This is a genomic window from Enterococcus sp. E4-223 (assembly GCF_035727065.1).
Classification (GTDB): domain Bacteria; phylum Bacillota; class Bacilli; order Lactobacillales; family Enterococcaceae; genus Enterococcus_B; species Enterococcus_B faecium.
Map to the genome: position 1 here is coordinate 57,672 of NZ_JAPMLH010000003.1, position 115,343 is coordinate 173,014.

121 protein-coding genes, 2 tRNA genes, 8 pseudogenes and 1 other annotated feature (1 of these 132 only partly in view) are annotated in these 115,343 nt (G+C 37.7%); of the genes and pseudogenes, 105 read left to right on the forward strand and 26 right to left on the reverse strand.

The window, feature by feature from the left end; all coding sequences use genetic code 11:
• Window positions 1-144 precede the first annotated feature (144 nt).
• The 11 genes and pseudogenes from vanR to OS139_RS05420 all read left to right on the forward strand — a co-directional run bounded on the left by vanR (window position 145) and on the right by OS139_RS05420 (window position 10,487).
• A complete protein-coding gene (vanR, locus tag OS139_RS05370) occupies window positions 145-846 on the forward strand; it encodes a VanR-ABDEGLN family response regulator transcription factor (RefSeq protein WP_002332115.1) in 702 nt (233 codons plus the stop codon).
• The gene (locus OS139_RS05375) at window positions 839-1,954 is read left to right on the forward strand and encodes a sensor histidine kinase (protein WP_002299677.1); all 1,116 of its coding nucleotides are present in this window, start codon (window positions 839-841) and stop codon (window positions 1,952-1,954) included. Before vanR ends, OS139_RS05375 begins: the two co-directional genes overlap by 8 nt.
• 103 nt (window positions 1,955-2,057) lie before the next feature.
• Window positions 2,058-2,719: pseudogene (gene ddcY / locus OS139_RS05380) on the forward strand (D-alanyl-D-alanine carboxypeptidase DdcY).
• A gap of 152 nt (window positions 2,720-2,871) precedes the next feature.
• The gene (locus OS139_RS05385) at window positions 2,872-4,143 is read left to right on the forward strand and encodes a UDP-N-acetylglucosamine 1-carboxyvinyltransferase (protein ID WP_002299679.1); all 1,272 of its coding nucleotides are present in this window, start codon (window positions 2,872-2,874) and stop codon (window positions 4,141-4,143) included.
• Window positions 4,140-5,435, forward strand: a complete 1,296-nt coding sequence (rho, locus tag OS139_RS05390) for a transcription termination factor Rho (protein WP_002290332.1) — start codon at window positions 4,140-4,142, stop codon at window positions 5,433-5,435. Before OS139_RS05385 ends, rho begins: the two co-directional genes overlap by 4 nt.
• 98 nt (window positions 5,436-5,533) lie before the next feature.
• The gene (locus OS139_RS05395) at window positions 5,534-5,797 is read left to right on the forward strand and encodes a type B 50S ribosomal protein L31 (RefSeq protein ID WP_002290330.1); all 264 of its coding nucleotides are present in this window, start codon (window positions 5,534-5,536) and stop codon (window positions 5,795-5,797) included.
• 446 nt (window positions 5,798-6,243) lie between these two features.
• Complete coding sequence (locus OS139_RS05400) at window positions 6,244-6,693, forward strand: PTS sugar transporter subunit IIA (RefSeq protein ID WP_002332112.1); 450 nt, start codon at window positions 6,244-6,246, stop codon at window positions 6,691-6,693.
• 56 nt (window positions 6,694-6,749) lie between these two features.
• Entirely contained in the window at window positions 6,750-8,168 is a 1,419-nt protein-coding gene (locus OS139_RS05405; protein ID WP_325066827.1) for a PTS fructose transporter subunit IIC, read from the forward strand.
• A complete protein-coding gene (locus OS139_RS05410; protein ID WP_002332110.1) occupies window positions 8,168-9,028 on the forward strand; it encodes a ketose-bisphosphate aldolase in 861 nt (286 codons plus the stop codon). Before OS139_RS05405 ends, OS139_RS05410 begins: the two co-directional genes overlap by 1 nt.
• A 173-nt stretch (window positions 9,029-9,201) precedes the next feature.
• On the forward strand, window positions 9,202-9,975 hold the full coding sequence (locus OS139_RS05415; RefSeq protein WP_016628024.1) for a DeoR/GlpR family DNA-binding transcription regulator: 774 nt from the start codon (window positions 9,202-9,204) through the stop codon (window positions 9,973-9,975).
• 146 nt (window positions 9,976-10,121) lie between these two features.
• On the forward strand, window positions 10,122-10,487 hold the full coding sequence (locus tag OS139_RS05420) for a DUF2512 family protein (RefSeq protein ID WP_002289228.1): 366 nt from the start codon (window positions 10,122-10,124) through the stop codon (window positions 10,485-10,487).
• A 147-nt stretch (window positions 10,488-10,634) separates the two neighbouring features.
• On the opposite strand, the gene OS139_RS05425 is transcribed toward OS139_RS05420, so the two are convergent.
• Window positions 10,635-11,843 carry an MFS transporter gene (locus tag OS139_RS05425; RefSeq protein WP_002332108.1) on the reverse strand — a complete coding sequence of 403 codons (1,209 nt, stop codon included), beginning with the start codon at window positions 11,841-11,843 and terminating at the stop codon, window positions 10,635-10,637.
• Window positions 11,844-11,861: 18 nt separating this feature from the next.
• A complete protein-coding gene (locus OS139_RS05430; protein ID WP_002289230.1) occupies window positions 11,862-12,140 on the reverse strand; it encodes a hypothetical protein in 279 nt (92 codons plus the stop codon).
• 192 nt (window positions 12,141-12,332) lie between these two features.
• On the opposite strand from OS139_RS05430, the gene OS139_RS05435 reads away from it, so the two are divergent.
• Complete coding sequence (locus OS139_RS05435; protein WP_002289231.1) at window positions 12,333-12,989, forward strand: Crp/Fnr family transcriptional regulator; 657 nt, start codon at window positions 12,333-12,335, stop codon at window positions 12,987-12,989.
• A gap of 442 nt (window positions 12,990-13,431) precedes the next feature.
• Here the strand turns inward: OS139_RS05435 and OS139_RS05440 are convergent, their stop codons facing one another.
• Genes OS139_RS05440 through OS139_RS05450 form a run of 3 tightly spaced genes read right to left on the reverse strand, consistent with a single transcriptional unit; the run spans window position 13,432 to window position 16,682 of the window.
• Window positions 13,432-14,229 (reverse strand): TPM domain-containing protein, encoded by a 798-nt coding sequence (locus OS139_RS05440; RefSeq protein ID WP_002289232.1) that lies wholly within the window; start codon window positions 14,227-14,229, stop codon window positions 13,432-13,434.
• Window positions 14,226-15,410 (reverse strand): hypothetical protein, encoded by a 1,185-nt coding sequence (locus tag OS139_RS05445; protein WP_002332107.1) that lies wholly within the window; start codon window positions 15,408-15,410, stop codon window positions 14,226-14,228. The genes OS139_RS05440 and OS139_RS05445 overlap by 4 nt, the downstream gene beginning before the upstream one ends.
• 24 nt (window positions 15,411-15,434) lie before the next feature.
• Complete coding sequence (locus tag OS139_RS05450; RefSeq protein WP_002294044.1) at window positions 15,435-16,682, reverse strand: SPFH domain-containing protein; 1,248 nt, start codon at window positions 16,680-16,682, stop codon at window positions 15,435-15,437.
• Window positions 16,683-16,896: 214 nt separating this feature from the next.
• Here OS139_RS05450 and dnaX point away from each other — a divergent pair, with 214 nt between their 5' ends.
• From dnaX to dinB, 10 genes are all read left to right on the forward strand, one after another.
• Entirely contained in the window at window positions 16,897-18,642 is a 1,746-nt protein-coding gene (dnaX, locus tag OS139_RS05455) for a DNA polymerase III subunit gamma/tau (RefSeq protein WP_002332106.1), read from the forward strand.
• Between the two features lie 19 nt (window positions 18,643-18,661).
• Window positions 18,662-18,976: a YbaB/EbfC family nucleoid-associated protein gene (locus OS139_RS05460; RefSeq protein ID WP_002332105.1), complete on the forward strand. Its 315-nt coding sequence runs from the start codon at window positions 18,662-18,664 to the stop codon at window positions 18,974-18,976.
• A gap of 24 nt (window positions 18,977-19,000) precedes the next feature.
• Window positions 19,001-19,597, forward strand: coding sequence for a recombination mediator RecR (gene recR / locus OS139_RS05465; protein ID WP_002296223.1), 597 nt, complete (start codon window positions 19,001-19,003; stop codon window positions 19,595-19,597).
• 63 nt (window positions 19,598-19,660) lie between these two features.
• The gene (gene tmk, locus OS139_RS05470; RefSeq protein WP_002294039.1) at window positions 19,661-20,305 is read left to right on the forward strand and encodes a dTMP kinase; all 645 of its coding nucleotides are present in this window, start codon (window positions 19,661-19,663) and stop codon (window positions 20,303-20,305) included.
• A 14-nt stretch (window positions 20,306-20,319) separates the two neighbouring features.
• A complete protein-coding gene (locus OS139_RS05475; protein ID WP_002292340.1) occupies window positions 20,320-20,649 on the forward strand; it encodes a cyclic-di-AMP receptor in 330 nt (109 codons plus the stop codon).
• Between the two features lie 13 nt (window positions 20,650-20,662).
• A complete protein-coding gene (holB, locus tag OS139_RS05480; protein WP_002288071.1) occupies window positions 20,663-21,601 on the forward strand; it encodes a DNA polymerase III subunit delta' in 939 nt (312 codons plus the stop codon).
• 35 nt (window positions 21,602-21,636) lie between these two features.
• Window positions 21,637-22,461, forward strand: coding sequence for a PSP1 domain-containing protein (locus tag OS139_RS05485; RefSeq protein ID WP_002332104.1), 825 nt, complete (start codon window positions 21,637-21,639; stop codon window positions 22,459-22,461).
• Window positions 22,454-22,801 carry a DNA replication initiation control protein YabA gene (locus OS139_RS05490; protein ID WP_002288076.1) on the forward strand — a complete coding sequence of 116 codons (348 nt, stop codon included), beginning with the start codon at window positions 22,454-22,456 and terminating at the stop codon, window positions 22,799-22,801. Before OS139_RS05485 ends, OS139_RS05490 begins: the two co-directional genes overlap by 8 nt.
• 68 nt (window positions 22,802-22,869) lie before the next feature.
• On the forward strand, window positions 22,870-23,742 hold the full coding sequence (gene rsmI / locus OS139_RS05495; protein ID WP_002298874.1) for a 16S rRNA (cytidine(1402)-2'-O)-methyltransferase: 873 nt from the start codon (window positions 22,870-22,872) through the stop codon (window positions 23,740-23,742).
• 108 nt (window positions 23,743-23,850) lie between these two features.
• Window positions 23,851-24,972 carry a DNA polymerase IV gene (dinB, locus tag OS139_RS05500; protein ID WP_002391657.1) on the forward strand — a complete coding sequence of 374 codons (1,122 nt, stop codon included), beginning with the start codon at window positions 23,851-23,853 and terminating at the stop codon, window positions 24,970-24,972.
• Between the two features lie 53 nt (window positions 24,973-25,025).
• Here the strand turns inward: dinB and nrdG are convergent, their stop codons facing one another.
• Both nrdG and nrdD read right to left on the reverse strand, forming a co-directional pair.
• A complete protein-coding gene (gene nrdG / locus OS139_RS05505) occupies window positions 25,026-25,628 on the reverse strand; it encodes an anaerobic ribonucleoside-triphosphate reductase activating protein (RefSeq protein ID WP_002332102.1) in 603 nt (200 codons plus the stop codon).
• 314 nt (window positions 25,629-25,942) lie between these two features.
• Entirely contained in the window at window positions 25,943-28,132 is a 2,190-nt protein-coding gene (gene nrdD, locus OS139_RS05510; protein WP_002288083.1) for an anaerobic ribonucleoside-triphosphate reductase, read from the reverse strand.
• A gap of 325 nt (window positions 28,133-28,457) precedes the next feature.
• Between nrdD and OS139_RS05515 the strand changes: the two genes are divergently transcribed.
• The 11 genes and pseudogenes from OS139_RS05515 (at window position 28,458) to OS139_RS05565 (ending at window position 39,814) form a co-directional block, all read left to right on the forward strand.
• Window positions 28,458-29,225 (forward strand): ABC transporter ATP-binding protein, encoded by a 768-nt coding sequence (locus OS139_RS05515; protein WP_002304285.1) that lies wholly within the window; start codon window positions 28,458-28,460, stop codon window positions 29,223-29,225.
• A complete protein-coding gene (locus OS139_RS05520) occupies window positions 29,215-31,257 on the forward strand; it encodes an ABC transporter permease (RefSeq protein ID WP_325066828.1) in 2,043 nt (680 codons plus the stop codon). Before OS139_RS05515 ends, OS139_RS05520 begins: the two co-directional genes overlap by 11 nt.
• A 280-nt stretch (window positions 31,258-31,537) precedes the next feature.
• The gene (locus tag OS139_RS05525) at window positions 31,538-31,687 is read left to right on the forward strand and encodes a teichoic acid D-Ala incorporation-associated protein DltX (RefSeq protein ID WP_002288113.1); all 150 of its coding nucleotides are present in this window, start codon (window positions 31,538-31,540) and stop codon (window positions 31,685-31,687) included.
• A gap of 10 nt (window positions 31,688-31,697) precedes the next feature.
• Window positions 31,698-33,212, forward strand: coding sequence for a D-alanine--poly(phosphoribitol) ligase subunit DltA (gene dltA, locus OS139_RS05530; RefSeq protein WP_002294033.1), 1,515 nt, complete (start codon window positions 31,698-31,700; stop codon window positions 33,210-33,212).
• The gene (gene dltB / locus OS139_RS05535; RefSeq protein WP_002332099.1) at window positions 33,209-34,414 is read left to right on the forward strand and encodes a D-alanyl-lipoteichoic acid biosynthesis protein DltB; all 1,206 of its coding nucleotides are present in this window, start codon (window positions 33,209-33,211) and stop codon (window positions 34,412-34,414) included. Before dltA ends, dltB begins: the two co-directional genes overlap by 4 nt.
• A gap of 44 nt (window positions 34,415-34,458) precedes the next feature.
• Window positions 34,459-34,692, forward strand: a complete 234-nt coding sequence (dltC, locus tag OS139_RS05540) for a D-alanine--poly(phosphoribitol) ligase subunit DltC (protein ID WP_002288092.1) — start codon at window positions 34,459-34,461, stop codon at window positions 34,690-34,692.
• Window positions 34,693-34,694: 2 nt separating this feature from the next.
• Window positions 34,695-35,963 (forward strand): D-alanyl-lipoteichoic acid biosynthesis protein DltD, encoded by a 1,269-nt coding sequence (gene dltD / locus OS139_RS05545; RefSeq protein WP_002288094.1) that lies wholly within the window; start codon window positions 34,695-34,697, stop codon window positions 35,961-35,963.
• A gap of 140 nt (window positions 35,964-36,103) precedes the next feature.
• A complete protein-coding gene (locus OS139_RS05550; protein ID WP_016628031.1) occupies window positions 36,104-37,186 on the forward strand; it encodes a M42 family metallopeptidase in 1,083 nt (360 codons plus the stop codon).
• Window positions 37,186-37,989, forward strand: a pseudogene (locus OS139_RS05555) (DUF975 family protein). Before OS139_RS05550 ends, OS139_RS05555 begins: the two are co-directional and overlap by 1 nt.
• A gap of 69 nt (window positions 37,990-38,058) precedes the next feature.
• Complete coding sequence (locus tag OS139_RS05560; RefSeq protein ID WP_002325456.1) at window positions 38,059-38,799, forward strand: MBL fold metallo-hydrolase; 741 nt, start codon at window positions 38,059-38,061, stop codon at window positions 38,797-38,799.
• 10 nt (window positions 38,800-38,809) lie between these two features.
• Window positions 38,810-39,814, forward strand: a complete 1,005-nt coding sequence (locus OS139_RS05565; protein WP_002288102.1) for a lipoate--protein ligase — start codon at window positions 38,810-38,812, stop codon at window positions 39,812-39,814.
• A gap of 44 nt (window positions 39,815-39,858) precedes the next feature.
• Here OS139_RS05565 and OS139_RS05570 read toward each other — a convergent pair whose 3' ends face one another.
• Window positions 39,859-41,703, reverse strand: coding sequence for a hypothetical protein (locus OS139_RS05570; RefSeq protein WP_325066831.1), 1,845 nt, complete (start codon window positions 41,701-41,703; stop codon window positions 39,859-39,861).
• A 211-nt stretch (window positions 41,704-41,914) separates the two neighbouring features.
• On the opposite strand from OS139_RS05570, the gene OS139_RS05575 reads away from it, so the two are divergent.
• The 5 genes from OS139_RS05575 to OS139_RS05595 all read left to right on the forward strand — a co-directional run bounded on the left by OS139_RS05575 (window position 41,915) and on the right by OS139_RS05595 (window position 45,898).
• Window positions 41,915-42,433 (forward strand): signal peptidase I, encoded by a 519-nt coding sequence (locus OS139_RS05575; protein ID WP_002299609.1) that lies wholly within the window; start codon window positions 41,915-41,917, stop codon window positions 42,431-42,433.
• A gap of 127 nt (window positions 42,434-42,560) precedes the next feature.
• The gene (locus tag OS139_RS05580; RefSeq protein WP_002288107.1) at window positions 42,561-43,244 is read left to right on the forward strand and encodes an O-methyltransferase; all 684 of its coding nucleotides are present in this window, start codon (window positions 42,561-42,563) and stop codon (window positions 43,242-43,244) included.
• Window positions 43,245-43,552: 308 nt separating this feature from the next.
• Window positions 43,553-43,626 (forward strand) — tRNA-Arg (locus tag OS139_RS05585).
• A gap of 158 nt (window positions 43,627-43,784) precedes the next feature.
• The gene (locus OS139_RS05590; RefSeq protein WP_002323271.1) at window positions 43,785-44,144 is read left to right on the forward strand and encodes a DUF1304 domain-containing protein; all 360 of its coding nucleotides are present in this window, start codon (window positions 43,785-43,787) and stop codon (window positions 44,142-44,144) included.
• Between the two features lie 122 nt (window positions 44,145-44,266).
• The gene (locus OS139_RS05595) at window positions 44,267-45,898 is read left to right on the forward strand and encodes a SulP family inorganic anion transporter (protein WP_002294025.1); all 1,632 of its coding nucleotides are present in this window, start codon (window positions 44,267-44,269) and stop codon (window positions 45,896-45,898) included.
• 61 nt (window positions 45,899-45,959) lie between these two features.
• Here OS139_RS05595 and OS139_RS05600 read toward each other — a convergent pair whose 3' ends face one another.
• Window positions 45,960-46,601, reverse strand: coding sequence for a uracil-DNA glycosylase (locus OS139_RS05600; RefSeq protein ID WP_002332096.1), 642 nt, complete (start codon window positions 46,599-46,601; stop codon window positions 45,960-45,962).
• A 185-nt stretch (window positions 46,602-46,786) separates the two neighbouring features.
• Window positions 46,787-46,863: a sequence feature (ribosomal protein L21 leader region), on the forward strand.
• A 19-nt stretch (window positions 46,864-46,882) separates the two neighbouring features.
• On the opposite strand from OS139_RS05600, the gene rplU reads away from it, so the two are divergent.
• Genes rplU through rpmA form a run of 3 tightly spaced genes read left to right on the forward strand, consistent with a single transcriptional unit; the run spans window position 46,883 to window position 47,868 of the window.
• The gene (rplU, locus tag OS139_RS05605) at window positions 46,883-47,191 is read left to right on the forward strand and encodes a 50S ribosomal protein L21 (protein ID WP_002289450.1); all 309 of its coding nucleotides are present in this window, start codon (window positions 46,883-46,885) and stop codon (window positions 47,189-47,191) included.
• Between the two features lie 26 nt (window positions 47,192-47,217).
• Window positions 47,218-47,562, forward strand: coding sequence for a ribosomal-processing cysteine protease Prp (locus OS139_RS05610; RefSeq protein ID WP_002289451.1), 345 nt, complete (start codon window positions 47,218-47,220; stop codon window positions 47,560-47,562).
• A 12-nt stretch (window positions 47,563-47,574) separates the two neighbouring features.
• A complete protein-coding gene (gene rpmA / locus OS139_RS05615) occupies window positions 47,575-47,868 on the forward strand; it encodes a 50S ribosomal protein L27 (RefSeq protein WP_002289452.1) in 294 nt (97 codons plus the stop codon).
• Between the two features lie 92 nt (window positions 47,869-47,960).
• On the opposite strand, the pseudogene OS139_RS05620 reads toward rpmA, so the two are convergent.
• The 4 genes and pseudogenes from OS139_RS05620 to OS139_RS05635 form a co-directional block, all read right to left on the reverse strand.
• Window positions 47,961-49,108 (reverse strand): annotated as a pseudogene (locus OS139_RS05620) (tyrosine-type recombinase/integrase).
• An 11-nt stretch (window positions 49,109-49,119) separates the two neighbouring features.
• Window positions 49,120-49,431 (reverse strand): hypothetical protein, encoded by a 312-nt coding sequence (locus OS139_RS05625; protein ID WP_002332094.1) that lies wholly within the window; start codon window positions 49,429-49,431, stop codon window positions 49,120-49,122.
• Between the two features lie 52 nt (window positions 49,432-49,483).
• Window positions 49,484-49,879: pseudogene (locus OS139_RS05630) on the reverse strand (ImmA/IrrE family metallo-endopeptidase).
• Between the two features lie 35 nt (window positions 49,880-49,914).
• Window positions 49,915-50,262 carry a helix-turn-helix domain-containing protein gene (locus tag OS139_RS05635; protein WP_002301535.1) on the reverse strand — a complete coding sequence of 116 codons (348 nt, stop codon included), beginning with the start codon at window positions 50,260-50,262 and terminating at the stop codon, window positions 49,915-49,917.
• A 297-nt stretch (window positions 50,263-50,559) separates the two neighbouring features.
• Between OS139_RS05635 and OS139_RS05640 the strand changes: the two genes are divergently transcribed.
• The gene (locus tag OS139_RS05640) at window positions 50,560-50,790 is read left to right on the forward strand and encodes a hypothetical protein (RefSeq protein WP_002321998.1); all 231 of its coding nucleotides are present in this window, start codon (window positions 50,560-50,562) and stop codon (window positions 50,788-50,790) included.
• On the opposite strand, the gene OS139_RS05645 is transcribed toward OS139_RS05640, so the two are convergent.
• Window positions 50,762-50,962, reverse strand: coding sequence for a hypothetical protein (locus OS139_RS05645; protein ID WP_002321999.1), 201 nt, complete (start codon window positions 50,960-50,962; stop codon window positions 50,762-50,764). The genes OS139_RS05640 and OS139_RS05645 overlap by 29 nt on opposite strands.
• A gap of 76 nt (window positions 50,963-51,038) precedes the next feature.
• On the opposite strand from OS139_RS05645, the gene OS139_RS05650 reads away from it, so the two are divergent.
• From OS139_RS05650 to OS139_RS05710, 13 genes and pseudogenes are all read left to right on the forward strand, one after another.
• A complete protein-coding gene (locus OS139_RS05650; protein ID WP_016628038.1) occupies window positions 51,039-51,815 on the forward strand; it encodes a phage antirepressor KilAC domain-containing protein in 777 nt (258 codons plus the stop codon).
• A gap of 2 nt (window positions 51,816-51,817) precedes the next feature.
• Window positions 51,818-52,030, forward strand: a complete 213-nt coding sequence (locus tag OS139_RS05655; RefSeq protein WP_002322001.1) for a helix-turn-helix transcriptional regulator — start codon at window positions 51,818-51,820, stop codon at window positions 52,028-52,030.
• Window positions 52,008-52,292: a hypothetical protein gene (locus OS139_RS05660; RefSeq protein WP_002332091.1), complete on the forward strand. Its 285-nt coding sequence runs from the start codon at window positions 52,008-52,010 to the stop codon at window positions 52,290-52,292. Before OS139_RS05655 ends, OS139_RS05660 begins: the two co-directional genes overlap by 23 nt.
• Before the next feature lie 20 nt (window positions 52,293-52,312).
• A complete protein-coding gene (locus tag OS139_RS05665) occupies window positions 52,313-52,501 on the forward strand; it encodes a hypothetical protein (RefSeq protein WP_002332090.1) in 189 nt (62 codons plus the stop codon).
• Entirely contained in the window at window positions 52,498-52,671 is a 174-nt protein-coding gene (locus tag OS139_RS05670; RefSeq protein WP_002301528.1) for a hypothetical protein, read from the forward strand. The genes OS139_RS05665 and OS139_RS05670 overlap by 4 nt, the downstream gene beginning before the upstream one ends.
• On the forward strand, window positions 52,640-52,768 hold the full coding sequence (locus OS139_RS05675) for a hypothetical protein (protein ID WP_002332089.1): 129 nt from the start codon (window positions 52,640-52,642) through the stop codon (window positions 52,766-52,768). Before OS139_RS05670 ends, OS139_RS05675 begins: the two co-directional genes overlap by 32 nt.
• A gap of 58 nt (window positions 52,769-52,826) precedes the next feature.
• A pseudogene (locus OS139_RS05680) lies at window positions 52,827-53,168 on the forward strand (hypothetical protein).
• The gene (locus OS139_RS05685; protein WP_002332086.1) at window positions 53,161-53,895 is read left to right on the forward strand and encodes a Sak single strand annealing protein; all 735 of its coding nucleotides are present in this window, start codon (window positions 53,161-53,163) and stop codon (window positions 53,893-53,895) included. Before OS139_RS05680 ends, OS139_RS05685 begins: the two are co-directional and overlap by 8 nt.
• Before the next feature lie 5 nt (window positions 53,896-53,900).
• Window positions 53,901-54,478: pseudogene (locus tag OS139_RS05690) on the forward strand (putative HNHc nuclease); the annotation flags it as partial.
• Between the two features lie 45 nt (window positions 54,479-54,523).
• On the forward strand, window positions 54,524-54,814 hold the full coding sequence (locus OS139_RS05695) for a hypothetical protein (RefSeq protein ID WP_002332084.1): 291 nt from the start codon (window positions 54,524-54,526) through the stop codon (window positions 54,812-54,814).
• A gap of 53 nt (window positions 54,815-54,867) precedes the next feature.
• On the forward strand, window positions 54,868-55,287 hold the full coding sequence (locus OS139_RS05700) for a phage holin family protein (protein ID WP_002332083.1): 420 nt from the start codon (window positions 54,868-54,870) through the stop codon (window positions 55,285-55,287).
• A pseudogene (locus OS139_RS05705) lies at window positions 55,284-56,302 on the forward strand (peptidoglycan recognition protein family protein). Before OS139_RS05700 ends, OS139_RS05705 begins: the two are co-directional and overlap by 4 nt.
• Before the next feature lie 250 nt (window positions 56,303-56,552).
• Window positions 56,553-56,984, forward strand: a complete 432-nt coding sequence (locus OS139_RS05710) for a DUF4231 domain-containing protein (RefSeq protein ID WP_002308843.1) — start codon at window positions 56,553-56,555, stop codon at window positions 56,982-56,984.
• Between the two features lie 231 nt (window positions 56,985-57,215).
• Here the strand turns inward: OS139_RS05710 and OS139_RS05715 are convergent, their stop codons facing one another.
• Window positions 57,216-57,473: a hypothetical protein gene (locus tag OS139_RS05715; protein WP_002295273.1), complete on the reverse strand. Its 258-nt coding sequence runs from the start codon at window positions 57,471-57,473 to the stop codon at window positions 57,216-57,218.
• Between the two features lie 162 nt (window positions 57,474-57,635).
• Here OS139_RS05715 and bsh point away from each other — a divergent pair, with 162 nt between their 5' ends.
• Window positions 57,636-58,610, forward strand: coding sequence for a choloylglycine hydrolase (gene bsh / locus OS139_RS05720; protein ID WP_002287105.1), 975 nt, complete (start codon window positions 57,636-57,638; stop codon window positions 58,608-58,610).
• A 538-nt stretch (window positions 58,611-59,148) separates the two neighbouring features.
• On the opposite strand, the gene OS139_RS05725 is transcribed toward bsh, so the two are convergent.
• The gene (locus OS139_RS05725) at window positions 59,149-59,451 is read right to left on the reverse strand and encodes a DUF5960 family protein (RefSeq protein ID WP_002332080.1); all 303 of its coding nucleotides are present in this window, start codon (window positions 59,449-59,451) and stop codon (window positions 59,149-59,151) included.
• Window positions 59,452-59,542: 91 nt separating this feature from the next.
• Window positions 59,543-60,187, reverse strand: coding sequence for an SHOCT domain-containing protein (locus OS139_RS05730; protein ID WP_325066832.1), 645 nt, complete (start codon window positions 60,185-60,187; stop codon window positions 59,543-59,545).
• A 680-nt stretch (window positions 60,188-60,867) separates the two neighbouring features.
• Between OS139_RS05730 and OS139_RS05735 the strand changes: the two genes are divergently transcribed.
• The 17 genes from OS139_RS05735 to recN all read left to right on the forward strand — a co-directional run bounded on the left by OS139_RS05735 (window position 60,868) and on the right by recN (window position 76,903).
• Complete coding sequence (locus tag OS139_RS05735; RefSeq protein ID WP_179188970.1) at window positions 60,868-63,675, forward strand: sigma 54-interacting transcriptional regulator; 2,808 nt, start codon at window positions 60,868-60,870, stop codon at window positions 63,673-63,675.
• A 190-nt stretch (window positions 63,676-63,865) separates the two neighbouring features.
• Window positions 63,866-64,357 (forward strand): mannose/fructose/sorbose PTS transporter subunit IIB, encoded by a 492-nt coding sequence (locus OS139_RS05740; protein ID WP_002289455.1) that lies wholly within the window; start codon window positions 63,866-63,868, stop codon window positions 64,355-64,357.
• 102 nt (window positions 64,358-64,459) lie between these two features.
• The gene (locus tag OS139_RS05745) at window positions 64,460-65,449 is read left to right on the forward strand and encodes a mannose/fructose/sorbose PTS transporter subunit IIB (RefSeq protein WP_002289456.1); all 990 of its coding nucleotides are present in this window, start codon (window positions 64,460-64,462) and stop codon (window positions 65,447-65,449) included.
• 32 nt (window positions 65,450-65,481) lie between these two features.
• Window positions 65,482-66,285: a PTS mannose/fructose/sorbose transporter subunit IIC gene (locus OS139_RS05750; protein WP_002294546.1), complete on the forward strand. Its 804-nt coding sequence runs from the start codon at window positions 65,482-65,484 to the stop codon at window positions 66,283-66,285.
• A gap of 20 nt (window positions 66,286-66,305) precedes the next feature.
• Window positions 66,306-67,220, forward strand: a complete 915-nt coding sequence (locus OS139_RS05755) for a PTS system mannose/fructose/sorbose family transporter subunit IID (protein ID WP_002286670.1) — start codon at window positions 66,306-66,308, stop codon at window positions 67,218-67,220.
• Window positions 67,221-67,302: 82 nt separating this feature from the next.
• Window positions 67,303-67,677, forward strand: coding sequence for a DUF956 family protein (locus tag OS139_RS05760; protein ID WP_002286668.1), 375 nt, complete (start codon window positions 67,303-67,305; stop codon window positions 67,675-67,677).
• Between the two features lie 138 nt (window positions 67,678-67,815).
• Window positions 67,816-68,061, forward strand: coding sequence for a GlsB/YeaQ/YmgE family stress response membrane protein (locus OS139_RS05765; RefSeq protein ID WP_002286666.1), 246 nt, complete (start codon window positions 67,816-67,818; stop codon window positions 68,059-68,061).
• Window positions 68,062-68,232: 171 nt separating this feature from the next.
• Entirely contained in the window at window positions 68,233-69,297 is a 1,065-nt protein-coding gene (locus OS139_RS05770) for a M24 family metallopeptidase (RefSeq protein WP_002286665.1), read from the forward strand.
• A 245-nt stretch (window positions 69,298-69,542) separates the two neighbouring features.
• Window positions 69,543-69,968 (forward strand): Asp23/Gls24 family envelope stress response protein, encoded by a 426-nt coding sequence (locus tag OS139_RS05775; RefSeq protein WP_002286664.1) that lies wholly within the window; start codon window positions 69,543-69,545, stop codon window positions 69,966-69,968.
• Window positions 69,961-70,410, forward strand: a complete 450-nt coding sequence (gene nusB, locus OS139_RS05780) for a transcription antitermination factor NusB (RefSeq protein ID WP_002286662.1) — start codon at window positions 69,961-69,963, stop codon at window positions 70,408-70,410. The genes OS139_RS05775 and nusB overlap by 8 nt, the downstream gene beginning before the upstream one ends.
• Before the next feature lie 96 nt (window positions 70,411-70,506).
• Window positions 70,507-71,361, forward strand: a complete 855-nt coding sequence (locus OS139_RS05785) for a bifunctional methylenetetrahydrofolate dehydrogenase/methenyltetrahydrofolate cyclohydrolase (RefSeq protein ID WP_002332077.1) — start codon at window positions 70,507-70,509, stop codon at window positions 71,359-71,361.
• Window positions 71,362-72,699: an exodeoxyribonuclease VII large subunit gene (gene xseA, locus OS139_RS05790; protein WP_002301369.1), complete on the forward strand. Its 1,338-nt coding sequence runs from the start codon at window positions 71,362-71,364 to the stop codon at window positions 72,697-72,699.
• A gap of 4 nt (window positions 72,700-72,703) precedes the next feature.
• Window positions 72,704-72,928, forward strand: a complete 225-nt coding sequence (locus OS139_RS05795; RefSeq protein WP_002286657.1) for an exodeoxyribonuclease VII small subunit — start codon at window positions 72,704-72,706, stop codon at window positions 72,926-72,928.
• A 1-nt stretch (window position 72,929) separates the two neighbouring features.
• Window positions 72,930-73,820, forward strand: a complete 891-nt coding sequence (locus OS139_RS05800; protein ID WP_002332076.1) for a polyprenyl synthetase family protein — start codon at window positions 72,930-72,932, stop codon at window positions 73,818-73,820.
• 8 nt (window positions 73,821-73,828) lie between these two features.
• A complete protein-coding gene (locus tag OS139_RS05805) occupies window positions 73,829-74,647 on the forward strand; it encodes a TlyA family RNA methyltransferase (protein ID WP_002286655.1) in 819 nt (272 codons plus the stop codon).
• A 106-nt stretch (window positions 74,648-74,753) separates the two neighbouring features.
• A complete protein-coding gene (locus OS139_RS05810) occupies window positions 74,754-75,203 on the forward strand; it encodes an arginine repressor (protein WP_002286653.1) in 450 nt (149 codons plus the stop codon).
• Window positions 75,204-75,220: 17 nt separating this feature from the next.
• Window positions 75,221-76,903, forward strand: a complete 1,683-nt coding sequence (gene recN, locus OS139_RS05815) for a DNA repair protein RecN (RefSeq protein ID WP_002286651.1) — start codon at window positions 75,221-75,223, stop codon at window positions 76,901-76,903.
• Between the two features lie 54 nt (window positions 76,904-76,957).
• Here recN and OS139_RS05820 read toward each other — a convergent pair whose 3' ends face one another.
• Window positions 76,958-77,074, reverse strand: coding sequence for a DUF4044 domain-containing protein (locus tag OS139_RS05820; RefSeq protein WP_002332075.1), 117 nt, complete (start codon window positions 77,072-77,074; stop codon window positions 76,958-76,960).
• Window positions 77,075-77,146: 72 nt separating this feature from the next.
• On the reverse strand, window positions 77,147-78,103 hold the full coding sequence (locus OS139_RS05825) for a magnesium transporter CorA family protein (protein ID WP_002286649.1): 957 nt from the start codon (window positions 78,101-78,103) through the stop codon (window positions 77,147-77,149).
• 170 nt (window positions 78,104-78,273) lie between these two features.
• Between OS139_RS05825 and OS139_RS05830 the strand changes: the two genes are divergently transcribed.
• The 17 genes from OS139_RS05830 (at window position 78,274) to ileS (ending at window position 96,506) form a co-directional block, all read left to right on the forward strand.
• The gene (locus OS139_RS05830) at window positions 78,274-78,642 is read left to right on the forward strand and encodes a DUF3397 domain-containing protein (RefSeq protein WP_002286647.1); all 369 of its coding nucleotides are present in this window, start codon (window positions 78,274-78,276) and stop codon (window positions 78,640-78,642) included.
• Window positions 78,643-78,810: 168 nt separating this feature from the next.
• Entirely contained in the window at window positions 78,811-79,242 is a 432-nt protein-coding gene (gene mraZ, locus OS139_RS05835) for a division/cell wall cluster transcriptional repressor MraZ (RefSeq protein WP_002332074.1), read from the forward strand.
• Between the two features lie 20 nt (window positions 79,243-79,262).
• Complete coding sequence (rsmH, locus tag OS139_RS05840) at window positions 79,263-80,222, forward strand: 16S rRNA (cytosine(1402)-N(4))-methyltransferase RsmH (RefSeq protein ID WP_002297994.1); 960 nt, start codon at window positions 79,263-79,265, stop codon at window positions 80,220-80,222.
• A gap of 4 nt (window positions 80,223-80,226) precedes the next feature.
• Window positions 80,227-80,628: a cell division protein FtsL gene (gene ftsL, locus OS139_RS05845; RefSeq protein WP_002297992.1), complete on the forward strand. Its 402-nt coding sequence runs from the start codon at window positions 80,227-80,229 to the stop codon at window positions 80,626-80,628.
• Window positions 80,629-82,821 (forward strand): penicillin-binding transpeptidase domain-containing protein, encoded by a 2,193-nt coding sequence (locus OS139_RS05850; RefSeq protein WP_002286640.1) that lies wholly within the window; start codon window positions 80,629-80,631, stop codon window positions 82,819-82,821.
• A gap of 25 nt (window positions 82,822-82,846) precedes the next feature.
• Entirely contained in the window at window positions 82,847-83,809 is a 963-nt protein-coding gene (gene mraY / locus OS139_RS05855) for a phospho-N-acetylmuramoyl-pentapeptide-transferase (protein ID WP_002286639.1), read from the forward strand.
• Window positions 83,810-83,822: 13 nt separating this feature from the next.
• Window positions 83,823-85,184, forward strand: a complete 1,362-nt coding sequence (murD, locus tag OS139_RS05860; RefSeq protein WP_002332073.1) for a UDP-N-acetylmuramoyl-L-alanine--D-glutamate ligase — start codon at window positions 83,823-83,825, stop codon at window positions 85,182-85,184.
• 25 nt (window positions 85,185-85,209) lie between these two features.
• Complete coding sequence (gene murG / locus OS139_RS05865; protein ID WP_002325465.1) at window positions 85,210-86,298, forward strand: undecaprenyldiphospho-muramoylpentapeptide beta-N-acetylglucosaminyltransferase; 1,089 nt, start codon at window positions 85,210-85,212, stop codon at window positions 86,296-86,298.
• Between the two features lie 14 nt (window positions 86,299-86,312).
• On the forward strand, window positions 86,313-87,533 hold the full coding sequence (locus OS139_RS05870; protein WP_002332072.1) for a cell division protein FtsQ/DivIB: 1,221 nt from the start codon (window positions 86,313-86,315) through the stop codon (window positions 87,531-87,533).
• A 155-nt stretch (window positions 87,534-87,688) separates the two neighbouring features.
• On the forward strand, window positions 87,689-89,014 hold the full coding sequence (gene ftsA / locus OS139_RS05875) for a cell division protein FtsA (RefSeq protein ID WP_002286631.1): 1,326 nt from the start codon (window positions 87,689-87,691) through the stop codon (window positions 89,012-89,014).
• Window positions 89,015-89,036: 22 nt separating this feature from the next.
• Window positions 89,037-90,278, forward strand: a complete 1,242-nt coding sequence (gene ftsZ / locus OS139_RS05880) for a cell division protein FtsZ (RefSeq protein WP_002286629.1) — start codon at window positions 89,037-89,039, stop codon at window positions 90,276-90,278.
• 16 nt (window positions 90,279-90,294) lie between these two features.
• Entirely contained in the window at window positions 90,295-90,972 is a 678-nt protein-coding gene (locus OS139_RS05885) for a YggS family pyridoxal phosphate-dependent enzyme (RefSeq protein WP_002324421.1), read from the forward strand.
• A gap of 13 nt (window positions 90,973-90,985) precedes the next feature.
• Window positions 90,986-91,585 (forward strand): cell division protein SepF, encoded by a 600-nt coding sequence (locus OS139_RS05890; RefSeq protein ID WP_002286627.1) that lies wholly within the window; start codon window positions 90,986-90,988, stop codon window positions 91,583-91,585.
• 23 nt (window positions 91,586-91,608) lie between these two features.
• On the forward strand, window positions 91,609-91,887 hold the full coding sequence (locus tag OS139_RS05895) for a YggT family protein (protein WP_033582058.1): 279 nt from the start codon (window positions 91,609-91,611) through the stop codon (window positions 91,885-91,887).
• Window positions 91,888-91,935: 48 nt separating this feature from the next.
• Window positions 91,936-92,718 carry a YlmH family RNA-binding protein gene (locus OS139_RS05900; RefSeq protein WP_002286624.1) on the forward strand — a complete coding sequence of 261 codons (783 nt, stop codon included), beginning with the start codon at window positions 91,936-91,938 and terminating at the stop codon, window positions 92,716-92,718.
• Window positions 92,719-92,738: 20 nt separating this feature from the next.
• Window positions 92,739-93,446, forward strand: a complete 708-nt coding sequence (locus OS139_RS05905; RefSeq protein WP_002286622.1) for a DivIVA domain-containing protein — start codon at window positions 92,739-92,741, stop codon at window positions 93,444-93,446.
• A 261-nt stretch (window positions 93,447-93,707) separates the two neighbouring features.
• A complete protein-coding gene (gene ileS / locus OS139_RS05910) occupies window positions 93,708-96,506 on the forward strand; it encodes an isoleucine--tRNA ligase (RefSeq protein ID WP_002286621.1) in 2,799 nt (932 codons plus the stop codon).
• Window positions 96,507-96,554: 48 nt separating this feature from the next.
• Here ileS and zwf read toward each other — a convergent pair whose 3' ends face one another.
• The 3 genes from zwf to OS139_RS05925 all read right to left on the reverse strand — a co-directional run bounded on the left by zwf (window position 96,555) and on the right by OS139_RS05925 (window position 99,268).
• Entirely contained in the window at window positions 96,555-98,081 is a 1,527-nt protein-coding gene (gene zwf / locus OS139_RS05915) for a glucose-6-phosphate dehydrogenase (RefSeq protein ID WP_002286618.1), read from the reverse strand.
• Window positions 98,082-98,095: 14 nt separating this feature from the next.
• Window positions 98,096-98,743, reverse strand: a complete 648-nt coding sequence (locus tag OS139_RS05920) for a metal-dependent transcriptional regulator (protein WP_002286616.1) — start codon at window positions 98,741-98,743, stop codon at window positions 98,096-98,098.
• A 183-nt stretch (window positions 98,744-98,926) separates the two neighbouring features.
• Window positions 98,927-99,268: a DUF4828 domain-containing protein gene (locus tag OS139_RS05925; RefSeq protein WP_002294538.1), complete on the reverse strand. Its 342-nt coding sequence runs from the start codon at window positions 99,266-99,268 to the stop codon at window positions 98,927-98,929.
• Window positions 99,269-99,432: 164 nt separating this feature from the next.
• Between OS139_RS05925 and sfsA the strand changes: the two genes are divergently transcribed.
• The 11 genes from sfsA to OS139_RS05980 all read left to right on the forward strand — a co-directional run bounded on the left by sfsA (window position 99,433) and on the right by OS139_RS05980 (window position 109,838).
• A complete protein-coding gene (sfsA, locus tag OS139_RS05930; protein ID WP_002286614.1) occupies window positions 99,433-100,161 on the forward strand; it encodes a DNA/RNA nuclease SfsA in 729 nt (242 codons plus the stop codon).
• A 15-nt stretch (window positions 100,162-100,176) separates the two neighbouring features.
• Window positions 100,177-101,190 carry a Gfo/Idh/MocA family protein gene (locus OS139_RS05935; RefSeq protein WP_002286612.1) on the forward strand — a complete coding sequence of 338 codons (1,014 nt, stop codon included), beginning with the start codon at window positions 100,177-100,179 and terminating at the stop codon, window positions 101,188-101,190.
• A complete protein-coding gene (locus tag OS139_RS05940; protein ID WP_002294535.1) occupies window positions 101,190-102,467 on the forward strand; it encodes a DEAD/DEAH box helicase in 1,278 nt (425 codons plus the stop codon). Before OS139_RS05935 ends, OS139_RS05940 begins: the two co-directional genes overlap by 1 nt.
• Window positions 102,468-102,529: 62 nt before the next feature.
• A complete protein-coding gene (locus OS139_RS05945) occupies window positions 102,530-105,232 on the forward strand; it encodes a sigma 54-interacting transcriptional regulator (RefSeq protein WP_002332069.1) in 2,703 nt (900 codons plus the stop codon).
• 151 nt (window positions 105,233-105,383) lie between these two features.
• On the forward strand, window positions 105,384-105,701 hold the full coding sequence (locus OS139_RS05950; RefSeq protein ID WP_002286606.1) for a PTS sugar transporter subunit IIB: 318 nt from the start codon (window positions 105,384-105,386) through the stop codon (window positions 105,699-105,701).
• A 29-nt stretch (window positions 105,702-105,730) separates the two neighbouring features.
• Window positions 105,731-106,051, forward strand: coding sequence for a PTS lactose/cellobiose transporter subunit IIA (locus tag OS139_RS05955; RefSeq protein WP_002286604.1), 321 nt, complete (start codon window positions 105,731-105,733; stop codon window positions 106,049-106,051).
• A gap of 107 nt (window positions 106,052-106,158) precedes the next feature.
• Window positions 106,159-107,619, forward strand: a complete 1,461-nt coding sequence (locus tag OS139_RS05960) for a PTS sugar transporter subunit IIC (protein WP_002286601.1) — start codon at window positions 106,159-106,161, stop codon at window positions 107,617-107,619.
• A gap of 67 nt (window positions 107,620-107,686) precedes the next feature.
• The gene (locus OS139_RS05965; protein WP_002286598.1) at window positions 107,687-107,908 is read left to right on the forward strand and encodes a hypothetical protein; all 222 of its coding nucleotides are present in this window, start codon (window positions 107,687-107,689) and stop codon (window positions 107,906-107,908) included.
• Window positions 107,909-107,938: 30 nt separating this feature from the next.
• A complete protein-coding gene (locus tag OS139_RS05970) occupies window positions 107,939-108,121 on the forward strand; it encodes a DUF3188 domain-containing protein (RefSeq protein ID WP_002286596.1) in 183 nt (60 codons plus the stop codon).
• Window positions 108,121-108,534: a DUF3284 domain-containing protein gene (locus OS139_RS05975; RefSeq protein WP_002286592.1), complete on the forward strand. Its 414-nt coding sequence runs from the start codon at window positions 108,121-108,123 to the stop codon at window positions 108,532-108,534. Before OS139_RS05970 ends, OS139_RS05975 begins: the two co-directional genes overlap by 1 nt.
• Before the next feature lie 122 nt (window positions 108,535-108,656).
• Complete coding sequence (locus OS139_RS05980; protein ID WP_002286589.1) at window positions 108,657-109,838, forward strand: GNAT family N-acetyltransferase; 1,182 nt, start codon at window positions 108,657-108,659, stop codon at window positions 109,836-109,838.
• A 70-nt stretch (window positions 109,839-109,908) separates the two neighbouring features.
• Here the strand turns inward: OS139_RS05980 and OS139_RS05985 are convergent, their stop codons facing one another.
• Complete coding sequence (locus tag OS139_RS05985; protein WP_002286676.1) at window positions 109,909-110,073, reverse strand: hypothetical protein; 165 nt, start codon at window positions 110,071-110,073, stop codon at window positions 109,909-109,911.
• 153 nt (window positions 110,074-110,226) lie between these two features.
• On the opposite strand from OS139_RS05985, the gene OS139_RS05990 reads away from it, so the two are divergent.
• Window positions 110,227-110,300 (forward strand) — tRNA-Arg (locus OS139_RS05990).
• A 45-nt stretch (window positions 110,301-110,345) separates the two neighbouring features.
• Here OS139_RS05990 and OS139_RS05995 read toward each other — a convergent pair.
• A pseudogene (locus OS139_RS05995) lies at window positions 110,346-110,459 on the reverse strand (tyrosine-type recombinase/integrase); the annotation flags it as partial.
• A 382-nt stretch (window positions 110,460-110,841) separates the two neighbouring features.
• Window positions 110,842-112,074 (reverse strand): aminopeptidase, encoded by a 1,233-nt coding sequence (locus OS139_RS06000; RefSeq protein ID WP_002286469.1) that lies wholly within the window; start codon window positions 112,072-112,074, stop codon window positions 110,842-110,844.
• A gap of 255 nt (window positions 112,075-112,329) precedes the next feature.
• On the opposite strand from OS139_RS06000, the gene OS139_RS06005 reads away from it, so the two are divergent.
• The gene (locus tag OS139_RS06005; protein WP_002286467.1) at window positions 112,330-112,899 is read left to right on the forward strand and encodes a TetR/AcrR family transcriptional regulator; all 570 of its coding nucleotides are present in this window, start codon (window positions 112,330-112,332) and stop codon (window positions 112,897-112,899) included.
• A 178-nt stretch (window positions 112,900-113,077) separates the two neighbouring features.
• Here the strand turns inward: OS139_RS06005 and OS139_RS06010 are convergent, their stop codons facing one another.
• Entirely contained in the window at window positions 113,078-113,518 is a 441-nt protein-coding gene (locus OS139_RS06010) for a flavodoxin (protein ID WP_002297963.1), read from the reverse strand.
• Between the two features lie 157 nt (window positions 113,519-113,675).
• On the opposite strand from OS139_RS06010, the gene map reads away from it, so the two are divergent.
• The gene (gene map / locus OS139_RS06015; protein ID WP_002332068.1) at window positions 113,676-114,440 is read left to right on the forward strand and encodes a type I methionyl aminopeptidase; all 765 of its coding nucleotides are present in this window, start codon (window positions 113,676-113,678) and stop codon (window positions 114,438-114,440) included.
• 31 nt (window positions 114,441-114,471) lie between these two features.
• Window positions 114,472-115,343 carry the 5' portion of a YihY/virulence factor BrkB family protein gene (locus OS139_RS06020; RefSeq protein ID WP_002286461.1) on the forward strand. It continues 52 nt past the right edge of the window, so the window shows 872 of its 924 coding nt (coding positions 1-872); it begins with the start codon at window positions 114,472-114,474; its stop codon lies beyond the right edge, outside the window.

A 115,343-nucleotide genomic window follows, 5' to 3' on the forward strand; every position in this document is an offset into this window, starting at 1 on the left:
AGATAGATACATAATGAAAGAATATTGACAATTACATAACGAAAATACGAAGGCAAGTACATTAAATAGCACAATGTTTTTAATAATAGTCGACATGGATATGATATAATTTAGAAAATTTGTTAGTGGTGGTGAAACAATACGATGCCAGATAAAATATTATTGGTAGACGATGAACAGGAAATTGCTGATTTGATCGAAGTCTACCTGAAAAATGACGGATATGAAGTACAGAAATTTTATCTTGGACAAGAAGCGTTGGACTGCATAGAAAGAGAATCATTTGATTTAGCTGTATTAGATGTGATGCTTCCAGACATTGATGGATTTAAAATCGTCCAAAAAATCAGAGAAAATCATTTTTTTCCTGTGATTATGCTGACAGCAAAAATAGAAGACATAGATAAAATAACTGGTCTGACTTTAGGTGCAGATGATTATATCACAAAGCCTTTCAATCCTTTAGAAGTCGTTGCGCTAATCAAAACACAGTTAAGACGTTTTCAGAAATATAACATTCAAGTTGATTATTCGACAGAAGAATCGATAAAAGAAATTGATATACACGGACTAATCATTAACCAAACGCTACATACGTGTACACTTTATGGGGAAACAATCTCTCTAACACCCTTGGAGTTTGCTATCCTATGGTATTTGGCCGAACGAAAGGGCGAGGTCGTTCCAGCAGAACAGCTGTTTGAAGCCGTTTGGGGAGAAAAATTTCTCGACAACAATAATACAGTCATGGCACATATCGGACGCTTGCGTGAAAAACTCAAAGAACCAACACGCAAACCAAAATTTATAAAAACTGTTTGGGGAGTGGGCTATAAAGTTGAATAAAACAGGTGATGCCAAAAATTCTTCACGTTTAAAAAAACGCTTGCTGAAACGATTAGCTACACAATTAAGTATTTTTACTGTAGCAACAATCAGTGCTTTTATGATGTTTTTTTTTGTTAGTCGCTTTTTATTCGGGCTCTATACGTGGGAATGGTCGGATAGATTCTATCAATTTGCGAAAAACCTAGAAAGAAATTATATTTTTGTCGTTTTGATTGCGTTACTAGCTGGAGGATTGGTTATTTTACTTAGAACATGGTCAAGAAGTATGGCACAGTTGGATGAAGTACTTGAAGCTTCAAGGAAACTTTATCAAAATCAAATAGAACCTCTCAAACTTTCTGAAGATCTACAGGAGTTTGAATGGGAATTGAATCAAATTCGTCAGGAAGTAGTTTTGAGTCAGCATCAAGCCAAAGAAGCGGAGCAACGAAAAAACGACTTAATCGTTTATTTAGCTCATGACTTGAAGACGCCTTTGACTTCAGTGATAGGCTATCTTACACTGTTACGAGATGAACAGGAAATTTCTTCTGAACTAAGAAAACATTATCTATCAATTTCCTTAGATAAGGCAGAAAGACTAGAAGAACTGATCAACGAGTTCTTTGAAATTGCTCGGTTCAATTTATCAAATATCGAATTGATGCCGACAAAAGTCCATCTGAAGATGATGTTAGAACAGCTAAGTTATGAATTTTTGCCTCTTTTGTCTTCCAAGCAGCTGACTCTAGAAAGTGAGTTAGAAGCTGATCTTTCGATTCGTTTTGATGTCGATAAAATGCAGCGCGTTTTTGATAATCTCTTACAAAACGCAATCAACTACAGCTATGAAGGAGCAGTGATCAAACTCTCGGCAAAAACAGATCAAGACAAGAAACGGGTTAAGATTATTTTCTCTAATCAAGGTCCAACTATTCCACCTGAAAAACTATCTAGGATTTTTGAACAATTTTTCCGATTAGACACCGCACGACAAACAAATCGAGGAGGAGCTGGACTGGGATTAGCAATTGCCAAACAAATCATTGAACTTCATGCTGGCCAATTGACTGCACAAAGTAAAGATGAAGAGACAAGCTTCACAATTGATTTGCCGCTTTCGTAGGAAAATCGTAAGAGATTCTTGTTAAATAACAGAAAATTGTCTTTGTTTTACTTGGTAAACTTACTAAGAAAAGCAAAGATTTTTTAGTTGGAGGACAAGAATAATGAAAAGATCGTATAAGACAGTAGCTGTAATCCTATTAATCGTCTTATTAGCAAGTATAGGTCTATTTTTTAGAAAGACACCACAAAAAATCCAAGTATGTGGAGAAGAACGAGATTCATGGAATCTACTACTAGTCAATGCAAAACATAAAATACCTCAAGGATACACAGTGGAGTTACAAAAGCTATCCAACGATCAAGCAGTAGACAAGCGTATATATCCTGACTTACAGCTGATGCTTGATGCAGCAAGAGCAGAAGGAATCTATCCGAAAATCGTTTCAAGTTTTCGAACGACAGAAGATCAAGAAAAAATCATGGAAGATAAAATTGCCGCCTTTCAAGAAAAAGGCTATTCCAATCAAAAAGCAAAAGAAGAAGCAGCAAAATGGGTAGCTGCACCAGGCACAAGTGAACATGAATTAGGATTAGTAGTAGATATCAACGCTGAGTCAAGTATTTCTACAGACAAAGAAGTGTATGAATGGTTAGCAGATAACGCGTATCAATATGGTTTTATCTTACGCTATCCATCAAACAAAGTGCATATTACGGGTGTTGGTTACGAACCATGGCATTATCGATACGTTGGTAAAAAAGCAGCAAAAAAATAACCGAGGCAGGGATAACATTGGAAGAATATTTAGGGAAAACAGAATAAGTACCTCGCTTTGAAAAGATCTCGGATCCATCTGCTTCAGTCGGGGATCTTTTTTTTTACTTAAACGGCAGACCATGCTCGTTTCTTTTTTTTATCTATGATAAAATACAAGCATATCCATGAAAAAAGATTAATAAACAAGGTGGAAACAGATGAAAAAAATCGTAATCAAAGGAAACCGACCTTTAGCTGGTGAAGTAACGATCAGCGGTGCAAAAAATAGTGCAGTCGCATTGATTCCAGCTGCAATCTTAGCTGATTCCCCAGTGATCTTGGAAGGTGTGCCGGACATACAAGATGTTCATTCATTAATTGAAATTTTAGAGATCATGGGCGCAACTGTCCATTTTTCCAACAACATACTAGAAATCGATCCTCGAGAAATCGTATCGATTCCGATGCCGCACGGAAAAATCAATAGTTTGCGTGCTTCTTATTATTTTATGGGAACACTGCTTGGTAAATTTGGCGAAGCGGTAGTAGGCCTGCCAGGTGGCTGTTATTTAGGCCCTAGACCGATTGATCTACACGTCAAAGGATTTGAAGCTCTAGGTGCTGAAGTGACAAATGAACATGGTGCCATGTATTTACGGACAGAAAATAAAGGATTGCGTGGCAATCGGATTTTCATGGACGTGGTTTCAGTCGGAGCAACGATCAATGTGATGTTAGCTGCTGTAAAAGCAAAAGGACAGACAGTAATTGAAAACGCTGCACGAGAACCGGAAATCATAGATGTGGCAACTTTACTGAATAATATGGGGGCAAAAGTTCGAGGAGCGGGTACAGATGTGATCCGTATCGAAGGAGTCGAAACATTACATGGCTGTCGGCATTTCATGATTCCTGACCGCATCGAAGCAGGAACCTATCTAGCATTAGCAGCTGCAGTAGGAAATGGTATCAAAGTGAAAAATGTGATCTTTGAACATTTGGAAAGCTTTATAGCAAAATTGCAGGAAATTGGTGTCCATATGAAAATCAGCGAAGATGAAATCGAAGTTTACCCCTCGAAAGAATTAAAACCCGCAAACATCATGACCTATCCTTATCCAGGATTTGCCACAGATCTGCAGCAGCCACTTACTGCGTTACTATTGATGACTACAGGCACTTCAGAAATCATCGATACGATCTATGCGAAACGTGTGAATCATGTGCCGGAACTAGCACGAATGGGCGCTGATATTACCGTGGAAGGAAATATGATCATCGTGAATGGTCCAAATAAACTTCACGGCACAGAAGTCGTGGCTTCTGATCTTCGGGCAGGTGCTTGTTTAGTGATTGCTGGACTATTGGCAGAAGGGACAACGACGATTTACAATGTAGATTATATCTTACGCGGTTATGATCATATTATCGAGAAACTAACAGCCTTAGGGGCATCAATTGAAATGATAGAGGAAGTGGGAGCTGAATGAGCGATTATTTGACAATGGCAGAACTAGAGAACAAAACGTTAAAAGAAGTTTATAGTTATGCCAAAGAATTTAAAATTCCTTATTACAGTAAGATGAACAAAAAGGAATTATCTCTAGCTGTGATTCGTGCACAAGCAGAGAAACAAGGATTTTATTATATGGAAGGAATATTGGATATCGTTGGTCAAGATGGTTACGGTTTTTTACGGCCAATCAATTATGGACCAAGTGCAGAAGATATCTATATTTCTGCCTCACAAATCAGACGATTCAGTTTGAGAAATGGGGACAAAGTGGCAGGAAAAGCCCGTCCACCTAAAGAATCGGAACGTTATTATGGTTTGATGCACGTGGAAAGCGTTAATGGAAAAGATCCGGAAGAAGCAAAAGAACGTCCGCATTTTCCAGCCTTAACACCTCTTTATCCGCAAAGACAGCTTCAACTGGAAACAACACCGCAAAGACTATCTACCCGAATGATCGATATCTTTTCTCCAATCGGTTTTGGTCAGCGTGGATTGATCGTCGCACCGCCAAAAGCAGGGAAAACTTCTGTATTAAAAGAAATCGCGAATGGCATCACAGAAAACTATCCGGAAGTAGAATTGATCGTTCTACTGATTGATGAACGACCGGAAGAAGTAACTGACTTAGAACGAAGCGTGAAAGGCGACGTGGTATCTTCAACATTTGATCTGCAGCCGCAAAACCATACTCGAGTTTCTGAATTAGTATTGGAGCGTGCTATGCGTTTAGTCGAAGATAAACGAGATGTCGTTATCTTGATGGATAGCATTACTAGACTTGCTCGAGCTTATAACTTAGTTGTTCCACCAAGCGGACGTACATTGAGTGGCGGGATTGACCCAGCCGCATTGTATAAACCTAAGAAATTTTTCGGGGCAGCAAGAAACATCGAAGAAGGTGGCAGTTTGACGATTTTAGCGACCGCTTTAGTCGATACAGGAAGCCGTATGGATGACGTGATCTATGAAGAATTCAAGGGAACTGGAAATCTAGAATTACAACTTTCACGCGAGTTATCCGAGCGTCGGATCTTCCCAGCCATCGATATCAAAAAATCAGGTACCCGAAAAGAAGAATTATTGATGCCAAGTGAAGAATTAGAAGAAATCTGGAAACTTCGAAAAAATATGACTGGAGACTCATTAGAATATACGGAACAACTGATCCGCTTTTTGCGTAAAACAAAAAACAATCAGCAATTTTTCAAAGAATTTCAAGATGTCTCCTTTGGTAAAAAAAATCCGACCAGAAATCTGAAAAGATAATTGCAACCTTGACTAAAACATGTTAAGATGTTAATGTTGTAAATCGACAAATCAACTCTGGTTCAGCAAATGGAGCAGGGCAAAGGAGCGAAAAAATCATGAAAGAAAACATCCATCCAGATTACCACCCAGTAGTATTCATGGATTCAACAACTGGTTTCAAATTCTTGTCAGGTTCAACAAAAACTTCACAAGAAACAGTTGAATGGGAAGACGGTAATACATACCCAGTCATCCGTGTCGAAGTAACTTCTGACTCACATCCATTCTACACTGGACGTCAAAAATTCACACAAGCAGACGGACGTGTGGACCGTTTCAACAAAAAATACGGTCTCAAAGACGCAAACGCTGCGGAATAATAAAAACGCTGATAACTCAACGTTTAGCAGACTATCTGATAGGGATAGTCTGTTTTTTTATGTTTTTTTGCCAATTTAAAACTTCGTTTGATGCTGAAAAAGTCGTAGGATCATAATGCGCAAAACAATGAAAAAAATAGTATATAGCTTTGACTATCAACATGATAAAGACACCTTTTATTAACGAAATGAAAGAAGGTTATTTCGAAGTAAAAAACCATTTACCTAAAATTAGAAGCTAAGCTTTCCTTTCAAGGAAGGCTTTTTGTTTTGTTATAGACTTGCGATTGTTTGTGAGCTAGATCGTTCATTTTAATGACTTATACACGCGGATAATGGGTCTTTTTCCTCTGTTCATTCATAATATTGAACGGTACAGCTAGCGATGCTATACTGACCTCAGTTCCAAGAAAACGTTAACATTTTTTGTGGGGGAGAGGTTTTTTATGAGGTTTGATCAATTGATCGAAGAAGAACTGATTGTTTTCGATCCATCGATAGATTCAAAAGGATCATTATTTGAGCGAATAGGGGATGTGTTGAAAAAAACAAATAAGGTAAGAAATGTTCAAAAAGTCGTTAAGGCACTATTCAAACGAGAGGAGGAGATCTCCACAGGAATAGAAGATGGATTTGGGATTCCCCATGCAAAAAGCAAATATGTGAGAAAACCAGCACTGTGTTTTTTTCATACAGCCAAATTAACGGACTATAGCGGGATAGATGAAATGCCAATTGAATATATTTTTGCCATCGTAGTTCCTGAAAAATCAGCAGATATGCATCTAGAGATTCTCAGCACACTCTCCAGACGATTGATGAATGCAGATTTTAGAAAGGGAATAAAAGAAGCCACTACGCCAGCAGATATCATCAGACAGATTAGTCAAGAATGAAAATAGTAGAGTCTTTGTCCGAGTATCGATAGTGAAGAAAAAGGAGGAAAATAATCATGAAAATCGTTGGTGTAACTGCTTGCCCGACTGGAATTGCTCATACTTATATGTCGGCAGAAAAATTAGAAGTAACAGCAAGAAATCTAAACCATCAAGCAAAATTCGAAACACAAGGTGTAAAAACAGAAAATCAGTTATCTGAACAAGAAATCAAAGAGGCAGATGCAATCATTCTTGCAGTAGATAAAGAAATCGAATTGGACCGATTTGCCGGGAAAAAAGTAAAGCGTGTCTCTACAAGCCGAGCAATCAAAGAACCGCAAGTAGTAATAGACGAAGCATTGAGAGATATTGGCGTATTAGTTGTGTCTAATGAAAAAGAACCAGCTGCAAATGAGAAAAAGCCGACAATCTATAATCATTTCATGAATGGTGTGAATTACATGCTTCCATTTGTGATCGCAGGCGGAATCATCATCGCACTGAGTTTTGCCTTTGGGATTACAGCGGCTGATCCCAACTCAGCAGACTATAATGTGTTAGCAGCTGCATTTTCAAGGATCGGAGGAGATACAGCGTTTGCCATGATGGTTCCTGCGTTAGGCGCGGGGATTGCTACATCGATTGCTGGAAAAGCAGGTTTTGCCCCAGGAATTGTTGCCGGATTACTGGCCTCTACAGGTGGTTCAGGTTTTCTTGGCGGAATGATTGGTGGCGTGCTAGCAGGGTATATCTGTGATTTTCTGGCAAATAAAATCAGCGTAAAAAAAGAATTTTCTGCTATTTATCAGCTGATTGTCGTCCCCCTTTTATCGATCTTAATTATTGGGCTTTTGATGGTATTTGTGATTGAACAACCGATCACATGGGTGTTGGATGCTTTGACAAATTGGCTGAATAGCTTGGGAAATACATCCGGGCTATTGTTCGGATTACTTATCGGGATCATGATGGCAGCTGATATGGGTGGGCCGATCAATAAATCGATTTCGACTTTCTCGATCGGTTTGATGTCAGCTGGAGTAAATGCACCGATTGCTGCTTGTATGGCTGCAGGAATGACACCTCCCCTAGGTATTGCTTTAGCCACTTTATTATTCAAACATAAATTTACCAAAGAAGAACGGACTTCAGGTCAATCATGCTGGATTTTAGGCGCTTCGTATATTACAGAAGGCGCTATACCGTTTGCGGTATCTGACCCGATCCGCGTGATACCTAGTTTGATGACAGGTTCAGCAGTCGCTGCAGGGATTTCCATGGCAGCAGGAGTAACTTCAATGGCACCTCATGGAGGGATTTGGGTGATGCTAATTCCAAATGTTATGAACAATTTACCTATGTATGTCTTGGCAATTGCATCAGGTACAGTCACTACAGCCTTTATGCTTGGACTATTGAAAAAAACAGTGAAAGAGAAAAAACAAGACAAGTGGACGAAAAATGAAAATCTAACAAATGAGGTGGAAGCGTAATGTTATATACAATGAAAGAGTTATTGAAAGTGGCTAAAGAGAATCAATTTGCAGTACCAGCCTTCAATATTTGCAGCTATGATATGATGAAAGCAATCAGCGAAGAAGCAGAGAGATTAGAAGCACCAGTAATCTTAGAAATTCATCCTGATGAAATCGCCTATTTAAGTGATGAGTTTGTTGCGGCAGTAAGAGCCTATGCTTATACAAGTAAACTGCCGATCGTTATCCACTTGGATCATGGCGGTACGATAGAAGATATCTTACGGGCGATTCGAAACGGCTATTCTTCCGTGATGATCGATGCGTCTTTGAAATCATTCGACGACAATGTACAGATTACGAAAAAAGTGGTTGCGTTAGCTCATGCGGTAAATGTCTCAGTGGAGGCTGAGCTTGGAACGATTGGGAATAATGGTTCTGCTGAAGGAGGTGCTGAAACAATCATTTATACAGATCCTGATCAAGCGAAGATTTTTGTGAAAGAAACAGGAATCGATACACTTGCTGTAGCAATTGGAACAGCGCATGGCTTGTATCCGAAAAACAGAACTCCAAAATTAAATATCGACTTACTGAAAGAATTGAACCAACAAATCGATCTTCCATTTGTTTTACATGGCGGTTCAGGTAATCCGGACGCAGAAGTCAGCGAAGCTGTAAAATACGGAGTTGCCAAAGTGAATTTGAGCTCAGATCTTAAAAGCGTCTTTTTCAATGCTTTGAGAGAAATATTGAGTGAAAATCCATCGATGTACGAACCGAATGCAATTTATCCAGCAGCTAATAAAAAGGTACAAGAAGTAGTCAAACATAAAATGGAAATTTTGAACACAGTAGGCAAGGCTAGCTTATACTAAAAATAAAAATGTATGATCAAGAGGGTATGACAATAGTCTTGTCATACCCTCTTAACCACACACGATGTTCAGAAGTAGTTTTTTCGAAAAATTTCTTCTTATTTATCGAAGCCAATCACTTCTGTCACAACCTCTTTTTTCCTGTTACTATATAAAGTAAATGGGGTGATTTTATGTTGAATGAAGTGGAGAATAGACAGCAGGAGATTGTGAATTATCTAAAAAACAACCAATTTGCAAGAGTTACCGATTTGATCGAGTTAGTAAATTATAGCGAAGCCACGATTAAACGTGACCTTGTTTGTCTGGAAAAAAGTGGATTGATCCGTAGAGTTCGCGGTGGCGCCATGCTTGTTGACAATCGAAAAATTGACGTGCCTTACCTGATGAAGATCACCAAATTAGAAGAAGAAACAGAAAAACGTAAGATTGCAGATACAGCTTCTTCTTTGATTCGAGATGATATGGTCTTATTCTTGGATTCCAGTACAACCTCTTTACACTTAGTCAGAAACCTAGCAAGATTTGATGGTTTGCAGATCATTACGAATGGCATCGTCACAGCTGCTATGTTGAGTGAATACACAACGGCAAAAGTATCTGTATTGGGAGGGGCAATTGTTCCGAAACGAGCAACAATCAACGGTTCAAAAGCCTATAACGATGCATTGTCATATTATGCGGATTTAGCGATAATGAGTTGTCGCGGGCTAGATTTCAGCCAAGGAGTAACAGAAACTCATGAAGGAGAGGCAATGGTCAAAAAAGCTTTTAGAAAACAATCAGATCGGCTTGCCGTTTTAGTTACACAGCAAAAAATTGCACATAAATTCATGCATCAAGCCATTGCTTTTCATGAAATCGATTATCTGGTGACAAGTAAAGAACTGACAAAAGAACAGTATGCGAAAGTAAAAGAACACCATATCGAATGTCTGTACGGATAAATTATTACGTGAATGTTCTAAGTGGCTTCCTCATTTTTAGATAGGACCTTATCTTTGCTCGCTTCTCTCAGCCGATGGTATAATAATGAAAAGGTTATCTTGTTAGATAATCTTACTTTTTTATCCAGGAGAAAGGAGTGCAGAAAATGAAACATGTGAAGGCGTTGGTAGTGAAGGCAATCATGATCTGGGCGATTCTGTGGGTCGTGCTGACAGGTTTATACGGTGTTAGCTTTATGGATTCAACGATTGTTGGGGTAATTATTGTAGTCATGATCTATGTGCTAGGGGATCTGTTGATCTTACGTAAAGTAGGGAACATCGCAGCGACGATCGCAGATGCTGGTTCAGCTGCAGTTATCTTGTGGCTCTATCTATATTTTATGAATGATACAGTCGATATTTGGATGAAAGTATTGATTCCTGCTCTATTGATCGGTGTGGCAGAATGGTTCTTCCACAAGTGGTTGCTAAGTCAAGGCATCGTACCAGATGAACGGAAAATGGAATAAATCAACAGTTAAACTATTCTTATCGATAAATGAAAGCTTTAAAAATAAATAGATGTTTAATTAAGAATAATCATAAACTATTTTTACTCAAAAAACCGCTCAGATCATTTTCAGATCTGAACGGTTTTTTTTATCTATTCATCAAGATCAAATTTCATTTTTCAATGATTCAATCAATTCGCCCTCTGCTTCATGACTATGTTTTCGGCCATTAACAAGATAGAGTGCTGTACATATCAATGGAATGACTCCGGCAATCACATACAATCCTCTAAATGAAGTAAGAGATTTTAGCATCCCCATCAAATAAGGACCAACGCCTAAGCCTAGGTCTAAACCAATAAAGTAGGTAGATAAAGCAATACTGATTCGATGTTCGCGGACGATTTTTAAACAAACAGCCTGTCCATTTGACATAAACGTACCATAACCTAGGCCGACTAATGCTCCAGAGATAAGCAATGTCACACTATTCGTCGTTACACTCAGTAAAAATAATCCTGCTGTTAAGAATAAATAGCTAGGATACATCACGTATTGTTCTCCTTTGACATCGAAAATCCTTCCAGTCAATGGACGTGTAAATGTGATGACCAAAGCATATACGACGAAGAAAAATGACCCAGCAGCAACTAAGTGGATTACTTTTGTATAAGAAGATAAAAATGATAAAACACTTGAATAAGAAAGACCCATCAAAAAGGCGATTCCTGTAATGAAAAGTGCTTTCTTTTCAATAAAACTATTGATATTCCATGAGCGAAGAGATATTTTTTGTTCTTCAGATAATGGAATATTTTTTACAGGAAAGACAAGGCAGGCAATCGTAACAAAGAAGACCAGTACAATTGAAAACCAGATAATGAAACGAAAATCAGTCATGTTCAGCAAAATCATTCCTAAAAATGGCCCAACAGCGGCAGCTAAACTAGTACTTAATCCATAATAATTGATGCCTTCCCCTTTTTTAGATGCAGGGATATATGCAGTAACAATAGCATTTGTAGCTGTAGAAACTGTACCGTAGCCGAATCCATTCAAGAATCGAACTAAATACAATGCCCCGATAGTTGGCGTATAAAGATATGCTAATGTTGAAAGGAGATAGAAGATCGCGCCGCCTCTTAAGGTAAACTTCCGACCAAATAGTTCTAACTGTTTCCCCATGAATAAGCGTGCCAGCAATGTTCCGATGATATAGATCCCAGAAGCAAAACCTGCTTGGCTCAAGCTGGCGCGTAAGGTGTCTTGCGCAATGACTGCCATGATGACCATCAACAGATAATAAATCAGGTAGACAATAAAATTGATCAATGTGATTCCAATAAAATATTTATTAAATAATTTCTTTTCCATGTATGTTATACATTCCCCTTAAGCTGAATATGCTTTTAATTTTTGTATTTGAACTTCTACATCGTGATAATTGGATGGATAGCGATCAACAAGTTGGCGAATAAATAAATCTCTTGTAGACATAAACAGATTTAAAAATTCTTCGCATTCGTTTGTTGGATTCTCATCCACTGCTTTGATCAATTCGATCGAGTTTTGATACGCATCATTTAAAAAGACTAAAGAAGCTTTCATATCAAATCTTGTTTGATATGCTGTTTCTAATCGATTAATGATTGTGTTCATCCAGTAATTCATGTTTTTTCCCTCTATTCTTAAAAAATTTTACTTCTGCAGTATAACGAATAAAAAAAAGGAAAAAAATCGCATAAGTGATGGAAAAAGGTACTTAACAAATGTTAATATCATTAGTAAAATACCTTTGGACTTTAAAAAGTTTTAAAGTACTGTATGATCTTTTTAGATGAAAGTTTGGATGGGGGAGCATCATTGGATAGTAGAGTCTTAAAGGAATATTTGGATAAAAATGATTTTCCGATTATACGCAAAGGATATCATAAATATTTGACATTCGAAGGGATGGAAGATTCCCATACGTATATCTTGAAAGAGGGAACGGTAAAAGCAAGTGTTATTTCAAATGATGGGAGAGAATTTAACCTTCGCTATATCAAAGATCTTGAAATCGTCTCTCTTTTAAAAGACGAATATTCACAATTCATCGATTCGCCGTATAATATTCGAGTTGAATCAGAATATGCAGAGTTTTATCGAATCAATCGTGTGCGCTTTTGGCAAAATATCAACCAAGACCCAAAGCTACAACACTATGTAAAAGAGTATTACCGCTATCGTCTGCTTTATTCGATGAAAAAAATGCAGCAAATGCTATTAAATGGAAAGCTGGGAGCTGTTTGTACGCAACTTTACGAATTATATGATTTATTCGGTGTGCGGACAGAAGAAGGGATGCTGATCGATTTTTCGATCACGAATGAAGAAATCGCCAAATTTTGTGGCATCTCAACTGCTAGCAGTGTGAACAGAATTTTAAAACAACTGAAAAAAGATGGTATTATCACCGTTAAAGACCATCATATCGTTATTTTGAATATGGACTTGTTAGAAGACAATATTATCTTTTGATGAACAAAGAGGTTGTGAAATCAGCGTTTTGACCTGAGTATTAGAGAAACAAACGGAAAAATAGTTCCTCATATTTTGCCGTTTTTTGAGCTAATACCGAGGGTCAGCTGATTGAACACCGTTTACCAAGAGGTTGTGAGCCTGCCGTTTAACTCTGAGTCACAAGGAACAATTTCAAAAAACAGCTTTTCATGTTTGATGAATATTGTGACTTGTGACCGAGGAGTTGGTAGGAGAACACCGTTTAAGGAAGAGGTTGTGAAAAAGCTGTTCTGCATCAAGTAATAAGAAGAGCCAAGTAAAAACAGTCTCTTATGTTTTTAACTTGGCTGGACTTATCACCGTAGATGTAAGCTTTTGAACGCCGTTTATTTGCAACAAAAGGGGCTGTGACACGATTTTTGTCACAGCCCTTTTTTTGCGAACATTCATTTAGCAATTTTTAGAAACTTCTGCCGCCACCGCCAAAAGTCCCGCCACCGCTAGAATGGGTAGTACTTCCGCCACCGCCGCTTCCAGGAGGTGGGCTTTTGGGGATTCTTCTTGTCGTGACAAAAGAATTTGTCAGACGATCGGTTTTTTCAGTTAATTTGATACTGGATTTTTCTCGGAATGGATATTTGTAGATGCCTGATTTCAATTGATAACGCGAAACAGTCACAAAATAAAAGACAAGACTAAGGATAAGAGCCAAAACAACAGCTATGATGATTTCTACTGTCGTCAAAACCTTATAGCGTGTAATTTTGCCAGTTTCTTCGTCTACACGATAATGTCCTCCTGGAACTCCGTCTTCCACATATGTTGCTGATTTAGACAGGTAAGCTTTTGCAGCATTGTAATAGGCAGCATTTGTCATCTGATCATAAACATCATCTAATATCGAATCGATTCTGCTGTCAGTCAAATAATCGATCATATTACCAGAAGTCGAAATGTAGATTTCACGCTGTCCCATATCTAATAGCAATACTGAGCCATTTTGATCATTTCCGACTGCGTCTCTTAAGTAATTATCAGCAAAGTCTCTTGGTTCTTCTGAATTAGATGTAGTCGTTACGATCAAGACTCGTCCTTTGATTTTTTCATTCAGCTTTTCTGCCTGTTGTTCCAAAGATTGGATTTGATCTGTTGTAAATAACCCAGCCTCATCATTTACCGTAGCTGTATCTGCATGAGTAGCCACCGGCCAGCCAACACTTACTAGCAAAAGAAAGAATAAAAAAAATTTTTTCATCATATCAAGTAACCTCCGATCAGAAAGAGGATCGCTAGCCCAGCGAAAATCCCAAGAGCGGTCAGTCCCAATTTTTTCTGGCTGATCGGCAGGACACCGCTGACCTTTCCTGTTTGTCCATTCATTGCATAGTAGTAGACTTTTTTACTTGAGTCATTGCTTCGATAAGTAACAAGCCATACCGGCAGTAATACGTAATTATTTACTTCGTTTGTGATTGAAGCAGAAGTTCGCACACTGGTCAATGTTGTATATCCATTTGCGGTATCTTTTAACAGCTTCTCTGAATAGTCTTTTAATTCAGATTGAATCTGTGATTTGATTGCCTCATATTCGATATCTCTTTTTTCTGCTTGGAACCCGGCTAAATACTGGCTTTTAAAATCAATTGCTTTATCTAACGGGAAAGGTTGCACGCCTTCAACCATCTTTTGTTGCATATTTTTTGATAAGGCATTTTTTACTAGTTCTTTAAAAGAAAGCTTGCCTGCTCTTGAAACAGCAAATTGCTTCGTTTCTGTGTATTCGATGTCACCTATCCGCCATATGCGGATAACTGTACCATTCGCCTGCATGGCACCATCTACTTCAGCATCTGTAGCCCAATAAGGGAAATACACACCTGTCAACTTATCGATTTGATCCTTATTGAAAAAAGCTTTGGGAACAAACCATTTTTTCTTGGTCCAAGCGAGAAATCTGTTGATTGCTTCTTCTTTCTCGACAGCAAAAGGAAGTACTTTATTTGGCAAGAATTCTCCGCTTAAACGTCCCGATAGTACGACGGGATTATGGCAGTAGTAACAATAAGTCGCAGCAGTTGTCGCATCAGTCACGATCTCTGCACCACAGTTGGGACAAAGAAAAAGATCCATCGCTGCGGTATTATCTGCAGATTCGTCCGCTGTATCTGAAAAACCGCCTGCCTCGTCAACCGCTTTGCGCTCGGCTTCATTCATATCGGCAAGCTGTTCTTGGGCTGTAAAAGTAAAATCTTCGGTAGGTGAAGGTTCTTCTTTGCTTTCTTCGCCAGCCATACGCGCTTCTTTTTGCTTTTGCTCATATTGGCTGACTTCTTCTTCTGTATAGATATTCAGGCAGTATTCGCAATGAAATTTTTGGTCTTTGGGATCAAAAGTCAACGGACCGCCGCAATTAGGACATTTATGTGTAAGAACATCCATCAGCTGCACACCTTTCTAAATAAATTAATCAACGGGGATTCCTTTAAACGGTTTACCACAGTTTGGACAGAATTTAGGGATGCCGTTGGAAAGATCCACGATCTCATTGCATTCACTGCATCGCATTTGTAGCTTAGGCTGAACGTTTTCTACAGGTTTGGCAGCTCCGCAGTTGGAACAGAATTTTCCGGAATTTTCTGTCCCGCAAACTGGACATGTCCAAGTATCCGCATTTCCTTGTGCAGTTTGTTGATTTTGTTTTTCTGCTTGTTGTTTGATTTGTTCTTGGTTATTTTGAGCTGCTTGAGAAAGATAAGAACCATTTGCATTCATTCCCATACCTACACCCATAAAGCCGGTCATTGCTCCTGCTTCATTTTTTCCGGCTGCTTCCATACCACGTGCAATGGAACCTTGCACGTATCCTTCACGTACGCTAGGATCACCTAGCATCGCCCCTTCGTTACGCATATTGATCAGTTTCACAGAATCATCGGTGTAAGAAATGCTGGCTACAGCCACAGAAACAATCTCCATCCCACGTAATTCACGCCAAGAATCATCCAATGCAGTATCCATGTATTTGCTTAATTCCAAACTCTTAGATGGTACATAAGAAATCCGTTGACCATCTGCAGACATCTGATTGATTGCTGATTGCAGCGCTGTTAGGAATTCAGCTAAATACTGCTCATTGATATCATTGATTTCCACTTGTGTTTTGTTTTTAGGGATTGCGTTTGTATAAAATAAAATCGGGTCAACGACATGAATAGAATAAGTGCCATGTGCCCGTAAGAATAATTCTGCGTTATAGAAATTGTCAAAGTAGTTCAACGGCGCGCTTGTACCGAATTTGATTCCCTTTATTTCTTGGAGATTGATATAAAAAACTTGTTGTTTCTGCGGTGTGACGCCGCCAAATTTAAATCGGTCAAAAGTTTCAGCAATTGCTTCTTTCAGTGTTCCGTTGAACATGGAAGGAGCTGCGTCATTTTTAATGGTGTAATAACCTTCCTCAGCGGTATAATCGATGATTTTTCCACCATCGACCAAAAGCATCATCATGTTTGGATAGACATGGACGACTGTTCCGTCTGTTAAAACATCTTCTGTTCCTTTACGATTGGAGCCACGTTTGTCATCTTTGCGGACTTTGACACCTTTTGTCATGACCGTTGTATCACTCATATTGTCTGGTTCGATGACTTCTAGCCATTGATCTGCCAGACCGCCGCCAACCATACTTGTTGCTGCTTTGATAAGACCCATAAAAAATTCCTCCTCTGATTCAGCTAATGCCAAACAATTATTGTTTATTTATTATACCATAGGAAGATGTGAAACTTCTCGGACTAGAGACGGAATTGAAATGGAAAATTGCGTATTGTTTAAATACCTGAAAAAGCCGAGAAGGATAGTAGTTTTTTTACCTAATATCACGTATAATAAGAGATAGTGAATTTTTTAAAAAAGGGGGATCCTTATGGCATATCAAGCACTTTATCGAGTCTGGCGTTCGCAGCGTTTCGAAGACATCGTTGGACAAAAAGCTGTGACACAGACACTAAAAAATGCTATTGTTTCCCACAAAACCTCACATGCCTACTTGTTTACAGGACCCAGAGGAACCGGAAAGACGAGTGCAGCAAAGATTTTCGCAAAAGCAATCAACTGTCCGAACAGTAAAGACGGTGAGCCATGCAACGAATGCGAAATGTGTCGATCAATTACTGCTGGTACGCAAGAAGATGTGATCGAAATCGATGCTGCCAGCAATAACGGAGTCGAAGAAATCCGATTTATCCGTGATCGGGCAAATTATGCGCCTACAAAGGCAGCGTACAAAGTGTACATTATTGATGAGGTACATATGCTTTCAACAGGAGCTTTCAATGCCTTGTTGAAAACATTGGAAGAGCCAAAAGAAAGTGTCATATTCATCTTAGCAACGACCGAACCTCACAAAATACCAGCTACGATCATTTCACGGACTCAGCGATTTGATTTTAAACGGATCAATACGGCAGATATTGTCGAACATCTTGAATTTATCTTGAAAGAATCGACTATCAGCTATGAACCAGCTGCATTGAATGTGATTGCCCGTTCTGCAGAAGGCGGGATGCGGGATGCATTGAGTATTCTTGATCAGGCAATCTCGTTTAGTGAAGGAACAATTACTTTAGATGATGCCATGCAAGTGACAGGTAGCTTAACTGACGAAATGATGGACAGTTACTTGAGCGCTTGCGTGAAAAAAGAAGTACCAGAAGCATTGGAAACATTGAACCAAATTCTCGCAGCCGGCAAAGAATCACGTCGCTTTCTAGAGGATATGTTACAATACTGCCGTGACTTGCTGATGTATCAGCAAGCACCTAACCTAGTTGAGGAACAATCGAGTACGATCAGAAGTACATTTACAGAATTGGCACAAACTGTTTCAGCGGATCAGCTGTTTTCAATGATAAAGATTTTGAGCGATACTCAAAATGAAATTCGTTTTACCAATAGTGCCGCTATTTATTTGGAAGTCGCTACAGTCAAACTTGCACAGCTACCGTCTGCTTCTGTTCCTTCAGCAGATGTATCATTTGCAGATGATCAGATAGTAAAACAGCTACAACAAGAGATTAAGGAACTAAGAAACGAAATCAAGAAACTACGCAGTAATACAGGAATTGAGAATACAAAAGTACAGCCGGTACAGCAAACAAATCATAAAAAACAGACAAGTACCTATCGTGTACCGACGGAACGAGTATATAAAGTTCTGCGGGAAGCGACAAGACAGCATCTGAACCAAGTAAAAGAAGTATGGGAAGACTTGCTGATGAGTCTATCTGTCACTCAGCGAGCAATGCTTAAAGCAAGCGAACCAGTTGCAGCTGGACCTACAGGACTAGTGATTGCGTTTGATTATGAGATTGTTTGTCAAAGAGCAGCAAATGACGAAGAATTGCAGCTTTCGGTACACAACAACTTAAGCCGAATGATCAAAGATTATGCGCCTGATCCTGTTTATATTACAAGAGAAAGTTGGCCAGAACTTCGAAGAAATTATTTGACGCAGGCACAAGAAGAGGGAACAGAAAACTCTTTTGCTTCTGAAGACTCAGAAGGAGAAATCGAGTTGCTTCCTCAAGAACAAGAAGTACCAGAAGAAACACTTGTAGTAAAAGCAGAGGAACTGTTTGGCTCCGAAGCTGTTACAGTGGTAGATGATTAATAAAAAGGAGTAGATAATTATGATGCGTGGAATGGGCAATATGCAAGGCATGATGAAACAAGTACAAAAAATGCAAAAAGAAATGGCAGAAGCACAAGAGCTGCTAAATAAAATAGAGTTTACAGGTAAAGCCACCAATGAATTGGTCAAAGCGGTTTTTACAGGCGATCGTCGCATGAAAGATATCCAAATCAATGAAGAAGTCGTTGATCCTGATGATATCGAGATGCTTCAGGATCTTGTCGTAATGGCAGTCAATGATGCGATCGCACAAATTGATGTGGAAACTGAGAAAAAATTAGGGAAATACGCAAAAGGTTTGCCAGGATTTTAGTTTTAAACTGAAGGAGTAATGAATATGCAATATCCAGAACCAATTGCGAAACTGATCGACAGCTACATGAAACTTCCAGGAATCGGTCAGAAAACAGCGACAAGACTCGCCTTTTATACGATCGATATGAAAGATGAAGTAGTAAATGAATTTGCTAAATCTTTGTTAAGTGTAAAACGCGATTTGCATTTTTGTAGTATCTGCGGAAACATCACAGAAGAAGATCCCTGCGAAATATGTAGAAATCCTTCACGTGATCGAAGCGTTATCCTAGTGGTCGAAGAGCCGAAAGATGTAATGGCAATGGAAAAAATGCGAGAATATCACGGACTTTATCATGTTCTCCATGGTGTGTTATCACCGATGGAAGGGACAGGTCCAGAAGACATCAATATTTCTTCTCTGTTGCAGCGGCTGCATGATGCAGATGTAAAAGAAGTGATTATCGCAACAAATGCAACAACAGAGGGAGAAGCAACAGCTATGTATCTCTCACGTCTGATCAAACCCGCAGGTATCAAAGTGACTCGTCTAGCACATGGTCTGTCTGTAGGTTCTGATATCGAGTATGCAGATGAAGTTACTTTATTGAAAGCTGTCGAAGGAAGACGTGAGTTATAAATTTCTAATTAAGTGTTTTTTCAGATACAATATAAAAGCAGCACAAGAGATGGGGGCAACAATGTGAACGGACTATTTATTACAATCGAGGGGCCTGATGGTGCAGGAAAAACCAGCATCTTGAATGAACTTTACCCTCTTTTGAAAGAAGTAGCAAAAACAGAAATCATTCAAACAAGAGAACCAGGAGGCATTCCGATTGCTGAAGAGATCCGAGCAGTGATCCTTGATCCAAAAAATGATCGGATGGATGAACGTACGGAAGCACTGCTTTATGCAGCGGCAAGAAGACAACATCTAGTCGAAAAGGTTCTGCCTGCTCTGGCAAAAGGGAAAATCGTTTTATGCGATAGATTTGTCGACAGTTCTCTTGCTTATCAAGGTGCAGGCCGACGCATCGGCGTTACCGAGATTGCTCGGTTGAATGAGTTTGCTACAGAAGGTACTACGCCGGATTTTACCCTTTATCTTGACGTAGATTCAGACACCGGATTAAGAAGAATCAAGAAAAACAGACAAAATCAAATCGACCGTTTAGATTCAGAAGGTTTGGAATTCCACCAGCGTGTACGTCATGCTTACTTAAAGCTGGCAGAAGAGAATCCGGAAAGAATCCACAAAGTTGATGCAAGAAAAAGCTTTGAAGAAGTGCTGCAAACAAGTTATCATACAATTATTGAACAGTATCCGCAATTTTTTGAAAACTAGGAAGGTGAACGTTTATGAAAATTATTTTAGCGATTATCCAAGACAAAGACAGCAACCGTTTATCAAATGAATTGATTGATGCAAATATCCGTGCCACAAAACTATCATCGACAGGCGGCTTCCTTAAGGCTGGAAACAGTACGTTTATCGTGGGTATTGAAGATGACCGTGTAGAAGAAGCATTGGAAATCATCAAAAAAACGTGTGAATCAAGAAAGCAATTTGTATCTACACCTGTTACACTGGATATTTCGATGGATGGGGGCGTCCCTTATCCAGTAGAAGTAGAAGTAGGCGGTGCCACAGTCTTCGTCTTACCTGTTGAAGGATTCCATCAATTTTAGGAGGAGCTGAGCTATGAATCAAGAAATAAACTTGGCTCAAATGCAACCGATCGTGTATCAGCAGCTTCAACGGAGTTTTGAGCATGGGCGTATCGCTCATGCTTATCTTTTTGAAGGGGAGAAAGGAACAGGAAAACATGAAGTAGGTATATGGCTTGCACAGCACCTGTTCTGTACCCAAATGAAAGACAATCTGCCTTGTGGAAAATGCAACAATTGTCAGCGGATCGAAAAGAAAGAACATCCAGATGTTTTGGTTATTGAACCGGAAGGACAAACCATCAAAGTCGATCAGATCAGACGTTTGCAGACGGAATTCAGTCGCAGCGGTTACGAATCAAGAAAAAAAGTTTTTTTGATCAAAGAAGCTGAAAAAATGAATAGCAGTGCGGCAAACAGTTTGTTGAAATTCTTGGAAGAGCCCCCTGGAGATTTTTTAGCGGTGTTAGAAACAGATGCAGTAGGAAGAATTCTCCCTACTATTCAATCTCGTTGTCAAGTTCTGCATTTTCAAGAACTTTCGAAAGAAGCACTGATCCATCGATTGCAAGAAGAGCAGATTCCATTGGAAAAAGCAAAACTTTTGGCTTTCTTAACAAACAGTTTAGGAAAAGCAGTTGAAATCTCTCAAGATGAATGGTTTAATGATGCTAAGGACTTGATTTATCAATGGTTCGTTTACTTGCAAAAGCAAGATACTCAAGCCTTTATCTATGTCCAAAAAAAATTGGTAAAATCATTTAAAGAAAAAACACAACAGTTTACAGGATTATCTGTCTTGATGTTTTATTATCAGGAAGCACAGCGTCAAGCAGTAGCAAACGGCGAATATGGCAAAGTGAAACAGATAAACCAGATAATTGAACGGATATTGATCGCAGAGCAGAAACTACGCAGCAATGTCAGTTTTCAGGCTGTTGCGGAACAGTTCGTTTTGCATACGATTTTTTAGCTTGCCGTAAAGGATGATGATCAAGGAGGATGGAAATGGTAGAAGTAGTAGGTGTCCGATATAGAGATGCAGGTCATATCTATTATTTTGCACCAGGAGACTCTGAATATGTTTATAATGACAAGGTATTAGTCGAATCTCAGCAATCCTTACATATTGCTACTGTTGTCCTTCCTAAAAAAGAGATTGATCCCAATGACCTTCCTGAAGCTATCCGTCCGATCTTGCATAAAGCGTCACAAGCTGAATTAGAAAAAGACAAAAAAAACAAAAAAGATGCTTATGATGCATTGAAAATCGCAAAAGAAAAAGTGCAGTTGCGTGAGTTGGAAATGAAAATGGTCAAAGCCGAATACACATTTGATCGAAATAAATTGATTTTTTCTTTCACGGCGGACGGGCGAATTGACTTTAGAGAATTGGTAAAAGATCTGGCCACTGTATTTCGTACTCGTATTGAGCTTCGACAAATTGGTGTCCGCGATGAAGCAAAGATAATAGGCGGAATTGGTCCATGTGGGCGTCCATTATGCTGTTCTTCTTTTTTAGGCGATTTCGTGCCTGTATCAATCAAAATGGCAAAAGATCAAAGTTTATCTTTGAATCCAACAAAAATTTCCGGTTTATGCGGACGCTTGATGTGCTGTCTGCAATATGAGAGCGAAGAATACGAGACAGCGAAAAAAGAACTCCCTGACTTTGGAAAAGTAATTGCTACACCTGATGGTAAAGGGAAAGTCGTAGGGTTGAATCTGCTTAGCCGTATCGTTAGTATTCGGCTGACTGGACGGGAAAATCCTGTCGAATATGAATGGGATGAATTGAAAGAATTTATCCAAGTAGGTGAGATGAATGGATAAGAGATCATTATACGACGGATTGAATCAATTAGAATCAGAGTTGAGAAATACATTAACAGAACTTGTTGAAATGAAGCATGCTTTGCATGAGATCGTAGAAAAAAATACAACTTTGGAGATGGAAAATCAACGTCTGCGGGAACACCTGCGGGAATTGAACCAAGTTGCACAAGCTCCAGCTGAAAATGTGAAGCAGGAACTTTCTAAGTCTCGTATGAATCTTGAAAAAATTTATGAAGAAGGATTCCATGTCTGCTACGATTTATATGGATCAAGAAGGGACAATGACGAGCCTTGTGCGTTTTGTCTAGAAGTGATCTATCGCGAAAGCGGTCGATGACCAATAACAAGAGGAGACTGGAGCGGAGAAATACTGCTCCAGTCTTTTTATTAAGGAGATTGTGACAGATGTATAATCAAAAAAGTTTCAAGGGAAATCCGGTATATGGGGATTTATATCTTGTACCGACGCCAATTGGAAATTTAGAAGATATGAGCTACAGAAGTGTTCGTATGCTGCAAGAATCCGATCTTATCGCAAGTGAGGATACGCGTAATACACAAAAGTTATTGAATCATTTTGAAATCCATACACCCCAAAAAAGTTTACATGAACATAATTATAAAGAACGTGTCCCTCAATTGATTGCTTTGTTAAAAGAAGGAAAAACGATTGCTCAAGTCAGTGACGCAGGAATGCCTTCCATCAGCGATCCTGGACATGAGCTAGTTTTAGCCTGCATAAAAGAAGGGATTTCTGTGATCTCTATTCCAGGACCTACAGCTGGGATGACGGCTTTGATTGCTTCAGGGCTAATGCCTCAACCATTTTTATTTTATGGCTTCCTTCCACGTAAGAAAAAAGAACAGAAAGAAACATTGAAAAAGCTAAAAGAACAGACAGCTACGCTGATTTTTTATGAGTCACCTTATCGGATCACTGCTACATTGACGAATTTCTTAGAAATTTTTGGAAATCGCCAAGTCGTTTTGTGTCGGGAATTGACAAAGGTCCATGAAGAATACCTTAGAGGAAGTACGGAAGAGCTACTCGCTTATATCGAAGAACATCCAGTAAAGGGTGAATGTTGTCTGCTTGTAGAAGGGAATTTGTTCGAAACGCCAGTGACGGAAGTTGATGAAGAGTTGGGAACGTTAAAGGAACAAGTAGAAGCAAAGATCGCTTCAGGCGAAAAACCAAATGCTGCTATCAAAGCAGTAGCGCTGAAAAATGGGCTGAAAAAACAAGAAGTCTACCGTCAGTACCATGAATTAGACTGAGATAGTATAAGTTGTCTATAATGAAAGACTAATGGGGAAATCAGCTACTAACTTTTCAAATCTCTTGAACGCGAACGAATGTTCTTGTATAATAAATAAGAGGTGAGGATGATGGAGCTGCAATTTCCTTTACATAATGATACATCAAGAAAAATCATTCATATTGATATGGATGCTTTTTTCGCTTCGGTTGAAGAACGAGATCATCCTGAGTTTCGCGGACATCCATTAGTAATTGCCAGACACCCCAGTGACACTGGTGGGCGTGGAGTAGTGACTACAGCAAATTATGAAGCAAGAAAATTCGGAATTCATTCAGCAATGAGTGCACAAAAAGCGTATGAGCTTTGTCCGCAAGCCATCTTTAAGCCTGGCGACCATCATAAATACAGCGATATTTCCAAACAAGTACGGGAAGTATTCTATCGTTATACAGATATTGTGGAACCAGTTAGTATCGATGAAGCGTATCTTGATGTGACCGAAAATAAAATCAATTGCAAGTCAGCCATCAAAATCGCCCGAATGATCCAAGCAGATATTTGGGAGAGTGTCCAGCTAACATGTTCTGCGGGAGTAAGTTACAATAAGTTTTTGGCCAAATTAGCATCAGACTATCAAAAACCTAGAGGAATCACGGTAGTTGCCCCTCAAGACGCTGTGCCATTTTTAAAAGCTTTGCCAATTGAAAAATTTCATGGGGTAGGGAAGAAAACTGTACCTAGAATGCATGAGCTAGGGATTTATACAGGAAAAGACCTATATGAATGCACAGAAATGATGTTGATTCGAAATTTTGGAAAAATGGGCTATTCTCTTTATCGTAAAGTCAGAGGAATCCATGATTCTCCAGTAAACGTTACAAGAGAGCGAAAATCTGTGGGAAAAGAGCATACTTATGGGCAGCCGTTGCAAACGGAAGAAGCAGTGCTGACTCAGTTGCGCCAACTAGCTGAAAAAGTAGAAGAAGCACTGAGAAGAGTCCAAAAACATGGGAAAACAGTAGTTTTGAAGGTCAGGTACACGGACTATTCTACTGTGACCAAAAGAGTGACATTGCCAGAATATATCTATAAAAAAGAAGCACTCTTTTATCAAGCAAGCCTTATATGGGAGGAAGTCTTGGGAGTAGAAAAAGGGATCCGATTGTTAGGGATTACTTTGACGAATCTGGACCCGATGACTTATGAAAACATCGTCCTTCCATTATGGGAAAATCAAGAAATATAAAAACAGCTTTGAGAGTTGAAACCGGAAATCCGTTTTCTCTCCCAAAGCTGTTTTTATATTAAGTCTTGCTTTTTGATTTGTTCATAGGTTTCTGTTGCATCCGTACATTTTCCCCAAATCACAACTTGATTGGATTCTAAAGATTTTTGGACGTCAATGATCCGCTGGTTGCTACTTCCACGAAATTGTAGTTTTAGGTCACGTTTGCTTAAGTCAAAGCGTCCGTCAACAAGGATATCGATTTGCGAAAGGAGTTCTAATTTATCTTCTGAATCTTGTAGCAATTCATCAAAGGTATAGCCTGTCCATGACCAGATATCTTTTGTCGTACCGAACTCTTTTCGGATACGTCGTACGACTTGCAGACAAACATCTGTATTCAAAAAAGGCTCGCCACCAAGTAAAGTTAATCCTTGCACGTAATCGTTGCGCAAGTCAGAAATGATTTGTTCTTCTAATTCAGGTGTGAATGGTTTGCCATATCGGAAATTTTGTGCAGCTTTGTTGAAGCAGCCTTCGCAGGCAAATAAGCAGCCACTAACGTAAAGACTGTTGCGGACACCTTCACCATCGACAAAATTAAACGGTTTGTAGTCAGCAATATAGTTTTGGCTGTAGTCTTTTGCTAACCATTCTTTTGGTTTTGGATTTCTCATAAAAAAACTTCTTTCATTTAAGGTTCAAAGATATAGCTATTGAAGATAAAATCTACTCGACCACATAAATAAGAACAAACTGACCTAAATCCATTATTCAAGAAAGCTTGCTCTTATTTTGATAGAGGGCGTTCAAAGATACAAAGCCATCGAAAGAGGGTGGTGAAAAAAGACTTGTCATAGCCTCTTATTCTGAATAAACGGTGTTCAAAAGCTTGCATCTGCAGTAATAAGCCCAACTAAACGAAAAATATGAGGAGCTATTTTTGTTTAGCTGTTCTTATTACTTGATGCAGGACAGCTTTTTCACAACCTCATTTCATGTGTTTCACACGTGAGGAAATTTCTTTATGGCGGCCATGTACCATCGGACGAGCTTGCGGATTTCCTAAATAGCCACAAGTACGTTTGACTACATCACATGTTTTTGGATCATGATTTCCACATTCTGGACATTCGAATCCTCGTTCTGTCGGTTTGAAATCACCTTCGAAACCACATTGATAGCAATGATCGATTGGCGTATTCGTACCAAGATACCCGATTTTGTCATATGCAAAATCCCATACAGCTTCTAAAGCTTTCGGATTTTGTTGGAGCATAGGGTATTCACAGTAGTGGATGAATCCACCTGAACAATATTTTGGATAATCCTTCTCAAATTCCAATTTTTCAAATGGCGTTGGGTTTTTACGCACATCATAGTGGAAACTGTTTGTATAATATTCTTTATCTGTGATATTTTCGATGATGCCGAATTTTTCTGTATCCAAACGGCAGAAACGGTCAGTTAGACTTTCACTTGGAGTTGAATAGACACTGAAATGATAACCATATTCATCCCCCCATGCATCTGCATTAGCTTTTAATTCTTTGACGATATCAAGTGTGAAAGCTTTTGCTTCTGGGTTTGTTTCCCATTCGCCACCGAAGAAAGCTGAAGCAACTTCATACAATCCAATGTAGCCTAACGATACAGTAGCTCGACGGTTTTTGAATAATTCATTGACAGAATCGGTACGTGAAAGACGTTTCCCGAAAGCACCATACATATATAAAATTGGCGCATTTGCTGGAATGGCTTCTTTACAACGTTCTACACGATAGAGAAGCGCATCTTTCATGATTTCTAAGCGGTCAGACAGTAACTGCCAGAATTTATTCTGATCTCCTTTTGATTCGATCGCGATTCTTGGCAAATTCAATGTAACAACACCTAAATTCATTCGTCCGACATTTACTTCTTGACCATTTTCGTCTTTCCAACCTTGCAAGAATGAACGACAGCCCATAGGTACTTTGAAACTTCCAGTTAATTCAACGATTTTATCGTAATTCAGAATATCAGGATACATTCTTTTCGTTGCACATTCCAATGCTAGTTGTTTGATGTCGTAATTAGGATCTTCAGGGTTTAAGTTCACACCTTTTTTCAAAGTGAAGATCAGTTTAGGGAAGATAGCTGTCCGCTTTTCACTCCCTAATCCATTGATTCGAATCTGTAAAATTGCTTTTTGAATTTCTCTTTCAAACCAGTTTTCTCCTAGTCCAAATCCTAATGAAGTGAAAGGAGTTTGTCCATTTGAAGTAAATAAGGTATTGATTTCATATTCCAAACTTTGCATAGCATCGAAGATATCTTTTTTGGTTTTTGCTTTTGCATATTCTTTTTGTCGTTCTGGCGAATCGATCCATTCTTCCGCATCTTTTAGATGTTTTTTATAGTTCAATTCTGCAAAAGGAGCAAGCAATTCATCTGTTCGGTCGGCAGAACAGCCACCATATTGACTTGACGCTACATTGGCAATAATCTGTGAGATTTGTGCTGTGGCGGTCTGGATAGATTTTGGCGATTCGACTTCGGCATTGCCGATTTTGAAACCATTGTTCAGCATGCCTTTGAAATCAATCAAGCAGCAATTCGTCATCGGTGTATAAGGATGATAATCCAAATCATGGTAATGGATATCGCCTTTTTGATGCGCATTTGCTATATGTGGTGGCAACATTTTCAGTCCGATTGATTTTCCAACGATCCCGGCTGTCAGATCTCGCTGTGTATTGAAAACATTACTGTCTTTATTTGCGTTTTCGTTCACGACAGTTTGGTCCTTGTTGATTAGCTTTTCAATCGAAAAGTTGATATCTGTTGCTTTACTGCGAGCAAAATCTCGTTTGGTACGATAATTGATGTACTCTTCTGCTAATTCATATTCGTTTTTTTCTAGTAATATATGTTCCACGATGTTTTGAATCTCATAGATTTTGACATTTTCAGCAAACCGGCTTTTGATTTCTTGGACAACCAAGTCTGCAATCATTTGAATTTTTTCGTAAGTAAGTGGTGATAATGAGCCGTGAATTTTCTTTTCTGCTTTGATCAGTGCTTCATTGATCTTTTGTTCATCGAAATCAACATGGCGGCCATCGCGTTTGATGACTTTCATCTGGGATGTCTCTGGCTGCTGAGTAACGACAGTTTTTTCTTCATAATTTACTTTCATTATCTTCAACTCCTGCTAAATTGTTCTTGTCTATCATAAAACAAAATCTGGGAAGGAGCAACTAAATATCGGCTATATATAGTATTCAATGTGCTGTATAATTGGATTTCTATACTATATGTAGTGTATATTTTATTGTGAAAAAAGGTGAAAACTTGTAGCTGGTGGATTTGTTTTTTGCATATTTAATTTTGCTGAATAAAATAATTGAATAAAATTTTTTATTCAGTCCAAGTAAAAGTGACAAAAACATAAGAGCAAATTATTCGTAGATATGCTACTATGCAAATAAATAGAAATGAAAAATGAAAGAGGAGGAGAAGAATTGGAAAAGATGATCGAAGTGAAACATCTAAGTAAAAGCTACGGCAGCAAACTTTCTCCCGTCAAAGCCTTAGATAATATCTCATTCACAGTAGAAGAAGGCGAGTTTGTTGGGATTATGGGCCCAAGTGGTGCAGGAAAGACAACGCTGATGAATATCTTGTCCACGATCAATTTGCCTACGATGGGCAGTGTCTCGATCCAAGGAAAAGAAATCACAAAAATGAAAAATAGTGAGCTCAGTGACTTTCGTCGAAAAAAACTAGGATTCATTTTTCAAGAGTTCAATTTGATCGATACCCTAAATGCAAAAGACAATATCCTATTGCCCCTAGCAGTTGAACGGATGACTAAAGAGGAAATGGAAAAGAGAGTAAGACATGTAGCTCAATTGTTGAATATAGAAGAACTGCTCAAACGGTATCCCGATGAACTTTCTGTCGGACAGAGACAACGAATTGCAGCTGCTAGAGCACTTGTTGTTCAGCCGCAAGTGATTTTTGCAGATGAACCAACTGGCTCTTTGGACTCGAAGTCGGCTACAGAATTGTTGAACTACTTGAAGACCATGAATCAAAAAGAAAAAGCAACGATACTGTTAGTCACCCATGATCCATATACAGCAAGCTACTGCGATAGAATTTTATTTATTAAAGATGGTGTGATTTTTTCTGAAGTTGTCAGAAGAGGGACAAGAAGAGAGTTCTTTGAGAAAGTAATAGACATGCAGGCGACGATTGGCGGAGGAGGAAAAATGAATGCTGTATAAACTAGCCGTTAAAAGTTTTTTTCGGCAGTCACGAGGCTATCTTGTTTATTTTTTCAGTTTGACTTTATCCGTAATGATCTATTATTCCTTCAGCGCAATGACCTACGATCAATCTTTAGTCAGAAGAGCAAGTCAAGATACTTCGATAGATGGTGGATTGAGTTTTGGCGGATTTATCATTACTGTTGTTTTGCTTTTTTTCGTATTCAGTGCCAACCGATTTTTCTTGAATAGAAGGCAAAAGGAAATAGGCATCTATCAGCTTTTTGGTATGAATAAACTGCAGATATCAGGTATATATGTGTTAGAAATCATGATAATTGGATTGTTCGCCTGCATTTCTGGGATATTACTCGGTATTATTTTTTCCAAACTCTTTTCAATGATTTTGGTTCGAATGATGGATATGGATCTTACTAGTCCATTTTTTATCTCCATTTCATCAGTAGTAGATACTTTATTTGCTTTTTTCATCATCCTTTTAGCAGTATCTGTATATTCAATATGGAAAATATGGCGCTATCCAATGATTCGAAGTTTTGGAGAAAAAGAACAAGCAGATAGTTCAACAATGCGCTTCAGGACAAGGCACCGATTACTCGCAGTCATCGGGTTACTGCTTTTAACGAGCGGATATTTTGGAGCTAGTCATTTTAGGGAAATCACTTCATGGATGATCAGTTATCATTATCTTGATACATTAGTTTTCTTTTTTCCTTTTTTAATTTTTTTCGTTTGTGTGGTCGGTACTTATTTGTTTTTCTGTTATACATTTCGGTTATTTTTGATCATATTGAGTAAATGGAAGATTTATTACTATGGTATCAATTTTTTGATAATGGGTAACACGCAAGTTCATTTGCTCAAAAGTTGGCGTACAAATTCTCTGATTACAGTCATTCTCGGAATTTCTTTAATGACAATTGGCGGCACGGCTAGTATCTCTACTATTTTATCCTACCAGGAGAAAGTTTCCTCCCCGATGGACTATCAGTTTGATGTTGAGACAGAGAAAAAAATCAAGCCGATTCTAGCAGAGGAAGGGCAGAAGATAACTAAAGAAATCACCTTGCATTATAAAGTCATTGGGAGTATCTATAGTCAAAATCTCGAAGAACCTATGTTTCAAACTGCTAATCTGATCACAGAAACACAATATCAAGCCTTCAGAAAAGTTAATCCAGATTTGCCGAACATTTCTTTGAAATCACCTGGTCATACTGTTTTGCTTGATCAAATGCAAACTCTTTTTCGGAATATTTCATTATATGGATCTAGTATTGGACTGCCAGATAATCAAGAATTGAAGATTCAACAAATGCTTCCAAGTGTATTAGGTGACGAAACAATGGTATATCTAAGTCCTGTACTGATTGTAGATGATACCGTTTTTGAAAAAGCAAAAGGTGTGGATTATCAAGTAGTCAATGTAGATGTATCAGGTGGAAATAATGAAAAAATAGATGAACGACTGAGCAATGACCTGTCGATAAAGTGGCTCAATGCTGTTTATTATTCTTATGATATCGTAAATGGAAGTCTACAAGGAGAAATTAGCACAAAGAAACTTCCGGATGACCAAATGAAGGAAGCACAATTTAGCCAAGAAAGCTCTCGTTTGAATTTCTCTTCTAGCTATTCGAAATTGCGTGCAGTCAATCGGCGAATCGGTATCAATATTTTTGTCACACTATTTGTCGGGATGATCGTGATTATTGCTACTGGTAGTATTTTGACAGTCCGGCAATTAGCAGAAGCAGAGGAAGAAAAAGAAAATTATCACCTATTGACTAAGCTGGGGATTCCACAAAGAAGGATCAGACGGATGATCTTCGAGCAAAACGCACTTACCTTCTTTCCACCCATGATATTAGGGATCACTCACGCAGTATTTGCAATCAATGTCTTCACTCAGTATATAAAAACTGCCGATTACTGGTTGGCTTATCTTGTGAGTGGCTTATTGATCCTTATCTATCTTTTGCTTTATGTCATTACGAGTCAGTTATATTGTCGGATTATCGAGGAATGATATACGGAATAAGACAAGATAATAAATAGAACTAAATTTTGAATACCATTTATTTGGAATAAGAGGTTGTGACACGATTTTTGTCACAACCTCTTTATTTTTTATATTTTTTAAAAGTACGAGAAATTATAAAGAAAAAAGCAGTGATTTGATGTGCTATTTTTATAAAAGCTATGTGACAAAACTGTTAGTAAAAAAACGGTTTCTGTAAGCTAGACACATGTTTCTTTTTGTCAAAATTAGTTACACTTTGTGTGAGGTTATATGAGGAGGGAATCCAATGAACAAATGGCGCTCTAATCCAAAATTGAATTATTGGGGAAAATTCATCATTCGAACAATTTTTTATAGTGCAGTACTGCTGTTCCTGATTTATCTGTATCACTATAAAAATATTCAAGGAGGAACTTTTATCTATAACGAATTTTAGGAGGAAGAGTATGGAAATCAAAACGATTATTGAAGCAATCGATGATTGGGGAATAAATGAACCTGATCGAGTTGCTTATCAGGCGGATGAGACGCATACTTTTGGTGAATTGAAACAAGCATCAGACGCACTTGCTTATTATTTAGAAAAAAAGGTAGAAGGTGATGGACCAATTGTCGTTTTTGGCAATTTGGAGTTTGAAATGATTGTCTCATTTCTAGGGGTTGTCAAATCTGGCCATGCCTATTTGCCGATTGAAGAGCATACACCCAAGGAGCGTATCCTGTCGATCTTTCGGGTGGCTAAACCATCTATGGTCATCAGTATCGGGGACTGGATAGAAGATATTCCTTCGGTTCCTGTCATAACAAAAAAAGAATTTCAAGAAATCAAGAAGATACCAGTAGGATTTTATCCCAGAAATAGCGTAAAAGGTACAGAAAATTTTTATATTATTTTTACTTCTGGTACTACTGGAGAACCAAAAGGCGTACAAATCAGTCATGATAATCTAGTCAGCTTTGTTCAATGGACGATGGAAGACTTTGGGATCAAGCCTGGTATGCATTTCTTAGCCCAAGCGCCATTTTCTTTTGATTTATCGGTATTTTCTATTTATCCTGCATTAGTTTCTGGCGGAATGCTGAAGCCGTTAAATAAAGCAGTTGTTCAAGACTTTCGTCAATTATTCGCGACATTGCCAGCCTTGAAGTTGAATGTGTGGGTTTCTACTCCATCATTTATGGATATTTGCTTGATGGAACCTACATTCAATGGAGAAAATGTGCCGGAATTGGACATGTTTTTATTTTGCGGAGAAGAATTGACGAAAAAAACTGCAGAAAGTCTACTTGATCGATTCCCAAATGCACGGATATATAATACTTACGGTCCAACAGAAGCAACTGTAGCTATTTCAAGTATTCAGATTGACCAGCATGTACTAGATAGTTATGACCGACTACCGATTGGCTACGTAAAAAAAGACACGAAAGTTTCTATTGTCCAAGAAGGCAAACCTGTTTCAAAAGGAGAAACGGGTGAAATCATTATTGCAGGACCAAGCGTATCAAAAGGCTACCTGAACAATCCCGAAAAGACAGCTGCTGCGTTCTTTTGTCAAAATGACTTAGCAAGTTACCATACAGGGGATGCAGGTAGACTAGATGAAGATGGGCTTTTATTTTATGAAGGACGTATGGATCAGCAGGTCAAATTACATGGATACCGGATTGAACTCGGGGATATCGAACATTATCTGCTCCAAGACAACCGAATCAAACAAGCTGTCGTCGTACCAAAATACCAAGGAACAAAAGTACAGCAGCTGGTTGCTTTTGTCGTATTAGAAAACAAAACGAAACAGCCGGATTTTCAGTTGACTAAATCTATCAAAGAACAATTACTAGAAGTTGTGATGGATTATATGATTCCTCAGAAGTTCCATTATGTCGATCTGCTGCCTCAGACAGTTAATGGAAAAATCGATCGAAAAAAATTAACAGCTGAGGTGAATCCTGAATGATGTTACCTCATATGATCCCTTATGCAGAGCCGTTTTATTTTTTTCTTTTAGCCATTGCGCTTGTACCGATCGTTCTATCTTTATTGATATGGGAAAAAAGATTACCAGTTTATCAATCAGCAGTGACACTTTTCTTTTTATTTGTCAGCTTTGGAGGTAATTATTGGCAACAGGGAGCGGCGCTGATTGGGTATGTTTTGTGGCAGACGATACTTGTATGGGGCTATTTTGTTTATCGGCAAAGGAAAAATCAGACAGGATGTTTTTTTGCCGCCGTTATTTTAGCGATAATTCCACTGTTTTTAACGAAAGTGACTCCTTTTTTTGAACATGGAAAAGCATCGTTACTTGGTTTTTTAGGAATCTCTTATTTAACCTTTAAATCTGTACAAATGATCATGGAAATAAGAGATGGCATGATCAAAACATATAAGCCATTTCGTTATATCCAGTTTCTGCTGTTCTTTCCAACAATCTCTTCTGGACCAATCGATCGCTATAGGAGATTTGAAAAAGATCAGCTCCATCCGCCTGTTCGTGATAAATATGTTGATCTTTTGGGAAAAGGCGTCCAAAATATTTTTGTAGGTTTTTTATATAAATTCATTATCGGTTATTATTTTGGTCAAGTACTGCTTCCTGTAGTGGGACGCATTGCCTTACAGCATGGTGGTATTTCATGGGCATTAGTAGGTTATATGTACGTGTACAGTATGTATTTGTTTTTTGATTTTGCTGGCTATAGCTTATTTGCAGTCGGTACAAGCTACATGATGGGGTATCAGACACCAATCAATTTCAATAAACCTTTTTTATCATGGAATATCAAAGAATTCTGGAATCGTTGGCATATGACGCTGTCCTTTTGGTTCCGTGATTATGTATATATGCGATTGATGTTCTTCATGATGAAGAAAAAATTTTTTAAAAGCAAGATCGTAATGTCAAATATCGGTTATTTTGCTTTGTTTCTTCTAATGGGTATATGGCATGGATTGACGTGGTACTACATCGTATATGGACTGTATCATGCTTGTCTGATCTGTCTGACAGATGCATGGATCCGATTTAAGAAGAAGCATAAAGAGCAGTTGCCTTCTAACAAATTTACGCATGGCTTAGCCGTATTTTTGACATTTCAAGCAGTATGTTTTAGCTTCCTGATTTTTTCAGGATTTTTAGATAAACTTTTTTTTAGCTAACGAATAGTGACATATTAATTTATATAACAAAGGAGAAAAGGAAAATGGAAGAACAAATTTTATCAATCTTAGAAGAAATAACAGGAACAGATGAAGTAAGAAAAAATCGTGATATTGATCTATTTGATGAAGGGTTGCTTGATTCTTTAGCATCTGTTCAATTATTAGTCGAGCTAGACGGAGAGCTGGATATCCAAGTCCCTGTATCTGAATTCGAGCGAGAGGATTGGAGCACACCGAATAAAATCATTCAACAAGCAACTGCATTGAAGGGTTGAGTATGAAAAAGAAACTTTTTGCTATTTTCGGCCCGGTTGTTTTAGCTGTTGGCTTACTGTTTGTGTTTTTTACCTCCTCCTATCAAGTAGATATCTCTAATCCAGAAACGATTAGACGTGCCTCTTCTTCCATGTCAGTGAACGTGTTGAAAGGAGATGCGATAAAAAATTATGCATTATCTGAAAAACAATATATTCCTTTTTTTGGCTCAAGTGAATTAAGCAGAATCAGTCCATTTCATCCGTCTGTTCTGGCAGAAAAATACCAGCGAAACTATCGTCCATTTTTGCTGGGAGCACCCGGGACACAATCGTTAAGCCAATATATGATGATGCGTTCTGCAGGAGATGCTATGAAAAACAAGAAAGTGGTCTTTATTATTTCTCCTCAGTGGTTCGTTAAAAATGGTGTAAAAACTGATTACTTTAATACGTATTATTCTGAACTTCAAACATACGACTGGTTGTTTTCAATGAAGAAAGTAACGCCTGCTGATCGCTATTTAGCTAGAAGATTATTAACTTTCTCAAAAGTAAAAGAGAATGATACGTTGACGGCGATTCTGCAAACGATCAAAAAAGGGAAGCTACCTTTACCTGAATCTTTGAATCAGCTGCGCAGCCAATGGAACATGCTGAAGAGAGAGGATGAAGTATTCAGCAATATTGGGTTGAAAGATCGACAGCAAAAAATCGATCATGAGTCAAAACGATTACCAAAACAATACCAAGAAACAGAATTATCCATTTTAGCAAATCAAATTGGAGAACGAGAAACGACGAATAATCCATTCGGGTTGAAAAACGATTTTTATACGCATCGTATCCGAGCCCACGAGCCAGAGCTCAAACAGTCACAAAAAAATTGGGATTATCGTTTTTCGCCAGAATTTTCTGATTTTCAGCTGGTCTTGGATCAATTAGCAAAAAACCATAACGAAGTATTGTTCATCATCCCACCGGTTAACGAGAAATGGAGCGATTATACCGGACTATCTCAAGAAATGTTACAAGGATTTGCCAAAAAGATCAAATTTCAATTAAATAGCCAAGGATTCAATCGAATAGCTGATTTTGTCAATCAAGCGGGTACCAACTATTTTATGGAAGACACGATCCATCTAGGCTGGAAAGGCTGGTTGGCTGCAGATCAACAGATCAGACCGTTTTTAGAAGAAAATCATATTACTGCTAGTAAGTATCATCTTGACGATGCTTTTTTTAGCAAATCTTGGCAACATCAAATACCAGATAAACTACAATTAAAATAAAGAAAACAGGCGAGTGTTGCTCGCTTGTTTTCTTTATTTTTGAATATTCTGAATAAAAGATAAAAATACCAAGTTTGCCTGAACAAAAATCATAAGCAATGGTATAATCACAATATGAATATAGAAATGGGGGAAAACATTTGGATACAAAAGAAGAACAGCTACTTATTGATTTAACTTCTGCAAAAGGAGTACCTGGAAATGAAGAAGAGGTAAGAGAAGTATTCAGAGAATATGCCAAACCATTCGCTGATGATATTTTTTATGACGGTTTAGGCAGTGTGATTGCCAAACATGGTGCTGGCGGAGGCCCCAAGGTCTTTATTTCTGGACATATGGACGAAGTTGGTTTTATGGTAACAAAAATAACCGAAAAAGGATTCTTGGAATTCCAAACTCTTGGAGGTTGGTGGGGGCAAGTCATGCTTGCTCAGCAAGTTGAAATCAAAACACGTGAAGGGAAAATCGTCCACGGTGTGATTGGTTCCAAACCACCACATGTTTTAACACCTCAAGTAAGAAATAAACCTTATGAAATAAAGGATATGTTCATTGATATTGGCGCATCAACCCAAGAAGAAGCCAAAGAGTGGGGCATACGTCCTGGAGATATGGTCACTCCATATATTGAATACAAACGAATGAATGGCAGTAAATATTTACTGGCAAAAGCATGGGATAATCGTATTGGGACAGCTGTTTCTCTGCGAGTATTAGAGAATCTATCTAAAGAAGCACACCCAAATGTTTTATTCGCAGGAAGCGATGTGCAAGAAGAAGTAGGCTTGCGAGGTGCTCGAACAAGTACACATCTTGTAAATCCCGATATTGCTTTTGCTTTAGATACTGGTACAGCAGGAGACACTCCAGGAATGACACCAAAAGAAGCAGATTCGATTTTAGGAAAAGGCCCACAGATTTTGATTTTTGATGCATCTATGATTCCGCATAAAAAATTATTGAATTTTGTTATTGATGTAGCAGAGGAAATGGATATTCCATTCCAATATACAGTGATTTCTGGCGGAGGAACTGATGCAGGACAAATGCATTTGACAAGAGATGGTGTTCCGTCTGTAGCCATTACCGTTCCTGTTCGTTATCTGCATTCCCATACATCAGTGATTCATGAAGATGATTATTTGAATACAGTGAAACTAGTCACAGAATTAGTGAAACGGCTTGATAGTGAAACAGTTGAAAAAATTCGGAGTTATGAATAATGAATAATAGAATACCTATTTCTGAATATCGGAAAAAAGCACGAGTTTCTTTGGAAAATCAATGGGGAATCAATACTTGGCTTGTTTTCTTATCTATAATATTTACGAGCGTCATCCAGAACTTTTTTGACGGTTTCAGTCCTTTTCCGGAAGAAAGCATGCAGCAGCACTTATTGAGTTTTCTAGTCGATAATTTACTTTTATTCGCATTCAACTATGCATTGTTTTACATTGCGCTAGTAGTTGTACGGGGTGGCAGACCAAAAAGTAACCTTTTATTTTCAGTTTTCCAAAGAAAGTATTTTGGTTCGATACTTGGCATCAATTTGATCAATTAAGTCATCAACTGGCTACTCAACAGTTTAATCTTTCTGCCCATGTTTTTAATCAGCGGAGTGAGTACTTATATGCAGCTGCTTTTCAGTTCAAATGCGGTACCTACGGGTGTCATGCCAGAAGATTTTCTTGATATCAGCTTTGTTTTATCGATGATAGGGATGATTTTTGTTTCAGCACTCATCATGAGTATTGTTGGCGGTTTATTCCAATTTGCTGCATGGACAAAGTTCGACTATCCTGATTTGTCGGTTATTCAATGTTTGAAATATGGCTGGTTTTTATTGAAAGATAGAATTGGTACGTATATTTTGTTGCAGCTGTCTTTTATCGGCTGGTATTTGCTAGGAGCAATCGCTTTGTTCATCGGTCTTTTGTGGGTCATTGTTTATGTGAATGTGTCAGTTGCAGAATTTTATGAACAAGCACGGATTGAAAAAGGAGGTCCAGACGCCTATTTTACTTAGCATGTAAGCAGTTTATTCATCAAAAAAATAACTTTTGTGGTAGGATAAATCTTTGAGGGGGAATGTACGATGAAATTAACTGTTTTAGGATGCTTAGGAGCGTATCCTTATAAAAATCAAGGGACAACAGGTTATTTGCTTCAATCTGACGAGTTCAATTTGTTGATCGATGCAGGTAGTGCTACGCTGATCAAATTACAAGAACACCTTGATCCACTTGATCTAGATGCTGTGATCCTTAGCCATTATCATCATGATCATATTGCTGACCTTGGTGTATTACAGTATTACTGGCAACTTCATCCTAAGAGAAATCCGGAGACATTGCTTTCAATTTATGGACACACAAAAGATTCCATTCACTTTGAAGAATTGACGATGGAAAATGTCTCAAAAGGACATCCTTATTTTGAAGCTGAAGAATTAAAAATTGGTCCTTTTCTGATTACTTTTATGGAAACAATCCATCCAGTAGTATGTTACGCCATGCGTATCGTAGAAGAAACAACGGGGAAAGTATTCGTATTTACAGGTGATTCAGGTTATTTGGAAAGTTTCGCTGATTTTGCGAAAGATGCTGATTTGTTTCTAGCAGATACCTATCTTTTTGAAGGAAATGAACATCATCATGCCCATTTCACTTCAAAAGAAGCTGGAGAACTTGCGAAATCAGCTAACGTAAAGAAACTTGTACTTACACACCTACCTCAGTTTGGTGATTTAGAACAATTGAAAAATGAAGCGCAAAAGGCAGCAGGCAAAGGAATTGATGTAGAACTTGCTGCAGTTGACAAAGTGTTTAACATTTAGGAGGAAGAACATGATTTTTGTACCAAATGAAAACCACGACCCAAGAATCAATTTAGCAATTGAACAATATTTGCTGCAAGAAATGCCTTTAGATGAACCTATTTTGCTCTTTTATATCAATGAACCTTCAATCATCATCGGCAGAAACCAAAATACGCTTGAAGAAATCAATCGAGATTATGTGGAAGAAAATGGCATTCATGTTGTCCGTCGCTTAAGTGGAGGCGGAGCTGTCTACCATGATTTTGGAAACCTGAACTTTAGTTTTATCATGCCTGATGATGGGGATTCATTCCGTGACTTTGCGAAAGTAACACAGCCAATCATCCAAGCACTTCATGAATTGGGTGTTGCTGGGGCGGAATTGAAAGGCCGAAATGATCTAGTCATTGATGGCATGAAATTTTCTGGCAACGCGATGTATGCTACCAACGGTCGGATGTTTGCTCATGGAACAATTATGTTCGACTCTGATATCAATGAAGTAGTCAATGCATTAAAAGTAAAAAAAGACAAAATCGAATCAAAAGGAATCAAATCGATCCGTTCTCGTGTAACGAATATCAAGCCATTTCTTCCAGAAGAAAAGCAAAAAATGACAACAGAAGAATTTCGTCAAGAAATCTTGTTGAAAATTTTCGGCGTAGAGTCAGTAGAAGAAGTAAAAACGTACGAATTGACTGATGAAGATTGGAAAAAAATCAATCGAATCTCTGAGGAATATTATCGAAATTGGGATTGGAATTACGGGAAGTCTCCAGATTTCAATTTCTCTCGCCAAAAACGTTTTTCTATCGGTTCGATTGAAGTCCATTTGAATGTCTCAGAAGGAATGATCAAAGAAGCAAAAATCTTTGGCGATTTCTTCGGACTAGGAGATATCTCTGACGTGGAAAAAAAATTGGTTGGACAGAAATATGATAAAGCATCTCTATCAAAAATAGTCAGCCAAATTGATGTGAAGAAATATTTTGGTGCGATAGAACCAGAAGAATTGCTTACCTTACTTTATTGAAAATAAAAAATAGCGGAATCCACATATATGGATTCCGCTATTTTTTATACAGGATTCGGGTAATTTCGAGAGAGTTGAACAGTGATCCGATCAATGAAAGTATCTTTTTCCTGCGTTAGTGTTCCTGTGTAACGATCCGCTACGTCTTTCATCATCATTAAGTCAAAACGTTCCTGATCATCTAATTCTTCTGTGATGCCTCGACTAAATAGGTTTGTATCGTAATGTGCACTATGTTCGCAACAAATGACGAAATGTTCCTCTTGTTCGTGTATCGACAAATAAATTTTTCGATACAGTGGATTTTCGATGGCATGAGTTTCTCTAAAGGAATGCTCTAAAGCGTGGATCAAAAGTTGAGCCAGATCGTCATCGTTGATAGGAAGTTCTTCGGGAAGATCTGCTTGGAAGGTTATCTGAATATTCCGTTTGGCAGCTAACTTCTGGTAACGCGCTAAGATAAGATTTGTCACCTGGTGGTTGCAAAAAGAACACAGCATTTCGAAATTTTTTGCTTCTTCTAATATCTTTTCCACATAGTTTTTAGCTTTTGTTTGGTCCGTATGCATTAAATCTTGCAGATTCTCCATCTCTTGGACAAATTCCAGGCGAAGTGTATTTACTTCTTGGATATGCTGTCGAAGCTGCTCATAATGTTGCTCCAACAAATCATTTTTGATTTTTAAGAAATCTGCTTGTCTCCGATCTTTGTCGGTATTTAAGATGTGATCGATTAGATTGTAGCTGATAATAACGATTAGAATGATAATATATAAAATCGTAGACCAATTGATCGTTGTTTGATAGATACCTAATGCCGTTTGGATGTAAATCAAGCAATGGATAATGGCTACCAAGACGATCCAAGGTGTACAAGCTACATAAAAACGGTTATTCTTATATGCTTCGCCAATGCATGCAAGTGAAGTGACTAAAGTGCTTATAACACTAGCAATATTAGCAATCGGCATTAATTCAGGAAGTTCTGCAGGAGTAAAAGTTGCATAAAGCAGAACGCCGATAAAAATCAAAAGTTGGAACGTACAAAAAATTCCGTACCATTTTTTATAGTAAAACATTCGGCTCCAATAGTAGCAGATGATGAAAGCTGACGTTAAGATAATAAATAAATGAGATAAAAAAGAATGAACGAATGGTTCAAAAAGAATACCACTTAAAATATCTTCTGATACAGCTTCAAATCCTAATGCCAAAGCAAAGCAACTTAAGAGAATAAGTGAGTATTCAAGACGTTTTTGTTTATACATCAAGTAGATCGTATAGAAAAAGGTCCCTATAGCGATAAAAACAGCGATTATCATCGTCAATACTTGCGGCACTGATTGTGAATAAATAAAACTAATCAATGGTCCAGTTGTTCCTAGATAAACTTTCGGTGGCAGTCCAGCATAGTTCTGATAAGGAGATGAGACTGTAAGAGTCAATTTTTTTCCGATATAATTTGCTGGTAAATCTATCACAGCCAATGAGAGTCCGGGATTGCTTTCTTCCTGATAATCTTTCCGTTGGTATAAAATCTTTTCGCCTAGATATACAGTAATCCATTGATGGTTTCCTTTGATTAGTAAATTTGCTTCGTCCAACGGTTTTTCAAGTGTCGTTTCCATAATGAATGTTTCGTCTTTATCCACGGTAGGAATCGTACGAGTGTACTTGCTGTCAAACTTAAAATCAGGATCATCTTTTGTATAGAAAACCCACGAATCTTTTATTTCTTTCATTTGATTGCTGTCCGCAGGAGAAAAAATAAAATAAAAGAAATAAGCAATTCCCGTTAAAAATAACAATGATAATATAATGATTATGCTCCACTTTATACGTAAATAAAAAGATTCTTTTTTATTATATATGTTATTAAAAAAAGCCATAAAGGTATTCCTTTCTAAAACTTGTAATGTTAGGGTAAACGTTTTTTAAACTAACGTCAATTATTTATAATAAAAAATGAGATAAAGATGAGGAAATAGAATTAGAAACATGTAATTATTAAAGGGAAACATTTTTACAGCTATAATTTGAAAAAAATTTATCGTTATTATATGATTAAGAAGGATTGAATAAAGAAAGAAGTTGAAAACGATGCCTGATTACAAAAAAATAACTTTTATAAGTTCTATAACGTTGATTATATTTTTAATTCTTATTCTTCTCGTCGTCTTGGTTCCCCGAATTTTTGGTTTGACTCCTTATATTATTGAGGACAAAGAAATGAGTCCATATTATGCACAAGGAAATCTGATATATGTACGACCGAAAAATACAAATGAGATTTTAGTCGGAGATATTATTACATATTATGAAAATTCAGGAAAAAAAATCTCGACGCGTCGCGTAATAGCCGTTGAAAACAACCACGAAGATTTTTATACAAAAGCTGATACAAAGACTTATATTGAGCCTGGAGTAGTAAAAAAGAGAAATATTATCGGTAGTCCCATCTTTCAGATTCCATATATTGGACTAGTCCTTTCGAAAACGGCATTTGCATGGATTCAGGGGTTATTCTTTACGATTGCTTTTTGCCTAACAGGAATCACAGCATGGAATACTTTTGTAGAGTTGAAAAAGAAGCGGAGACGAACACAGAAATTTTTGTAAGAATGTTAAAAACATAAATGTATTCCAGAGATCCAACGATTCTTCTGAACATGAAACACGAGAAAACACTCATGCAGCTTGTAGATTTAGTCAGTTGTTCGTATAATGTGTGAAGAGGAGGAGTAGTATGCGCAATGAAATGATGCATCGTCCTGTAGTCAAAGAAGAACTATTGGATTTTATGCGTACCCAGCAAAAAAAATTACCGGGTGAGCTAGGCAAACTGGAAGAAGAAGCTCATGTAGCAGAAGTACCAGTTATTCCCCATGAAACAGTTGTATTTTTGAAATTTTTACTTGGACAGCTTCAGCCTGAACGAATCTTGGAGATCGGAGCAGCTATCGGTTTTTCATCAAGTGTCATGGCCACGACAATCGGAGAAAACGCTCATGTTACGACAATTGATCGTTTCGATGTCATGATCGAGAAAGCTAAAAAAAACTATGAACGTCTAGGACTGACAGATAAAGTGACTTTGCTTGAAGGTCAAGCAGCAGATATCTTGCCGGAGTTGTCTGGTCCGTATGACTTTATTTTTATGGATAGTGCAAAATCAAAATATATTGAATTTTTACCTGAATGCTTACGTTTGTTAAGAAAAGGTGGCGTTTTGATGGTAGATGACATCTTCCAAGGAGGAACGATCTTGCTCCCAGATGAAGAGATTCCCCGTGGCAAACGAGCTATCCATCGTAAATTAAATGAATTTCTTCGTGTTGTGATGGATCATCCCGATTTGACATCGACAATCTTGCCATTAGGTGATGGTGTGATCTTAATGACAAAGGAATCAGAAACAATCGAGTTGTGATACATGATTATGGCAGCCTGTAGATAATCGATTGAATCGAGGGCTCAATTCGAACTTGATGTAAAAGTTTCTATATTTGTAAGTCAATTAAAGGATACAGGAAATCTAAATAAACAGGAGTAGCATGAAGTCAATGTAGCTCCTGTTTTCAATTGATAACCTTAGAACAGCTGAAGGAGAATGTCTCGTTTTAAAAGATTGATTTAGTAGTTGGGCCAAAATAATTCATCATTTGCTAATTAAATAACTATTTCGTATTGACAGAAGCAATTTAATTATCTATAATTATTGATGTTCCGCTGATTCTTGTCATAGTAGCTCAGCTGGATAGAGCATCCGCCTTCTAAGCGGACGGTCGGGGGTTCGAATCCCTCCTGTGACGCTAAAAAACCGTTAGAAAATGAAGTTTCTAACGGTTTTTCTTTGTTTTTTGTGCCAATATTGTTTGTTTTCAAAGGCAAATAAAATAAAAAAACATCCTTATCGAGTACAATTATAAGGAGCAAAAAAATAAAACTCATCAGAAAAGAGGAAGAAGATATGACGATACTATCGAAAATTTTAGTGACTCTAGTTGCAATTGAATTTTTTTATATCATGTATATCGAAACGGTGAGAACTGATTCTGACACGACAAGTAGGGTTTTTAAAATGAGTAAAGAAGAGTTAAGCAGAAAATCTGTTCAAACATTGTTTAAGAACCAAGGAGTGTACAATGGACTATTAGGAGTGGGACTACTTTATGGAGCTTATCTTTCTTCCGCATCTAAAGAAATCACAAGTATGCTATTAATATCTATTTTTTTTGTTGCATTATATGGCAGTTTGACTAGCGATCGTTGGATTTTACTCAAACAAGGTGGGCTAGCTCTGTTGGCATTGCTTTCTATTTTCTTATAAATATAGAAAAAATAAGAATTTATCTAACAGGAAACTTTGTGAAAAATATTACTTTATCTCATGAAATATGATATTCTAATGAATGGTATTTTAGAAAATTTCATGAAAAAGGAGTTAGATAGGTGTTCAAAAATTATGTTTCCTCACTAAAAAAAGAATTTTCAGGTTATGATCTTTCAAGATTTCAGAAAGATCTTTTGGCTGGGATCACAGTAGCTGCTGTAGCATTGCCTTTAGCCTTGGCTTTTGGGGTGTCAAGCGGAGCTGATGCGGCCGCAGGTTTGATTACGGCTATCATTGCCGGTATCGTTATTGGCGGTTTGTCAGGCGGTTTTTATCAAATATCAGGTCCGACAGGTGCGATGGCAGCTATCTTGATGTCTATTGCGGCAACAAAGGGAATGCAAGGTGTATTGCTTGCTACTTTTTTAGCGGGTCTATTTTTACTTGCAGCAGGACTTTTCCGATTAGGAACACTGACTTCTTTTATCCCAGCACCCGTAATTACGGGGTTTACTTCAGGTATTGCTATCATTATTGCATTAGGTCAGATCGATAATTTATTTGGTGTTCACTCGGAAGGTACAAACGTTATTGAAAAACTAAGTAGTTATCAAACGATAGGATTTCCGATAAACACAGCCTCTTTGATCATGGGAGGGCTAGTCATTTTAGGGATGTTTATCTATCCAAAAAAATGGGCGAAACGAATGCCTAGTTCGCTGCTGGCTATCATTTTGGCAACAGCAGTTATGCTATTGTTCCATTTACCAGTAGCAACTGTGGGTAAGATTCCACAAACATTGATCAGTAGTAATCGTTTGAATATGGGAGATTTTAGCTTTTCTGCCTTGCAACAAGTGGCAGTTCCAGCTATTAGCATTGCTTTATTAGGAATGATTGAAAGCTTGCTATGTGGTGCTTCGGCTGGCCGAATGGCAAATAAGCCCTTAGATAGCAATCAAGAATTAATGGCGCAAGGAATTGGAAATCTGTTGCTTCCTTTCTTTGGCGGGATTCCTGCTACTGCGGCCATCGCCCGTACAAGCGTGGCCATCAAATCTGGTGCACAAACTAGATTAGCTGGTATGATACATGCAGTTGTCTTACTGCTCTCCATGCTTGTTTTTGCGCCAGTGATGTCACAGATTCCAATGCCAGCACTTGCAGGTGTTTTGATCGTGACGGCTTGGCGTATGAATGAATGGGAAACGATCAAGGAGCTATTTACTAATAAATATTGGTCAGCAGTTCTATTGTTTATCCTTACGATGATTTGTACAGTTATCTTTGATTTAAGTATTGCTATCGTGATCGGGGTGATCGGCGGCTGTGTATTTTTTGTTGTCAAAAGCGCTGCTATCACGATTTCATTAGAAACGATCGATTGGCAAAGAATGGGGCTGCCAGAAACGGAAAAGCTGAATAACTGGACAGTAGTGTATATTAGTGGTCCACTGTTTTTTATGTCTTCAGAAAAACTCAAAAATAAATTGGAAGAACTAAATCATCACGATGGTGTCATTTTCTCCATGCGAGGCGTACCAAGTATTGATTTGACGGCACGTGCAGTTTTTGATGAATTTCAAGAAAAAGCAGAGCAAAGAGGACAAACGATTATCTATACTTCCTTGCAGCCAGAAGTAGAAAAACAACTTTCTCACTTGTGGGAACATACATTCACGCATCAACATCAAACAGTTGCTCATGCGTTGACAGCTTTACATGCGAAATATACTGCAATTAGCCATTAAAACAATGAAAAAGAACAGACAAGACTGTAAACTGAAGATTTTATGGTCTTGTCTGTTCTTTTTAATCTTGCTGTAAAAGTGAAGCTAGTACTTGCCAGTCTTGATGGATAACAGGTACAAGGGAGCGATTGTAGAAAATAGCTGCTGGATGAAAAAGTGGAAAAATTCGATAGTTTTTTTCTGACCATTCGTAGGCATCCTTTTGTTCTGTTAATTGTAAGACAGGCCCTGTATAGAGTTGACCATGATTTTTGGTAACCGTATATTCTTTGCCAAGTAAACGTTGAAGACCAATGTTTCCAAGTGTCGCAATTAATTTTGGCTGGACCTTCATCAGTTCGTAATCCAATATTGGTGCATGCGCAAATACTTCGGAACGAGTAGGTGTCCGATTTGGATAAACAGTTTCTGACTGTTGTGTCCGTTTATTGATCCGATGAGTCACGCGATACGGGCGGCTCCTTACAGCACTGGTGATATACACCTCTTCTCGTGTTAAGCCAGTTGAAGAAAGTGCCTGCATCAATTCTTTGCCAGCTTGACCGCTAAAAGGAACATGCGTATCAATCTCTGTTTTCCCTGGGGCTTCTCCCACGAGCATCAGTTTAGGATGAAGAGGTCCTTGCCCAGCGATAAATCCTTCTACAGGACGGCCGTTCATTCTTAAAGAAGCTTCTTGTATCAGTTCTTTTGGGTATTCCATTTATGCTCCTCCTTTTTCTTTTATTATAAGAATAAAAGAAACACAATGCGACTATTTTATTTGGTAGAACTGTGAGGATAGAAAAGCAGAAGTATTGCTTGAATTTTTGTTTTACTTTTTGATTTTAAATTTAGTTGACTAACGGTTGCTGTTCTGGTAAGCTAGTACTGTTGTAATTGTGGACTCCACAGCTACAACCGCTCAGAACAAGTAATAAGCACAGCATATGCTGTCACTTCGGATGGCGAGTCTAAGTATATCAGAAGGAGGTGCTTTATAGCATGTACGCAATTATTAAAACTGGTGGTAAACAAGTAAAAGTTGAAGTGGGACAAGCAATCTATGTTGAAAAACTTGACGTTGAAGCAGGAGAAAAAGTTGTTTTTGACGAAGTTATCTTAGTAGGCGGCGAATCTACAAAAGTAGGCGCTCCAACTGTTGCAGGTGCAACTGTTGAAGGTACTGTTGAAAAACACGGCAAACAAAAGAAAGTCGTTACTTTCAAATACAAACCTAAAAAACATTCACACCGTAAACAAGGTCATCGTCAACCATATACAAAAGTGGTTATCGACGCGATCAACGCTTAATAGCGTTTGAGAAAGAAGGCCTATATATGATCAAAGGAACATTTAAGCGAAATGACGCAGGTCAGATCGTTTCATTCACTTTGACCGGGCATGCTGATGCTGGTCCTTATGGAAGTGATATCGTTTGTGCAGGTGTTTCTGCGTTAGCGATCAGCACTGTCAACGGGATTGCCTCATTAGCCGGTTTTGAGCCGATTGTTGAAATGAATGAAGAAGAAGGCGGTTATCTTTATACCGAAGTCACTTCAGGAATGACACAAGAACAAAACAATATTGCTGAGATTCTATTAGAAAATCTTTTATTAGGATTACAATCGATAGAAGCTGAAAACTCAGAATATATCCAAATTAAAACAATTAATGATAAATAGGAGGTGCAGACCATGTTGTTATCTATGAATCTACAATTATTTGCCCACAAAAAAGGTGGCGGTTCTACATCTAACGGCCGTGACTCAGAATCAAAACGTCTAGGTGCTAAACGTGCTGATGGACAAACAGTTACAGGTGGATCAATTCTTTACCGTCAACGCGGTACAAAAATCTATCCAGGTGTAAACGTGGGTATCGGTGGAGACGACACTTTATTTGCAAAAGTTGATGGCGTAGTACGTTTCGAACGTAAAGGCCGTAACAAAAAACAAGTGTCTGTTTATCCAGTAGCTCAAGAAGCTTAATAAATAAACTGCTCTATCTCTTGTGTGGCAAGGGATGGAGCTTTTTTGTAAATTATGGGATTTTTTTTGACCATACTTTTGACCATACTTTCTTAGAAGTTAATATAATTTGTTAGTTTTTGTGTTGTTTCTTCTTTTTTGCTGTTAGTAATGTGTGTATATGTGTCCATAGTAGTTTTTATATTTGCGTGGCCCATTCTTTCTTGGACTTCTTTGTGATCTGCGCCTGCCTCATATAGCATTGATGCATGTGTATGTCTAAAACCATGCAGACCGATATAAGGTAAGCCGGCACGCTCACGATATATATTGTATCTTTCTGCCATGACTGATTAATTGTGAAATTATTTTCGTCATTGGTAAACAAATAATTAGCTTTAGCAAATCCTAATTGAAATAAGTACTTTCTTTGTTCGAGCTTCCAAAATTTTAGTTGCTTTATAGTTTTTTCATCTAAATAAATTATTCGATTTGATTTTTTGGTTTTAGGAGTTTCAGATATATAATATTTATCTGAACGAGCTACAGATTTTTTAATGGCCATTTCATTTGTTTTAAAATTAATATTGTCCCAAGTGAGTGCTAATATTTCGCCGATTCTACATCCGCTGAATGCTAATAGTCTAAAGAGCGTATAGTCTCTGTTTTTAAAATATGGATTCTGTTCTTGAGATACTTCATTTAGAAATAATTCCAACTGTTCTTTTGTATATAATTTTAATTTCTTTTCTGTTTTAATTTGTGGCTTTGGAATAAGTAAATTTAATGTTGGATTATCAGATGTTAAACCAATATTTATAGCATACTTAAAAACTTTATTCATATAGTTTATGAAAAGAGGGTACTGCTTTGAAGTTCCTTTTTCACTCCAATCATTTACTACCTTTTGACAATATGCCGTATTAATTTTAGAAAGCTTAATATTTCCAAATTTGGGATATATATGTTTATTAAAGATTATTTTAGTCCTTGAATATGAACTTTCTTTTACAGTTTTTTTGTAGCTTTCTAGCCATAATTCTGCTGCTTCTTTGAAAGTAGTATTTGTACTTGTGGGCATTCCTGTTTTTTGTAATTCTAGTTCTAACCTAGAAAGTGCTGTTTTTGCTTCTTTTTGTGTTCTAAATCCTCGTTTAGTAGTATATTTTTTCTTTCCAGTTAGCGGATCAATACCGAGATAAGTTTTAAAGTACCATGCTTTTTCGCCATTTTTCTTTTTATATTGTTTTATCATTGCCATCAATATTACCCCTATTCAAATTCTAATTCTGCCATGCTATCATTGAAAAATTCGATCAGTCCTTGTTCCTCTATAAATTCAAGCCATATTTCCTTCCCGTTAATTAATGGAACTCCTTTTTCTTTACGAATTGTTTGATACAAGTTAGTCACGACTTGTTTCCACATTTCTAATACAGCTTTATCTATTTTCTTATAATCCCAGCGTTTTTTTTGGGGTCTATTTTTGTTTTTTTCAATTTGATAATTAGTAGCTTTGATGATAAATGTTTCGTATCCGGTTGTGTTTTTTTCTAACCATTCTTTGAATTCTGTATATATCATTTTTGTTCACCTTTCTATTTTTGAACATATGTTCTTTTTTGCTTAAAAAATTTTAGAGAGCTGCATAACAATAGATGCGAGCTTTTAATAATTCTTTCACAAGTGGTTCGAAGCGAACGCTTAAATTATTATCTTCTATAAATTTCATGTAATTGATATTGTGTGGTTCTAATTCAGACTTTGCAATATATCTATCTAATAATTTTTCAATCATAAAGCGATCAGCCTCATATTACATTTTTGAATGGAGAGAGAATGCTAAGTTATATAAAAAATAATTATCATGATGTTTAGAAGCGTGTCCTAATTCATGTAATAAGGTTCTTTGTCTTCTATACTTAGATAAATTAGCTTTTATTACTATGGTATTCATATAAGCAACATAATGGCCGTCGGCATCAAGGTTTTCACGCTCTTCTACCTTAACGCCGAGTTCATTAATTATCATTTCAATTTGACTGTCCAAATGACTCACCTACTTATTTAGTTATCTTTTTTCTCTAAATATGCTTCAATCATAGCTGATAGTATTTCCCTATCATTATCGGTGAGCGGTTTTCCGTCGCTACTCATAACAGATGCTAAAGCTTCTTCCACGGTTAGTTTTCTTTCCTCTGGTGCAACTCCCGCGTTAGGATCATCTGTGCGTCCTAGCAAATAATCTGTTGAAACATGGAAATAGTCAGCAACTGCATTTAGTTTATCAATGGATGGCTTACTCTTTTTCCACGCATAAAGTGAATTTTTACTAAAATTAAGTTTTTCTTCCAATTCGACAATAGATATTTTGCGTTTATCTGCTAACATTTTTACTCTCTCAAATGTTGTCATAATAATGATTCTCCGATCATGCCTAAAACACATCTTAAAAACTTTGTAGATAATCGTTGACATCTACAAAACTTTATAGTGATATATGTTCGTAAGCTAATTTAATAAGCTAACAAGCAATAAGAAAGACACCTAATAAAGTAAACAAATTCAAGGTCAGGAAACTTAGAATGTTAATTTATAGGGTAATTCTGTGCTTATTTAACTATGCACTTATTCTACAAAACTTTGTAGAAACTGTCAACAAAATTAGCTAATTTTATCAGCTTACAAATTTAAATAGAGAGAGAGGAAAAAATGGAATCAGGAAAGAAATTAGAAGCAAATGATTTAGATGTTGAAAATAGACAAAAACTTCAATTGCTTGAAATGTATGAAAGAGCTTTTGATGGCCCAGAACAGCAATTAAGTTTAACTGCTGTTACTACATTTAATCATTTGGCAGATAAATACAAAAAAGAGGAAATCTGCGTAATTGCAGAAATCCTCAAAGCGTTAGCTACAGCCCCAATTGTTTTGCACGTTTGATTTTTTCTTGGACAGAAGGCTCATTTTGTTTCGCTTCATTCAGGGCGACATTATTCTCGTTAGAAGCGTATGTGTATGCTTCTTTGAATAACTTGAATTTTTCTTGAACGGTTAATTTTGAATCTGAAGAAGAGACAACAGCTAAAGCAAACTCTTTTGGATCAACTAACATTTTTTCACCACCTTAAATTATTTCAGTAGACCACTTACTGATAAGAGAATTATATCAAAGAAAGGAATGAGCAAAAATGAACACACCGCAAATTTTTAACTTTGAACAACATGAAGTAAGAACAGTAACAATACATGATGAACCATTTTTTGTTGGAAAAGATGTGGCTAAAGTTCTAGGGTACCAAAATGGTAGTAGAGATATTAACAGACACGTCGATGTAGAAGATCGGCAAAACTACCAAAACGGTACTTTTGAATCGCCTAGAGGGTTAACTATTATTAGCGAATCAGGTTTGTACTCCTTAATTTTAGGAAGCAAACAACCAAATGCTAAGAAATTTAAACGTTGGGTGACTAGCGAAGTGTTGCCAGCAATTAGAAAACATGGAGGTTATCTAACTCCAGAAAAAGTAGAAGAAGCTTTGCTTAATCCAGATACAATCATCCAATTAGCAACTAAGTTGAAAGAAGAACGTACTGGAAGACTAATCGCAGAACAAAAAATTGCAGAATACGAACCCAAAATTTCGTATTTAGATAGCATATTATCTTCTACAGATTCAGTAACAATTAGTCAGATTGCAGCAGATTATGGGATGTCTCCCCAACAGATGAATAAATTACTTCATAAACTAGGTATTCAGAAAAAAGTAGGCAATCAATGGCTATTATGTAAGAAACATATGAGACAAGGATATACAAAATCTCATACAACTGAGATTCCGAAATCTGATGGTGGAACAAAAGTTGTGATGAATACAAAATGGACTCAAAAAGGACGTTTGTTCATTTATGAGTCGCTAAAAAAAGAAGGATATATTCCAGAAATTGATCTATTAGAGGAGAGATAGTTATGTCGCAGGACTTCATTTTAAAAGTGCGTGTGGCGCTAGCTACGCATAACAAGAGTCAAGCTTGGTTAGCTGAAAAGATTAATATTTCAACAGCTTATATGTCGGATATTATGAATGGACGTAGAAAGCCAGATAAACAAATCAAGCCAATTGAAGCAGTATTAGCAGAATTAGAAAAGGAGGAAAAACATGCAAATAACAATTCCAGATAATTTAGTAGTTTCCGAATTAACTACACAGATCACGAATGCAGTGCTTAATTCTTTGGACGAACGATTACACCTTATGAACAAATCAGTAGAGCTTCCTCCATATCCAAACAAATCAGAGGTAAGAAAAGTTTTAGGAATTGGTGATGACAAATTAACACATTGGATAAACCTAGGCTTAAAAACACAGCAGTGGAGCAAGTTAGACATCAGAATTGAACGATCGGAACTTCAAAGATTTTTGAAAGAAAACTTTGAGTTTTAAAGGCAAAGGAGAATGATTTTATGTCCTACACATTGCAACAAGAACATCAAATTCTCGGTTTGATTAAACAACGCAGGAAACAATTACAAGATGACCGTGCAGCGCTTAGAAAAGCCGATGAGCTATCAGATAGACAAGCTGAACTAATTGCTTCTGAACTTGAGGATTGGAGAATGCTAGAAATAAAAAATAGGGAGATTAGATTATGAAGAAGACAGACACACTTTTTATAGGATTCATTTTGGGGTTATTAGTGATTGTAGCGCACCAAAGTATTATCGGGGGAAGTTTGTTTGCAGCATTGATGGTTTTAATCAATCTGCTTGATTCAAAAGAAAGGAGCAACTATGGCACGAGAAGAAGCGCTAAAAATCGGTAAAGTGATTGCTGATAATTGGTGGGCAAATAGCCGTTCTATTATTTTAAGCAAGCAACATATCGAAAAGAAAAAAGCATGGCAACAAATAAAAAAGTGACTCCGCCGACCAAAGCAATGAGTCACTCAAAAAATCATAACTAAGGAGATTTTAACATATGGAAAATGAACTTTCCACTCTAGATCAATATTTGACTGATCCTAGTTGGGACAAATCGAATATCAAGGAAACAAATAATCGAAAAATCAGACGAAATCTCTTGACGGATGAAGAACTATCATGAGATCAAGATGACTTGGGAAATTTTGTGAGTATTTGGGATCATGTTTACCTTATACATCTATCAAAACATTCAAACAAACCTGAATATATTTACGTCATCGAAAATGGCTTGACTGATGCATTAGAAGAGTACGAAAGGGATAACTTGATCGATATCTCTTATTACGGAGCAGGTAAGAAATACATTGCTGAAATGGAGGCAGAATTTGATGAGTGAAGGAACGAAACGCAACGATAACAAATTATTCAATAGTCTGTACAAGATAACCGTCAATGATGTTGTTGAAAAAAGAAACAAACTAACTTATCTGTCCTGGGCATGGGCGTGGGCAGAAGTCAGCAAAATCTGCGAAGAAGTAGACTACGAAATCTATCGTGATCCAGAAACGCATCGTCCATACCTCTTTGATGAAAAAACAGGCTATATGGTTTTTACCAGTATCACAGCCAACGGAGTAAAGCGTGACATGTGGTTACCAGTCATGGATGGTGCAAACAAGGCAATGAAAGATGAGCCATATACCTACGAAGTCAATGATTATCAGTGGAATAACGAAACGAAGAAAAAAGAGATTGTTGGAAAAATCGAAAAGCGAGTTGAAGCAGCAACGATGTTTGATATCAACAAAACAATCATGCGTTGTCTTGTAAAAAATCTAGCGATGTTTGGGCTAGGGCTATATATATTTGCTGGCGAAGATATGCCAGAAGACGTCTCAATGCTTGAACCAGCTACTCAAAGAAGCAAAAAGCTATTCTTGGATGCTTTACAACTGGTTGCTAACAAGTACGAAAAATCAATTGATGAAGCAATTGTTGCATTGACTGATGCGGCTTCTATAACCGCTGATGACAGTAAATGGACCAAGAGAGACTTGGGTATTCTAAAACGAGGCGTTAATTGGCTTGAAGATCAGTACAGAGAAGAAACAAAAGAGAAGTGATATGAGTGTTTAAACCATTAATCGATTCATATTCAGCGGTTCTGAAAAAGTTCAAAGGAAAAGACATAGGTGCAACGATCAATGAAGAAGTGAACATTGATCGACTAAAGACAATGTATGACGGCTACGATGGCGATCGAGTCATTGAAATTCGTTTTATTGATCCTAGACGTTTCACTGTACAGCAACGAAACTTCATCTATGCGCTCATAGGCGATATTTTCATCGATACAGGGATGCCAACGGACTTCTGGAAGGAATCTTCTACTTCCGTTTCGAAGGTGTCACAGGGCGCAAAATAAGCCTCAAAGACGAATCGAATACAACTGTAAGCGATGCTAACGTCTTAGCAAATATCATCTTAGATTTCATCTTTGAACATCATATTCCTTTCAAAGAAGGCTATGAGATTTTACCAGCGAATCAAGAATATTACTTCTACAAATGCATCACAAAAAGAGTCTGCTGTATCTGTGGCAAAACAGGAGCTGACATCGATCACTTTGACAAAGCGCTAGGAAGACGAAAGCGCAAAGAAGTTGATCATTCAGAGTACACATTTGCAGCACTTTGCAGAATCCATCAAAATGGTTCTGACATCGAAACATTTAAAGCGAACTTAGACACGATGATTCAAACGGTGTCGACCATTGGAAATAAGAAACCAAAAATTATTTTAGTTACGACTTGGAATCAGGGAGACAAAGCTATTCCGTTTGATAAAGCTATCAAAGAAGCGGGTAAAAAATATGATTTACCAGTAGCTGACATTTCAAATATTTGGAAAGACAGTTCTACCAAAGGGCCAGAAGGTGTACAAACATTTAAAGGCTTAAGTGACAATTGGCATCCAAATGACGAAGGAATGCAAAGGATAGCTGAGAAAATATACGATGTATCTGAAAACACATTAAAATAAAATGCAAAGCGTACTCAAACGAGTGCGCTTTTTGTATAAAGGAGATATGGATAGTGGAAAAATATTTAAACACACTTTCAGTAATGACTGGGGTGATAGGCGGGACAATTGTTGGTTTACTGGGAGGGATGGACAATATACTACATGTTCTAATTTTTCTTGTGGGTGTGGACTTCTTGACTGGACTTGCGAAGGCATGGAAATTAAAAGAAGTAAGTAGCGAGGTCGGTTTCGAAGGATTATTGAAGAAAGTTTTAATCTTCGTGGTGATTGCCGTTACAGTTGAAGCACAGAAAATCGTTGGAAACTCTATACCTCTAAGAGAAATAGTTATTATGTTCTATGTCGCAAATGAAGGGATCAGTTTTTTAGAAAACATTTCGGTATTCCTTCCGCTACCCGATAAGTTAAAAGAAGTATTTCAACAAATACGAAATGATACTGAAAACAAAGATCAAGGAGGAAACAAATGAAAAAGAAAATTACTATTACTGCGATGAGCCTGTTAACGGCTCTTTTTTTATTGCCAATTAATGGTTTTGCTTATGCGATCAATAATGAATTTAATTTGGGCGCAAATGAAGGTAGCTCACAAATAGCAAATAATCAGTACATTTTACTGCATGAAACGGCTAATGAAACAGCAACAGGACGCAATGAAGCGCAGTATATGCAACGTTCATGGACTAGTGCTTACACTGCTTACATTGTGGGAGACGGCGGAATTGTTTATCAAGTCGATCAACCTGGTTATGTGCAGTACGGTGCTGGTTCGTATGCTAATGCTAACAGTCCTGTGCAGATTGAGTTACAGCACACACATGATAAAGCAACTTTTGAAAAGAACTATAAAGCATACGTTGAATTGGCTAGAGATTCAGCAATAAAATATGGTATTCCATTAACATTGGACACTCCTTATAACCAACCAGGAATTAAATCACATTTATGGGTAACACAAAATATTTGGGTGATCATACAGATCCTTACGGTTATCTTTCTGAAATGGGCGTAAGTAAAGAAAAATTAGCATATGATTTAGCTCATGGATTTACCGATGAAAATCCGACAACTTCAGATGATAAACCAGTCATTGATCCAACTAGAGCAGGTGCAGCAAATCCTACGCTGACAGACGGAACAAATTACGCTCACATTGATCAGTTCGGAGAAATCGAAAACGCAAACTTGCATGTAGCAGGATGGCACATTGCTAATTATAAATACGAGTATATTTTCATTATGGACTACAATACTGGAAAAGAACTAGCTAGAGTAAGAGCTGATGGGATTTATAGACCAGACGTAAATCAAGCTTATAATACTTTAGGAAATGTTGGCTATCATGTATCTTTCAATATGCGTGATTTCCCTAATAAGAAAGTATACGTCATGATGCGTGCGACAAACGATCCAGAAGGAAATACTAAGGGTGGAGCACAAGATTTTCATGACAAGCGTTGGTATTTAAATATTCCACAACGATAAAAAATTCCCCCCTCTTTGAGGGGCGGTACATAAAAATTTATTATTTAGATTCTATAAACATGTGCAACTTATCTAACAACAAAGTATATATTCTACAGAAGTAAACAAATAGCTTATATTTTAGGATGTACACAAATTGACAAGTATAATAAAACTTTGATAAAATACAAATGTTTTTTTATTTTTATGTGTGATTAGTTAGAACTTACTTAAATCCTATTATAATATTTTTGTTAATGATTTTAATAAAATGATTGGAGAGAAAATGATGGATCAAAAAGCGTTTATCGAATCTATTGATTCTACAATCGATAGATTAAAAAAAGAAATTCGATTTTATAATAGAGTAATTGGTATCGGAAATATTATAAAAATAGTCTTATCAGCTAGTATCCCAATATTAATTGATCAGGCTTCCGAACACAGGTCTTTACTATTGATTGTTTCAATTGCTTCAGCAATAATTACAATTATACAAAGTGGGATGTCTGCATTTAATTATCAAGATAAAGTACAGACTTCGACAGAGTTATTAATGAAAATTGAAAAAGAAAAGTTGTTATATATAACGAAAACATCCCCATATAATAAAACAGATGAAGAAAATTTCCATTTAATCGTTACAACCCTTCAAACTGAATTAATTGATATTATCTCTGATTTTAATCAAGTTAATAACTAAAAATTTATTTAATTAGAAAGTAGTGCAGATAATACTAATTGTACAATTAAGAAAAGAGATAAGACTTTACATTCCTAAAAAAATGTAAAGTCTTATCTCTTTTCTTAATGCTATAAATTCATAATAACATTATGGACAATAAATTTAAAATTTATTCAGACTGTAGACAAACTCCTAAATTTAGAGTGTTGTTTGCAGTCTGACGACTCAAAAATGAGTCGTATAAATCAATTATAGTAATAAGTCATTGATTTCTTTAAATTCTTTATCAAGTTCTTTTTCATCATATTTTTCATATTTATCAGCTTCATGAAGAACTTTTTTAATTTCATGAATAGCCTTTCGTTCAACTAACCATTTTTTTAGGTTATGTTTTTTTTCTGGATTTTCAGATAACGTATCAAGTTCGTCTAACTCTTTATCCAGTTTATTGACAACAGAAACAATTTTGTTTACAACTTTTTCTTCTTTGTTTTCTAAATTTGACATTTATCTTCACGTCCTTTTTATTTGATAATTTAAGTATAGAACTTTGATATAGTTTATACAAATAGAAACGCTTCTTCGTGTATTCTGTGATTTTCTTTTGAAATGAGGAAAACTTTGGAGTAAAATGAACGTGGACAGAACAATATTTAGGAGGAATAAACTATGTGTACGTCTATTACTTATGTAACAAGTGATCATTATTTTGGAAGGAATTTTGATTATGAAATATCTTACAATGAAGTAGTCACTGTTACTCCAAGAAATTATAAGTTGAATTTTCGAAAGGTAAATGATTTGGATACTCATTATGCAATGATTGGTATTGCCGCTGGTATAGCTGACTACCCTCTTTATTACGATGCGACAAATGAAAAAGGATTGAGTATGGCTGGGCTAAATTTTTCTGGGTATGCTGATTATAAAGAAATACAAGAAGGGAAAGACAATGTATCTCCTTTTGAATTTATTCCTTGGATTTTAGGACAATGCTCAACAGTAGGAGAAGCTAAAAAATTGTTAAAAAATATCAATTTAGCAAATATAAATTATAGTGATGAACTTCCTTTATCCCCTTTACATTGGCTATTAGCTGATAAAGAAAAATCAATTGTCATTGAAAGTATGAAAGATGGACTTCATATATATGATAACCCTGTGGGCGTTCTTACCAATAATCCTTCATTTGACTATCAATTATTTAATTTAAACAATTATCGTGTCTTATCGAGTGAAACTCCTAAAAATAATTTTTCAAATCAAATAAGTTTGAATGCCTATAGCCGCGGTATGGGAGGGATAGGCTTGCCTGGAGATTTATCCTCAGTATCTCGTTTTGTTAAAGCGACTTTTACGAAGCTGAATTCTGTATCTGGAGATTCAGAGTCAGAAAGTATTAGTCAATTTTTCCATATCTTAGGTTCAGTAGAACAACAAAAAGGTTTGTGTGATGTTGGTGATGGAAAATATGAATATACAATTTATTCTTCTTGTTGTAATGTTGACAAAGGAATCTATTATTATCGAACATATGAAGACAGTCAAATTACTGCAATTGATATGAATAAAGAAGACTTAGATAGTCATAAGTTAATTAGTTATCCAATTATAGAAAAACAACAAATTAAATATATAAATTAGTTAGTGTGTTGTGATTGATTATTTAATATAGATATAATACAAAAAGGCAAAGATATTTTCAAAACATTTTTTCTTGATGTGATATCCTTGTCTTTTTTGTAATGTTTTTAACTTATTGCTTTTGCAAAATTTATTTACCTGTTTTCTGGATCAACGATAGTGTATATTATGCTATCCTTGTTTGGATTTTAGGACGTTTAAAGAGGCACTTTTTTACATAACTTAATCCATAGACCTTTTAAGCATGCTGTGAGATAATAATAAAGAAGAGTTTAAAGCGCACCCCAAACCACTTCCCCATAAGTGTATTACGCTTTAAACTCTTTTATATTTGAATTCACTAAGAAGCATACCATATTTTTGAAAAAAAGTGAGAAAAAAGGCTTATAATTAGGATTTAGAGTAATTAATTAGATGTTTATTTTATAGGACTGATACTATAGATTACAAATAGTATCGTATTTCGCAATCTTAAAATTATCTTCTTACTATGAATAAGATAATAAAATTTGTATTTGTCCTTTTTAGGTAACTTATTTTAATCTATATACCTTTCTGGATCAACGAAAGTATACTTTATATAATCATAACGTCGATGATCGCTCCGTGCGTCTGGCACGTCAGTCACGATATCAAACAAAAAATACACATCTTTCTTCATTCTAGTTTTCGCAGCAGGGATTTTAAAGTAGTTTTTATTGGAATAGTAGAGATTGATTAATAAGCTATCTTCGATTGCTAAGAAGAAAACTTCTGAATCCCATACTTTATAAAAATCTTTGATAAATCTATTCGAAGGGTCAAATTTAAACCATAATTGTGTTTTTCCTTCCATCAACATAATGTTCACCTCAAAAAGAGTATACGAACAAACGTTTGTTTTGTAAATAAAAAAGATGAGCTAAATTAAATGCTCATCTTTTTGACTGATATTATACTTCTAATAATTCTTGTTTCTTTTTATTAAATTCTTCCTCTGTAATGATTCCATCATCCAATAGTTCTTTATATTTTCTTATTTCATCTGCTTGACTTTCTGAGGTGTTAGTCGGAACTCCTTCTTTTTCTTTTACTATCCATTCTAATTTCGTAACAAGTTTATTATATATATCCATAGAGGCTCTTCCTACAATAGAATCTAGTTTAGTTTCGCTGTTAATGATTAAATATTTAACTGATGAGTTATCAGCAAGATGAACCATAACACCTAATTGTTTTACAGATTCAAATTCTTTGCCACCAGTACCGGCGCCAACTAAAGCTCCAATAGGACCTGCTAGTACACCACCAACAACTGCTCTATTTATTCCATGATGTTTTTTTATTTTTGATCCTTCAAAAATCGGTGTATAACTGATTAAGTCATTATAGTTGAATACACACTGCTCTCTATTTTTTAATATAGACTTCTTTATAAAAGCTTTATTATGGATATCATCAAAGTAGAAATCTTCAATGATCAAGTTACTATTATCTTTAAAATAGTTAAAAATTTTTGCTTGTTCAGCCTTCTTTATTTCTTTTTCTTTTTTCTTAGCTAGTTTTTTTTCTTTATTACCGAATAACCCCATATACATGAACCTTCCTTCTATATAATATTCACATTCTTATCCTATCAGAGGAAAATATTATATAAAAGAAGTTATGAAAATTTGACATAAAAAATGACCATACTTTGACCATACTTTTGAGAAATAACAGGAAATTGCACATTATAGATAATATTAGAAATCTAGTGATCTCAAGCTGTCAGCATTGTTCAGAATATACCAGAAAAAGGTATATTTGAAGTGTCTGTTTATCCAGTAGCTCAAGAAGCTTAATTGAATCTTGTGATTAAAGAGGTTGTGACAAGACTTTTGTCACAGCCTTTTTTTGTTTATAAAAATAAAAGTTGTAGTGGAGGCTACGAAGTTTACTTTGTCTTTTTACACTTAATATTTTTTTGCCAATTTGGAATCAGAATGTTTTGATAACTATCGTTTTCAATTGATGGAATCTATATTGTTTGCTATCAGTGAAATAATTATATGGTAAACAGTGTTCTTTTTCTTGTTTCCATTATAAAAATCGTATCGGGATTTTTCGTTCTTTTAAATTGAACATTTCTATCTATCCGCGTGTTATCAACAAAACAAAATCAGGTAAATAGTTGACGAAACAGAAATAAATACATAGTATTATGTTTTGAAGCCTAAGTACAACAGTCTATAGAAAAGGAGCGATACCATTGGCAAAACGCATTGACCGAATTTATATGTATGTCAAAGAAAAAACCGCTCATTTAACAAAGGCAGAATATGATCAAGGAGTAACAACACAGGAAATTGCTGAAGTGTTAGGGATTCAGCGAACAAATAGCAGTAAAGATCTGAATCAGCTAGTGCGCGAAGGGAAACTGATAAAGACAGACGGACGACCAGTACGTTACATATATCAAACACTCGTTACGCACGTAAAGCCAGTTACAAAACATGTAGTCAGTTACAAAGAAACGCCGGTCTCTGAAGAAAAAAATACACTCCAAATAGATACTAAGGATATCTTTGCAAAAATCATTGGAGCTAACGGCAGCATGAAAAATTCAGTGGAACAGGCAAAAGCTGCGATTTTGTATCCGCCAAGAGGATTAAATTGTTTGATTACAGGACCTACCGGATCAGGAAAGACTTATTTTGCACACGCGATGTATCATTTTGCAAAAGCGCATCATGTAATAGATGAGGAAACGGAACTGATTGTTTTCAATTGTGCTGATTATGCCAATAATCCTGAGCTTTTGATGAGTCATTTATTTGGGTACGCAAAAGGTGCTTTTACAGGCGCAGATGAAGAAAAAATGGGGATTATCGACCAAGCGGATGGCGGTATGCTGTTTTTGGATGAGATTCACCGGTTGCCGCCTGAAGGTCAAGAAATGATCTTTTACTTTATGGATCACGGAACTTACAGTCGTCTTGGGGAAACAACGAAATCCCATGAAGCAAATGTACGGATCGTAGGTGCGACCACAGAAGACCCAGGTTCTTCTCTATTAGAAACTTTTGTTCGGCGTATCCCGATCAATATCAAACTTCCGGCTTTTGAAAAACGTCCTGCAAATGAGAAAGTCGATTTAGTAAAAATCATGATTGCCCACGAAGCAAACCGCACGCAGCGAAAGATTTCTTTGACAGAAGATGTAGCAAAAGCATTGATCGGCAGTGTGACCTATGGAAATATAGGACAATTGAAGTCAAATATCCAGTTAGTATGTGCACGAGGATTTCTAAATCATATGCAATCACCCGAAATATCGATCACAATCGATGATTTGACAGAAGGGATTCGTAGCGGATTGATTCAATTAGCAAGCAACCGCAGTGCAATGGCAGAGCTTTCTAAAATATTGGAGCCAAAGATAACTGTAGCACCAAATGATACGATCATGAAAATCCAATCAGACTCCTATGAGTTACCTTATAATCTATATGATATCATCGGAGATAAAGCAGCTTTACTGAAGTCGGATGGTTTGGATCAAGAAGCAATCAATCATTTCATTTCTACAGATATCAACATCCATCTGAAGTCTTTCTATAAAGACCATGGTTTTTCTTTTAATGCAGACAGCAAATTAGCAGAATTTGTAGATCCGAAAATCATAGAAGTGACCAATCAGATTTATGTAATGGTCAAAAGATCTTTACCATATGAGTTTCAGCAAAACTTTATTTATGCTATGAGCTTGCATATCAGTTCTTTTTTGAAAAAAATCAACTTAGGAGAAGAACGGCATACGAATGATAACATCCGTGAGATGGCTTTTGATTTTCCAGATGAATATGCTGTTGCGAAAGAAGTGCGTAGTTATATCGAAACGTATTTTCAAGTGGAGATTCCAGAAAGTGAAGACTATTACTTGACCGTTCTACTCGTCTCGTTACGGGCAAATCAAGCAAGCGGCAGAATCGGTGTAGTCGTTGCAGCTCACGGAAACAGCACAGCAAGCAGTATGGTCCAAGTTGTCCAACAGTTGTTAGATGCAGAGAACGTACGAGCAGTAGACATGCCTTTGGATATGGATCCGAAAACAGCATTGGACCGAATTGAACGCAATGTACAAGAAGTAGATGAAGGAAGCGGGGTCATACTCTTAGTAGATATGGGGTCCCTTGCGTCGTTTAATTCGCAAATTCAAAGAGACACTGGAATTCCAGTACGTACTGTTGATATGGTAACAACTTCTCTAGTTTTGGAAACTGTACGAAAGGTCTCAGTATTAGGGACAGATCTAGATATGTTGCATGAATCATTGAAAAATTTTCGAGGTTACGCAGAAATATCTTCTGTAGAATCTGTTCAGGAAGCAAAACCTATTCATAAGAAAAAAGCTGTTTTGGCTATCTGCGCATCTGGCGAAGGTACAGCACAAAGAATCAAAGAATTGATCGAACGAGCGGTAAACAAGCGTCAAGAAACAGAATTAGAAGTTCTAGCTTTGTCGATTGTGGAAGTGAAAGAAGAACTGCCAGTTATCCAAAAAGAATATCAGATCATAGCTACTACTGGGATTACTGATTTGAATATCCAAGCCCCATTTATTCCTTTAGAACGTTTTATTGATCAAAATATCGAAGTCATTTTGGATCAGTTGCTGATGGAATCAGAATTGGAGGAAACTGAATTCATCTCCCTAGATGAAGAGTCAGCTAAAAATACGTGTGTTGAGTTTATCTCTGATAACTTCATCTTTATTAATGGTAGTAAGTTAATCGATCCAATGTGGCAATTTTCTACACAAATCTCTCAGACGACGGGAATCGGCGATGAAGAATATGGATTCAAAATCAACCTAGTGATGCACACAGCAGGAATGATCGAACGTATTATTCGGAATGAACTATTGACTGTGGAAGAAAACGAATTGACAAATACAACGAATGATCCTCTTTATAGCCAATTGGCAGCCTCAGTTGTTCTGTTGGAAGATCAGATAAAAGTAAAAGTGCCGATAGAAGAAATGTATTATCTGCTACGTCTAGTCCATAATCAGTTAGATAAAAAAGAATACACTGTGCCATGAATACACAAAAACGATACACTTTTATAGTGTATCGTTTTTGTGTATTGGTTAAGAATCCTTTAAATTCAATTAGTGTATCGTAAAAAAGTTGGCACGCTTTTTGCTTATAGTAGTGTGTGCTAGGAGGTGGTTGTTCACACAGAAATGATAGGGGTTTCTGTGAAGTAGTGAGGAAGAAGGAGTTTTGCAGATGGATATTCGATTGGCACGTATAGATGATCGTTTAATCCACGGGCAAGTCGCAACAGTTTGGTCGAAGCAAACAGGTGTTGAACGTATCATTGTGATCAGCGATGTAGTCGCTCAAGATAAATTGAGAAAGTTTCTACTAAAAGAAGCTGCACCGCCGGGGATCACAGCAAATGTAATAACCGTGCAGAAAATGATTCAAATCTATCATAGTGGATTATTATCACGAGCAAAAGTGATGCTTTTATTCACCAATCCCCAAGATGTTGAAGCGGTTGTCCGCTGCGGTGTACAGTTGAAGTCGTTGAATATCGGCGGTATGAGTTTTACTGAAGGCAAATCAATGATTACCAATTTTGTTTCAGTAAATCAACAAGATATTGATTCCTTTCGTTACTTGAACAGTCAAGAAGTGGAGTTAGAGATTCGAAAAGTACCTGCTGACAGGAAAATCCTTTTGATGGAACTACTAGCGAAAATCAAAAAGGTGTAGCAAGAATGGTTGTTGGAAAAGGTCAAATAATTCTGTTGTAATGGTTAGCAATTATTAATATTTTTGAATTTGTTACAACAAAAGTAAATAGGAGGTATAAATATGGTAGGGATTATCCTAGCGAGTCATGGACAATTTGCTGAAGGAATCTTACAATCCGGTTCAATGATCTTTGGCGAACAAGAAAACGTCAAAGCCGTGATTTTGAAACCAAGTGAAGGTCCAGATGACTTGAGAGCCAAATTGGAAGAAGCGGTTGCTTCTTTTGATAATCAAGACGAAGTGTTATTCTTAGTTGATTTATGGGGCGGAACACCGTTCAATCAATCAAACACATTATTCGAAGAGCACAAAGATAAATGGGCAATCGTCAGCGGTTTGAATTTACCAATGTTGATTGAAGCCTACGCATCACGCTTTTCAATGGAATCTGCTCATGAAATTGCAGCACACATCATTGAAACAGCAAAAGACGGTGTAAAAGTAAAACCGGAAGAATTAGAACCGGCAGAAGCACCGAAAGCAGCAGTTGAAGACGCACAACCTAAAGGAGCACTTCCAGAAGGAACTGTGGTCGGAGACGGGAAAATCAAATATGTATTAGCACGTGTTGACTCACGTCTGTTACATGGACAAGTTGCGACAGCTTGGACAAAAGCAGTGCAACCAAACCGTATTATCGTTGTTTCAGATGCAGTATCAAAGGATGATCTGCGTAAGAGACTAATCGAACAAGCTGCTCCTCCAGGTGTAAAAGCAAATGTTATTCCTATTAGCAAAATGATCGAAGTAGCAAAAGACCCTCGTTTTGGAAATACCAAAGCATTGCTTTTATTTGAAAATCCTGAAGACGTATTGACAGCTGTTGAAGGTGGCGTAGACATCAAAGAATTAAATGTTGGGTCAATGGCGCATTCGGTTGGTAAAGTCGTTGTAAGTAAAGTATTGTCTATGGGACAAGAAGACGTTGAAGCGTTTGAGAAGCTTGAACAAAAAGGTGTGAAATTCGATGTACGTAAAGTACCTAATGATTCACGCGATAACATGGATGATATTTTGAAAAAAGCAAAAGCTGAATTAGCAAAAGCGTAATAAATAATATTAAAATTTATAGGAGGCTTATCATGTCTATTATTTCAATAATTTTAGTCGTATTAGTTGCCTTTCTAGCTGGTATGGAAGGTATTCTTGATGAATTTCAATTTCATCAACCACTAGTGGCATGTACATTGATCGGTTTAGTTACCGGTAACCTCGAAGCTGGTATCGTACTTGGCGGTACGCTTCAGATGATCGCTTTAGGTTGGGCAAATATCGGTGCCGCTGTAGCACCAGATGCTGCATTAGCATCAGTAGCATCAGCAATTATTTTAGTTTTAGGTGGACAAGGTGTTAAAGGTGTTCCTTCTGCGATCGCGATTGCCGTTCCTTTGGCTGTTGCAGGGTTGTTCTTAACAATGATCGTACGTACAATCGCTGTTCCAATCGTTCATTTGATGGATGCGGCTGCTGAAGAAGGAAACATCCGTAAGGTTGAAATGTGGCACATCATTGCTGTATGTTTACAAGGGGTTCGTATCGCGGTCCCAGCAGCAGCGTTGCTATTTATCCCAGCACAAACTGTGCAATCATTCCTTGAATCAATGCCAGCATGGTTAACAGATGGTATGGCTATCGGTGGGGGAATGGTCGTAGCTGTAGGTTACGCTTTGGTAATCAACATGATGGCTACAAAAGAAGTATGGCCATTCTTCGTTATTGGTTTCGTTGTAGCTGCAATTTCTCAATTAACATTGATTGCTCTAGGTGCTTTAGGTGTTGCATTAGCTCTTATTTACTTGAACCTTTCTAAAATGGGTGGTTCATCAAATAATGGAGGCGGAAGCAACTCTGGTGACCCTTTAGGCGACATTTTGAATGACTATTAATCTTGAAGGAGGAAAATAAAATGGCAGAAGAAAAAATCAAATTATCAAAAAAAGATCGTTTAGCTGTTGCGTGGCGCTCTACCTTCATTCAAGGTTCATGGAACTACGAACGTATGCAAAACGGTGGCTGGGCATTTTCTATGATTCCAGCAATCAAAAAATTATACAAAACAAAAGAAGAACGTTCTGCAGCATTAAAACGTCACTTGGAATTCTTTAATACACACCCATACATTGCTTCTCCAATTTTAGGGGTTACATTGGCACTGGAAGAAGAACGTGCGAATGGCGCGCCTGTTGATGATGTAGCGATTCAAGGGGTTAAAGTAGGTATGATGGGTCCTTTAGCTGGTGTTGGTGATCCAGTGTTCTGGTTTACAGTACGTCCAATGCTAGGTGCACTAGGTGCTTCATTAGCTATGGGAGGAAATATCCTTGGACCAATCATCTTCTTCTTAGGTTGGAACATTATTCGTTGGGCATTCATGTGGTATACACAAGAATTTGGCTACAAAGCTGGTTCTAAAATTACTGATGACCTTTCTGGCGGATTGTTACAAGACGTAACAAAAGGTGCTTCAATTTTAGGGATGTTCGTATTAGCTGCCCTTGTACAAAGATGGGTATCAATCAAATTCTTACCAGTTGTATCAACTGTAAAATTAGATAAAGGTGCTTACATCGAATGGGATAAATTGCCTTCAGGTGGTGAAGGAATCAAGAGTGCATTTGAACAAGTTAATAATGGCTTAGCCCTTTCTCCTGAAAAGGTAACAACATTACAAGACAACTTAGACCAATTGATTCCTGGTTTAGCTGCATTAGGATTAACATTGTTATGTATGTGGTTGCTTAAGAAAAAGGTTTCTCCAATCGTTATCATCCTTGGTTTATTCGTAGTCGGTGTTGTTGGACACGTCATCGGACTTTTATAATCCATAAAAATATAGCTCGGGCGTTGTCCCGAGCTTTTTTTATATAGTATACTGTTCATAAACAAATATCTGGAGGGAGAAAATGGTTCAATCAATCAATACAAAAGTAGACTTGGTAATTGATGCTACTTCGTTTACGGGTCTGACAGATTACGGGCAAATCATGATAGGTGATAATGGTTTTGAGTTTTACCATGCGCGAGATAGACGCAAATATATCCAAATTCCATGGGAAGAAGTGGATTATGTACTAGCATCAGTCATGCTAAAGGGAAAATGGATTCCTCGATATGCCATTCAAACGAAAAAAAATGGTACATACACATTTTCTTCCAAAGAACCTAAAAAAGTGCTTCGTGCGATCAGAGAATATGTAGATGAAGATAGAATGGTACAATCATTGAGTTTCTTTGATGTAGTGAAACGTGGTATTCGTAGTATGTTTAAACGCAAGTAAAAAATAAAGAAAACTTCTAAGAGGAGGTTTTCTTTATTTTTTTACTTTGCAGAAGAAAATATGAAATAGCAAAACCAATTATTTGTCCCCTTTAAATCCCATATGCTAAAATTGATTAGCAAAGAAGGAGGTTATATTATGAGTTGGTTATGGACATTGATTGTTGGAGCCGTGATCGGAGCAATTGCAGGTGCGATCACCAGTAAAGGAAATTCGATGGGCTGTGTAACGAATATCATTGCTGGACTAGTCGGTTCAAGTATTGGACAAGCGATTTTCGGCGAATGGGGACCAAAAGCTGCAGGTATGGCACTTATTCCATCTATTTTAGGCGCAGTGATTTTGGTAGCAGTTGTCTCATTTTTCTTTGGAAAACGATCATAAGTTTTTACAAAATAGTAAACTAAAAGGAGTTGCAGCGAGACTGTGACTCCTTTTTGGCTTTATTTATTTAAAATAAAAAGAAGTTTTCCGGAAATTTTTATTTAACTGTCGTGTACGAAGAAAAGTTTGCTATAATGGAAAAAAGCGTGCAAAGAAAGAGGGAGTTTCATTATGATGCTACGTGTAGAAAAATTGCGCAAAAAAATGCAAGAAGAAAATTTGGATTCATTTTTGGTTACCAGTCCGTACAATCTTCGTTACTTAACGAACTTTACAGGTACGACAGGATTAGCTGTTATTACTTTGGAAAAAGCATTTTTTATTACTGATTTTCGTTATACCGAGCAGGCGGCAGCGCAGGCTCAAGGGTTTGAAATTATTAAAAATGTCGGACCTATTTTTGATGAGGTAGCAAACTTAGTACGCAAAGAAGAACTGCACTCATTAGCTTTTGAGGAAACAACAGTCTCATTTTTAGAATATTCGGTTTTAGAAGAAATCATCGATGCGGAATTAGTACCTGTTTCACAGATGATCGAAGAACTCAGAGAAGTGAAAGATGAAGAAGAAATCGCCATTATCGAAAAAGCATGTCATATTGCGGATATGGCATATGATCACATCCTGAAAATGATCCAACCGGGCATGACTGAGATTGAAGTCGCAAATCAACTAGACTTTTATATGCGTTCTCTTGGCGCTTCAGGTGTTTCTTTTGATACGATCGTTGCTAGCGGATTGCGTTCGGCTATGCCGCATGGTGTAGCAAGCAAAAAAATCATCGAACAAGGCGACTTGATCACATTGGACTTTGGCTGCTATTACGAAGGGTACGTTTCCGATATGACACGTACATTCGCTATTGGTGATCCTGGGGAAAAATTAAAAGAAATTTATCAAATAGTCTTAGATGCTCAATTAGCAGTTATTGATGCTGCAAAACCAGGAATGACTGGTGTCCAATTAGACGCAGTTGCTAGAGATTATATTTCAAAACATGGTTACGGGGAAGCATTTGGACATTCTACAGGACATGGGATCGGTCTAGAGATTCACGAAGGACCAAACGTTTCTTCTCGTGCAGAAAAGCAATTTGTACCAGGAAATGTGATCACTGATGAACCAGGGATCTACTTACCAGGAATCGGTGGAGTACGTATTGAGGATGACTTGTTGATCACAGAAGATGGAAATCGTGTGTTGACTCGTTCACCAAAAGAATTGATCATCTTATAGTTTCATCAATAGAAGAAGTAAGCGTAAAAATCAGTGTTCACAGACTTTGTTATAGAAAATCACTCGATTTAATGATACACTATAGAAGAACTTTTAAGCTGTAAGAGATAATAAAGTTGGGTGTTTTCTCCAATTCATAGCAGTTTGCAGCTGATCGGCGGCAGTTTTCTTACCACGTGATCACTATGCCGCATCATAGAGAATTCGGATGTATCTCGTGCTTAGGCAAAGGGAGGAATAAATAAATGGCAGATGAAAAAAATTTGATTTTAAACGCAAACCAAGATTTAGGAGAGATCGTGATCGCTCCTGAAGTCATCGAAGTAATTATCGGGATTGCAGCTTCTAAAGTAGAAGGCGTATACGGAATGCGCGGAACTTTTGCCAGCAATGTCACTGAATTATTAGGACGTGCAGCTCACGGAAAAGGTGTTTACTTAGCAAACGAGGAAGATGGCTTGAAAGTAGATCTTTACTGTTATCTAGAATATGGTGTTTCAGTTCCTAAAGTAGCAATGGAAATGCAGGAACGGGTCAGCCAGCAAGTCCTTTTCATGACGGATATCGATTTATCTGAAGTCAATATCCATGTAGTAGCTGTTGTTCCTGAAAAATTAGAACAACCAACAATCGAAGAACTTTTTGAAGACGAAGAGGAAGAGAATGAATAAAGAATTATCAAGACACGAGATTCGGGAAATGGCATTGCAGGCTTTATTTCCATTAGACTTCAATGCAGACCTAACAAAAGAAGATGCGATTTTCAACGCAATCGAATTAGACCACCGCGACATGATCAACGAAGATGAATCAGAGTTTGTTCCTGTTTATCTTGATACGCTAGTTGGCGGTGTCTGTGCAAAAAAAGATGAATTGGATAAAGTGATTGAAAAACATTTGAAAAACAATTGGCACATCAATCGGATCTCAAAAATGGATTTGGTGATCTTGCGTATCGCGATTTTTGAAATGACTTATGTGACAGATGTACCAGCGGCTGTTGCTTTAAATGAAGCAATCGAGTTGGCAAAAACATTTAGTGATGACCGTTCACGTAAATTCGTCAACGGTGTTTTATCCAATGTATTGAAAGAATTAGAAGCTGGGGCGTAAGTCCTAGCTTTTTTCTATGAATCATCATAAACCTGTTATAAATCGGGAAAATTCTATGGTAGAATGAAAACACAAAAAATATCTGGGAGTGGTTAGATGGCAGAATTGATTAACGGAAAAGAATTAGCTGAAAAAATGCAGGCAGAGATTGCTGTAAAAATCCAAAAATTGAAAGATAATGGTATCCATCCCGGATTAGTCGTTTTATTGGTAGAGGAAAATCCAGCCAGCCAAATCTATGTAAGAAATAAAGAACGTGTAGCAAAAGAAATCGGAATCCATTCATTGGTAGAGCGTTATCCTGAGACGATTTCTGAAGACGAACTACTTGCAGAAATTGAAAAATACAATCAAGATCCTAGTTTTCATGGTATATTGGTCCAATTACCATTGCCAAAGCATATAGATGAAGAAAAGATCCTGTTAGCTATCCGCCCTGAAAAAGACGTAGACGGCTTTCATCCGATGAATTTAGGCAGACTCCTTGCGGGTAAACCGGACAAGATCCCTTGTACTCCATACGGCATCATGAAAATGTTTGAAGCTTATTCTATCGATCCTGCGGGTAAACGAGCAGTAGTTATCGGACGAAGCAATATCGTCGGTAAACCGATGGCTCAGCTACTCTTGATGGCAGATGCAACTGTTACTGTGGCTCACTCTAAAACCGAAAATCTGGCTGAACTGGCACAAGAAGCAGATATTTTAGTCGTAGCAATAGGACGTGGACATTTTGTCACAAAAGAATTCGTAAAACCAGGTGCTGTAGTGATCGATGTAGGGATGAACCGTGATGCTAACGGTAAGCTGATCGGTGATGTGAAATTTGATGAAGTGGAGCCTATTGCAGGCTGGATCACTCCTGTGCCAAAGGGTGTAGGGCCAATGACTATCACGATGCTGATGTATCAAACCGTAAAATCTGCCGAAGCTTTTGGAGCAGGTGAATAGATGGCACAAGAATATTTAACTGTCACTACATTAACGAGGTATTTGAAACGTAAATTTGATGCCGATCCTTATTTAGAACGCGTATATTTAACAGGCGAAATATCGAATTTCCGTTTACGTGCCAATGCCCATCAATATTTCAGCTTAAAAGATGACCATGCAAAAATATCTGCTATTATGTTCAAAGGAGCATTCCAAAAATTACGATTCCAGCCAAAAGAGGGAATGAAAGTCCTTGTTGTTGGGCGTATTTCATTATATGAAGCGGGAGGTTCTTATCAAATCTATGTAGAGCACATGGAGCCTGATGGAATAGGTGCTTTATATCAAGAATTGGAAGAACGAAAAGAAAAGCTGATGAAGGAAGGCCTTTTTCAAGGGCCTAAAAAAATGCTGCCACGTTTCCCAAAGCGAATCGCGGTCCTTACCAGTCCAAGCGGAGCGGTTATCCGCGATATCATCACGACGGTGAAAAGAAGATATCCAATTGTCCAATTGGTTTTGTTCCCAACAGTTGTACAAGGAAACCAAGCAGCGGACAATGTTGTCAGGAATATCCAGAGAGTAGAAGAGATGGGCAATTTCGATACAATGATCATCGGTCGTGGGGGTGGTTCGATTGAGGATTTATGGCCGTTTAATGAAGAGCGGGTTGCTCGGGCGATTTATCAAGCTAATACGCCGGTGATTTCATCTGTAGGACATGAAACAGATACCACGATCGCTGATTTAGTAGCAGATGTTCGGGCTGCCACTCCAACAGCAGCTGCAGAATTAGCTGTTCCTGTTTTGTCAGAAGAGTTGATGCGCATTCAAGAACGGCAAGCTAGATTGCAGCAGGCGTTTGTACGCCAGATCCAGCGCAAACAAGAACGGTTCGAGCGTGCTCGACGTTCCTATGTATTTCGGCAGCCTGAAAGATTGTATGAAGGTCAGACCATCAAATTAGACCAGTTGAAACAGCGATTATATCAAGCTACACAGCAAATTTATCATGCGAAAGAAAAACAAACGATCGCATTAAGCCACCAATTGGAACAAGTGGCTCCGCTTTATCGAGTTAAAGCAGCTCGCCAAGAAACTGCTTATCTAGAAAAACGCTTAGAAGAGAAAATCCAACAATATATGAAACAACAGCAGCAGCGTTTTGCTCAAGCTGTTCAATCTCTTGATTTGTTGAGTCCATTGAAAATCATGGGAAGAGGCTACAGCTATACGACGTTAAATGATCAAGTAGTAAAAAGTGTCTCCGAGATTCATCAAGGGGATTTGCTGACGATCCATTATCAAGATGGAATCGTTAAAGGACAAGTACAAGAGATAGACAAAGGAGAATAAAAATATGGAAAATCCAACTTTTGAAGAGTCACTGCAAGAATTAGAAAAAATTGTCATGCAGTTAGAACAAGGAGACGTTCCATTAGAATCAGCTCTAGATTCGTTTAAACGAGGAATGGAATTAAGCAAACATTGCCAAGATACATTAGCTAAAGCAGAAGAGACCTTGACGAAAATGATGACAGAATCAAATGAAGAAGTTGATTTTGACGGAAACGAGGAAAGCTGAGATGAGATTAACTGACTTTTCAGCTATTCATCTACCTGCTGTAGAAAAAGAAATCTTGTCTTTTTTAGATGAGCATACAACGGATAGAGGACTCTATGATGCGATGAGTTATTCAGTGAAAGCAGGCGGGAAAAGAATACGTCCCTTATTACTTTTAACGGCCGTTGCTTCCTTTGATGAGCCTATTGATGTTCCCGTCTATCAAGTAGCAGCTGCTTTAGAAATGGTGCATACGTATTCCTTGATCCACGATGATTTGCCTGCGATGGACAATGATGATCTTCGTAGAGGAAAACCTACCAATCATAAAGTATTCGGCGAAGCATTAGCTATATTGGCCGGAGATGGTTTGCTTACAGGAGCATTCCAGCTAATCAGTATGGCACACTTAGGTAATTCTCCTAAGCTTCTGCTGCTTCAGCAATTAGCTGTTTGTGCGGGATCACAAGGTATGGTTGCTGGACAAGCTGCAGATATCGAAGGCGAATCGAAAAAGCTTTCTTTAGAAGAATTAGCATTTATTCATGAAAGAAAGACAGGGCATTTGATTCGTTATGCCTTGCTGGCTGGTGGCATATTAGCGAAGCAACCTGAAGAAATCATATTGCTACTTCAACGATTAGCCGAACATTTAGGTTTGGCTTTTCAGATAAGAGATGATCTACTCGATGTGATTGGTACAACGAAAACATTAGGGAAAACAGCTGGTAAAGATGAACGTATGGAAAAAAATACTTACCCGCGTTTATTAGGCCTAGAAAAGACACGTGAGGCGTTGGAGATTGAACTGTTATCCGCCAACAAGATCATAGACAAATTAGAAGAGGACGTTTTTTCTTTTAATGGCGGGCTGATGCGCCAGATGATCAAGCAATTTGATGTGGAGAAATGAGGGAAAGAATGGAAAAAGAACGCGTAGATGTATTAGCGGTCAAACAAGGATTATTTGAAACAAGAGAACAAGCCAAACGTTCAGTGATGGCTGGTTTGATTTACAACGAAAAAAACGAGCGGTTTGATAAACCGGGAGAAAAAATTCCAGTGAGTAGTGAATTAAGAGTCAAAGGTAAAAAACTTCCTTATGTTTCTCGGGGTGGATTAAAATTAGAAAAAGCACTCAAAGCATTTGATCTATCTGTTGAAGGAAAAACATTGTTAGATATTGGTGCTTCCACTGGCGGATTTACTGATGCAGCTTTGCAAAATGGCGCAAAAATGAGTTATGCTTTAGACGTTGGCTACAATCAGCTAGCTTGGAAAATAAGACAAGATCCTAGAGTCGTCGTAATGGAAAGAGTGAATTTTCGTTATGCAAAACCCGAAGACTTTACCTTAGGAATTCCAGAAGTTGCTGTTATCGATGTTTCTTTTATTTCACTAAAACTGATGCTGCCTCCATTACATGCTATTTTAAAAGAAGAGGGAGAAGTGATTGCCTTAATCAAACCCCAATTCGAAGCAGGCAGAGAAGCTGTAGGGAAAAACGGAATTGTTCGTGACCCTCAGACCCATCAAAAAGTTTTAGAAGACATTTTGTCATTTGCGGCACAAGGTGGATATGATGTGCTGGAATTAAGTTATTCTCCGATCACGGGGGGAGAAGGAAATATCGAGTTCTTGGCTCACTTGAGGAAAGTACCCGAAAGCGGAACAATCAATTCAGCTATTAATATGGCAGAAGTGGTTTCAAATGCACACGAACAGTTTGACCATAAATAAATTGTAACTGTGAAAATCAAGTGAGAAGTATGCGGATTCTTCTTTATTATACCAAGGAAATAAGCTATCATTGATTAAGAAGAATATGCTAAGGAGCGAAGACGTAATGAGAAAAAAAGATCGGCATCGTTTGATTACTCGATTGTTGAGTGAGCAAGATATCCGAAAGCAGGAAGAATTTGTTGAAATCCTGAAAAGCAAAGGAATATCTGTTACTCAAGCTACGATTTCCAGAGATATAAAGGAACTGAAACTGATCAAGGTACCGGCTTCAGATGGAGGCTACCGTTATAGCATACCAGCTGAAACAAACGAAGATGTAAATACTAAATTGGAAAAACTATTAAAAGACGCTTTCGTGGCAGTTGACCAAATGGAAAAATTTGTTATTTTAAAAACATTGCCGGGAAATGCTTCGGCAGCAGCAAATTTGATTGATAAACGTTACAAGAAAGAATTATTTTCGATTATCAATGATGACGATAATGTTTTGATGATTACACGAACTGAAGACCAGGCAGTTTTATTGAAGAAAGACTTCCTGCATTACCTTTAAGTTGAGGAGCGAATGTGATGCTACAAGAAATCAGTATTACTAACTTTGCGATTATTCCGGAATTGCGGCTTTCTTTTCACGAAGGAATGACCGCGCTGACCGGAGAGACTGGTGCGGGTAAATCCATTATTATCGATGCTTTAGGTCTGTTAGCAGGAGGAAGAGGTTCAAGCGATTATATACGTCAAGGAGCAGAAAAATGCGTGCTTGAAGGGTTGTTTGAACTACCAAAACAAGAAGGATTCTCTGAACTGATGGTTGAATTAGGGATCGAAACAGATGAGGACAATCTGATTGTTCGACGGGATATGTCCTTAACTGGAAAAAATGTTTGTCGAGTGAATGGTCATATCATCACATTAGCTAATTTAAGAAGAATCGGCAGTTATTTAGTAGATATCCAAGGACAAAACGAACATCAGGAACTGCTCCAGCCTGAATCACATCTTGCTTTATTGGATCGTTTTGGAGATGTAGCTTTCCAACAGAAGAAAAAGAGTTATCAGCAAGAATATATCTCTTATCGTGAGCTGGAAAAAAGGGTACGAAAAGTGCAGCAAAATGAAAAATCCTATGTTCAGAGAATAGATATGCTCCATTTCCAGCAAGAAGAAATAGCTGCTGCTGATTTGCAAGTCGGAGAAGAAGAGAAATTAAAAGAAGAAAGAGAAAAACTTAGCAATTATCAAAAAATTGCTGATGGATTAGCTGCAGGTTACGGAGCACTGACGAATAATGAACAAAACAGTGTAGATGGTGTTGGCTTGGCCGTTTCAGAACTGCAAGGGATCGCCCATCTAGATGTGGAGTATGAAGCAATTTATGAAAATATCCAAAGTGCTTACTATTTGCTGCAAGATGCAATCGGCGATATGAGTCGTCAGATTGATTTATTGGAGTTAGATGAGAGTCGTTTAGAAGAAGTGACGCAACGTTTAGAATTAATCCGACAGTTGAAACGTAAATACGGCGAATCCATTGAGTCAATATTGGCTTACTATGACGAAATCACCGAAGAGCTAGCTTCTTCTGATTTTTCAGAAGGTCAATTGGACAAAATGAAAGAGGAACTAGAGCAAAAAGAGCTTCTACTTCAGCAACAAGCCGCAGATCTTCATGAAGCGCGTAAAAAAATCGCAAAAGAATTGGAAAAATCCATTCTGCATGAATTGAAAAGTCTGTATATGGAAAACACTGAGTTTGAGGTACGTTTCTTAAAAGAAGAAAATAGACAATTGAATCATGATGGATTTGACCAAATCGAATTTTACATTACGACCAATCCAGGAGAGCCACTGAAGCCTTTGGTGAAAGTCGCTTCTGGTGGCGAACTGTCTCGGATGTTGCTTGCTTTGAAAACTATTTTTTCTTCTGAGCAAGGTGTGACAAGTATTATTTTTGATGAAGTGGATACAGGTGTGAGCGGAAGAGTTGCACAAGCCATCGCAGATAAAATTTCTCAAATATCGAAATACTCTCAAGTTTTGTGCATCACTCATCTGCCTCAAGTTGCTGCAGTCGCCGACTATCAATATTATATTGTGAAAGCAGTGATTGATGGACGTACGCAAACTTCTGTTTCAGAGTTGAAAACAAAAGAAAGAGAAGAAGAAATTGCACGTATGCTGGCTGGAAGTGAGATTACAAAACTCACACTCGAACATGCAAAAGAACTATTGAAACTCGCAAAAAGGACCTGAGCCACCTCGCAGTGGTTCAGGTCCTTTTCAGTAGCCGATAGCTATATTTTATTTTTACAGGACACTCATTATAGCAGTCAATACAACAGATCCAATCGTTAAAATCAGCATTGTCCAAATGACAAATTTTGTTACTTTAGCAAAAGTACTTGTTTGTTTTTTTTCACGCATTGTTTTCAACCTCGTCATTAATTAGTTGATTCAAGTGTACAATCTTTTTGCCATTTCCACAAGAGGGCTTTTTTATAAAAACTTCCCTTTTTTTAAATAATAGGTAGTTACGATACAAATAAATAATGTTAATAGAACTAGCCATATAAAGGCATCATCCCTTTCAGCAATAGGTAACTTAATGTTCATTCCATAGATACTGCCGACGATTGTCGGTATAGTTAAAATAATCGTTAAAGAAGTTAAAATTTTCATAATATTATTCAGATTATTCGATACGATTGCTGAAAAAGTCTGATTCATTTGTTCTACTAGTTTTAATTGAATACGAGAAGTAGTCATTGCCTGCTCTGTTTCCACCAATACATCACGTAAATGATTTTTCAAAGCATGATTTTCTTGGAAAAGTTTATTTTGCGCTAGTTCTTTCAATGCATCTAAATTAGCAGAAGTCGCTTCTCTGAAATAAACGAGGCTTTTTTGGATATCCATGATTTGATAAAGTTGTTTGTTTTCAGTGGATACTTGAAGTTTGGCTTCCAAAGTATCGCATTGAGATTGAAGCGTAGCTAAATAACTGTTGTAAGAGAGTGTGACCTGCCAAATGAATTGAAAGAAGATATTGAGATTAGGCGAAATATCACTTTTTGGAAAGGTCTGGCTAAAGACTTTCTTTAAAAACAGTGGTTCATGATTCGTAATTGTGATAAGCTTCTTTTTGGGCGTCAAAATAATAGAGAGCGGGTATGTATCCACTTGAAAATAACCGCTAGGACTTGTTTTAGCAAAAGGATATTGTAACAATAATAACGCTGGCTTTGTCAACTTTGATTGATTAAATTCTTCTGTACGGGAATTTTCTGCATCGTCCAATATGGAAGTGATGTAATCTGACGGAATTTCAAATTGATGTGTCAGCTGATGAATCTCTTCTTGATTAGGACGTTCTACACAATACCAGATCGTTTGGTCAGTTTCCTTTCCGGTATTACGCAGTTTCTCATTATCTAATGTAAAATATTTGATCATGATTTTCCTCCTGTTGCCTGTTTCTTTTATTATAACGGATAGGGAATTGGAATACATGGAATGTGTTTGTAAGATATAGAATATAACTGCATAAATTTAAATAAAATGAAACAGTTGTGTAAAGTATATACAGTATACTTGAAGCAACGATAAAAAAGGAGTTTACGTTCATGGGCACATTCACACCACTTATCTTGTTTTGGTATATTTACCCGGTAATCGTTTTGTTTGGTTGCCAATTTCTTGTAAAATTATTTTCGTTAAATCGTCGTTTTAAAATAAAAGCCCCTGATTTGGCGATTCCTTTTTTGTGGGGTGGTATGCATGCATTGTCTAGAAATACAGGGACAATTTCTATCTTACCGTTTTTCTTTATTTCTGTTTTGCTAATGGGAATTTGTATTGCTGTTTTCCAAGCATATTATTATGAAGAAATTATTTATCCGCGTTATTTCAAGATGACTTGGCGTTTGGTTTTTCTGTTGACAATCGTCTTGTACGCTGTCTTGATCATTGTGAACATACTTTCTTACCTATGAAAAAAATAGAAAAGCTGTAAAAAGTCTTTTAAAAGGCTTTTTGCAGCTTGATTTTTAAAAAAATGTTTATGAATAAAAAAGTTGTTCCCGGATTTCCCAGAAAAGGTGGTAGAAAGTGGGGGATTGTGGTAGACTAATTTTAGTTAGTGGAGGAATGGGGGGCTTTCAATGTTGATGGGTGAATTCCAACATAATATTGATGCAAAAGGACGTTTAATCGTGCCCTCAAAACTTCGTGAAGAACTTGGTGAAAAGTTTGTTCTGACACGCGGATTGGATGGCTGTCTTTTCGGCTATCCGATGAGCGAATGGGAAAATCTGGAAGCTAAACTGAACGAAATGCCGTTGGCTAAAAAAGACGCACGTACTTTTGTGCGATTCTTCTATTCGGCTGCCACTGAATGCGAACTTGATAAACAAGGACGAATCAATATACCCAGCACGTTAAGAAATTATGCAGCTTTGGCAAAAGGTTGCGTAGTCATCGGTGTATCTAACCGAATTGAAATTTGGGATGAGACACGATGGCAAGATTTTTCTGCAGCAGCAGAAGATAACTTTGACGAAATTGCTGAAAGTATGATTGATTTCGGACTATAAGAATAGGAAGAGGCTGACTAATGACTGAAACATTTCAACACTATACAGTCATGTTGAAAGAAACGGTAGATGGATTGAACATCAAACCGGATGGCGTTTATGTAGACTGTACACTCGGCGGTGCCGGACATAGTGAATATTTATTAAGCCAACTAAGTTCTAAAGGGCATCTGTATGCGTTTGACCAAGATCAAAAAGCAATCGATCACGCCAAGCTGCGTTTAGCTTCTTACGTCGAACAAGGTATGGTCACATTTATCAAAGCGAATTTCAGAGAATTAGAAGAACGCTTGAGTGAACATGTAGATAAAGTAGACGGCATTTTGTATGATCTAGGGGTTTCCTCTCCTCAACTAGATGAAGCAGAACGTGGATTTAGTTATCATCAAGATGCACCCTTGGATATGCGTATGGATCAGTCAGCTCCTTTATCCGCTTATCACGTAATTAATGAATATTCCTACCATGAATTAGTAAAGATTTTCTTCCGCTATGGCGAGGAGAAATTTTCCAAACAAATTGCTCGTGAAATCGAACGAGTACGAAAAACAAAACCAATCCAAACAACTGGTGAGCTTGTCGAAATCATTAAACAAGTCATCCCAGCTCCCGCAAGAAGAAAAGGCGGGCATCCTGCAAAAAGAATTTTTCAAGCTGTGCGGATTGCAGTAAATGACGAACTCGGTGCCGAAGAGGCCTCTTTAGAACAGGCAATCCGGTTATTGAAAGTCAATGGAAGAATCAGTGTGATTACATTCCACTCATTAGAAGACAGAATTGTCAAAAGTATGTTTAAAGAATATAGTACGGTACAAGATTTACCACCGGGACTTCCTGTCATACCTGACGAATTTCAACCGGAACTGAAAGTCATTACTCGTAAACCAATCCTTCCTTCAGAGGAAGAGTTAGCAGAAAACAATCGATCACGCAGTGCAAAGTTACGTATTGCAGAAAAAATAAGAATGAAAGAGGAGTAGAATGATGGCAGAATTAAAGAAAATGCAAGAGTACGAATATGATTTACCTGAATTGGTGGATCAGCCAGAACAACAAATGCCAGATTCTTCTTCGAATCAAGAAATCATTCTTCCACAATCACCAGCAAAACGATTGAAGCAGATTTCTGCTTTGGAAAAAATTGCTGTAGCAAGCGTGGCGATTGCTATTGTTGCTTTGTGTGTTTTAACAGTCATGTTGCGTACAAATATCAGCGGAGCTGAAAAAGAAATCACGTCAATACAAACAGAAATCAATGATAAAAAGCAAGAAAAAACGAGTTTAGAACAAGAAAAAAATGAACTTTCTCGTACTGAACGGATTAAACAAATCGCAGAAGAAAAAGGATTGTCTATTAATGACGACAATTTAAGGAAAGTGAAGTAAATGAGTCTTAAAAATAAAATTCGGCGGTTTATGGAAAAGAAAAATCTAAATCCGATGAACAATCGCAAAAAAGTAGGTATCATTTTATTTGCTACGAGTATTGGATTGTTCTTTTTATTTGCCGTCCGTTTCTCGTATATCGTTATTGGAGGTCATGTTGCTGGTACCTCATTAGCTGAAAAAACAAAACAGTTGTACCAAGGAAGTGAAGTAGTAAAAGCAAAAAGAGGAACGATTTATGATCGTAACGGTGTGGCGCTCGCAGAAGATGCCTCCTCTTATTCAATTAAAGCGATACTCTCAAAAACATATACCTCTGGGGATAAAAAACTGTATGTTGAAGAAAAGAATTTTGATAAAATAGCAGAAATCCTGCATAAGAATCTTTCTATAGACAAAAAAGATGCACTGAATATTTTAGAAGACGGCGCAAAAAAAGAGCTGTATCAAGTTGAATTTGGTAGCTATGGGAAAAATATCTCCCAAGAAACCAAGCAAAACATCGAAGCGGACATGAAAAAAGAAGGTGTCGCTGGTCTTTACTTTGTCGACCATCAGGCTCGGATGTATCCAAATGGCGTCTTTTCTTCTCATTTTATTGGATACGCAGTTCCAGACAAAGATGAGAATGGCTTAGTTGGTAAACTAGGTTTGGAGTCTGCTTACAATGATATTTTGAGCGGTAAAGATGGTAAGATTATTTATCAAAAAGATAATTTTCAAAATCCTCTGCCAGGTACAGTGGCAGAAGAAGAAAAAGCTGTCGACGGACAAGATATCTACACGACTTTAGACAGCAGACTACAAAGTTATTTAGAAACACTGATGGATCAAGTAAATGAAGAATATCAGCCAGAAGAATTGACAGCAGTCCTGATGAAAGCAAAAACCGGAGAAATCTTGGCAATGGGACAACGACCTACTTTCAATCCTGAAACAATGGAAGGATTGACTGGAAAAGATGCTATCTGGCGTAATTTCTTGGTACAAGATAGTTATGAACCAGGATCAACCATGAAAGTTTTCACTACTGCAGCTGCTATCGAAGAAGGAGAATTCAACGAGAATGAAACCTTCCAATCTGGAAAAATCCAAGTAGAAGATGCTACGATCAATGACCATGACTTTGGTGAAAAAGGTGTGCTGACCATGCGTCAAGCTCTTTCATGGTCAAGTAACGTCGGGATGGTCATACTGGAACAGCGATTAGGCGGACGATGGTATAACTATTTACAAAAACTAGGATTTGGACAAAGTACTCATTCTGGACTAGATGATGAAGTAAACGGTGCTTTACCTACATCAAATATTGTCGACCGAGCAATGAGTGCTTATGGACAAGCGGTAGGTGTGACGAATTTCCAAATGATGAAAGCTTTCACTTCTATTGCGAATAACGGTACAATGATTCAACCTCGATATATCAGCAAAGTGGTGGATCCCCAAACTGGAGAAGAGCGAACAACTCAAACAGAAGTTCTAGGGCAACCTTTTTCAAAAGAAACAACAGAAAAAGTCCGTGAATATATGAGAGATGTTGTCGAAAGCGAAAACTACGGTAGTGCTTATGGTGTATATAGTGTACCTGGATACAATGTATCGGCAAAAACCGGAACAGCCCAAATCGCTTCTGATACAGGGGGATATCAAACAGGAGATACAGCCTACCTGTATTCGATTGTGGAGATGGTTCCTTCTGAAGATCCAGACTATGTCTTGTATCTAACAATGAAACACCCTAAGACATATGATCGAATGGCCTTGGCTAAAATCGCAAATCCATTGATGAAACGGGCAATGGATTTTAAAGAAACTGAAGAAGATTCAGATACAGAAACAAAAACAGAAAAAGTATCCGTAGCCGATTATCGTAATCTTGAAGCGGACGTTGCAGCAGCTGATGCTCAAAAAAGTGGACTGCAACCTGTAGTGATCGGTAATGGTAAAAAAGTACAAAAACAATCTACTGCCAACGGTGATCAGTTGATCTCTGGAGAAAAACTGATCCTATACACTGGTGGTGATAAGCTGATGCCTGACGTAACAGGATGGTCAAAAGCAGATATCATGAAGCTGGGGAAAATCCTCGGTATTGAAGTTAGTTTTGATGGAGATGGTTATTGTGTCAAACAAGAACTTGCTCCATATGAAAAAATCACTGAAGACAAACTTAGTTTTACTTTAGAAGAATAAGAAGAGAAATAGGAGAGAAAAGAGCATGGAATGGACACAAGCATTGATTCCCATTGTCAGCAGTTGTGCAATGACAATTGCCGCAATGCCGCTATTTATTGGTTACTTTCAAATGAAAAAGCAAGGTCAGGCGATTCGTGAGGAGGGACCAAAGTGGCACAATAGCAAAGCCGGAACTCCTACAATGGGCGGCTTAGTGTTTCTGATCGGCTCTATTTTGACAGGAATTTGGGTTGGAGCTTGGCAAAAACAGCTAACTCCTACTCTTTTCATCTTGCTTTTTGTATTAGCATTATACGGAGTAATCGGCTTTCTTGATGATTTTATAAAAATATTCAAGAAAAGAAACATGGGACTGAACTCGAAGCAGAAATTGATTGGACAGATTCTAGGGGGAATCATCTTTTATCTTGTTTACCGTTCTGAAGGTTATCCAGGTGTATTGAATTTCTTCGGACTAGATCTACCTTTAGGAATCATTTATGGTATTTTCGCTCTCTTCTGGCTTGTTGGATTTTCAAATGCAGTAAATCTGACAGATGGCATCGATGGATTAGTTGCTGGCTTAGGAAGTATCTCTTTTGCAGCTTACGGTCTAATTGCTTGGCATCAGCATCAGTATGATGTATTAATCATTTGCTTAAGTGTTTTAGGAGGTTTACTGGGTTTCTTCGTCTACAACAGAAAACCTGCCAAGATTTTTATGGGAGATGTCGGTTCATTAGCGTTGGGCGGACTTTTAGCGGCAATTTCTATAATGCTAAACCAAGAATGGACATTGCTTTTGATTGGTTTGATCTATGTTATGGAAACAGCAAGTGTGATGCTTCAAGTTACTTCCTTTAAGCTTACAGGAAAACGAATTTTTAAAATGTCTCCAATTCATCATCACTTTGAAATGTGCGGATGGTCGGAGTGGAAGATTGATACAGTTTTTTGGTTGATCAGCATTGTGACTTCGTTGATCACATTATGGATCGTTTGGTAGGAGATGACGGGAAATGAAAAAAATATCAACATATGAAAATAAGAAAGTGCTTGTCTTAGGACTCGCAAAAAGCGGAGTAAGTGCGGCCAAATTATTACATGAATTGGGCGCACTTGTCACCGTTAATGATGGAAAACCTTTTGACGAAAATCCGGAAGCACAAGAGCTGCTTTCTTTAGGGATAAAAGTAATAACAGGTAGTCATCCAATCGAATTGTTGGATGAAGAATTTTCATTGATGGTCAAAAATCCAGGGATTCCCTACAGTCATCCTTTAGTAGCAAAAGCCCAAGAAATGGGTATTCCGGTAATTACGGAAGTTGAGCTAGCTTACGAAGTAGCGGAATGCCCAATTATTGGGATTACAGGAACGAACGGAAAAACAACGACAACAACGATGACAGGACTACTACTGAATGCAGGAGCAGATCAAGGAATTGCACGTTTAGCGGGTAATATTGGGTATCCAGCAAGTGGTGTAGCGCAAGAAGCAAAATCAGAAGATAAAATTGTGATGGAATTGTCTAGCTTCCAACTCATGGGAATCACAGATTTCCGCCCTCATATAGCGGTGATTACCAATATCTATGAAGCACATATTGATTATCATGGTACAAGAAAAGAATATGTCAAAGCTAAATGGAACCTTCAAAAAAACATGACAGAAAAAGATTATCTGATCCTTAACTGGAATCAGTCAGAACTACAAGAATTAGCGCAAAGAACAAAAGCACGTGTACTGCCTTTCTCGACAAAAGAAGTGTTGGAAGGCGGTGTGTATGCTGACGATTACTCAATATACTATAAAAAAGAAAAAATAATGGAAATATCTGAACTTGGCGTACCAGGTAAGCATAATGTAGAAAATGCACTAGCTGCTATTTCTGTAGCAAAATTGTATGGTATATCAAATGAAGCTATACGAGAAACGTTGAATTTATTCCATGGCGTACCACATCGTACGCAATATGTAGGAGAAATCCAAGGCAGAAAATTTTATAATGATTCAAAAGCAACCAATATTTTAGCGACTAAAATGGCTCTAAGTGGATTTGAAACGTCTAAGGTCGTGTTATTGGCTGGCGGATTAGACAGAGGAAATACATTTGATGAATTAATTCCTTCATTAAAAGGAATCAAAGCAATGGTCGTATTTGGCCAAACAAAAGAAAAGTTGATGGATGCTGGAAAAAAAGCAGGGATCGAGACAATAGTAACAGCCGATTCTGTAGAACAAGCAGTTCCTTTAGCATTAGAAAACAGTACAGATGGTGATGTAGTTTTATTATCACCAGCGAATGCCAGCTGGGATCAATACCCAAATTTTGAAACTAGAGGAAACAGATTCATGGAAGCTGTGAACCGATTAAAATAGAAAAAGTAGAAGCGAGCGATAAAAAATGAAAATTTTGGTTACAGGCGGAGGAACAGGGGGACATATTTATCCAGCTCTTGCCTTTGTCAATTATGTAAAGACTCAAGAACCGAATGCTGAATTCATGTATGTGGGAGCAAAACGAGGTCTAGAAAACAAAATCGTCCCTGATACAGGAATGCCTTTCCATACCTTGGAGATTCAAGGATTTAAACGAAAAATTTCCATGCATAACATTAAGACGGTCCGATTGTTTCTTAAGAGTATCCGTCAAGCAAAAAAAATCCTCAGTGATTTTCAACCAGATATCGTTATCGGTACTGGAGGATATGTTTCCGGAGCGGTAGTGTACGCTGCAGCCAAAATGGGTATTCCAACAATTATCCATGAACAAAACAGTGTACCAGGTGTTACCAATAAATTTTTAAGCCGATATGTGGATCGGATCGCTCTTTCATTTAAAGATGCGGCTTCCTTTTTTCCTGAAAACAAAGCAGTTCTTGTAGGTAATCCTCGAGCACAAGAAGTAGCAGATACTAAAAAATCAGATATTTTGAAAACATTTGGTTTGGATCCAGAAAAGAAAACAGTCTTGATTTTTGGCGGTAGTCAAGGAGCACTTAAAATCAATCAAGCAGTATCAGTTTTTTTAAGTGAATATATTCCTTCTTCTTACCAAGTTTTGTATGCTTCAGGAGATAGATATTATGAAGAGATCCTAAATAAAATAAATCCTGAAATACAAAATATTAGTGTCCAGCCTTATATCAAAAATATGGCAGAGGTCATGGCTTCCAGTGATCTGCTGGTGGGGCGTGCTGGTGCAACTTCGATCGCAGAATTCACAGCTCTGGGGTTACCGGCAGTGTTGGTTCCCAGCCCATATGTTACGAATGATCATCAAACTAAAAATGCAATGAGTCTTGTTCACGCAGGAGCAGCAAAAATGATTGCAGATAATGAACTAACAGGTGAATCACTAAGTCAGACAATCAACGAAATCATGGGTGATGAAGAATTGCAAAAGCAAATGTGCCGAGCTTCTAAAGAACAAGGAATCCCTGATGCTTCAAAACGTCTTTATGACTTAGTAAAACAAATAATCAAAAAATAAAGGCGGTGGTCTTAGTGAGTAAGAAAAAAGAACCAAAAAAATTGTCTCATCCGTCTTCTGATGAAAACAATTTGACTCCTTGGCAAAAGGCTAACCGAAAATATCTGGCAGAACAAGAGATGAAAAACCAAGAGCCAAAAAAAGAAGACATAACATTAGATACACCCCTTTCAGATTCTGAAGAAGAAAAAACGGTTCAAGAGGAACAGCAAGAAGAAAGCCAGTCCGAGAAAAAAATCGAATTTTTTGAAGAGATCAAGCAAAAGAAAAACGGTGGGCCATATAACGGTTCTTTTTTGAACCGGCTGCCCAATTTAAAAAGTCAACGGCACAAAGTACTATTTCGTCGGTTAGCTTTGATCATCACTGTATTGGGTATACCGCTGATTTTTTTGATCTATTATGTTTCTCCTTATAGCAAATTACAAGCAGTTGCAGTATCAGGCAATAAGACAGTCAACAGCCAAGAAATCATCTCTGATACAAAATTGTCATTAGGAGAAAATGTTTGGGGACAGTATTTTCATCGATCTACTTATATCGATCGCCTTAAAAAAGCACAGCCAAGAATCGAAACAGCAAATATACATTTCAAAGGGATGAATGAATTCGATTTGGATGTAACAGAATATAAAGAGATTGCTTTGATCGCAAAAAACAATCAATACTACCCAGTGATTGAAAATGGAACAGTATTAGATGAAAAAGTAGCAAATCCTACAAAAAATCTCCCTATCTTGGAAGAGTTCAAAGACTCTGCAAAAATCAAAGAATTAACAAAGCAATACAATCAGTTATCATCAGAATTACAAAAAGCAATTTCTGAAATCAAGTACACGCCAAGAGCAAGCAATAAAAATCTGATCCAATTGAATATGAATGACGGCAATCAAGTTATTGTAAATATCAATAATCTTGCGAACCAAATGAAATATTATTCGCAAGTAGCCAAAGATATGGATGAAAAAGGTGTGATCGACATGGAAGTTGGTATCTTCTCGCATCCTTACGGTAGCACTCAAGAAACGGAAGAATCGGGCCAATCGGAAGAAACAACTGAAAGTGAAGAAAATGCGGATCAAACAAACGAATCAAGTGAAGAGGCAGAAACGCAAGCAGCACAAACACCTGGATCGTCTAGCACAAACGGATCATCTGATTCAAATGATTCAAGTGAAACAAGTCAAATAGAAGATAATCCAAGTACAACTCCGTCAAGTTTAAATGAAAATTGATAAAACAACTTTAAAAAGTAAGAATGTACTTTCTAAAAACCAGTAATTTATGGTAGAATTGGAAGCAGTGAATATATCTATTAATAAGTATATTTTAAAACGGACGCTAGTTGTTCGCTTGTATATGGAATAGTAAGTAGGAGGGAATCCCATTCATGGCAAAAACAGGAATGTATGTAGGCCTTGATATTGGAACGACATCTGTTAAAGTTGTCGTGGCTGAATATATCGACAGCCAAATGAATATTATTGGAGTAGGAAACGCAAAATCAGAAGGGATTAACCGAGGCATTATCGTTGATATCGATAAAACGGTCCAAGCGATACAACGAGCAGTACGACAAGCAGAAGAAAAAGCAGGTATCCAGATCAAAGGCGTAAGTGTCGGTTTGCCAGCAAACATGCTTGAAGTAGAAAATTGCCAGGGAATGATTGCAGTTAACGGAGATTCAAAGGAAATCACCGATGAAGATGTCAGAAATGTGGCTTCAGCTGCCCTTGTTCGTTCAATACCTCCTGAACGTCAAATCGTGTCAATATTGCCACAAGATTTTACTGTCGATGGGTTCGAGGGAATCAAAGATCCTCGTGGAATGATCGGCGTAAGATTAGAAATGTACGGTCTGTTGTTTACAGGACCTAAAACGATCATCCATAACATACGTAAATGCGTGGAAAATGCCGGATTAATCGTCAACGAAATGGTGATTACTCCTTTAGCGCTGACTGAATCAATTCTTTCTGACGGAGAAAAAGATTTTGGTACGATCGTCATTGATATGGGTGGCGGCCAAACAACAACGGCTGTTATGCATGATAAGCAATTGAAGTTTACCAATCTTGACCAAGAAGGTGGCGAATTTGTCACTAAAGATATCTCTATTGTATTAAATACGTCATTTAACAATGCAGAAGCGTTGAAAATAAACTACGGTGATGCATACCCAGAACGGACATCACCAGATGAAGAATTTCCAGTAGATGTGATTGGTCAGTCAGAACCAGTGAAAGTCGATGAACGCTACTTGTCAGAAATTATTTCAGCTCGAATGGAACAGATTTTCAACAAAGCAAAAGATGCATTGGACCAAATCGAAGCATTAGAGTTGCCAGGTGGCGTCGTATTGACAGGCGGAGCTGCTAGTCTTCCTGGTGTTGTGGACTTGGCACAAGAAATCTTCGGCGTAAATGTAAAATTGTATGTTCCAAATCACATGGGGCTGAGAAACCCGGTATTCACAAATGTAATAAGTATCGTGGATTATTCAGCAAACTTGAGTGAAGTGTATCAATTGGCAAAAATTGCTGTTACGGGTGAAACCTCAGCAGCTCGTCAAATGGTAGTTGAACAAGAAACAACAAACACATATGAGAGCTATGAAGCACCTGAAGAAACAATCTACGATGAGCCGGAACCAAAAGAGTCCGGAGAAAATGTAAAAAATAAAATCAAGGGTTTCTTTACAAATATTTTTGATTAATTCATCCTGGGAGGAATAAGATATGGAATTCTCAATTGATAATAATATCAATGACGGCGCAGTAATCAAAGTCATCGGAGTCGGTGGTGGCGGTGGAAATGCTGTAAACCGAATGATTGAAGAAAACGTTAAAGGTGTTGAATTCATTACAGCCAACACAGACGTGCAAGCATTAAAAAATTCAAAAGCTGAAACAGTTATCCAATTAGGCCCCAAATATACTCGTGGTTTAGGTGCTGGTTCTCAGCCAGAAGTTGGACAAAAAGCGGCAGAAGAAAGTGAACAATCCTTACGCGAAGCTTTAGACGGTGCAGATATGATTTTCATCACTGCAGGAATGGGTGGAGGAACCGGTACAGGTGCTGCACCAATCGTTGCAGGTATCGCGAAAGAATTGGGCGCATTGACTGTTGGTGTCGTGACACGTCCATTCACTTTTGAAGGACCGAAACGTGGCCGTTTTGCTGCAGAAGGTATCGCTCGTTTGAAAGAAAATGTGGATACATTATTAATTATCTCAAATAACCGTTTATTAGAAGTTGTAGATAAAAAGACACCGATGCTTGAAGCTTTCCGTGAAGCAGATAATGTTTTACGACAAGGTGTACAAGGTATCTCTGATTTGATCACAGCGCCAGGTTACGTTAACCTTGACTTTGCTGACGTGAAAACAGTGATGGAAAACCAAGGTACAGCATTGATGGGGATCGGTGTGGCTAGTGGAGAAGATCGCGTAGTAGAAGCAACGAAAAAAGCAATCTCCTCTCCATTGCTTGAAACATCTATTGATGGAGCTGAACAAGTACTTCTTAACATCACAGGCGGTTTGGATATGACATTGTTCGAAGCACAAGATGCTTCAGATATCGTAGCAAATGCAGCAACTGGCGATGTAAATATCATTCTAGGTACATCTATCAATGAAGAAATGGGCGATGAAATCCGTGTGACGGTCATCGCAACAGGTATCGATGAATCAAAAAAGGAACGCAAGTCTAGCCGACCAGCTAGACAAGCACAAATGCAATCACCTGCTCAAAAGACTGTATTAGATATGGATCAAGCTAAACCAACTTCTTCAGAAGAAGAAAACAGTTTTGGCGATTGGGATATCAGACGTGAACAAAATGTTCGTCCTAGAGTTGATGATTCCAATTTTGACAATATCGAAAAAAAAGAATTTGATACATTCAACCGCGAAGAAACAAAATCTCATGGCGATGATGAATTAAATACGCCACCGTTTTTCCGTCGTAAAAAATAAAGGAGAGGAAGAGCACATGATTGCTGACAACTTGCAGAAAATCAAGCAAGAAATTCAGGATTCGTGTGCTCTTGTTCATCGTGATCCGAAAGAAGTTACATTAGTAGCTGTAACAAAATCTGTTGAATCCGCTCAAGCTGAAGAATTGGTTAGAGCTGGCGTTATGAATTGTGCAGAAAACCGAGTAGATAAACTATTACAAAAGAAACAAGATTTATTTGATTTTCCTGAAATAAAGTGGCATTTAATTGGTAATTTACAGCGCAGAAAGGTAAAATTGATTGTAAATGAAATTGATTACTTTCATGCGTTGGACAGTTTAAGATTAGCAGAAGAAATCCAGAAGCGGTTAGAGAAAGAATTATCCTGTTTTATTGAAGTAAATGTTTCTGGTGAGGAATCAAAACATGGAATTTCACCAGATGAGCTTTTACCGTTTGTGGAATCTTTAGCTGCCTGCACAAAAATCAAGGTTGTTGGGTTAATGACTATGGCGCCTAAAGAAGCTTCTGATGAGCAAATCCATAAAGTGTTTGGTACGCTGAAAGAATTGCGTGATCTTGTTCAAGCAAAAGGTTATGCCCATGCACCATGTAGTGAATTAAGTATGGGGATGAGTCAAGACTTTCAAATTGCGATTGAAGAAGGTGCAACATTTATCCGTGTAGGAACAGCGCTATTCAAAGACGAATAAAGGAGGAACAAAAATGCCGCTTTTAAACAGAGGAGCAATTGCTAATTTTTTCGGATTAGCTGATGAGGAAGAGTACGAATACCAAGATTATCCTGAAACAACAAAAAAGGCTGTACAGCCAACTAAAAAAAATACAACACAGAATCAATCAACTCATTCTGTATCTGCTGCGAATACTCATGAAAAACAAAAAACGGCGACTTCACGTCCTGTAACGCATGAAAGTATTCAGCCGGCTGAAAAGAAAAAAGTAATTGAACTACATCAATCACCTACAAAAACTGTAGCGAAAGAAAGAACAGCTTCAAGAACCTCTACACAACCTAAAGCAAATCTTGCTGGAAAAATCACTGTAATGGAACCAAGAGCTTATTCTGAAGCTATGGCGATTGCTAAACGAATCATTGCTGGAGAAGCAACCTTAGTGAATTTTCATTTAGTAGAAGAAAAACAAGCGAGAAGAATCGTTGATTTTCTAACAGGAACAGTTTATGCACTAGATGGAGATATCAAACGTGTTGGAGATGAGATTTTTCTTTGTACACCGACTGGGATGGAGATTGACAGTTCAACCGCTCAATCTTTTGCAGATGCGAATTTGTTTGATCTGTAAGAGGAGGAACTACGATTTATACTATTGCACTATTACTTCATTTACTTCAACGGGCAGCCTATTTCTATAGCATTATCTTGATGGTATATGCATTGCTCTCTTGGTTTCCAGGCGGGTATCAATCAGGGCTAGGACGATTATTAGCTAAGATCTGCGAACCGTATATCAGTTTGTTCGATCGTCTGCCTTTGAGGATTGGACCCTTGGATTTCACAATTTTAGGGGCAATCCTGATTTTGAACTTAGCCGTACAAGGTTTAGCACAGATCGTTATATGGATAACTGTCCATTTAGTTTATTGATTGAAGCAACAAAATCTTTATTCTCAGAATAGATAGGAGGGGAAAATTTTGGATGCAAATGTATACCAGCACTTTCGGGCAGATGAACGTACATTTATCGATTCGGTAGGCGATTGGATTGAACAAGTTCAAGGACAATATGCACCCTATCTGACCGAATTTCTTGACCCAAGACAATCCTATATTTTAGAAACACTGATTCGACAAAGCAGTGATTTGCGTTTCATGTTTTATGGCGGATATGAACAGGCAGAAAGAAAAAGATGTTTGATTTTCCCCGATTATTACGAACCTGTAGAGGAAGATTTTGAAACAGCATTGTATGAAATCCATTATCCTAGCAAATTTGCCAGCCTAAGTCATGGGAAAATCCTTGGAACTTTAGTGGGAACGGGGATCAAACGCTCTTACTTTGGCGATATCATCTCGGACGGTGATCGCTGGCAAGTATTTATTGCAAATGAGGTGGATCATTTTGTTGCTGCACAAGTAACAAAGATTGGAAAGGTTGCTGTACGCTTGGAACCAATCAAATACACAGAAATGATTATGCCGAAAGATAGCTGGACACAAGAAAGAGGAACAGTTAGTTCCATGCGACTAGACAGTGTGATCTCTGAGATTTATAATATTTCCAGACAGCGGTCCAAGCAGCTGATCGAAGCTGGTAAAGTAAAAGTGAACTGGACAGAAAATACAAGACCTGATTTTGTACTTGAACTATTAGATATTATTTCAGTCAGAGGTTATGGCAGAGTCCAGATCCAAGAACTTGAGGGGAAGACGAAAAAAGAAAAGTACAGGGTACTGTTCGGTGTATTACGTAAATAAAATAAAAAGGTGGTTTACTCATGGCTTTAACTCCATTAGATATCCAAAATAAGACATTCCCGACAAAAATGCGGGGATATAATCAAGACGAAGTAGATGATTTCTTAGATTTAGTTGTTCGTGACTATGAGGAATTGACTCAAAGAAATCGAGAATTAGAAAAAGCAGTCAAACATTCTGAAGAAAAACTTGAGTACTTCAATGAATTAAAAGATGCTTTGAACCAATCAATCATCGTAGCTCAAGATACGGCTGATAAAGTAAAAACAAGTGCAAGCAAGGAATCCGAAGTGATCGTTACTTCTGCACAAAACAAAGCAGATGAGTTAGTTGCGAACGCTGAAAAACGTGCACATCAATTAACAACTGATGCAGAAGAAAAAGCAAGAAAAATCTTGACAGATGCAACAGAAAAAGCAAGACAGCTTGCGACAGAAACTGAAGATCTTAAGAAAAAAACACGAGTATTCCATCAACGTATCAGCTTGATGCTTGAGTCTCAATTAGAACAAGTGAAAAGTCCGGAATGGGATGAAATTTTACAACCATTCTCCAGCTACGTGACTGACAGCCATGAAGTGATCAAAGAAGTTTTAGCAAAACAGCTTGACAATGAAAATGATACTGATGTAAACTCAGACACAGGAGTCATAGAAGCACCTATGACGGCATTTGATACACAGGCTATTGATATCTCGATCGTGCCTGGTGAAAATGAAAACGAGTAGAACAGAAAAGCACTTTGTTATTCTTAAAGCGAGCCGATGAGAGTGGAAGTTCGGTAAGACACTGCATGGTGAAAGATCCTCTACTTGAGACCTGCTTTTCCGAAATTAGAGTAAGAAGCAGCGGCTGACCTCGTTATTGGTCACAGAGAGTTTGCACTAGATAGATGCAACTAAATTTGGGTGGTACCACGGCATGTTCGTCCCTTGCGGCTGAACATGCTTTTTTGTGTCCGGAAAACAAACAAAGGAGTGTATGGTTGAATGAAAATGAAAGAAACCTTGCAATTAGGAAAAACAAAATTCCCTATGCGTGGTAATTTGCCAAACCGAGAAGGCGAGTGGCAAAAAGAATGGGAAGAAAATCGAATCTACCAAAAAAGACAAGAGTTGAACGAAGGAAAACCTAGCTTTGTTCTTCATGATGGACCTCCATATGCCAATGGTAATATCCATTTAGGACATTCATTGAATAAAATCAGTAAAGACATTATCATTCGTTCAAAATCAATGTCTGGCTATCGTGCACCATATGTTCCAGGATGGGATACACATGGATTGCCGATTGAACAAGTATTGGCTAATAAAGGCGTGAAACGTAAAGAAATGTCCATGGCAGAATACTTGGAAAAATGTCGTGAATATGCACTTTCCCAAGTAGATAAGCAACGAGCAGATTTCAAACGCCTAGGAGTTGCAGGAGATTGGGAACATCCTTATGTTACATTAGATCCTTCTTATGAAGCTGCACAAGTACGCGTATTTGGTAAAATGGCTGAAAAAGGCTATATTTACAAAGGATTGAAACCAATTTACTGGTCTCCGTCAAGTGAGTCTTCTTTAGCGGAAGCTGAAATTGAATATAAAGATGTAAAATCTCCATCTATTTTTGTAGCTTTCAATGTCAAAGACGGCAAAGATATTCTTGATGAAGATACAGCTTTTGTCATTTGGACGACAACACCATGGACATTGCCAGCAAACCAAGGTATTGCTGTAAATCCAAAATTTACGTATGTATTGGTAGAAGCCGATGGCCGTAAGTTTGTCGTAGCGAAAGATTTGCTAGAAACAGTCCAATCAGAAATCGGTTGGGAAAATGTAACAGTTCTAAAAGAATTTGCTGGACAAGAAATGGAATATATGACTGCAAGTCATCCATTCTATGAACGTGAATCACTTGTGATTTTAGGCGATCATGTTACTTTAGACGCTGGTACTGGATTAGTCCATACTGCTCCAGGACATGGGGAAGATGACTATATCGCTGGTAGCAAATATAAACTATCTGTAGTGTCACCTGTAGACTCAAAAGGATTGTTTACAGAAGAAGCACCTGGATTTGAAGGAATCTTTTATGACAAAGCAAATCCTATGATCACTGATCTATTAAAAGAAAAAGGAGCTTTGCTGAAGCTAGATTTCTTTACTCATAGTTATCCTCACGATTGGCGGACGAAAAAGCCTGTGATCTATCGGGCAACTCCACAATGGTTTGCATCTATCGATAAATTCCGTCAGAATATTTTGGATGAAGTAGAAAAAGTAGAGTGGGTTATCCCTTGGGGTAAAACACGTTTGTATAATATGATCCGTGACCGCGGCGATTGGGTAATTTCCCGTCAGCGTGCATGGGGAGTACCACTTCCGATTTTCTATGCTGAAAATGGAGAAGCAATCATCACACCAGAAACAATCGAACATGTGGCAAAATTATTTGCTGAACATGGATCAATTATCTGGTTTGAAAAAGAAGCGAAAGAACTTCTTCCTGAAGGATTTACCCACCCAGGTTCTCCTAATGGCGAATTTACAAAAGAAAAAGATATCATGGATGTCTGGTTTGATTCTGGTTCTTCTCATGAAGCTGTTTTACGTCAGCGACCAGAATTATCATTCCCAGCAGATATGTATTTAGAAGGATCAGACCAATATCGTGGCTGGTTCAACTCAAGTATCACGACTAGTGTGGCTATCAATGGTGTAGCACCATACAAATCAGTTATTTCTCAAGGATTTGCTTTAGATGGTGAAGGCCGTAAGATGAGTAAATCTTTAGGAAACATCATTGCACCAGAAAAAGTGATCAAACAATTTGGTGCAGATATCCTTCGCTTATGGGTATCTAGTGTAGATTATGAAGCAGATGTTCGTGTTTCTATGGATATCTTAAGTCAAGTGGCAGAAGTATATCGTAAAATCAGAAATACGATGCGTTTCTTATTAGCGAATACAGAAGATTTCGATCCTAAAAAAGATACTGTTTCGTACAATGATTTACGTTCTGTAGACAAATATATGACCGTTCGATTGAACCAAGTAATCAAAGAAATCCGAGAAGAAGGGTACGACAAATATAACTTCATGCATATTTACCGTACAGTTATGAACTTCTTGACGGTTGATCTATCGTCATTCTACCTGGATTTTGCTAAAGATGTAGTTTATATTGAAGCAGAAGATGATTATCAACGTCGTTGCATGCAAACTGTTTTCTATCAAACAGCTGTAGCTTTGACAAAATTATTGACTCCTATCATTCCGCATACAGCAGAAGAAATCTGGTCATTCCTGAAAGAAGAAGAGGAGTACGTTCAGTTAAGCGAGTTTCCTGGTTATGAAGAGTTTGCAAACCAAGAAGAATTGATGGATACCTGGACTGCTTTCATGGACTTCCGTGATAATGTCTTAAAAGCATTGGAAGAAGCAAGAAACAGCAAATTGATTGGTAAATCTTTGGAAGCAAAACTAACTGTTTATCCAAAACAACAAGTTCGTGAAATGTTAAAAGCTTTGGATGCAGATATTGCACAATTATTGATCGTTTCACCAGACTACTTTGAAGTTATGGCAGCAGATGAACAAGTGCCAGATAACGCTATGGTATTTGATGATGTTGCTATTACAGTGGAAAAAGCAGACGGGGAAACTTGCGATCGCTGTCGCCAAGTTCGTAAAGATGTAGGAGTAGATGAAAAACTTCCTCATCTATGCGGTCGTTGTGCAAAAATCGTTGAAGACTTCTATCCTGAAGCTGTAGCTGAAGGATTCGAAGAAAAGTAAAAGGGAAAAAGGGGTGTGACATGTTCTTTGTCACACCCCCTTTTGTTGTCAATCGTTTAATTTTCCACGTTCACGATACCAGTTATCTGGTTGCCAGATCCATTCGAATCCGTCTTTTTCAAGTAGTTCGAAAGCTGCTTTAGGTCCCATTGATCCAGCTTTGTAGTTGGGAAAATCCGGTTGTGTTTGGTCCCAAGCTTTTCGAATGACATCCACGATATGCCAAGATTGAGCGACTTCTTCCCAATGAGAGAAGTTCGTTCCATCACCATTCAACGCATCTAATAGTAATTTTTCGTAAGCTTCTGGGCTATTTTCAACCATTTCTGCACTATTTCTAAATTCCAATTTAATTGGTTCCGTTTCAAATCCTTGCCCTACTTCTTTCCCATTCAAGGATAAAGAAAATCCTTCAGTTGGCTGAATATAGATCGTTAGAACATTAGGTGGAAGTGTCGTATCGTCACATGGTTCATCGACAGATGTTTTGAATACATTAACAGGAACTTGTTTGAATACGATGTTGATCCGAGTCCCTTTTTCAGTCAAACGTTTGCCTGTACGTACATAGAAAGGAACACCTGACCAACGGAAGTTATCGATAGTGAATTTGCCTGCGACGAATGTTTCAGTCTCTGATTGAGCATCCACTTTGTCTTCTTCGCGATAGCCCTTGAATTGTACACCATCCAATTCACCTTGAGCATATTGCCCGCGAACGAAGTTTTCTAACACTTCTTCTTCGTTATAAATGCGGATAGCTTTCAATGCTTTGATCTTTTCTGTACGGATTTCTTTTTCGGAAAATGCTACTGGCGGTTCCATTGCAAGTAATGCTACAACCTGTAAAATATGATTTTGCACCATGTCTTTAAGTGCGCCACTATGATCGTAGTAGCCCCCGCGATCTTCTACACCGAGGTTTTCGCCAAAAGTAATTTGGATATTGTCGATATAGCGATTGTTCCATTGAGCCTCAAAAATATTATTGGCAAAACGGATAGCTGAGATGTTTTGGATCATTTCTTTTCCTAAATAATGATCAATCCTGAAAATATCTTGTTCTGGGAATACTTCTCTGATTTGCTGGTTCAATTCAAAAGCAGACTGGTAATCAGAACCGAACGGTTTTTCTATGATCAAACGATTGAAGCCATTTTTTGTCATAATATTTTGTGATTTCAAATGAGAAACGATCGTTCCAAAAAATTGAGGTGCCATAGCCAAATAATAGACACGGTTACCGTTTAATTGATAGTGTCCATCTAATCGGTCAGACAATTCTTTTAATGTCTGATAATGCGTTGAATCATTTACATCATGGGATTGATAGTAAAAATGGCTTGCAAAGGTAGTTGCTTCTTCATCTGAAGGATTCAATGCACGGATTGTTTCTTTGACAACTTCACGGTAGTGCTCATCGCTCCAAGGACGGCGAGCGGTTCCGATTACAGCAAAATGCTCGCCTAAATTTCCTTTTCTGTAAAGGCGGAACAAAGACGGGTACAATTTACGCTGGGCTAGGTCACCTGTACCGCCGAATATCGTAAACAATACATTTTTTTCATTAGACATGTGGATACACTCCTTTATATTTTATCGACAAAAATCGTGCTGGCCGCCTTGAAGCTGACGGGGATTTTCTTTCTATCATTTTGGATAGTGATCGGTCCTTCATAAGCTGCGATGTCAACGATCTCATATTCTTCGTTGATATTCAGGTCAATAGTGACTAAGTAATCCAACAATTCTTTTTCATCAAGCACTCGTGCGATACGCACTTTTGTACCGACAGGATAGGACTCCAATGTTTGTCGGCGTTCTTCATGGACGACTTCCTCTTTTTTAGGAATCGATCCTCCATGAGGACAATGTTCAGGATGATTCAAATAGTTTTCTAAATGATCTGCAAGATGTTCCGAAGTCACATGTTCCAATACTTCGGCATCATCATGGACTTCATTCCAGCTATAGTCTAAATGTTCAACTAAAAAAACTTCCCATAAGCGATGTTTGCGAATCAGACTGCTAGCTTTTTGCAGTCCGCTTGCAGTCAATTGTACACCTTGATAAGGGGAATGTTCTACAAGCTCTTCTTTCACAAGTTTAGAAATCATTTCACTGACAGATGCAGCTGAGACATCTAGACTAGATACGATTTGTTTATTGTTGACTTTCGTTGTATCTCCACCTAGTTCTAAAATGATTTTCAAATAATCTTCTCGATTTGGTGTCATATTCGATCATCCTTTCATGGTAAAAAACCATCATTAGTAAGTGTAACAAAAAAAACGTTAATTGACTATTTTTCTAAATAAAAAACAAAGGATTTTTAGACGTTTTTACAACAAAAAACGAAAGATGATAGAGAAGACTCATTCTTTCGTTTATAAAGGATATATATATACATTGGGAGGGATCTATTTTTCAGATAACAACTTATATGAAGTGTCTGCAGATTCGTCATAAAGAGTTTGTTCGGGATAAGAAAAGATAAGATAAAAACCATACTGATCACGTACGACTAAACGATATTCATCTATTTCTACCACAGATGTGCCAAGAGACTGACCGTTGATCAAAAACGTGTAATCAGATGTAATCTGTAATTGTTGTTTTTGCTGGCTATCACTAAAGAACCATGTACCTTGATACTTTGAGAGTCCTTCTGACTTTTCCGCTTGTTTTTTCTTTTTCAAGTAAATAAAACTTGAGAGAACGGTAATGAGTGAACCAAGAAAATAGATCATTTTTTTTATCACCAAATCACTCCTTTATGAGAAAATAATCGCATAGACATATTCTTTCTTCTTTATTTCATTGTACCGAATAAAAGCTAAAATTTCTCTAAGACTTTCGACTGGTTTTTTTACTGTTTTTCTACAAATTATGATAGGATACATAGTAGGAAGAAAGGTGACATAATTTGAAGTATCAGCAAGTGGAAATAGCTTTTTTTATTGACCGCCCGAATCGGTTTATAGCACATTGTATGAAAAAAGACGGAGAAATAATTATTGCGCATGTCAAAAATACAGGTAGAGGAAAAGAGGTCCTGATACCAGGCGCTGAAGTGGCTATTGTATTTGCTCCTGGACCTAAACGGAAAACCGCCTATGATCTGATTGCTGTAAAAAAGAAGGGTGACTGGTTTAATATCGATAGTCAATTGCCTAATCGGCTGGCAATTGATGGTATTTTAGACGGCACGATCCTTTTACCAGGATTAACTGGTCCATTTACGGTATACAAGCGTGAAGTAACTTATCTTCACTCCAAATTTGATATTTATTTAGAGACGGTGGTCGGACAAAAAGCATTTGTTGAAGTCAAAGGTATGACACTTGAAAATAAAGCGATTGGTGCTTTTCCTGATGCGCCCACACTCAGAGGATTGAAACATATAGGAGAATTAACGTATGCCGCACAAGATGGTTATGCCGCTTATGTCTTGTTTATTGCTCAATTCGAACATCTTCATCTGGCAACGATCCATGAAGAAATGCAACCAGCACTAGCTGATATGGTTCGACATGCGCAGCAAAGCGGAGTTCAAATCCTCGCCTATAATTGTCAAGTATCGGCAGATGAGGTAACTGTCAAGCAGGCCATTCCATTTGATGTAGATATCCCTTTTGAAGATCCTATACAATAGAAAGAAGGTAAAATAATGATCAACTTAGGTATTATCGGAACAAATTGGATTACTCATCAATTTGTCCAAGCAGCTTTAAGCACAAAAAAATATGAATTGACAGCGGTATATTCTAGACATTTGGAAAAAGCACAGGAATTTGGTTCTCATTATGAAGGGGATATCGAATTCGCAACAGATTTGAAGACTTTTTTCAATATTACTCATATGGACACCATTTATATTGCTTCTCCGAATAGTCTTCACTTTAGTCAAGCTAAGCAAGCAATTTTGGCAGGAAAAAATGTGATAGTTGAAAAGCCAGCTTTTTCGACGCCAAAAGAAATGGATGAAATCATCCATTTGGCAAATGAACACAATGTGTATTTTTTTGAAGCAGCAAGAAATATCCATGAATCAGGTTTTAAAAAGATTGCCGATTACTTACCATTAAAAGACGAGATAATCGGTGCAAATTTCAGCTATATGAAATATTCTTCGCGCTATGACCAAGTATTAGATGGAGAAGAACCGAATATCTTCTCGACTCATTTCTCAGGTGGTGCATTGATGGATTTAGGTGTTTACCTTGTATATGCAGCTGTTGCTTGGTTTGGAATGCCAAAAGAAGTCCATTATTTCCCAAGAAAGATTTCTACTGGTGTAGATGGTCTTGGATGGGGGATCTTACGTTATGAGAATTTTGATGTATCGATCCAGCCAGGTAAAATCGGTGATTCTTATTTACCGTCAGAGATTTATTTTGACTCAGGAACGCTAGTGATGAATGGAGTCAATGCAATTGAACAAGCACAATTTCATGATCGCGCGCATAAAGAAATCATTGATTTGGCGGTAACAGCTGCAGAAAATCCAATGGCAGATGAAGCAGAGGATTTTGCCAATGTCATGGCTCATCCGAAAGATCCAGCTTGGGGATTGTTGTATGAAGAGTGGATCGAGCTAGCTAGAAATGTGAACCAAGTGATTTATGATTTAAGAAAAAATGGCGGCATCAAATTCGATGCAGATAATGAGGAAGATTTTTAATGAACGAATTTGTACAAGTATTTCCCGAAAATTGGCAGAAAAAATATGAGGATAAAGGGTTTATCTCACCTTCTCTTATTCAACGAGCAGTTTTTCAGCCACTAAGTAATAAACAAAGTATAGTAGCGGTTTCTCCTACAGGTTCAGGTAAAACACTGGCTTATCTTTGGCCTCTACTACTAAACGTGGAACCAGGTGAAGCAAGTGCGTTGGTCATTTTTGCTTCTTCTCAAGAACTAGCTATTCAAGTAGCAGATGTTGCACGTGAATGGGGAAAAGACAAAGAGTTGAAAGTCCAATCTTTGGTGGGCGGAGCCAACGTCAAACGTCAGATTGAGGGGTTGAAGAAAAAACCAGAAATCTTGATTGGTACACCAGGAAGAATATTGGAATTGATGAAAGCAAAAAAAATAAAAGCACATCAAGTGAAAACAATGGTATTTGATGAAGCAGACCAGCTATTTGACGCTGGGAACAGCCAAATCATTGATCAAATTCTTCATCAAGCTCCAACAGAGTATCAGCTAGCTTTTTTTTCAGCGACAGCAGATCGTTCCCTTGAAAGCATTGAAAAAATCACTGGGAAAACGTTTGAGACAATTGACGTGACAGCAGAGGACGATTCTCGAAAAGGACTGAGACATTACTTTTTACGTGTACCGATACGAAAGAAAGATGACTACTTGAGACGTCTCACGCATATAGAAGATTTTCATGGTCTGATTTTCTTTAATCAACTGACTGAATTAGGCGTAATGGAAGAAAAATTGCTGTATAGAGGTGTACCGGTAGGAAGTCTGGCCTCTGATCAGAACAAGCTACTCCGAAAAGCAGCGCTAGAACAATTCAAAAAGAAAATGGTCAGAGCACTTTTGACCACAGATGTGGCGGCTAGAGGTTTAGATATTACAGGTCTTCCTTATGTAGTGAATGCAGAAGTTCCGTTAAGTGAAGAAGCTTATTTGCATCGTTCGGGAAGAACTGGTCGAATGGGTAATGAAGGAATAGTAATTACACTCGTACAAGATAATAATCTAAGAGATTTAAAACGGCTTTTACGTCCATCAAATATAACACTTGAAGAGATTTTTTTATACGGAGGTAAGCTGCAAACTGAGCAGCCAACCAAAGAAGATGCAGCTCCTGCAGTAAATAAAAAGTATGCGAAAACTTTTTCTGGAAAGGAGCAGAACCCAGAATATAACAAAGAAAAAATAAGAAAAAAAGTTAAAAATAAATCAAAAAAAGAGAGAAATAAAGGAGCAAGGCGCAAATAAGCGCCTTTTTATGCTATGATTATGAAAACGGGAACAAAATTGGTTGCCAGAGGAGGGGTTATGTGAAAGAACGTCAAGAAGAGATCTTGCAGCTATTGACAGAAAACCAACAAGGATTGACAGCAAGTGATGTAGCTGAGCGCTTAACTATCGATCGAAGCAATGCAAGCCGATATTTAAGTGAACTATACAAGGCCCATCATATTGTAAAAACCGCTGGCCGACCAGTCGTTTACTCTTTGCCAACGGAAAAGTCAAAATCTGATGAAGTGCATGTCGACTCTTCTACGCAAGTGACTTTTGAAACACTCGTTGGAGAAAATGATTCTTTAAAAGTCAGCATACAGCAGGCAAAAGCTGCGATTCTTTATCCACCGCGGGGGTTGCATACGATTATTTTTGGAGAAACTGGTACAGGGAAGTCGATGTTTGCTGAATGTATGTATCATTTTGCAATCGATTCAGAGATGCTTTCTGCAGATGCGCCATTTGTTTCTTTCAATTGTGCGGATTATGCTCAAAATCCGCAACTGCTCTTTGGACACATCTTTGGGATCAAAAAAGGGGCTTACACAGGAGCAGCTCAAGATAGTCCCGGTCTAATAGCCAAAGCAGACGGCGGTATATTGTTTTTAGATGAGATCCACCGTTTACCGCCGGAAGGGCAGGAAATGCTGTTTACTTTCATTGATAAAGGTATTTACCGTCCGCTTGGAGAAAGTGCACAAGTACATGAAGCATCTGTTCAGATCATTGGGGCGACGACTGAATCTTCAGAAAGTTTCTTATCTACGTTCAATCGACGGATTCCTATGGCAATCACCTTGCCGAATCTTGCTTCACGTTCACTGGATGAGCGTTATGAAATCATCTCTCTTTTTATCAAACAAGAAGCGAATCGTTTGAATCAACGTATCGATATCGAAAAAGAAGCGATTCTTGCCTTCATGCTTTATGATGCGGAAGGAAATATCGGTCAAGTGAAACGAGACTTGAAACTAGTCTGTGCAAAATCTTTTTTACATTACCGTACTCATCATGAGAAAAAGCTAATCATTCGAAAAGAAGAACTTTCCCTTCAAGTACAAAAAGGATTACTGAAAATCAAGGAAATACCGGAACGTCTCGACCGATTCATGGACAGCAAAAGTCAGTATTTGACATTTGAACCAGGATTTGCTGATGTTGTCTGGTCACAAGATCCAGAACGAAACATGCAGGTCTATAACGATATTGAGGAAAAAGTCACTTCTCTTTCCGAAACCGGTGTGGAGAACATTGATCTAGAGACCCTCATTTCAAAAGATGTGGATGCTTATTTCCAGACATATGTCAAAGAATTGACTAAAAGTTCGATTCCCAAAGATCTTTTGCCAGATGAAATCTGGCGGTTAACCAATCAATTGTATGATGTGGCTGAAAAACGGTTAGACCGTATTTATAATGAAAAAGCTCGTTTTGCTTTTGCTTTGCATCTGCAAAGTACATTGGATCGTGTGAGAGAAGGTCATATGATCGTCCACCCAGATTTGAATAACGTACGGAAAAATTTTAAGAGGGAATTCCAGGTAGCAATTGATCTTTCGACAATCATTGAAGAAGAAGAACAAGTTGAGATTCCTTTTGATGAAATCGGCTTTATTAGTATGTTTCTTTCTATCAATCTAGGAGAAAGTGAGCCTGTTAAAGAAAACAAAGTAGATGTTCTCGTATTGATGCACGGCAGACAGACTGCTTCAAGCATGTTGGAGATGGCACAAGAACTATTAGGAACAAAAGTAGGGAAAGCTTTTAATATGCCACTGGTTATGGAAGTTCAAACAATGTATGAAGAAGTGTTACAATATGTCAAAAACTATCAAGAGCATTTGACGAATGGTCTACTCTTGTTAACAGATATGGGATCATTAAACACCTTCAGTGATTTGATTTATGAAGAGACTGGCATTCGGACGAAAGCTATCACGATGACAAGTACCATGATTGTAATAGAAGCGATACGGATGGCAAGTGTTGGAAGAAGCTTAGAAGACATTTATCAAAATATCCAGCTTTCCTTTGAATCGATCGTACGTGATCAGTTCAAAGCGGAAAAATTTGAAACTTTACAGCGTAAAAAAGCCGTAATCGTGACATGCTTTACTGGTGAGGGAGTAGCTGCCAAATTATATCAGCGTATTATGCCAGTGATTAATCAAAATAAGGTAGAACTGATCCAGATGCAGTTTTTAGAACGTGAATCATTCAAAAAACACATCGATGCCTTATTGGAAGAATATGAGATCAAAGCAATTGCGGGAACAGTTGATGTTGATTATCAAAATATCCCATTTTTTTCAGCCTATGACGTTTTTGATGATGAAAAACTAAATATTTTAAAGCGTATAGCTGATGATGAGATCCCGACAGCTAAAATTGTCGATTCACTTTCTGGATCATTAAGCGATGTCTTTTCTATTGATGAACTGATCCGTTCATTGCAAAAGACAGTTCAGCAGATCCAGACCGATTTGTCGATTATCGTGGAACCTGGAGTAGATACTGGAATCGTTATCCATTTAGCCTTCATGTTAGACGGATTGATCAAACAAGAAAGCCATCGGCAATTTGAGAAACTGTCTATTTTCTCAAAAATTTATCGTTTGGAAATGGATATCGTTCGGGCAAACTTGATGGCACTAGAACGAAAATATCAGGTAAAAATTCCAGAAGATGATATCGCATTTCTTACACAAATGTTTCTTGAAAATAAAATAAAAAAATGAACACACTAATCATACTGTTTACACACTAAACATATGTGTGCGCACTATAAAAAAGAGCTAAAAAGCATGAAAACGCTATTTCAGCTCTTTTTTTTATTGGCATGCTTCTTGCGTTATATAAAAGTGTAAAAAAATAAAAGGAGTGTTAAAAATGGCAAAAAAAACAATCATGTTAGTTTGTTCAGCAGGGATGAGTACGAGTTTATTGGTCACAAAAATGCAAAAAGCAGCAGAAGAAAAAGGGATGGAAGCCGATATTTTTGCGGTCTCTGCCTCAGATGCAGATAATAATTTAGAATCTAAGAATGTCGATGTATTATTATTAGGTCCTCAAGTACGTTTCATGAAAGCTCAATTTGAACAAAAACTTGCGCCTAAAGGTATTCCATTAGATGTCATCAATATGCAAGACTATGGCATGATGAACGGAGAAAAAGTTCTTGCACAAGCAGAAAATCTAATGAAATAAATCAAGTATGCAGTTGGGGGTATAACAACGTGGAAGATCAACAAAATCTAGAAGCCATCATGGGGTTAATCATGTTTGGCGGTAATGCAAAGAGCGATGCAATGGAAGCGATTGCGGCTGCTAAAATCGGTGATTTTGAGTTAGCGGATAGGAAAATCGCTGATGCAGAAGAATCACTTATACAAGCGCATCATGCACAAACAGACATGTTGACACAAGAAGCACAAGGAAATCATATGCAAGTGACATTATTGACTGTTCACAGTCAAGATCACTTAATGACATCTATTGCATTTACTGATTTAGCAAAAGAAATCATCGAACTTTATCGTCGCGTATACAGCGAATAAATACAACTTCTTTTTTGAACGGAAGAAGAAAAATTTTTGAACGGATTTTTTATTTTGTTATAAGGAGAACTCTCTTTATATAAAAAACTTATAGGAGGAAGTAAAAAATGAACGGACTATCAAGTTGGATGGAGAAATACATCCTGCCGGTTGCCGCAAAAATCGGAGCGCAAAAACATTTAGTTGCTTTGCGTGATGCTTTTATCGGCACACTGCCCGCAACAATGGCGGGATCAGTCGCTGTAATGATCAATGCAATTATTCGTGATTTACCGCAACAGTTTAACAGTACCTATGCTGACAGTTTAGCAGCAGACAAAGGAATCTTTGCCGTATTGAATGTCATCATCGGAATCAATGGTTTTGTCTGGAACGGTACACTAGCAATCGCCGGATTGATCTTTGCCTTTTCTTGGGGGTATAATCTTGCCCGAGCTTATGGAGTAAATGATCTAGCTGGGGGGATCGTTGGTTTAGCTACCTTGATTCAAGGTATTTCCTTTGGTCCAGCATTATCAGCAGCATTAGATGTGAATGTTCCTTCAAATGTCGCAGATGCAATTAATAGTTCTGAGATTGGTGCAACGATTGCAGATGGCACACTGTCAGTTGGATTATGGGGTTGGCTAAAACTAGATCATTTGAATGGAAACGCTTATTTTACAGTTATGATCATGGGAGCTATTTCAGTCATTATTTTTTGTAAATTGATGCTTGCCAACATTACGATCAAAATGCCTGATTCAGTACCACCAGCAGTATCTAAAGCATTTGCAGCCATTTTACCAGCGACGATCGCTTTATACGTCATTGCTATTATCAATTATATCGTAGGTCGTGTAGCTGATGGGCAACTGATCATTGATTTGGTGCAAAAATATATTGCAGAACCATTCCTAGGATTATCTCAAGGGTTGGGAGCAGTATTGATCGTCACAGTATTTGTTCAAGTATTCTGGTTCTTTGGTATTCATGGACCAAATGTATTGGCACCAGTGCTAGAGGGAATCTGGGGACAAGCACAACTAATCAATATTGATATTTTCCAAAAAGGTTATAACGGAAAAACTGGTACACCAGCCGTGTTAGATGCAATCGAAGATGGAAAAGCTTATATGTGGGTCCGCGGATCGTTCGATGCTTTTGCATGGTTTGGCGGATCAGGCGGAACGATCGTCTTACTGATAGCTATCTTGATTTTCTCTAAACGTGCAGATTATCTAACAGTAGCTAAATTATCCATTGGGCCTGGTATCTTCAATATCAACGAACCAGTGATGTTTGGTCTGCCAATCGTATTGAATGCAATCATGTTTATCCCATTCTTGATTGCTCCAGTAGTAGCAACAGCAATTGGATGGACAGCTACTTATCTTGGCCTAGTCGCTCCGGTATCGCAGCAAGTCACATGGGTAGTACCGCCGTTCTTATTGTCATTCTTAGCAACAGGTGCGGATTGGCGGGCACCGATCGTAACATTAGTATGTATGGTCGTGACTTTCTTGATTTGGGCACCATTTGTCATCTCTGCAAACAAAATGGACCCTGCCGCAGGAGAACAACAATAAGATGAACGTGAGGAGCGGAACGCTTTAAGTTTCGTTCCTCATAATGAATTTTCGAGGAGGAACTGAAATGATTACAATTGCCAGTGCAATGCAACAAGATGAAATCAAAGAATTGTTAGAAGGATACAATGAAGAAGGAATGACTTTTACATTTAAAGAAAAACAAGGAATCAAGCTGTTCTTTGAAACAAGTGCAGAAGATCCGGAAGTTGCGGCTAAAAAAGCAAAGGAACTGATCAAAGCACAGCCTTGGGGAACAGTCCTTTATTTTCAATCAACAGCTGTTTAGAAAATGGTTTAAAAAGATAGGATGGTTGAGATGATAAAAAACGGTTTATTTTTATGTAGTATTGGTTCTTTGATCGTGTTGTATAGTTTGAATCCACATTCGCAAAGGTATGATTTGTATAGTATGGTCACAGGTCTTTTTCTAACAGGATTAGGAATCTATTTCTTCATGAAGGGAAAAAAAAGAGAAGAAGCAAAGGAGAAAAATAACTAATGGAAATCACGAAAAAATTAAATATTCCAGCATCGTTTTTTTACGATAAAGTTATGGACTCTGTCCTTTTCGATGTACGTAAAGCGACCGGCAAATCAGTAACTAGAAAACAGCTGAAAAATTTGGAGTACGTCAAACAATTCTCGCAAAATAACCGGGCTCGCATAAAAATCGAAGAAGTCATTGAAAACCAGTCTTATAAGTTTCGTACATCGACAACGAAGAATGAATTCGTCGTTCATTATCAAATCAAACCATTGGACGATTCGACCTGTGAGGTTCATTACACAGAAAAAATGGAGTCTTATGGCATGCTTCAAAAGTTGAATGATATGCTTTTAGGAACAATCTTGATGTATTTTAAACGGAGACGTTTCAAAAAAATGCTAGATATGATCGAAGCAACGTATTAAATCAATGAAACATGGTACTATTTAGTTATTGAAAAATGAAGTAAGCTAGAAGGAATTTTTCATAGGAAGATAGATCTTTCCTGTGAATCCTCACTAGCTTTTTTGTAGGAAGGGGCAGCAAAATGACAAACAAAGTAAGAGAGCTAGGTGTATCTTCGATTGAGGAAATGTTTGATTTAGCCACTTATGCATTTAATGGGGCAGATACACCTGAAAGGCGAGAACGTTTTCGTACACTTGCGGAGAATTCTTGGAATTACGGATTTTTTGATGAGGAGGATCGGCTAACAAGTCAAGTCATGGCGACCCCTTTTCCAGTGAATTTTTACGGACAAGAGTACCTAATGGCCGGCATTGGCTATGTTGCTTCTTATCCAGAAGCAAGGGGACAAGGCGGGATCAATCAGATCATGGAAAAGATCCTTGAAGATTGCCGTGATCGTAAAGTAAGCTTATCTTATCTGGCGCCATTCTCCTATCCCTTCTATCGGCGCTATGGCTATGAACAATCATTTGATAAAATCAGTTATCAACTAAACAGTCGTGATGTGCCGTTTATCAAAAAAAAATCTGGAAAAATAAAGCGTATGGATTTTGAAGATGCAAAAGCTGCAATCAGAAGAATTTATGAACAGATGCCGGAAAACCAACGAGCTGGTCTGAAGCGCGAAGACTGGTGGTATACGTATAAATTCAAGCAAAAAGGCAATTACCAGTTTGCTTTGCATTTTGATGATAATGAGGAAGCAACGGGATATATCGTTTATCAGCTTGCAACGTCTTCCTTTATTATTGCGGAGTGGGGATTTTTGGATCATGATGCTTTTTGCAGCCTTGTTCGCTTCGTAAGTTCTCACAATGGTGCTTTTGAAACATTTGAATATTCATGCGGCTACGGCGGTAATGATCAAAATTATCTATTAGAAAATCCATTTGCTTCTGTAATGATCACACCTTATATGATGGCGAGGATCGTAGATATTTCTTTGTTTTTGGAAAATTATCCATTTAAAAAGAGACAAGCTGCATTTGCCCTACAAATAGAAGAAGATCATTATGCGAAATGGAATGAAGGAATCGTGGAAGTAACAATCGAAAATGGAAAAAATCATCTCTCAAAAGTAGAACAAACAAAACTCCCAATCGTTCGAGGAAGTATCCAACATATCACGCAGCTATTATTAGGGTATCGTAAAGTGGAAGAGTTGGTATTCCAAGAAAGAATACAGGTGACAAAAGAATATGAAGAAACGTTAAGCTCAATCTTGCCACAGCAACAGCCAATTCTTAATGACTATTTTTGATAAAAAACGGGTGATGACAATATTTTTGTCACCACCCGTTTGTTTTTCATTTGGCATTTGAAGGAAAATGTTAAAGTAAATCCTCTTTTTTCGTAAATTTGAATTTTTTGTTTTCTTTTGTTTTAGGGTTTTCTTTTTTGTGGTCTTGGATTGCTTCTTTCGTAATCTTTTCCCGATTTTTTTTAGATGAATCTAAGCGTTCTGCGTATACTTTTTCTTTTGGCTTATCATTCATTGGAAAGAACCTCCCTACATTATTTCATTCTACCTCTAGTTTATCATCTGTTAAGGACTAGTGGAAACGTTTTGCCTAACTTATAAGCTGATTTTTTTAGCAGATAAGCTTGCAAGTAAAAAACAAACAAGCTACAATTGATTTATTGAAATTGTTCCTGTAGCTCAGTAGGATAGAGCAATCGCCTCCTAAGCGATAGGTCGCTGGTTCAATTCCAGTCAGGAACGTACAAATAACCCCTGTATCCTTTGCGGTACAGGGGGTTATTTTGTATAAGTAGACATTGTAGTTTCTAAACTGCTATGTCCTAAACGTTTCGATACGCTAAGTATATTTACTCCTTGATAAAGTAAAATAGATGCATGCGTATGTCTTAGTCCATCAATAAACAGTCGAAGAGAAAATAGGGAAAAATTGATTACTAAAGAAAAACTTACTAGGTCGACGGTGTAGTTGATTTTCATACTTCAATAGATTCGAATTAAACGATTTCGATTGGCTTATACCAGTCCTATCCAACGAAAGATATATCGTTCTTAACTCTAGCGGTATAACTTGAAGCTTTACGTAAAGCCAATGGGAATGAACTGGAGATGACTTTTTATTATTTTTAGTAATAGCTGATGGGTTAATACTTACAACTTTCCTTTTCAAAGTACCATATAAAAAAACGGTGGGGTTGTTTAGCGAAATAAAGGATCTAAGCCAATAGCTTAGATCCTTTATTCTATGCTTTATATTATTTTTTGCATGTGTGCGAAAGTATACTCAAGCCCAATCGCCATTTCGGAAAATCGGTACTGTAGAGCCATCTTCACGAATTCCGTCGATATCCATCTTGTCAGATCCTACCATGAAATCTACGTGGGTTTGACTTCTATTCAATCCAGCTTCTGCTAATTCTTCATCGGACATTTCTGTACCGCCTTTCACACTGAAGGCATAAGCAGAACCTAGTGCTAAGTGATTCGATGCGTTTTCATCAAATAATGTATTGAAAAAGATGATGCCAGATTGAGAAATAGGTGAAGGGTCAGGTACAAGTGCGACTTCTCCTAAACGACGCGCACCTTCATCTGTATCAAGCAGTTTTGCTAAGACATCTTCTCCTTGTTCGGCAGAAAAATCAACAACTTTTCCATCTTTAAAAGTAAATTTCATACCCGAGATGATGGTGCCAGCATAACTCAGTGGCTTTGTACTTGAAATGTAACCATCTACTCGATGACTGTCAGGTGCTGTGAACACTTCTTCCGTCGGCATATTTGCCATGAATTTTTCTCCACGAGCATTATAGCTTCCAGCGCCTTCCCAAAGATGGTTTTTAGGCAATCCGATAATGATATCTGTACCGGGAGCAGTATAGTGAAGGGCAGAAAATTGTTCTCGATTCAATTCTTCTGCTTTTTTTGCTAATTTTTCATCATGCTTCTTCCATGCTAAGACAGGGTCTTCTTCATAGACACGAGTCGTTTTGAAAATCTGATCCCATAATGCCTCAACTTGTTTTTCTTCTGGCAGTTCTGGGAAGACTTTTGCTGCCCATTGTTTACCAGCCGCAGCCACGACAGTCCAACTGACTTTATTTGCTTGAGTTGCCTTGCGTAAATTCATTAGTGCTTTGCCATTCGCTGATTGATAAGACGCTACTCGATGGCTATCTACACCAGCAAATGCATCGGGATCGGCAGAAACAACGCTGATCCTGCTTGCTCCTTTTTCAAGCCATTCATCCGCTTGATCGATTTTAGATTGTGGTACATTCTCAATACGATCCGTTGCAGCATGTAAAAGAAATTCTCTTTGGATCTGATCGTCAGTCCATTGAACGATAACCTCAGCGGCTCCTAGTTTATAAGCTTCTTGTGTGATCAATCGAGCAAGGGGTGCCTGTTCCACGCTGATCTGTAAAACAACTGTGTGTCCTTTTTCTGTGGCTACGCCAGTTTCTGCAATTAAGCGTGCATATTTTTTTAGAAGTTCATTAAAATCAGATAACATAATAAAAATTCCTCCTCACCATTTTTTCTGGTAACTATTAGCATGATACCATTTAATTATGATTCAAACAATGAGGCTTTAAATAAAAAAAGGAGGTTATTTTTTTAAGGTTAAGTTTCATGATATATGTTACTACTTGCTATTTCAGCTTGTGAAGAAAATCAAAAACTAATTTTGCATATCAAAAAAAACATGTTACAATGAAATTAATCAATGGTGGAAGCGTTATAAAAAAATTAAGGAGATTAAAAAAATATGGCAAGAAAAAAGACGATTACTAGAGAACAGATTTTGGCAGCTGCTTATGAAGTAGCTGCCACCGATGGATTTACACGATTTACTGCGAGAAACATCGCGAACAAAATGAATTGTTCCACGCAACCGATTTATCTTGAGTTTAAAAATATGGATGACTTGAGACAAGCTCTTTTTGAGCAGATCTATGATCATTTACAATATGAAGTGTTCACTGTTGAGCATACAGGGAATACGATTATCGATCTTGCTTTTAATTATATCCATTTTGCAAGAAGAGAGAAGAAGTTGTATCGTTCACTGTACTTAGAAGAATATGGTGGAGGAAAAGAGATGCAGAATTTCTCTTATACTTACTTTGTGAATACAGTGAAACGCGATCCAGCTTATGTGAATCTTTCAGAAGAGCAGATCGAATCTTTGTATAATGGGACATGGATCATAGCTACTGGGATCGCAGCTTTGATGTCTTCAAGCATCATCCATCCAACTGATGAACAGATTGAAAAGATGATCCAAGACAGTATAGATGCTATCTTGAAATTCAAAGAACCAATCGAAATCGATTGAATATACTCAAAAGTTCCACAAATCAGTAGATAACAAGAGATGTGTCAAAATAAGGAAAAGTTCGTTTTTCTTACAGCGTATGCATTTTTAACTCCCGAAGAACTCTTCCATGAATGCAATGAATAAAAGAGCCGTACAGATTGAATAAATCTGGATGGCTCTTTTATTTGCAAGTATATTAAATTTTTGCGACTAGTTCTTTAGCGAAAGCTTCTAAATTTTCGATATCTTCTTCTTCAGCATTCAGATCCACTTTAACATTTTCGGCTCCTTTTGATGCGCCTGTTTTTGCAAAAGCAGCATCGAAATCATCCACCGATTTGCAGAATTCATCGTAAAAAGTATCACCAGATCCGCAGACACCGTAAATTTTTCCCGATAGATCCAATTCTTGCAAGTCTTCATAAAAGTCTACGATCTCATCAGGCAAATCGCCATCATCGTATGTATAAGTAGCTACTACGCAAATATCTGCCTCCTCGAATTCATCTGCATCTACTTGGGTACATTCGTTGATTTCGACTTCGATATCCAGATTTTCAAATGCTTCTGCAACAATATCGGCGATTTCTTCAGTGTTTCCTGTCATGCTAGCATATACGATTTTTGCTAAAGCCATGATGTGCCTCCTCGTTTATAATTATTTAACAATTATGAATTATACCAAAACATCATTGAAAAGAAAATAAAACCTAGAGACACCTGGGGAATGTCATTTGGCTAAATGTATGCCGCTATGTTAAAATGAGAGGGATTTGTAAAAAGGAGACGAAAATATGATTACTTTAAAATCAGCACGTGAAATTGAAATGATGGCAGAATCTGGAGCTTTATTAGCAGATGTACATAAAAATCTGCGTGATTTTATAAAACTAGGAATCACAAGTTGGGATATTGAGGTATTTGTCAGAAACTATATCGAGAGTCATGGCGGAATTGCTGCGCAAATTGGCTTTGAAGGGTATGAATATGCGACTTGTATCAGTATAAATGATGAAATTTGTCATGGATTCCCTCGTAAAAAGCCTTTGAAAAACGGTGATTTGGTAAAAGTCGATATGTGTATCGATTTGAAAGGCGGCATTTCTGATTCTTGTTGGGCCTATGTAGTTGGAGAATCTACACCTGAGATCGACCGATTGATGGAAGTAACGAAGAAAGCTTTGTACATCGGTATTGAGCAAGCACAAGTAGGGAATCGGATTGGTGACATCGGTCATGCTATCCAAACTTATGTAGAAGGCGAAAATCTAGCGATCGTTCGTGATTTTATTGGTCATGGCGTTGGTCCTACGATTCATGAAGAACCAGCAGTTCCTCATTACGGAGAAGCTGGAAAAGGGTTGCGGTTGAAAGAAGGCATGGTTATCACGATCGAACCTATGGTTAATACCGGAACTTGGAAAATGAAAATGGATCCTAACGGCTGGACTGCGTATACAAGAGACGGCGGACTTTCTTGCCAATATGAACATACATTGGCTATTACTAAAGATGGTCCAAGAATTTTGACATCACAAGGAGAAGAAGGCACTTATTGATCTAGCCAGTCAATAGGTACGGGAGAGGTACATGAAAGTTTGGAACAAAATAAAACAAAATGAAAATCTGATGCGCTTTATTGAGACGACTCAAAAGCGCATCACTGATTCAGAAATGAGTACGACCTCTGTCGTCGTTGCTTATTATTTACTCTTGTCTTTATTTCCATTGATTATTGCTTTTGGTAATATTTTACCGTTTCTCCACATCGATCAAGAGACTGTACTGACCTATTTACGAGAAGTGATTCCTGAGACCGTTTACCAGTTTATCGGTCCTGCAATCAAAGACCTTTTGACACAAAGTTCAGGAGGCTTGTTATCCGTTTCTGCATTAGCGGCTTTATGGTCTGCAAGTCAAAGTATCAATGCTTTGCAAATTGCGATGAATAAAGCGTATGGCGTAGAAAATAGAAAAAATTTTTTGATCGTCCGTTTCTTCTCACTAATTGTCATTGTCTTGTTCATGATTGCTATTAGTGGGGTAACTATCGTTCTTGGGTTGGGACAGCTGATTTTGGATGCTATTCAGCCAATCGTACAAATACCCGTGAACTTTATCGATCAGTTCCAAACTTTGAAGTGGCCAATCACATTGGTAGCTTTATTTGTCATCATGTTCTTGATTTATTTAATTGTCCCTAATGCTCAGTTGAAGTTGAAGACGATCATTCCGGGCACGATCTTCGCTACTGTCGGCTGGATGCTGTTATCACAAGTGTTTAGTATCTATGCTAGGTATTTTGCAACGAGGATCAGCGGTTATCAGATCATAGGAAGTTTTATTGTACTCATGCTTTGGCTTAATTTTGCTGCTACGATCATCATTTTGGGCGGAATCATCAATGCAGTTGTTCAAGAATACGTGACGGGTCATCAAATCAAAAAACGTCGAGATCCAAG

Excerpts from the sequence above, each read along its gene's own strand:
- vanR (WP_002332115.1), top strand. The coding sequence starts at position 145 with ATGCCAGATAAAATATTATTGGTAGACGATGAACAGGAAATTGCTGAT.
- OS139_RS05385 (WP_002299679.1), top strand. The coding sequence starts at position 2,872 with ATGAAAAAAATCGTAATCAAAGGAAACCGACCTTTAGCTGGTGAAGTA.
- rho (WP_002290332.1), top strand. The coding sequence starts at position 4,140 with ATGAGCGATTATTTGACAATGGCAGAACTAGAGAACAAAACGTTAAAA.
- OS139_RS05395 (WP_002290330.1), top strand. The coding sequence starts at position 5,534 with ATGAAAGAAAACATCCATCCAGATTACCACCCAGTAGTATTCATGGAT.
- OS139_RS05400 (WP_002332112.1), top strand. The coding sequence starts at position 6,244 with ATGAGGTTTGATCAATTGATCGAAGAAGAACTGATTGTTTTCGATCCA.
- OS139_RS05405 (WP_325066827.1), top strand. The coding sequence starts at position 6,750 with ATGAAAATCGTTGGTGTAACTGCTTGCCCGACTGGAATTGCTCATACT.
- OS139_RS05410 (WP_002332110.1), top strand. The coding sequence starts at position 8,168 with ATGTTATATACAATGAAAGAGTTATTGAAAGTGGCTAAAGAGAATCAA.
- OS139_RS05415 (WP_016628024.1), top strand. The coding sequence starts at position 9,202 with ATGTTGAATGAAGTGGAGAATAGACAGCAGGAGATTGTGAATTATCTA.
- OS139_RS05420 (WP_002289228.1), top strand. The coding sequence starts at position 10,122 with ATGAAACATGTGAAGGCGTTGGTAGTGAAGGCAATCATGATCTGGGCG.
- OS139_RS05425 (WP_002332108.1), bottom strand. The coding sequence starts at position 11,843 with ATGGAAAAGAAATTATTTAATAAATATTTTATTGGAATCACATTGATC.
- OS139_RS05430 (WP_002289230.1), bottom strand. The coding sequence starts at position 12,140 with ATGAATTACTGGATGAACACAATCATTAATCGATTAGAAACAGCATAT.
- OS139_RS05440 (WP_002289232.1), bottom strand. The coding sequence starts at position 14,229 with ATGATGAAAAAATTTTTTTTATTCTTTCTTTTGCTAGTAAGTGTTGGC.
- OS139_RS05445 (WP_002332107.1), bottom strand. The coding sequence starts at position 15,410 with ATGGATGTTCTTACACATAAATGTCCTAATTGCGGCGGTCCGTTGACT.
- OS139_RS05450 (WP_002294044.1), bottom strand. The coding sequence starts at position 16,682 with ATGGGTCTTATCAAAGCAGCAACAAGTATGGTTGGCGGCGGTCTGGCA.
- dnaX (WP_002332106.1), top strand. The coding sequence starts at position 16,897 with ATGGCATATCAAGCACTTTATCGAGTCTGGCGTTCGCAGCGTTTCGAA.
- OS139_RS05460 (WP_002332105.1), top strand. The coding sequence starts at position 18,662 with ATGATGCGTGGAATGGGCAATATGCAAGGCATGATGAAACAAGTACAA.
- recR (WP_002296223.1), top strand. The coding sequence starts at position 19,001 with ATGCAATATCCAGAACCAATTGCGAAACTGATCGACAGCTACATGAAA.
- OS139_RS05475 (WP_002292340.1), top strand. The coding sequence starts at position 20,320 with ATGAAAATTATTTTAGCGATTATCCAAGACAAAGACAGCAACCGTTTA.
- holB (WP_002288071.1), top strand. The coding sequence starts at position 20,663 with ATGAATCAAGAAATAAACTTGGCTCAAATGCAACCGATCGTGTATCAG.
- OS139_RS05485 (WP_002332104.1), top strand. The coding sequence starts at position 21,637 with ATGGTAGAAGTAGTAGGTGTCCGATATAGAGATGCAGGTCATATCTAT.
- OS139_RS05490 (WP_002288076.1), top strand. The coding sequence starts at position 22,454 with ATGGATAAGAGATCATTATACGACGGATTGAATCAATTAGAATCAGAG.
- rsmI (WP_002298874.1), top strand. The coding sequence starts at position 22,870 with ATGTATAATCAAAAAAGTTTCAAGGGAAATCCGGTATATGGGGATTTA.
- dinB (WP_002391657.1), top strand. The coding sequence starts at position 23,851 with ATGATGGAGCTGCAATTTCCTTTACATAATGATACATCAAGAAAAATC.
- nrdG (WP_002332102.1), bottom strand. The coding sequence starts at position 25,628 with ATGAGAAATCCAAAACCAAAAGAATGGTTAGCAAAAGACTACAGCCAA.
- nrdD (WP_002288083.1), bottom strand. The coding sequence starts at position 28,132 with ATGAAAGTAAATTATGAAGAAAAAACTGTCGTTACTCAGCAGCCAGAG.
- OS139_RS05520 (WP_325066828.1), top strand. The coding sequence starts at position 29,215 with ATGCTGTATAAACTAGCCGTTAAAAGTTTTTTTCGGCAGTCACGAGGC.
- OS139_RS05525 (WP_002288113.1), top strand. The coding sequence starts at position 31,538 with ATGAACAAATGGCGCTCTAATCCAAAATTGAATTATTGGGGAAAATTC.
- dltA (WP_002294033.1), top strand. The coding sequence starts at position 31,698 with ATGGAAATCAAAACGATTATTGAAGCAATCGATGATTGGGGAATAAAT.
- dltB (WP_002332099.1), top strand. The coding sequence starts at position 33,209 with ATGATGTTACCTCATATGATCCCTTATGCAGAGCCGTTTTATTTTTTT.
- dltC (WP_002288092.1), top strand. The coding sequence starts at position 34,459 with ATGGAAGAACAAATTTTATCAATCTTAGAAGAAATAACAGGAACAGAT.
- dltD (WP_002288094.1), top strand. The coding sequence starts at position 34,695 with ATGAAAAAGAAACTTTTTGCTATTTTCGGCCCGGTTGTTTTAGCTGTT.
- OS139_RS05560 (WP_002325456.1), top strand. The coding sequence starts at position 38,059 with ATGAAATTAACTGTTTTAGGATGCTTAGGAGCGTATCCTTATAAAAAT.
- OS139_RS05565 (WP_002288102.1), top strand. The coding sequence starts at position 38,810 with ATGATTTTTGTACCAAATGAAAACCACGACCCAAGAATCAATTTAGCA.
- OS139_RS05570 (WP_325066831.1), bottom strand. The coding sequence starts at position 41,703 with ATGGCTTTTTTTAATAACATATATAATAAAAAAGAATCTTTTTATTTA.
- OS139_RS05575 (WP_002299609.1), top strand. The coding sequence starts at position 41,915 with ATGCCTGATTACAAAAAAATAACTTTTATAAGTTCTATAACGTTGATT.
- OS139_RS05580 (WP_002288107.1), top strand. The coding sequence starts at position 42,561 with ATGCGCAATGAAATGATGCATCGTCCTGTAGTCAAAGAAGAACTATTG.
- OS139_RS05590 (WP_002323271.1), top strand. The coding sequence starts at position 43,785 with ATGACGATACTATCGAAAATTTTAGTGACTCTAGTTGCAATTGAATTT.
- OS139_RS05600 (WP_002332096.1), bottom strand. The coding sequence starts at position 46,601 with ATGGAATACCCAAAAGAACTGATACAAGAAGCTTCTTTAAGAATGAAC.
- rplU (WP_002289450.1), top strand. The coding sequence starts at position 46,883 with ATGTACGCAATTATTAAAACTGGTGGTAAACAAGTAAAAGTTGAAGTG.
- OS139_RS05610 (WP_002289451.1), top strand. The coding sequence starts at position 47,218 with ATGATCAAAGGAACATTTAAGCGAAATGACGCAGGTCAGATCGTTTCA.
- rpmA (WP_002289452.1), top strand. The coding sequence starts at position 47,575 with ATGTTGTTATCTATGAATCTACAATTATTTGCCCACAAAAAAGGTGGC.
- OS139_RS05625 (WP_002332094.1), bottom strand. The coding sequence starts at position 49,431 with ATGATATATACAGAATTCAAAGAATGGTTAGAAAAAAACACAACCGGA.
- OS139_RS05635 (WP_002301535.1), bottom strand. The coding sequence starts at position 50,262 with ATGACAACATTTGAGAGAGTAAAAATGTTAGCAGATAAACGCAAAATA.
- OS139_RS05640 (WP_002321998.1), top strand. The coding sequence starts at position 50,560 with ATGGAATCAGGAAAGAAATTAGAAGCAAATGATTTAGATGTTGAAAAT.
- OS139_RS05645 (WP_002321999.1), bottom strand. The coding sequence starts at position 50,962 with ATGTTAGTTGATCCAAAAGAGTTTGCTTTAGCTGTTGTCTCTTCTTCA.
- OS139_RS05650 (WP_016628038.1), top strand. The coding sequence starts at position 51,039 with ATGAACACACCGCAAATTTTTAACTTTGAACAACATGAAGTAAGAACA.
- OS139_RS05655 (WP_002322001.1), top strand. The coding sequence starts at position 51,818 with ATGTCGCAGGACTTCATTTTAAAAGTGCGTGTGGCGCTAGCTACGCAT.
- OS139_RS05660 (WP_002332091.1), top strand. The coding sequence starts at position 52,008 with ATGCAAATAACAATTCCAGATAATTTAGTAGTTTCCGAATTAACTACA.
- OS139_RS05665 (WP_002332090.1), top strand. The coding sequence starts at position 52,313 with ATGTCCTACACATTGCAACAAGAACATCAAATTCTCGGTTTGATTAAA.
- OS139_RS05670 (WP_002301528.1), top strand. The coding sequence starts at position 52,498 with ATGAAGAAGACAGACACACTTTTTATAGGATTCATTTTGGGGTTATTA.
- OS139_RS05675 (WP_002332089.1), top strand. The coding sequence starts at position 52,640 with ATGGCACGAGAAGAAGCGCTAAAAATCGGTAAAGTGATTGCTGATAAT.
- OS139_RS05685 (WP_002332086.1), top strand. The coding sequence starts at position 53,161 with ATGAGTGAAGGAACGAAACGCAACGATAACAAATTATTCAATAGTCTG.
- OS139_RS05695 (WP_002332084.1), top strand. The coding sequence starts at position 54,524 with ATGATTCAAACGGTGTCGACCATTGGAAATAAGAAACCAAAAATTATT.
- OS139_RS05710 (WP_002308843.1), top strand. The coding sequence starts at position 56,553 with ATGATTGGAGAGAAAATGATGGATCAAAAAGCGTTTATCGAATCTATT.
- OS139_RS05715 (WP_002295273.1), bottom strand. The coding sequence starts at position 57,473 with ATGTCAAATTTAGAAAACAAAGAAGAAAAAGTTGTAAACAAAATTGTT.
- bsh (WP_002287105.1), top strand. The coding sequence starts at position 57,636 with ATGTGTACGTCTATTACTTATGTAACAAGTGATCATTATTTTGGAAGG.
- OS139_RS05725 (WP_002332080.1), bottom strand. The coding sequence starts at position 59,451 with ATGTTGATGGAAGGAAAAACACAATTATGGTTTAAATTTGACCCTTCG.
- OS139_RS05730 (WP_325066832.1), bottom strand. The coding sequence starts at position 60,187 with ATGTATATGGGGTTATTCGGTAATAAAGAAAAAAAACTAGCTAAGAAA.
- OS139_RS05735 (WP_179188970.1), top strand. The coding sequence starts at position 60,868 with ATGTATGTCAAAGAAAAAACCGCTCATTTAACAAAGGCAGAATATGAT.
- OS139_RS05740 (WP_002289455.1), top strand. The coding sequence starts at position 63,866 with ATGGATATTCGATTGGCACGTATAGATGATCGTTTAATCCACGGGCAA.
- OS139_RS05745 (WP_002289456.1), top strand. The coding sequence starts at position 64,460 with ATGGTAGGGATTATCCTAGCGAGTCATGGACAATTTGCTGAAGGAATC.
- OS139_RS05750 (WP_002294546.1), top strand. The coding sequence starts at position 65,482 with ATGTCTATTATTTCAATAATTTTAGTCGTATTAGTTGCCTTTCTAGCT.
- OS139_RS05755 (WP_002286670.1), top strand. The coding sequence starts at position 66,306 with ATGGCAGAAGAAAAAATCAAATTATCAAAAAAAGATCGTTTAGCTGTT.
- OS139_RS05760 (WP_002286668.1), top strand. The coding sequence starts at position 67,303 with ATGGTTCAATCAATCAATACAAAAGTAGACTTGGTAATTGATGCTACT.
- OS139_RS05765 (WP_002286666.1), top strand. The coding sequence starts at position 67,816 with ATGAGTTGGTTATGGACATTGATTGTTGGAGCCGTGATCGGAGCAATT.
- OS139_RS05770 (WP_002286665.1), top strand. The coding sequence starts at position 68,233 with ATGATGCTACGTGTAGAAAAATTGCGCAAAAAAATGCAAGAAGAAAAT.
- OS139_RS05775 (WP_002286664.1), top strand. The coding sequence starts at position 69,543 with ATGGCAGATGAAAAAAATTTGATTTTAAACGCAAACCAAGATTTAGGA.
- nusB (WP_002286662.1), top strand. The coding sequence starts at position 69,961 with ATGAATAAAGAATTATCAAGACACGAGATTCGGGAAATGGCATTGCAG.
- OS139_RS05785 (WP_002332077.1), top strand. The coding sequence starts at position 70,507 with ATGGCAGAATTGATTAACGGAAAAGAATTAGCTGAAAAAATGCAGGCA.
- xseA (WP_002301369.1), top strand. The coding sequence starts at position 71,362 with ATGGCACAAGAATATTTAACTGTCACTACATTAACGAGGTATTTGAAA.
- OS139_RS05795 (WP_002286657.1), top strand. The coding sequence starts at position 72,704 with ATGGAAAATCCAACTTTTGAAGAGTCACTGCAAGAATTAGAAAAAATT.
- OS139_RS05800 (WP_002332076.1), top strand. The coding sequence starts at position 72,930 with ATGAGATTAACTGACTTTTCAGCTATTCATCTACCTGCTGTAGAAAAA.
- OS139_RS05805 (WP_002286655.1), top strand. The coding sequence starts at position 73,829 with ATGGAAAAAGAACGCGTAGATGTATTAGCGGTCAAACAAGGATTATTT.
- OS139_RS05810 (WP_002286653.1), top strand. The coding sequence starts at position 74,754 with ATGAGAAAAAAAGATCGGCATCGTTTGATTACTCGATTGTTGAGTGAG.
- recN (WP_002286651.1), top strand. The coding sequence starts at position 75,221 with ATGCTACAAGAAATCAGTATTACTAACTTTGCGATTATTCCGGAATTG.
- OS139_RS05820 (WP_002332075.1), bottom strand. The coding sequence starts at position 77,074 with ATGCGTGAAAAAAAACAAACAAGTACTTTTGCTAAAGTAACAAAATTT.
- OS139_RS05825 (WP_002286649.1), bottom strand. The coding sequence starts at position 78,103 with ATGATCAAATATTTTACATTAGATAATGAGAAACTGCGTAATACCGGA.
- OS139_RS05830 (WP_002286647.1), top strand. The coding sequence starts at position 78,274 with ATGGGCACATTCACACCACTTATCTTGTTTTGGTATATTTACCCGGTA.
- mraZ (WP_002332074.1), top strand. The coding sequence starts at position 78,811 with ATGTTGATGGGTGAATTCCAACATAATATTGATGCAAAAGGACGTTTA.
- rsmH (WP_002297994.1), top strand. The coding sequence starts at position 79,263 with ATGACTGAAACATTTCAACACTATACAGTCATGTTGAAAGAAACGGTA.
- ftsL (WP_002297992.1), top strand. The coding sequence starts at position 80,227 with ATGGCAGAATTAAAGAAAATGCAAGAGTACGAATATGATTTACCTGAA.
- OS139_RS05850 (WP_002286640.1), top strand. The coding sequence starts at position 80,629 with ATGAGTCTTAAAAATAAAATTCGGCGGTTTATGGAAAAGAAAAATCTA.
- mraY (WP_002286639.1), top strand. The coding sequence starts at position 82,847 with ATGGAATGGACACAAGCATTGATTCCCATTGTCAGCAGTTGTGCAATG.
- murD (WP_002332073.1), top strand. The coding sequence starts at position 83,823 with ATGAAAAAAATATCAACATATGAAAATAAGAAAGTGCTTGTCTTAGGA.
- murG (WP_002325465.1), top strand. The coding sequence starts at position 85,210 with ATGAAAATTTTGGTTACAGGCGGAGGAACAGGGGGACATATTTATCCA.
- ftsA (WP_002286631.1), top strand. The coding sequence starts at position 87,689 with ATGGCAAAAACAGGAATGTATGTAGGCCTTGATATTGGAACGACATCT.
- ftsZ (WP_002286629.1), top strand. The coding sequence starts at position 89,037 with ATGGAATTCTCAATTGATAATAATATCAATGACGGCGCAGTAATCAAA.
- OS139_RS05885 (WP_002324421.1), top strand. The coding sequence starts at position 90,295 with ATGATTGCTGACAACTTGCAGAAAATCAAGCAAGAAATTCAGGATTCG.
- OS139_RS05890 (WP_002286627.1), top strand. The coding sequence starts at position 90,986 with ATGCCGCTTTTAAACAGAGGAGCAATTGCTAATTTTTTCGGATTAGCT.
- OS139_RS05905 (WP_002286622.1), top strand. The coding sequence starts at position 92,739 with ATGGCTTTAACTCCATTAGATATCCAAAATAAGACATTCCCGACAAAA.
- ileS (WP_002286621.1), top strand. The coding sequence starts at position 93,708 with ATGAAAATGAAAGAAACCTTGCAATTAGGAAAAACAAAATTCCCTATG.
- zwf (WP_002286618.1), bottom strand. The coding sequence starts at position 98,081 with ATGTCTAATGAAAAAAATGTATTGTTTACGATATTCGGCGGTACAGGT.
- OS139_RS05920 (WP_002286616.1), bottom strand. The coding sequence starts at position 98,743 with ATGACACCAAATCGAGAAGATTATTTGAAAATCATTTTAGAACTAGGT.
- OS139_RS05935 (WP_002286612.1), top strand. The coding sequence starts at position 100,177 with ATGATCAACTTAGGTATTATCGGAACAAATTGGATTACTCATCAATTT.
- OS139_RS05940 (WP_002294535.1), top strand. The coding sequence starts at position 101,190 with ATGAACGAATTTGTACAAGTATTTCCCGAAAATTGGCAGAAAAAATAT.
- OS139_RS05950 (WP_002286606.1), top strand. The coding sequence starts at position 105,384 with ATGGCAAAAAAAACAATCATGTTAGTTTGTTCAGCAGGGATGAGTACG.
- OS139_RS05960 (WP_002286601.1), top strand. The coding sequence starts at position 106,159 with ATGAACGGACTATCAAGTTGGATGGAGAAATACATCCTGCCGGTTGCC.
- OS139_RS05965 (WP_002286598.1), top strand. The coding sequence starts at position 107,687 with ATGATTACAATTGCCAGTGCAATGCAACAAGATGAAATCAAAGAATTG.
- OS139_RS05970 (WP_002286596.1), top strand. The coding sequence starts at position 107,939 with ATGATAAAAAACGGTTTATTTTTATGTAGTATTGGTTCTTTGATCGTG.
- OS139_RS05975 (WP_002286592.1), top strand. The coding sequence starts at position 108,121 with ATGGAAATCACGAAAAAATTAAATATTCCAGCATCGTTTTTTTACGAT.
- OS139_RS05980 (WP_002286589.1), top strand. The coding sequence starts at position 108,657 with ATGACAAACAAAGTAAGAGAGCTAGGTGTATCTTCGATTGAGGAAATG.
- OS139_RS05985 (WP_002286676.1), bottom strand. The coding sequence starts at position 110,073 with ATGAATGATAAGCCAAAAGAAAAAGTATACGCAGAACGCTTAGATTCA.
- OS139_RS06000 (WP_002286469.1), bottom strand. The coding sequence starts at position 112,074 with ATGTTATCTGATTTTAATGAACTTCTAAAAAAATATGCACGCTTAATT.
- OS139_RS06005 (WP_002286467.1), top strand. The coding sequence starts at position 112,330 with ATGGCAAGAAAAAAGACGATTACTAGAGAACAGATTTTGGCAGCTGCT.
- OS139_RS06010 (WP_002297963.1), bottom strand. The coding sequence starts at position 113,518 with ATGGCTTTAGCAAAAATCGTATATGCTAGCATGACAGGAAACACTGAA.
- map (WP_002332068.1), top strand. The coding sequence starts at position 113,676 with ATGATTACTTTAAAATCAGCACGTGAAATTGAAATGATGGCAGAATCT.